The organism is Microcoleus sp. Z1_A1 (genome assembly GCF_036700305.1).
Lineage (GTDB): Bacteria > Cyanobacteriota > Cyanobacteriia > Cyanobacteriales > Microcoleaceae > Microcoleus.
Genome location: NZ_JAUBOR010000017.1, coordinates 1 through 115343, shown reverse-complemented (window position 1 = coordinate 115343; position 115343 = coordinate 1). Strand labels below are relative to the sequence as shown.

Here is a 115343-nt window from a genome sequence, read left to right as displayed (position 1 = left end):
TATTAAGATACTTCAGACAAATATTCCCGATAACTTCACTACAGTTTCACCCAATTTTTTAGGAGAAATTCAAGACAGCGGCTGCATCATTTTCTCAGGTGGAAAGGATGGTCAAGGTTATGGCAGATACTGGAAAAATGGGAAATTAAAATCAGTTACCCGTGCTGTTTTAGCCGAGAAATTAGGATATGAACTTCCGACTTCGATGGATGCTTGTCATACCTGCGACAATCCCAGTTGCATCAATCCAGAACACCTTTGGGCTGGTACTCGCACTCAAAATTTGTTAGATGCTTCTAAGAAAGGACGCACTCAAGGCAAAAGTCATCCTCTTTCCAATGCCAAATTAGATTGGGAAAAGGTGCGAGAAATTCGACAAAAGCTAGCAGCAGGAGAGAGGATGAAGGATGTAGCACAGGAATACAGTGTCGGCCGCAAAACCATACACGATATTAAATATCACGTCACTTGGAAGGAAGCAGGTCAACAGGTTCCACTTCCTCGCATGGGTGGACATCTCGATCGCAAATTTACTTTTGCTCAAGCTCTTGAAATCAGAGAACGAATTCAAGCCGGAGAATCCATTGCTAAAATTGCTCAGGAATTTGAGGTGTCCAGAAATGTCATTTCTGATATCAAAAGGAATGTCACATATAGAGGAGAATAAAATTGATTTAAGCCGCAAAACAAGCAAACAAAAAAGATAAATTACCACAAATAATCGACTGTAAATCATCAATTGGAGTCAAAATGGCTAAGATAGAACAACGCTTTGATTACGTCAAGATAGGGTTAGCTTCACCAGAAAGAATTCGACAGTGGGGAGAGAGAACTTTACCCAACGGTCAGATAACCGGCGAGGTGACAAAACCCGAAACAATTAATTATAGGACATTAAAACCTGAAATGGATGGCTTGTTTTGCGAGCGCATTTTTGGGCCTGCCAAAGATTGGGAATGTCATTGTGGGAAGTACAAACGAGTTCGCCATAGAGGCATTGTTTGCGAAAGATGCGGTGTAGAAGTAACTGAATCTCGCGTGCGCCGTCACCGGATGGGATTTATCAAATTAGCGGCTCCAGTAGCTCACGTTTGGTATCTCAAAGGCATCCCGAGTTACATGGCAATTCTGTTAGATATGCCGCTGCGAGATGTCGAACAAATCGTGTATTTCAATGCCTACGTTGTCCTCAATGCAGGTAATGCAGAGAAGCTGCAATACAAGCAATTGCTTACAGAAGATGCTTGGCTGGAAATAGAAGACGAACTTTACAGCGAAGATTCCACACTCACAGGTGTAGAAGTAGGGATTGGTGCTGAAGCTTTGCAAGTTTTGCTGCAAAATATTCCGCTAGAAAGTGAAGCGGAAAAGTTGCGGGAAGATATTGCTAATGCTAAAGGTCAAAAACGGGCGAAGTTAATTAAACGCTTGCGGGTTATTGACAACTTCATCGCTACGGGATCTCAACCCGATTGGATGGTGCTCAATGTGATTCCGGTGATTCCCCCGGACTTGCGGCCGATGGTGCAGTTAGACGGCGGGCGTTTTGCAACCAGCGACCTCAACGACCTTTATCGGAGAGTCATCAACCGCAATAACCGCTTGGCGAGACTGCAAGAAATTCTGGCGCCGGAGATTATCATCCGCAACGAAAAGCGGATGCTACAAGAAGCTGTGGATGCGCTGATTGACAACGGTCGCCGGGGCCGGACTGTGGTGGGCGCAAACAACCGCCCGCTGAAGTCGCTGTCGGACATCATTGAAGGGAAACAAGGGCGCTTCCGGCAAAACTTGCTCGGGAAACGAGTTGATTACTCCGGGCGTTCGGTGATTGTGGTGGGGCCGAAACTGAAGATTCATCAGTGCGGTTTGCCGAGGGAAATGGCGATCGAACTTTTCCAGCCTTTCGTCATCCACCGCTTGATCCGCCAAGGATTGGTCAACAACATCAAAGCTGCCAAAAAACTGATCCAGCGCAACGATCCCAGCGTTTGGGACGTGCTTCAGGAGGTGATTGAAGGACACCCGGTCATGCTAAACCGGGCGCCGACCCTCCACCGTTTGGGGATTCAAGCCTTTGAGCCGATTTTGGTGGACGGGAGGGCAATTCAGCTTCACCCGCTAGTCTGTCCGGCTTTTAACGCTGACTTTGACGGCGACCAAATGGCCGTGCACGTGCCTTTGTCTTTGGAATCTCAGGCGGAAGCGCGCTTGCTGATGCTGGCTTCTAACAACATCATGTCGCCGGCAACCGGAAGACCGATCGTTACTCCTTCTCAAGATATGGTGCTCGGTTGCTATTACTTAACAGCCGAAAATCCTGACGCTCAAAAAGGAGCCGGTCACTATTTCTCCAACCTTACCGACGCGGTTGTAGCTTACGAACAAGGAGTCGTTGACTTGCACTCCTATGTGTGGGTGAGGTTTCAAGGCGCTATCGAAAACATAGAACCTGAAGGAGAACCACTGAAGGTAGAACGCTCTACCGACGGTATCGTGACGAAAGAATACAAGTTCCGCCGAGTTCGGGAAGACGGAGACGGCAAGGTGCTCAATCAGTTCATTCGCACTACTCCGGGCCGGATTATTTATCACCAAACTATTGAGTCGGTGATAAATAATTAGGAGGTAATGGGTAAGGGGTGGTGGGTAATTACTAATAAGTAATCGCTAATAAATAATGGTGATTTAAGTTAGGAAATTTACCCATTACTGCTTACTAATTACTAATCAATACGGTTGGGTTAATGTTGGGTGGGTGAAATGTTGGGTGGGTGAAATGTTGGGTGGGTGAAATGTCGGGTTTCGTTCCTCAACCCAACCTACTTACTACTGCCCTCTGCCTCGCAGCAAGAGAGCCTCCTGCGTCAATATTCCAATTACCAATTACTACTACTACTACTACTACTCAGAAAAATGACAGAAAATAAGGAAATTGTTTTTCGCAATCGAGTTGTTGACAAAGGTCAGCTCAAAAAATTAATCTCTTGGTCTTTCATGCACTACGGAACGGCCCGTACAGCGCAAATGGCAGATAAACTCAAAGACTTGGGTTTCCGCTTTGCGACACGGGCCGGAGTTTCGATTAGCGTAGATGACTTGCAGGTGCCACCGTCGAAACGATCGCTCCTAGATGCAGCCGAAGAAGAAATCCGCATCACCGAACAAAAATACACCAGAGGCGAAATCACCGAAGTAGAACGGTTCCAAAAAGTAATCGACACCTGGAACAGCACCTCAGAAGACCTCAAAGACGAAGTAGTCAAAAACTTCCGAGCCACAGACCCCCTAAACTCCGTCTACATGATGGCCTTCTCCGGGGCGCGGGGAAACATTTCTCAAGTGCGGCAGCTAGTCGGAATGCGCGGATTGATGGCAGACCCGCAGGGGGAAATTATTGACTTGCCAATTAAAACCAACTTCCGCGAAGGACTCACCGTCACCGAATACATTATTTCTTCCTACGGCGCGCGCAAAGGCTTGGTAGATACAGCCTTGCGGACAGCAGACTCTGGCTATCTTACTCGCCGTTTGGTGGATGTGTCCCAGGATGTAATTGTGCGCGAAGTAGACTGCGGCACCCAGCGGGGAATTCGAGTCCGGCCGATGACGGACGGAGCAACAGTGCTGATTCCCCTCAAGGACAGGCTGCTAGGGCGCGTGTTGGCGAGGGATGCGGTGCACCCCAAAACGGGGGAAATCGTGACTTACGGCAGCGAAAAAGCCGTCCGAAATCAGCCAATTACCGATGAGTTGGCAACGGAAATTGGTAAAGCTGGGGTGGCAGAAGTGTATTTACGATCGCCCCTGACTTGTGAATCGACTCGATCGGTTTGTCAGCACTGCTACGGCTGGAGTCTGGCCCACTTGAAAATGGTGGACATGGGAGAAGCGATCGGGATTATTGCAGCTCAGTCGATCGGCGAACCGGGAACCCAGCTCACCATGCGTACCTTCCACACCGGCGGCGTATTCACCGGAGAAGTCGCCAAACAAGAACGCGCCCCCTTCCCCGGCGTAGTGAAATTCAAGAACCTGCGTACTCGCTCCTTCCGCACCAGACACGGCGAAGAAGCACTGGTAGCCGAAAACAACGGCAAACTCGTATTTGAAGGCGACGGATTTGAAGAAGGAAAATCCGGTGCCAAAAATCAAAAACTGAAAATCGAATTGGCGATCGTCCAGGGTTCTACTCTGATGGTCAAAGACGGACAGCGCGCCATTCCCGGTCAAGTTTTGGCAGAAGTGCCGATCGTCGGTCGCGCCGCCCGCAAAACTACGGAAAAAGTGACTACAGACGTAGCTTCCGACTTAGCCGGAGAAGCCAAATTTGCTGATTTGGTGCCAGAAGAAAAAACCGACCGCCAAGGGAACACAACCCGCACAGCCAGCAAAGGCGGGCTGATTTGGATTCTCTCAGGAGAAGTCTACAACTTACCCCCCGGCGCCGAACCAGCAGTGAAAAATGGCGATCGCATTCCAGCAGAAAGCGTGATTGCCGAAACTAAACTCGTCTCCGAACACGGTGGCGTAGTCCGCATCGCTGACCCCAGAGAAATCGAAATTATCACCGCCCAAGTCCTGCTCGACCAAGCAGTCGTGCGGGCCGAAAGTGCAGGCGGCCGCGACCACTACACGATCGAAACATCTTCCAAACAGCGGTTTTCCCTCAAGACAGCCCCAGGAAGCAAAGTCATCAACGGAGAAGTCGTCGCCGAACTGCTCGACGACAGCTACCGCACAGCTACAGGAGGCATCGTCAAGTACGGCGGAGTCGAAGTCCACAAGCGCGGCAAAGCTAAACTTGGCTACGAAGTCGTGAAGGGGGGGACTCTGCTCTGGATACCGGAAGAGTGCCACGAGGTCAATAAGGATATTTCTCTACTGCTGGTGGAAGATGGCCAGTACGTAGAGGCCGGTACAGAAGTCGTTAAGGATATTTTCTGCCAAACCAGCGGGGCAGTGGAAATCACTCAGAAAAATGACATCCTCCGGGAAATTGTGATCAAGCCGGGCACACTCCATGTAGTTGACCGCCCGCCGCTAACTTTCGGGGAAGGTCAAATCGTCAATGCCGGTCAAGAGATTTCCCCAGGCTTGATTGCCGAAGAGTTGGGCTATGCGGAGTATATCGAAACTCCCGAAGGCCCCGCTTTGCTGCTGCGGCCGGTGGTGGAGTTCCCGGTGCCGGATAAGCCACCAGTGCCTTCTCAGACGGCGCTGAATGAGTCGATCTCTTTGAAAGCAGTGCAGCGACTCCCTTATAAGGATGGGGAGCGCGTCAAATCTGTCGAGGGATTGGAACTGCTGCGGACTCAGCTTATTTTGGAAATTGGTTCGGGAGCTCCGCAACTGGCCGCGGATATCGAGCTGCTGCCGGATGAGGACGATGCTATGGCTTTTGGAGCCGACGGTTCGGGCCCGGCTTGGGGTTCGCCTGAAGACGTTAGTGCGTCGCAAGAGTTGGCGATGCCCCTGGCCGATGGGGGCGATCGAGTTTCCAAGACTTTCCGCTTGCAGCTAGTCATTTTGGAATCGCTAGTGATTCGGCGGGATGTGTCTGCTGATCCGACTCAGGGCAGCACTCACACGCGGCTGTTGGTGGAGGATGGGCAGTCGATCGCGCCCGGGGCAGTAGTCGCCCGCACAGAGATTCTCTGCAAAGAAGCGGGTATCGTGCGGGGCATCCGTGAGGGCCAGGGCGAACCAGTGCGCCGACTGTTGGTGATGCGAGATGCGGATTCTATTTCCATCTCTGTCGCCAGCACGCCGGATGTAAGTCCGGGTCAACTGCTGGTAGCTGGTACCGAAATAGCTCCAGGCGTCGTTCTCGAAGAATCCGGCCAAGTTGTGAAGGTTGTCCCTGCCTCAGAGACAGAACCGGCCAAACTCTTGCTCAGAATAGCTCGTCCTTACCGAGTTTCCGCCGGTGCCGTGCTGCACGTAGACGACGGCGACTTGGTGCAGCGGGGTGACAACTTGGTGATTCTGGTGTTTGAGCGGGCAAAGACTGGGGATATCATCCAAGGTTTGCCACGGATTGAGGAACTTCTGGAAGGACGGAAGCCCAAGGAAGCCTGTATTTTAGCCAAGCGGCCGGGGACGGCTCGCGTGGTTACGGATGACGACGTTGTGGAACTTGCGGTGATTGAGGATGATGGCCGGATTGAGGAGTATCCTTTGTTGCCCGGTCAAAACCCGATCGTTTCCGACGGACAGCGCGTAGGCGTCGCCGAAGCTTTGACCGATGGGCCTGCTAACCCCCACGAAATTCTGGAGGTGTTCTTCCACGTGCTTAAGGAGCGGCAGTCTACTTTTGAGGCGGCTTTGGAGAGTTTCCAACAGGTGCAGACGTTTTTGGTGAATGAGGTGCAGTCGGTTTATCAGTCTCAGGGCGTGGATATTTCCGACAAGCACATCGAGGTAATCGTCCGCCAGATGACCAACAAAGTCAGGATGGAGGATGGTGGCGATACTACCATGCTCCCCGGCGAGTTGGTGGAGTTGCGGCAGGTTGAGCAGGTGAATGAGGCGATGTCAATTACTGGTGGAGCACCGGCGGATTATACTCCGGTGTTGCTGGGGATTACTAAGGCTTCGCTGAATACTGATAGCTTTATTTCCGCTGCTTCGTTCCAGGAGACTACGCGGGTGTTGACTGAGGCTGCGATCGAGGGTAAATCCGACTGGCTGCGGGGCCTGAAGGAAAATGTGATTATCGGCCGCCTGATTCCTGCGGGTACTGGGTTCAATGCCTATGAGGATGCTGGGGTGCAGGATGCGGGTTTTGATGGTGCTGTTTTTGATGACGATATCCACGATTTGCAGGAGGATGTGGTGCTTGACGATCGCACTGCGCGTCGTGCTTATACGATCGAGAGCGGTTATGAGATTGGGCGTCCGTCCGATCTTGAGCCTGATGAGGATTTTGAGGAAGTTGAGGTTGATGAGGACGATTTTGTCGCTGAGACTGAGGATGATGCTTTGGGCTCGGATGTTGATGATGAGGATGATATTGGTTTTGATTTTGATGAGGATGAGGATTAATCGCAGTTTTGAGGCTGCATGAAGTGAGTGAATGGTGTTGCGATCGCTGAGGATAATTTGGTTCCACGGGCGCCGCACACTTCGATTTCATGACTTGAAAAATCTCAAATTATCCTCACTAATTAACAGTCCGAACTCATAGCATTGTGCGATGAGACATCCAAAGGAAGAAGGAAGAAGAAAGATTCAGAGTTTAAACAAACTTTGTAAATAAGAGAGTTTTAATTGTTTGTTGGTTTAAACAAACAATTCTTTCTTCCTTCTTCCTTTTTCCTTTTTCCTTCTTATTCCTTTTTCATGTATGGTTCACTCAATCAGGTAGCAAAGCCTTGATTTGATTCACAAACTCTTGATGGTCTACCACAGGCTTAGAGATGTAACCGTCGGCACCGCTTTGATCTAGAAATGTTTCTTTATCACCAGCCATCGCGTGAGCAGTCACCAAAATAATCGGCAGCGAGGCTGTTTGCGGGTCAGCTTTGAGCAGTTGAGTAATCTTAATGCCGTCAACAGATTTGCCCTGGTACACGCTGCGGGAAAGAGACACATCCATTAAAATCAAATCAGCTTCGCCGTTGGCAGCAATCTGCATCACCTCTTCAACATTTTCCGTGTGTTTCACGGCTAAGCCCCCCCGCTTAGTCAGAATTTTGGAAAAAACCCGAGCATTAACCAAATCGTCCTCTACAATCAGAACGGTTTTCATAAATAAATATGGGAAGTATAGAAACTTTGTGACTTTAGTCCAAAGAGGAACACGACACGGGGACTACATTCCCCGTCAAAAATGCAGAGTTTTTAGCGCCATCAGCCGGGAACCCTGCAAAACCCGTATGTATATCCTTGAGCCACTAGCTGTCAGAGGGTTTACAGATGCCTAGAAGCATCCAGTACCATCATTTAGACTACTATACACAGACAGTTTAGTTCTTTTTTATAACTAGACCTGCTACTGGTGACAGTCTCAAGATTCTCAGGTAGCAGGTTTCTAGTACAATCCTGGACGCATGGACGACGCCTCGCAACCAGGTTTTTGCTAGTTTTGGCGGGCTATAACGAACTATTGCTATGAAAAAACCCGGTTTGTGACTACCCGTGAGTCCTGCACTTATAGTACCCTCTCTTTCGGTCAAGCCTCCAGCTTCTACCATTTTAGATTTTAGATTTTAGATTTTAGATTTTAGATTTTAGATTTTAGATTTTAGATTTTAGATTTTAGATTTTAGATGGGAACTGATTGACTGGATATCAGTTTGGATCACGGATATACAGTTTCACTATTTTTTGAACTGGTATTAGATTCGGGAATGTGTGATAATTATTTTCCTTCTTCCTGATTAGAATCAAGCCATGTTTATTCACATACTCCCGTCGCCACCGCATTCAAAGTAGCGAATCTAGCGGGGATTGTTGGAGATTTTTAATTCTCAGTTTTAACCCCTCAAAACGGCTGAAAATATCGACGCTTCCGTTCATCTAGTGGATGTCAGACTAGGAGATAGCGCCAGGAGAGCTTTTGACTGATGAATTATATTAATATGGCATTTTTGACACTCTCAGCGAGTCACGACCACGCTCTATGGTTGAATAAGCCCAAAAATGGGAGTTCACTCATCAGAAAAAATGGGTAGAAACCCCGTGCTTCTAGCACGGCTTTATATTTTTGATTTACTACCGCCTTGGGATTGGTTAACGGGAGTGTACTTTTGTATTGCACTTTCAACGGGACAATTACCGCTTCCAATCTTCCAATCCTGTACGCATAGTATTTTGCACGGGTTGTACCTCCCATGAATGGGGTAATGTTAGCTTCGACAATGTTTCGAGAGCTTGTTAGACCTGCAACACTGTTCCTGTTACCTTAGAACTGTTTAATTGCTTCGGACAGAGCAGGGGACTAGCTACGCATCCACAGGGTGTCGTGACTCTCAAAACGTAGGCAATTAAGCCTTAGTCTGGTCAGTACGGCTTGCCAGATTTCTCTTGCAAGCCCCGTGTCTTTAGACCGGGGTTACTGACAGTCCAGTCGCCTCTACACGATCGGAACAAGTACCAGTCCCAGAGATATTCCAATTCTGCTTACTTTTCTTTTTTAATACTTTCGGAGTCCATCACGCTTCCAAAATACGGTAGGTAAGCTCGATCGTCTACCATTGCTGCTTGATCCACGCTACGGCTGTACCGAGACGAGCTCAATCTGGGGTTTCTCCTGAAGAGAATATTTCTTCGTGTAGATGGTTATTCCTAATTGCAATTAAATTCTATCATAGATTGACGGGGACTCAAGTCCCTCGTGACCGAAAGCATCGAGGATACCCGCCACGTGATTCATCCGTCCAGAAATAAAAAACCTGTATCCGATCAAGGAGCCCCCGAATTTATCTCGCGCAAGTCAATGCTTCAATTCTTTAATCTAAAATCTAAAATCGCGCAATCGATTGACGCTTTCCTAGGAAGAGCTAAAGCCTCACTAGGTTCTGAGTTTATGGCCTTCCGTGTACTCCTGTGAATCAACCTTCTCACGGCAGAAGGTAAATAGACAGGTAGGCGCAAATGAAGGCAACATAGAGGTTAGGGTAAGAGTGGAGAGTAAGAGGCAAGTGTTGCCCGTCTTCGGGACTCTGATTCTGCTTTCACAAGTTAAGTTTATTTTTATTCTTCAACTGGCCGCTTTGGTCGAACTTTCGGTTCGTCTGGGGCAAAGGCTTTTCAATCGAGACAGGAAACCTCGGCATTATTGACAGAGGCTGTTTTCACTCAGGAATTAACGGACACAAGGACTCATGGCTAAACAACTCAACCTACTTTCCGGGCAAGTAATTTCTACGCCTCTGCACGCCGAGATGCAGCAATCGTACCTCGAATATGCCATGAGTGTGATCGTCGGGCGAGCTTTGCCTGATGTCCGCGACGGTTTAAAACCAGTTCACCGTCGAATTTTATATGCGATGCACGAACTCGGTCTGACGCCAGACCGACCTTACCGTAAGTGTGCCCGGGTAGTTGGAGATGTTTTGGGAAAATATCACCCCCACGGCGACCAATCGGTTTACGACGCTCTGGTACGCATGGTTCAGGAGTTTTCGAGCCGCTATCCTTTACTGGCGGGTCACGGCAATTTCGGTTCGGTGGACAATGATCCGGCGGCTGCTATGCGGTATACGGAAACGAGGCTGGCACCGATCGCCCACGAAGCTATGCTAACCCAAGTCGGCGATGCAACTGTTGATTTTACTGGTAATTTTGACAATTCCCAGCAGGAACCGACGGCGCTGCCTGCTCAGTTGCCGTTTCTGTTACTCAACGGCTGTACGGGCATTGCTGTGGGGATGGCAACTAATATCCCGCCGCACAATTTGGGGGAGGTGGTAGACGGTTTAATTGCTTTGATTGAAAACCCGGAACTATCCGATGAGAAGTTGATAGAACTGATTCCAGGCCCGGATTTTCCAACCGGGGGGGAAATCGTCGCTACAGAGGGCATTGTTGACGCCTACACTAAGGGTCGAGGCAGCATTGCGGTCAGGGGTGTGGCCGGAGTGGAAGAGGTGCCTGGTAATCGCAAGGTGCGTACTAAAACGGCGATCGTGGTGACGGAGTTTCCGTTTCAGGTAAATAAGGCGGCTTGGATTGAAAAGGTGGCGGAGTTGGTTAATGCTGGCCGCCTCGACGGTATTTCTGATTTGCGTGACGAGAGCGATCGCGAAGGGATTCGAGTGGTGATTGAACTCAAGCGGGAATTTACTCCAGAAGCGGTTCTCGCTCGCCTTTACCAACAAACTGACCTGCAAACAAATTTTGGGGCGATTTTGCTGGCAATTGTCAACGGTCAACCGCGACAGTTGACGCTGAGACAATTGTTGCAGGAATTTCTGGATTTCCGGGAAGTGACTCTTACCCGCCGCTACAATTACGAGTTGCAGGCTGCGGAACGCCGGTGTCACATTGTCGAAGGCTTAATGTTGGCTTTGACAAATCTCGATACAGCGATCGACATTCTCAGAAATTCTCCTGACGGCTCTACTGCTAAGCAAACTTTCCAAGTTCGCCTAAATTTGAGCGAAAGTCAAGCTGATGCGATTTTGGCGATGCCGATGCGTAGGCTGACTGGTTTGGAAAGGCAAAATTTGCAGTCTGAGTTTGATGAGTTGATGGCTAATATTCAAGAATTGCAGCGGTTGTTGAGCGACAGGCGCGAGCTTTTGAAGGCTTTAAAGAAGGAATTTCGATCGCTCAAACGCAAGTACGCTGACCCCCGCCGCACTAAATTCGCCAATGGAACTGCACGCGCAGCAAACGCCGAATCACAATTTGCTGGTAAGAAAAATTCTGGGGTGAAGCAGTTGTCGCCGGCAACGATTCAGCCGAACTTATTGCCCGTTCTAGAGCCAGAGGAAACTATTGTTGAATTTTCGCACAAGCAGTACGTGCGACGCTTGCCTGCTGGGGAAAAGCCACGCTCGAAAAGTCGCGAAAAATCGGTTTCAGCTTTAGAAAAAAATGAAGATTTTATTGTGACGGCAAATCTGACGAAAACCGATCGCACTTTGGTCGTCTTAACTCCTAACGGCAAAGCTTACCCGCTGAAAGTGGCGGATATTCCTAGTAGTAGCGCCAAAGACCGGGGAAGGCCGATCGTTAGTTTGTTGTCGCCGAGTGCTACTAAAGACAGTGCCGATCGCGCTTTGTCGGAAATCACAGTTGCACACTTTATTTTGCCGGAAAATTCGGAGGCGGCGGATTTAGTAACTCTGACTCAGCAAGGAAAAATTAAGCGCTTGGCGATGCAGGAATTTGCTGATTTGACTAATCGTGGCGTTACTGTTGTTAAACTCAAGGAGGACGATCGGCTGCGCTGTGCGAGTCTGGCTAAAGTCGGCGAGCAAGTGGCGATCGCAACTTCAGGAGGCCGAGTCCTCCGGTTTGAGATTGATGATGAACAACTGCCGCCAATGGGCCGCGCGGCCCAGGGTTCTCAAGTAACCAGGTTGCGGAAGCAGGAACAGTTGGTGGGCTGCATCACTCTCGACCCGAACGACAGTCTGGTGCTATTTTCCGAGTTGGGTTGGGCAAAACGAATGCCGGCAGGTTCTGTCAGACTTACTAACCGGGGCGAAATTGGCACTCAAGCTTTTCGCTTCTCAGAGCCTAAAGATGCTTTAGTTGGCTTGCTGCAGGCTGTTCCGGGTACGGATGTCAAACTTTTTACTAATTCTGGCCGCCTGCTGCGATCGACTATTGATGCTATAGCTTTTTGGGGGAAAGATGCTGCGGGCGATCGAGTTTTTGACCTGAATCCAGGTGAAAAAATTATCAAAGTTATCAGCAGTCAGTAGTCATTAGTCATGGGTCATTGGTAATGGGGAATTATTCTTCTTGCAGGACTTCTTAAGCCTTGTTCCCAGGCTATGCCTGGGAATACATACTCGGAGGCTCTGCCTCCAATTCCCCAATCTAAAATCTAAAATCTAAAATCTAAAATTGTTTAATGGCGCAAGTTGTATTAGAAAATATCTACAAAAGCTTTCCTCTCCGCCAAGGAGAACAGGAAAAAGAAGCAAACACCGTCGCAGAAAGTGTCTCGCATCTAGCCGAGCGCCCTGCGTCTAACAGCGTTTTGCGGCGCATTAACCTGACGGTCGAAGACGGGGAGTTCATGGTGCTGGTGGGCCCTTCTGGCTGCGGAAAAAGCACTTTGCTGCGATCGATCGCCGGTTTGGAAGTTTTGACGGCCGGCAATATTTGGGTTGGCGATCGACTCCTTAACGATTTGCCTCCTAAAGACCGAGATATCGCTATGGTATTTCAAAATTATGCTCTCTATCCTCACTTAACAGTTTACGATAATCTCGCCTTTGGATTGCGCCGCTCGGAAAGGGAGAAGGAAGAAGGAAGTTCGGCAACGGATTCTGTAACGGATGTAACGGATGTAACTGATAGAAGGAACAAGGAACAAGGAACAAGGGAAAAGGGAGCAGCTAGAAGGAAGCAGCTAGAAGGGAGCAGAGAGAAGGGAGAAGAGACAGAAAAAGAAAAAGGAAGCAGGGAGAAGGCAGAAAAAATCAGGAATCAGGTAAAAGAGCTTATTAATTATTTAGCTTCTAATACTTTAAACAACGAGCGAATATATGCTTTATGGGAGGATTTTTTGGTAGGAGCTACTCGCAAGTTGCCTCCAGGTTTGCGCTATTTGTCGGAACGGGAAAAGGCTGTAGGGAAACGAGTGCGGGAGGTAGCTGAATTATTGCAAATAGAATCTCTTTTAAATCGCTTGCCGAAACAACTTTCGGGAGGGCAAAAGCAGCGGGTAGCTTTGGGTAGGGCGATGGCTAGGAATCCTGAAGTTTTTTTGATGGACGAACCGCTATCGAATCTGGATGCAAAATTGAGGGCCCAAACGAGATCGCAAATTGTGCAGTTGCAGCGACAGTTGGGAACTACAACTATTTATGTAACTCACGACCAAACTGAGGCGATGACTATGGGCGATCGCATTGCTATTATGAAGGTCGGCCAGATTCAGCAAGTAGCTCAACCTCTAGAGCTTTACAACAAGCCGGCTAATCTGTTTGTGGCTGAGTTTATCGGTTCTCCGCCGATGAATTTTTTGTCTGTGGAATTTAGTGCTCCGCTGTTGATTTCTCACCCGCAATTTCGCTTTACTTTACCCGATATTTGGGCAAAAAGTCTACAACAATATGACGGGCGAAGGCTGATTTTGGGCATTCGGCCGGAACATCTGAGCATTAACCCTCCGGCTACCAAAAATCTTTCGGTACAAGTGGAAATTGTAGAGGCTTTGGGACACGAAACTTATTTGGGGGTTTGTTTGACGGATGCTCCGGCGGTGAGGATGCAAGTGCGGGTTCCTCCTGAGCGATCGATCCGAGTTGGCGAAGAGCTTTGGTTGGCTATCGCCCATGACAAGATTCACTTGTTCGACCCTGATACCGAGTTGGCTATTTTTCCTAGTTAGGCAAAATCCTCAAGGTCGATCGACCGTTGTGACCGATATCACCAATCACAAGCTTGCATTTTTATCAAGGAATGTTATATTTATTTACATAAGCCTTACAAAAGTTAACGAAGGGAGTTCGCACTATGCAAGAACAAAAACGCAATGCTTGGAACTGGGGCTTCACCGAAGGCGCCGAAAATTGGAACGGTCGTTTGGCGATGATTGGTTTCTCTGTCGCTGTCATCATCGAATTGGTTTCCGGTCAAGGTCTGCTTCACTTTTGGGGCGTGATGTAATTTTCTAGTTAAGACTTTTTTGACAATGCAAAGCTTGGGAGTTCCGTTACGGACTCCCAAAATTTTGACAGCGCGATTTGGGCCACAAATAGGCAATTGCTCCCGGCAGTTAGCAGCACAAAATTTAACAGCTATAGCTCAAACCGGGTCGGGGGGTTCCCCCCCCCAAAAGAGTGATAATCACTCTTTCGGGTGATGCTAGCAAATTACTCTAGCGGATATATTCTTTCAAGATGCTGTTCCGGTTGGGATGGCGCAACTTCCGCAAAGCTTTAGCCTCGATTTGGCGAATCCGCTCGCGGGTGACGTTAAAGATTTGACCAATTTCCTCCAAGGTCTTCATCCGTCCGTCATCTAAGCCGTAACGCAGCCGCAGTACATCCCGTTCGCGGGGGCTGAGAGTATCCAAAACGCTTTCCAAGTCTTCCCTGAGCAGGTTTTTGGAGACTTGATCTTCTGGTGTTTCCCCGTCAGATTCAATAAAGTCTCCCAGACGTGAGTCTTCCTCTTTGCCGATCGGAGTTTCTAGAGAGATTGGCAATTGTGCGGACTTAGCAATGAACCGCAACTTCTCGATCGTCATTTCCATGCGGGTAGCAATTTCTTCTTCCGTAGGCTTGCGACCCATTTCCTGAGACAGGAGTTTAGTAGTTTTCTTGATCCGCGAAATGGTTTCGTAAAGGTGAACAGGTAGGCGGATAGTGCGCGATTGGTCGGCAATTGCTCGGGTGATAGCCTGACGTATCCACCAAGTTGCGTAGGTAGAAAACTTGTAGCCTTTTTCGTGATCGAATTTTTCAGCGGCCCGGATCAGACCCAAAGAGCCTTCCTGAATCAAATCTTGGAAAGACAAACCGCGATTCATGTATTTTTTGGCGATCGACACCACCAAACGCAGGTTTGATTGCACCATTTTTTCCTTGGCCCGACGGCCGACGTGAAGTCGGTGACGGAATGCAGGAAGTGCCATATCTACAGCATTCGCCCATTCGCTGTCTTTGGGTTCGCGGTTATACTCTTCGAGCAGTTGTTCTCGAACTCGCTCTAATTCCAGCAAATCTGCAATCTTGCGCGCTAGTTCAATCTCTTCGTCAGCTCGCAGCAGTCGAATCCGACCGATTTCTTGCAGGTAAAGACGAATAGAGTCTTCAGTATAATGCTTTTTCTTTGCCTGTGCCCGACGGCGGGCTTTGGCGCCTTTGCCAGCTTTAGTGTCGTCCTCAGATTGAGAGTCTAAGAATTCTTCTCGATCGTCTTCTTCGTCGATAAAGAGTTCCAACTCGCTCTCAGGTAGAACGCTTTCGGCGCCCCGAAGCAACTCGAGTGTTTCCATTTCCGGTGTAATTGTGGTTGCGAGTACGGTGTTAGCCTGGATCATGCCGTCTTCCTCATGCTCCTGAATTAAAGAATAAATAACAGTGGAATAGTGTCTGTTTGTAGTTTAGACAAGTTAGCCAGTATTGACATTCCCGCAGGAAAAAATAGTGGGATTTTCGGTTTGCTAGCTGAATCTGTTACCGAAACTGCACCTGTTTTATGAGTCACGGTTCGAGTTCTGGTTTGAAGCAGGCAGCGCATTCAATCGATCGCAAATTTTAACATCGCGACCTTGAATTGAGCTAGCGGCTTTTTCTTTCGGAACGAGTTACCACATCACCTGCGATACCTTGCCCACAGAAGCAAACCATGAAGTGCGATCGATCGCACTTCCAAAAATACTGGCTTTTTTACTCGGTACTTCGAGCTTTTACCCGTACAAGTTTTCCCGCACGGAACCCTCTAACTTTTGTATTTGAGGTATCGAACTTTTGATTCGCCTTGCTTTCACTCTGGTTGTCAGACATGACAGTTGCACGGCAAATTTTCGCCACCTTGGATGTCGGTCTGCTGCCTCAAATGCAACAGCAGAGGGTTGAAGCACCAAAAGGGGAGAATCGGATCTTGCCAAGACCTTCCCGATTGTAGCCTTTCTCACAAAAAATGGAAGTTGTTTTCCATTGTTTGTCAAGAACTAGGAAAACTCTGTCAGCTTAGCTTGACAATACTAACTCATGTCCAGCTCTGCTAAATCCTGAGAACGGCCCGCAAAAACTTTGGCACGATCGAACGGCGCTGTTTTCTGCGTATATCTGGGTGAACGGCTGCGGCGTAGTTGGCCAGACAGTTAGCAGACAATTTTTGAGTTGCCCAAATTGGAACCAATACCATCCGTGTAGATACACCCATCATTACCCTGTTTCCCTGAATTGAATCATACGCAATCTGCGATTGAATAAAGCTCGTAGCTTTAGTTTTAAGCCGGCCACTCTGGATTAGAGACCGACTCTGACCCCCTATGAAGCGTTGCGGGTTGAGTAGTGCAACAGGGGCTTTCATTGTTAAGTTAGCTCAAATCTCAGAAATTGGCTTTAATTTTGACGTTAAATCACATTAAGTTCTTAACGTCACATTCTTATTTAAGCAGTTCGACACGAGTTTGTCGCGTCCGTGGCAAAAACCACCCGGATAAATTCTACTGAGAGTTAACCCGCCGCGCAACTCTCGGCTGTGGACTTCTCTAAAATTTTTGGCTTTCGGTTCGCACTTACGCGATCGCACTGTCTCACAAACAATACAATTCGACATCTCCCGGAAGTATAACTTCACGATTCCTTTAAATACATTGTGACAGTGTGAAGATTCAATAAACTCCTTCCATCAATTTTAGGTAGGATTCCCGAATTGTCTTGATAATTTCAAGCAGACGGAAAAAAATCCCCAGCGGACGTTGATGCAACTACCTGCAGATGATAACTCCGCCAGGGAAGGAAAATTTACCCAGTTAGCGATGTGCTTGCTATTGTTGGAGAAGGCATAAGCTGCAGGATGCGCTTAAAGAAATGGAACGGTAGGACGTTGGTGCGATGCTCAAAATTTTGTTATTATTTACAGCGTGTCATCAGAAAGCACAGAGCCTTGCTTTATCCTCTAGTGTGGTTTAAATTATGTGGCTTGACCTTTAGGGGAGGAAGCTATCAATAAAAATTTCAGCTCCGTGCCTGTATTGACAACAGAACGAAGGTTTACGAAAAAGAATTCACCTGATTGAGATAAAGATTTAGTAATTAATCGGGCCGAGATTACCATCTCTTTATAGCGCCTGTTTGTAGTCAGGACTTCAGTTTTTTTATATTTGTGAATAAGCACTAAAGTCCTGACTGCCAACTTAATTTAACCGCAAGACAGATTACTGCTGATTCCGCAGGCGAGGGTTAACAAACTCGTTTAATCCTTCCCCCACCAAAGATAGTCCCACTACCATTAAAGTCATCGCCAAACCGGGAAACAAAGCTGTCCACCAAATACCAGTAGGTAGCGCATCTAAAGCTAAACGCAAGTCGTGTCCCCATTCGGGAGTTGCTTCGGGAAGTCCTAATCCGAGAAATCCCAAACCTCCTAATGTTAAAATTGCATCGGCCGCGTTGAGCGCAAACAGCACCGGTACGCTCTGAATCACATTCAGAAACAGGTAGCGCGAAAGCACTGTCCAAGTGTCAGCACCCATTGCTCGCGCGGCTTCGACAAATAATTCGGTTTTGACGCTGACGGTGTGATTCCTCACGACGCGGTAGTATTGAGGGATGTAGGAAATGCTCAGGGCGATCGCAGCATTCAAAACTCCTTTTCCCACTACAAATGCTAGCGTCAGAGAAAGTAGCAGCCCCGGCAAAGTATAAATTGTATCCATTAAAAATAACAACACTCGATCGAGCTTGCCACCCAAATAACCGCTAACCAAACCCAGCGGCACACCGATAAACAAACTCAAAGCAGTGGCTAAAATTACCACTTGCCAAGCCGCGCGAGAAGCAAACAGCGTGCGGGAAAACACATCGTAGCCGCTGCGGCTAGTACCAAACCAATAATTCGCCGACGGCGGTTCGTGGATGGGGTTACTCAAAGCCTCGGTAGGATTTTGCAGCCATCCCCAAGCTTGCATAGCTGGAGACAAGGTTGCTACCAATATAAACACGGCAGTTATTGTCAAACCTGCCCACATCATTTTCATTGACAGGCTTGACGGTGAGGCACTGTTGAGAAATCGCGGCAGTCGGAGGCGGCTTTGAGCCATAATGACGATCGACCTATATAAGACTTTTCGATTTTAGTAGCACTCAGGCGAAAAAACCCGGAACAGTCAATCGATTTTAGATTTTAGATTTTAGATTTTCGATTGACCCCACGGATAAATGCTCTTTCTTGAGGATTTTCGATTTTCGATTTGGGATTGATTCCACGGATAAATCACGTGGCGGGTACCACCTTTGAAATTCCTGGTCAAAAATCCTCTTTCTCATTCGCCAAACACTCGCGACAAACCGGGTTTTTTCGCGCGATGGGGCTAAAAAAACCCGGTTTCTCCCCTGCACGAGACTGGCGCGCAGGGGAGAAACCGGGTTTTTGGCAGGTGGGACACAAGTTGAGTTTAGGAAAAATCTCTCTTGGCACACCTCCAATCTAAAATCGATCGAATTCCTACAAATTACTGGCAATTAACTCGCGGTACTGGCTTTTCGGCTTAACTCCTTTGAGCTCAGCCACCAAATCTTTGTCTTTGAAATACTGAATCGTCGGCGTACCCATCACGCCAGCATTTTCAGCAATTTCAGGATCTTCTTCGATGTCAATTTCCACGTAGTGGATTTTGCCATCGAACTCATCTACTACTTTGCTCAAAATCGGCTTGAGGCTGTGGCAAGGCCCACAACTCGGAGAGGCATATTTGACCACAATCAGTCGATCGCTATCGTGGAACAACTTCCGCAAAGCATAACCTCCTTCGTGGCGCGTCTCTTGGATATCAAAGTTCTCGCTGGTTTTGCGTACTTTTGGAGTTTCTGGCGCTGCTAGGGGTTGCTCGGATTCCTCAGTTTGATGGAATTCCTGCGTTAAACCGTTAACTGACAGCCAACGTTCTGCCAGCATCGCACCCATACAGCCGCTGCCGGCTGCGGTGATTGCTTGGCGAAACTCGTGGTCTTGCACGTCGCCGACGGCGTAAACTCCCTCGACGCTGGTTTCTACCGAACCGTGTTTGGTGGCGATATAGCCTACTTCGTCGAGTTCTAGCTGACCTTGGAACAGTTGAGTGTTGGGAGTGTGACCGATCGCGTAAAACAATCCTTTCACCAGCAAATCGCTCTCGGCGCCGGTCTCGATATTTCTAATTCTCACCCCGTCCATTTTGCCCCCTGGCTCTCCCAAGATATCCACTGCTTCGGTGTTCCAGTGCACGGTAATTTTGGGATTGCTCAGCACTCGGTCTTGCATGGCTTTGCTGGCGCGCATTCGATCGCGCCGCACCAGCATATGTACATGAGAGCCGTATTTTGTCAAATAAATAGATTCTTCCGCTGCGGTGTCGCCCGCGCCGATGACAGCTAAGTCTACTCCTTTAAAAATTGGGGTAGCGCCGTCGCAAATCGCACAGGCCGAAATGCCGTGACTCCAAAATACGTGTTCGCTAGGTAGCCCCAGCCGTTTCGCCGTCGCGCCTGTAGCGATTACTATCGTGTGGGTTTTGATTTCTCTGTCTTCCGATCGCACTGTAAACGGACGCTTGGTCAAATCCACCGAAATTACATCTTCTGTGTATAATTCGGCACCCCAGCGCACTGCTTGAGCTTTCATCCGATCCATCAGTTGCGGCCCGGTGATGCCTTCGGGAAAGCCGGGAAAGTTTTCGACTTCTGTGGTGGTCATCAGTTGACCGCCGGGGATGCCTCCCATTTGGTAGCCTTCAAAGACTACGGGTTTCAGGTTTGCCCTCCCCGCGTAGATGGCTGCTGTGTAGCCTGCTGGGCCTGAGCCGATAATTACTAGGTTTTCTACGGTTTCGTCGGTCATAGCTATTTAATTAAACTCATAACGACTTCGTTTTACTAATTCTAGCAGAGTTCGATCGAGTTTGGTGGGATGCCATTGTGCGATCGAGGATCTGTATCTATATCTTGAGGGTCGATCGGTCTTCGGGGCAACTCCAGCTACTTTGATAAGCAAAAACAATCTAAAAGTCGATTTAGTTTTAAATGTTCGATCTATTTTAAGGGCTGAAATCTTAAGAAAATCTAAAGACGACCAAAATTATTGACTTCATTCTCAATTATTTTACCTATTTACTTGTTTTGAGGCTTGTGGTACGATTTTCATAATCCAGGGGCATTATGACTAATTTTACTTTTTGACGCTGCAAGCTTTTAAAATCGTAAAATTAACGAATTCGCAAATGTAATAAGTACAATTATTTATGCAAAATCCGCATTTGATGGTTTAAGAATTGTAACGCAGATTTTGCCATTTTTGACAAAATACAGTATTTGTGGTATGCAAGGTGCGATCGGGGGAAATTAGAAGGAAATTTTTAACCGCTTCGGAAGCACAGGCGGGACGCCCGTGCCACGATAAACATAGAATTTTATAATTGTGTCTGAATGGATAAAATCAAGATATTGTTTGTGTGCAGTCAGAATAAGTGGAGAAGTTTGACTGCCGAGAAGATATACCAGAAGGTTAGTGGCTACAGCGTGCGATCGGCGGGAACGGAAAAAGGTGCAAGAATTAGAGTAACTGAGGGTTTGCTGGGCTGGGCGGATTGGATATTTGTGATGGAGAAGAAGCATGGCGATCGACTTCGCAGCAAATTTCCGCAAAGTCTCGAAGGCAAGAAAGTTATTTGCCTGCAAATCCCGGACAATTACGAATATATGGAACCGGAGTTAGTCGAGCTTTTGCAGGCGAAACTGAATCCCTATATGGAAATGCCAGAGAACGAGATAAATTTTATGCAGCGAGTTTTGGAACCGGAAGTGATGGATTCCTTGGAAGAGGCGATCGAATACGATTCGATGGACTTTACTGAGGTTAATGCTGCTTTTGCTCAGAGTGCTGCGGCGTTGGGGCCGGTTTTTGGAAACGTTTTGGATGCGGGGACGGGTACGGCGAGAATTCCGATCGCCCTTTCTCAACTCCGGCCTGAGTGGAAATTGACTTGCATCGATTTGTCGCCAAATATGCTGAAAGTTGGGGCCCAAAATGTGGAAAAGGCGGGGGTGCGATCGCAAATTAGTCTCGAATTAATCGATGCTAAGGCCATGCCGTATCCAGACAGTTATTTTGACATGGTGATTTCCAACAGCATTATCCACCATTTGCCCGATCCGCTGCCGTTTTTGCAGGAAGTCAAGCGGGTGTTGAAGCCGCAGGGAGCAATTTTTTTGCGGGATTTGCTGCGGCCGGAAAAAGCGGAAATTAGGGATAATTTAGTCAATCTGTATGCGGGAGATTGCAACGCGCATCAGAAACAGTTATTCAGCGATTCGTTGCAAGCAGCATTTACGCTGGATGAAGTTGAGGAGATGATCCAAAATGCCGGGTTGGATGGGTTGAGGATTTATGAATCTTCAGACAGACACTGGACGGCAGAACGTGCTTGGTGCGAGTCTTTGTAGGCACGGGGCGATCGGTTGCAAATATCTACTTTTGGGCAGGAAGAATTAGTATGATTGAACCGCGAAGACGCGAAGGACACGAAGGAAGAATAGGGAAGAAAAAGCCAGAATCAGCGTTAGGGTAATGGAATTATGCGGCGCATGAGGTTTCCGCTAATGTCTTCATCCAACCACTCAAGTGCATCGGGTTCCCAGTAGGCAGTTGCTAGTGGCAACCAACCAAAAAAAGAGCCAAGTCCACCGCAAATGGAGCATCCGCCGTCTCCGCCTCGGACTGTATGTTTGTCGCTAATTACCTCGCCATCGTAAGGATTTTGAGCGATGTGGAGTCCGAAAAGGTTGGGCTGCAAGTGGAGTTTCCAGTCGGCTGCCTTGTCAGTTGGGTAGCAATCGCTAGGATTTAAGTCTCCCCAGCGAAATAGAGTGGTACTTCCGGCACCGCAAGCATACTCCCATTCGTCGAAAGTTAGCAAGCGCAGTCCTTCAGTCGCCAATTCAGTCGCGAGTTCTTCATGCGTTTTGCTCGTAATTTGCCAAGCCTCAATCGAGCCATCCTCAGCACGATCGAATCCGTATCTATCGTTACATATCATCCTCTGCCTGTCTGGAAACTCTTTTAATAAATTCTGGATTTTAAGTGACTCCGAACTAATTGCCTCAAGACCGATTTTTGTTGGTTTAATTTCTACAAGCATCGGCGAAAATGTCACCTTTCGAGGAGGTGTAGTGACGCTTTGGACGTAAGAGTATATATCTCGATCGATCTCATACACCTGGGCAGTATCTTGAAATGATTCGATTTGCTCGTCTGTCGGGCGAAAGTTGTAGGCTTCGTATCCGATTTGGACTTCACCTCCTGGCATCAGAGAAAATAAAGCTCCTCCATACTCGAAAATGGCAATAGAGAGTTCGGGGCCGCCATCAGGGTAAAATCGCAAACCTTTAAAAATTACTGACTGTGGCAGATGTGCTGCTAATTCCTGTGAGTAGCGATTTTTTTGTTCTTCGCTCAATTTTTGCCATTCCTGCAATTCCATAAGCCAAAAGTTCCTCAACTCAAGTAGAGTTAACGTAGGGTGCGTCGCCCTTGAAAATTCTCGCCCTTGTGTATTTATCCCATAGCGACGCACCATACCGCGATATATCTCCTATCCGTAAAATTCTTAGACTCGTGACTGCCAAGTTTTCGGCTCTCGCTTGCTGTGAAATATCCCGATAACTACAATTTGCTCCGGTTCAACACGGTAGAAAATTAAGTAGGGAAACTGTCGCACAACTATGCGCCTCATTTCTTGGAAAATAGTTGGGTAGGCTTCTGGGGTCACGCTAATTCGATCGAGTGCTTCTTCTATACGATTGAGAAACTCTACTCCAAGTCCTGCACTTTGTTGCTCGTACCAATCAACAGCCTCATCAAACTCTTCTTGTGCAGCCGGACGAAGGACAATAGAAAGGCTCACTGTTGCAACCTCGCCATTGTTCTAGCTTTCACTTGTTGCCAAGAAATAACCGCACTGGGGTTTGTTTCGTGGTCTAGGAGGCGGCGAGATAGCTCTATCCTTTGAGATTCTGTTAATTCAAGATGTTCGGGATCTTCACTTATACTGTCCCATATCGCTTGTACTAAGCGAATTCTATCATTAACGCTCAAACTAATAATTTCTGCAAGAGTACCAGCGAGATCCATAGCTTAAAAATGCGTCACAGCTCAATACTTTTCCACATTTTATCACAAAGATTGCTGGAAAGGAGCGATCGCACCTTTCCAGCTATGGGTCGTATCCTTGGGCGATCGGTTTGTTGTTTAATTAAGATGCTTAAGCATCTTAATTAAACAATGTGCGATCGAGGTTATGCCGAAAAAGCCCGTTCCGCGACCTGAAAATGAAGAGTCGCATTTGAAGAAGCTCAGGGAAGAACTGGAGATGAGTCAGGAAGATTTGGCGCGAGAGCTTGGCGTTTCGTCGCAAACCATCAGCCGTTGGGAGTTGGGGAAGAATGTGCCGACGTTCACCGTCAAGCAGATGAAAGCTTTGGAGAAATTGCTGGCTAGCATCGGGAGGTCGATCGGAGATTTGCCAGACAATCTGTGATGGAAACCATTAAACCAGCCCACGGATAAATCCCTGGATCGCTTTTTCCAATCTAAAATCTAAAATCTAAAATCTAAAATCACTCGATCGCGCCCTAGGTCTTTAGCATGATAAAGCGCGCGGTCTGCCGCTGCAATCAAGTTTTCGTGGGAAGTTTCGGACACAGGAAACGTGCTCGCTACCCCCAAACTCAGCGTCACGAAAGAACACACCGCTGAATTAAGGTGTTCGATTTCTAGTTCTTTGACGCAAACTCGAATTCGCTCTGCAATCCAAACAGCTATTTCAGACGAAGTGCGGGGTAAAATTACCGCAAATTCTTCACCTCCGTAACGAGCCACCAGAGTCTCCCCCGAAACTGCGCCTGCTGAGTAATGTACAGCCTCAACAATAGTTTTGGCTACCTGTTGCAAACAAGCATCTCCCGCCTGATGCCCGTAAGTATCGTTGTATTTCTTAAAAAAGTCAACATCGCATAAAATCAAAGATATTTCTGCCGCAGCTTCTCCCAATTCTTGCCATTCTTTTTGTAAGTATTCGTTAAAACAGTGGCGGTTGGCAATCTGAGTTAAGCCATCTAAGTTAGCAAGGCGATACAATTCTGAATTAGCTGCTTTTAATTGAGAATTAGCTGCTTCTAGCTCGGATTGCGTGACTGATAAATTGTAATAAAGTTCGCTCATAGACCAAGTAGCTTCTTGGTGAATTTGGGATAAAGCTACCCAGAGTTGATGCACGTCTAAAAGTCGGTAAACTTGAGGTTCTAACTGCACAACAATCGGCTCGTAAAGCAGTTCCGGCGGTCGCTGCACGGATCGCTGAGCTGCCATGACAATTAAGGCTACTCCTGGTAAAATCAAACTATCGGTTTGAGCTATTTGATACAAGGCTATAATCGGTCTGCAAGCAAATATATCTACTCCGTAAGGGCGGCTCATGCGTTCCATAAATCGCCGACGCGATATCATCCCTAAAAATTCTCCATTTACGGTTAAGATAACTCCCGGAAGCAGCGGGTGAGATTGAAAAAACCGGGCTACTTCTTTGGCTAGATATGAGGAGTCAACCTGAAAATTGAATAGAGCCAGATCCTTAAGAGTAGACTCTAAAGATAAATTTTTGGGTGAGTTTTCTGGCGAGTTGGACGGCTCAATAAATTCAACAGACACAGCACAGATCCGAATAAATAAATAATAAAGAAGCTACAAAGCTAGTGTCAGATATTAACTTATACTAACATTTATTTATGAACAGTCACTGTATTCTTGACTACACTGTTTATTTCAAGGGATAAGCTGCTGCGTTAGCTTCTGCCTTGCCTGCATTGCATTACATTGATTCATCCTCACTCAATTAGAAAGCTATTGAGTTATTATTCATTTTTTTAATGTTGGCTTTTTGCGTCGTAATAAAAATATTTCAGCGCCATTCCTTAACTCATTCAATGCGATCGCACACTCAAGAAACCTGGTTTTTATTTAAACCTGGGTCAAAGCTGTAACAATGTTTAAATAAAAAGACGTGGTTTCTGTCGCTGTTCTCAACTCAAAACTGAAAACTGAAAACTGAAAACTCAAAACTCCCTCACCACCCCCAAGTTCCTGGCCCTCCCTTAAACGGGCCGACAATATCTTTGGTAATCCAGCCGCCGTAAAAATCCCCTGGTTGAGATTGCACTAATTCCCCATCCACATAACAGGCATCCATCTTGCTCGGATAAAAAGCCACATAATCTTTAATAGCTGCAAAAACCTGATTAGGATTGGGATAAAACCAAGCAGCATTTACTACTTCTTTCGACTCTACCGTCACAGTGTAATAACCGGCTTGTCCCTTCCACTCGCACCAAGAACCTCGTAAAGTTTTGTGCAAATATTCCATTTTGATGTCATCGGGGCAGATATAGTAGGCAGGAGGGTGGCTTGTCTCCAATACCCGCTGAGGACGGCGCGTGTCGGCGATCGTCACTCCATTAAAAATTATCTGTACGTGTTTGGTCGATTCCTCAAGCCGAGGGGGACGCGGGTAATCCCAAACAGACTCTTGACCAGGGCCGGGCTCTATTCGATCGAAGTTCATTCGCACCATCTCCCCTGTAAAAAAACAATTAGCGACTTAGCATTACAATTTTAATGTACCCTTAATCGAGTCGCTGCTTCAGAGCAAACCAGCTTTTCTCAACTCTTCGTCATATGAGTATTCGCGGTATAGATGTTTCCGACTACCAGCCCAATGTCAATTGGCCAGCAGTTGCCCGGGATGGTATCACCTTCAGTTTTGTCAAATCGACCGAAGGTGCAACGTTCGTTGCCCAAACTTTCGCTCGCAATTGGGCGGCGATGAAAGCGGCGGGGATTCAACGCGGTGCTTACCACTTTTTTCAACCTGCAAGCAGCATTCAAGGACAAATAGATTTGTTCTTGAAAACTGTAAAACTCGAACCGGGGGATTTGCCACCAGTCTTGGATATCGAAACTACAGGCGGTTTGACTGCGACTCAATTGTGCGATCGAGCCGCAATTTGGCTAGAAGCAGTCGAAAAAGCCACCTTGATGCGGCCGATTATCTACACGTACCCCGGTTTCTGGGACAACTTGGGGACAAAACGGTTTGCCGATTACCCACTGTGGATTGCTCACTATACCACTGCTGAAGAACCTTGGGTTCCCGGCGGCTGGAAAACTTGGACTTTTTGGCAATACAGCGACAGCGGCAGCGTGTCGGGCGTATCGGGCAATGTAGACACCAATATTTATGAAAGCGTCCGAGAAGGCACCGTAAGTTATAAAGTTGCAGACATCCAAAGGGAATTAAGAATTAAAGGTTTCTATCAAGGCGCGATGGACGGTAAATTTGGAGCTACCACCACAGCGGCGCTCATCTCATTTCAGAAATCTCAAGGTCTCAATCCAGACGGTATTGCCAGCCTCAAAACCTGGGCCGCTTTGATGCGAAAATCTCCCAAAGTAATTGTCCCTCCTCCAGCCCCAACACCCACTCCGCCGCCGACACCCACTCCGACTCCCACTCCCATCTCAGACGTGCGGCTGACTCAGGTATTCTCGTCTTATCAAGCTAAGGCTAGCCAAGATACTGCCTTAATTTGGCTGCAAAGTCAAGTTTCTACCTCTGTTTTAGGGGAATTTGCTCAAAAATGGCGGGCGACTACCTTACCTCAAGATAGTAATTTGCGATTGATAGATGTGGGAAAATTTTATCGCGGTTTAGCACAACAAGACCAAGCTTTAGATTGGCTGCAAAAACAACTTTCTCCGGCTATTATTAACGAGTTTGCACAAAAATGGCGAGCTCAATCAACTGTCACTAATTCTCCGATTCGGCTGATAGATGCGTGCAAATTTTATCGGGCCGCACCCCAGCAAAACCAGGCTTTAGATTGGCTGGAAGGGCGAATTTCGCCGGCCATTCTATCGGAGTTTTTTCGCAGGTGGCAGAATGCGAGTCGATTATAGATTTTAGATTGAGTCTAAAGATGAATCTTGTGATGTAAAATTTTAGATGGGAACTCTACTCTAAAGATGAGTGTGGGAACGATAGATTAGATTATAGATTTTAGATTTACTCTACAGATGAATCTTGGGATTTTAGAGTTTTTTAGATGGAAACTCTACTCTAAAGATGAGTCTGGGGGCGATCGATTTGAGATGTGAGCTTTTTAATTGGAGATTGACCGAAAGCATCCAGGATACAAGCCCCCGGATTTATTCCGAAAGCAGACTCAGGACCGGTGAAATAAAAAACCTGTAAGCTGTCGCGCATTTAAATTGTAGATTGAGGGCGGGCGGGACGCTAGGGCCCCTACTCCCCACAAGACTTTAAAAATTTTTGACATACCATTTAAATGCCGCAACAGCTTATCCGATGAAACTTGCCCCCCGAATTTATCCGTGGGGTCAATACTTCAATTCTAAAATCTAAAATCTAAAATCTAAAATCGATTGACTCCCCATCAAAATTCGTCAAATCCTCTCCCTCTGTGCCCGCATCCCCTCGGACTCTCGAACATAACAGACAATCTCTGGCTTAAGCTGTCGCGCATTTAAATTGTATATTCAGGGCGGGCGGGACGCCCACCCCTACTCCCCACAAGACTTTAATTTTTTTTGACATACCCTTTAAATGCCGCAACAGCTTAGCTACAGCTTACTCGCATCTTTGACGCCAAGAGAATTATCTGATAAAGTTATAGCGACTATCAAGGTTTTTTAATCTTATTGGGAAAAATCCAGGGCCGTGCCGAGTTTGTAAGCTGCGCCGAAAATAGCGCCTGCACTCAAATTACCCGCGATCGAACATTTAAAACTGAGCGGGCAGCCTGTAACAATTATATCTATGGAAATCCCCTTTAACATCACCCAGTTGATGGTCATGACCGTCATCTGTGGCATCAGCGCTCAAGTTATCGCCGCTTATCTGAAAGTTCCGGCGATCGTCTTTTTGCTGTTGTTTGGCATTTTAGCCGGCCCAGACTGCTTGGGAGTGCTGCACCCGAATCTGCTGGGAAGCGGTTTGGAAGTTATGGTATCCCTTTGCGTAGCTTTAATTCTGTTTGAAGGCGGCTTGAATTTGGAATTGCGAGATTTAGGCAAACTTTCCGGCAGCATCCGCAATTTAGTTACCGTAGGCACTTTAATTACGCTCATAGGCGGCGGAATGGCCGCACACTGGTTGGGAGAATTTCCCTGGCCGATCGCATTTTTGTATGCTTCTCTAGTAGTCGTCACAGGCCCGACAGTAATCGGCCCTTTGCTCAAACAAGTATCCGTTGACAAAAAAGTTGCCGCCTTGCTAGAAGCAGAAGGCGTTTTAATCGATCCTGTCGGGGCAATTCTGGCAGTATTGGTGCTGAATATTATTTTGAACGGCAATGCTGATTTGCTGGTTTTGTTCCGAGATTTAATCGTGCGACTCTTCGTTGGCGCACTCGTCGGAGTTGCGGGAGGTTGGCTGCTGGGATTCATTCTCAAGCGATCGCAATTTCTCTCAGAAGACCTCAAAAACTTAGTAGTATTAGCTGGTTTGTGGGGATTTTTCGGCTTAGCAGAAGAAATCCGCAGCGAATCGGGACTGATGGCAACAGTGGTATCCGGCATCGTCCTCAGAGCCGCTGCTGTGCCGGAAGAAAGGCTGCTGAGGAGGTTTAAAGGTCAACTCACAGTCCTTGCTATTTCCATGCTGTTCGTGCTGCTGGCGGCCGATTTATCCCTCGCTAGTGTGGTCGCCCTCGGTTGGGGAAGTTTGTTTACAGTTTTAGCTTTAATGTGGGTAGTGCGCCCGATCAACGTTTGGCTGTGTACTTGGAACAGCGGACTGAATTGGCGGCAGAAATTATTTGTTTGTTGGGTAGCGCCGAGGGGAATTGTCTCAGCGTCGATCGCATCTTTATTTGCAATTTTGCTCACCCAGCGGGGAATCAACGGCGGCGACTCGATTAAAGCCTTAGTTTTCCTAACAATTATTATGACAGTTTTCGTCCAGGGACTAACAGCCGGACGGATGGCTCAACTTTTGGGAATTACCTCAAAATCCGCAACCGGTGCAGCAATTGTCGGGTCAAATCCTTTGAGCAGATTAATTGCTCGCTTGTTTCAAGAACGCGGAGAATCGGTGGCAATTATCGACACCAACCCGGAAGCTTGTGCACAAGCAGAACGAGAGGGTTTGCGGGTGTTTTTGAGCAGTGCTCTGGATCACAGCGTGTTAGAAGAAGCCGGACTGGAATCGATGGGAACTTTTTTGGCAATGACTAACAACGGCGAGGTAAACTTAGTGTTAGCTCAGCGAGCTGCTGAAGAGTTTGCACCCCCAAGGGTTTTGGCAATATTCCCCAAAGATCCGCAAGCAAATACGCCTGCTAATCAGAGTAAAATCAATCAAGCTTTTGTCTCCGATTTGTCGCTGAAGGATTGGAACGAATATTTGAGCGACGGCGAAGTGAAATTGGGGGAAACTGAGTTAAAAACAGAGGGATTGCAGTTTCAGATTGCTCACTTACAAGCTTTAGTTAAAGCCGGGGAGTTAGCGCCGCTGCTGCTGGAAAGGCAGGGATACTTGCAAGTAGTGTCGGCAACTCAGATTTGGCAAGCGGGCGATCGAATTATTTATTTGCTGTACGATCCGACACCGAAATTGTTGAAAAGATTGTCTGGTGCGTCGCAGTCTCGCTTGACTTTGGAAAAGCATCAGGTAGTTGAGGAAGTGCCGATTCCTTCTCCGGTTTTAGAGGAGGTTTTGGAGTCAGCAAAAATAGTTCCAGAGGATGAAATTTTGCAGCCGCCTGTTTCGCGATAAGGGTTTGTATCCCCGATCGTACTCTGTAATCTGCTTGTCGCGATCGTCCTTACTCTGCCTCCCCAATCAAAGTAAATGCCGCCCAATTTCGCGGCTGGGGATGAGTTTTCATCGTAGTTAACATTGCTTGCCGAAGTGCCTGTGCTTTGTCGGGATTATTTTGCAAGTTTTGGTAAAACGACTGCATCAATTCCGATGTCGGCGCATCAGGAACCGCCCATAAAGAAACAATCACACTCGGCACTCCGGCCGAAATCAAAGCGCGCGACAAGCCAATCACCCCATCCCCGGTAATTCTGCCTTCTCCAGTGTTGCAGGCACTCAAAACGACTAAGCTTGCTTGCAGTTTCATGTCGAAAATCTCTTCTGCGGTCAATAAGCCGTCATCGCTACCAGAAGGAGCCATAGCGATCGCACTTCCCAATCCGCGCACATCATCCAGCAATCCATGCGTTGCTAAGTGAATAATCGATGCTTGGGGCATTTTTTGGACGATCGCAGCTTTTGTCCCTTGTGCGCCCGTAATGGCTTGGGTTTTGAGCAGAGGGGCGATCGCTCTAGCTTCGGCTTCGGCCCCAGGTAGAGGAGACAATTGCTGTTTGGGTTCTCCGGGAGACAAAGATACCTGTGGCATCGTGGGATTACCGAGCACCAGAGCATTTCCGCGACCGTTGGCTGGCTGATTGCCTAACTTCTGTCGTTGTTGTCGAGTCAAATCCAATACTTGAATCGAGGGGGCGGTGAGAATGGTGTGTTTTTCGATTAAGTAAGTACCGTTGGCATCTTGCAGGGCGGGAAAAGGCACCTGGAACAGGGAACCTTGGGGAATGAAGATGACGTGGGCATTGGGATCTTTTGGGAGGAGGCTGGCAATGGGCTCGATTAGCAGTTGATGCAGCGTCGGTAAGTTGGGTTGGGGTTGGGCAGAACCAAAACTGCTGCGACTGCGGACAGCGAGAAATTCTTGATTGCCAATGATTAAGTTGGCTAGGGAGGCGTTGTGCTGCAGCCAGAGGGGTTTGAGGTCTACCTCACGGAACGTGATTTCGCCTGTGGGTTGAATCACCCAGATGTAGAGCGCAGATTCACGCGGTTCGCTTTTTCCCTGAATCTGGAAGTTGTTATAGACGATCGAATATTGCACCGAAGTATAGACGATCGAATATTGCACCAAAGTGGCGTTCTGTGATTTCGCGATTTGGCGAATTTGCTCCTGGTTGGGAGCGGCGATGACCGAATTGGCATCACCTGACGATAAGCCCTGTGTCAGGAGATCGACAAAGGCACGAGCACGTCCCCGTTCGGCAATTTCTAACGCGGCGATCGGGTTATTCTGAGCCACCCGAACTTGTTGTAAAGTCCTATAGGTGTGAGCTTGTCCTTCAAAGATGGAGACTTTATTCGCGTCGTTGGAGCCGAGCATTTGTCGCATCGATTCCCAAACTTGAATGGCATTGAGGAGCATTTTCTCAGCTTCTGTGGCGTTGCCAGCTTTCAAGAAGGCCGCTCCGAGGTTGTTGAGTGCCAGACCCTCCCCCTGGCGGTCTTGAATTTCGCGGGCGATCGCTAACTGTTGCTGTGAATACTCAAGGGCTTTGGTATAGTTGCCCAGATTGATGTAAGCGATTCCCAAATTGCCCAGTGCTGAACCTTCTCCTCCGCGGTGTTTGATTTCGCGGGCGATGGCTAAACTCTGCTCTGCATACTCGATGGCTTTGGCATAGTTGCCCAAATTGATGTAAGCTGCTCCCAAATTGCCCAGTGCTGTGCCTTCCTTTTCGCGGTGTTTGATTTCGCGGGCGATGGCTAAACTCTGCTGTGTATACTCAATGCCTTTGGCATAGTTGCCCAAATCGATGTAAGCACCTCCCAAAATGTTCAGTGCCAGACATTCCCCTTCGCGGTGTTTGATTTCGCGGGCGATGGCTAAACTCTGCTGCCCATAATCAATTGCTTTAGCATAGTTTCCCAGATATTTGTAAGCACCTCCCAAAATGCCCAGTGCTCTCCCTTCCCCTTCGAGGTTTTTGATTTCGCGGGCGATGGCTAAACTCTGCTGCCCATAATCAATGCTTTTGGCATAGTTCCCCAAATCGATGTAAGCACCTCCCAAATTACCCAGTGCTACAACCTCACTGTGGCGGTTTTTGATTTCGCGGGCGATGGCTAAACTCTGCTGTGTATACTCAATGCTTTTGGCATAGTTCCCCAGATAGTTATAAGCGAGTCCCAAATGGACCAGTACCAGACATTCCCCTTCGCGGTGTTTGATTTCGCGGGCGATCACTAAACTCTGCTGTCCATAATCAATGGCTTTGGCATAGTTGCCCATATAGAGGTTAGCGATTCCCAAATTGAGCACTGCTGCGCCTTCTCCTTCGCGGTTTTTGATTTCGCGGGCGATGGCTAAACTCTGCTGTCCATAATCAATGGCTTTGGCATAATTGCCCAAATTGATGTAAGCACCTCCCAAATTGCTTAGTACCCAACCCTCCCCTGCACGATTTTTGAGGGCGCGATAAATTTGCAGGGCCTGTTGCCAGGAATTCAACGCTGCTGGGAATTGGCTAGTCTGAAACTGTTGAAGCCCCTGCTGCAAAAGCCGATCGGCCTCTGCTTCACGAGCATCGGTAGTTTGAGCGATCGCTGGGAAGAGAGAGTCAGGAGTAGTTAATAGGGGGATAGTGGCAAGCACGAACAGGGAAATGGAAGCTAGAAAAACATTAGTGAGCCTAGAGTGGGTTGATTTGACTCGCTTAAATGGGGAATACAGCATAGGATTCTAGAGTTGGAATTTAGAGAATTAGCCCGATCGCTCTTTCTGCTGTCGTGGTGCGATCGCCTCAATCTGCCACAGGCGATCGACCTTCCTAGAAGTTTACTCTGCCTCCCCAATCTCGCCGCCGGGATGAGGACTCAAATCTGAATTAGACGACAATTTTAGCGATCGGGCGATCGGTTTGAATCAAACCATTATCCACTGGCATAGTCAAATCCAACCTCAAAACCTGGCGTGTTTGGAGCGTTCATATCCAGAGCCGTCTGCTAAATATGCTCTATTAATGTCCGCTGGACTTAAGTGAGGATTTGCAATGCTATCCTGTTAACCCATTTCTATTAGCTGTTGTCGTCAAAATGTGCTCAACTTGAGCCGGAGTTAAAGTCGGATTGGCACTCAAAACTAAAGCCGCTACACCCGCTACCTGTGGCGTTGCAAAAGACGTACCAGTTCTGAGTTCATAATCCTCATCAGGAGTAGTAGAAACTATCTCTACTCCCGGAGCAACTAAGTAATCTAAAGGTCTGGAACCCGCCCGGTTAGAGCTATCAGCCATGCGGCCTCTTACATCAATGCTGCCCACTGCAATTCCCAAGCTATCGGCATTACGAGCTGGATAAGCTGGTTGGATGTCACCCGTATTTCCGGCTGCTATCACCACAACAGAGCCTTTGTTATTTGCATACTGAATTGCGTTATTTACTACGTTGGAAGGGACAAACTCATTTCCCAAGCTGAGGTTAATTACATTGGCTCCATTATCAGCAGCATAGCGGATTCCAGCAGCAATATTATTCACCGAGCCCCTACCAAAGGCGGGCAACACTCTGACAGGCATAATCTTAGCATTGGGCGCAACTCCTGTGATGCCAAAATCATTTCGTTCCGCCGCGATCGCACCTGCTATGTGAGTCCCGTGACCGTTGAAACTCATATCCATTGGGTTGTTGTCGCTTCCCACAAAATCCCAACCCCGAATATCATCAATATATCCGTTGCCATCGTCATCAATGCCGTTTCCAGCAATTTCACCAGGGTTCCGCCAAATATTGTCATCCAAGTCAGGATGGGTGTAGTCAACACCACTATCCACAACAGCTACAACAATCCCATTTCCTGTAATGTTCTGATTCCAAACTTCCGGTGCATTTATGACATCTAGCGCCCAATTATTCCCGCCCAAATTGGGGAGAGCAGGGAAAGGATTTGAACTGTTCAAGGTGCTGGAAACTGCTGCATTTGCATTCACCAAACCGTAGCCGTAATTACTATTAAAAGGGCCGCTAGGTGTGGGAATATTTAGTTCAGGAATAGAGGTTGCAGAAAGATTCAGGTTGTAATTAGTAGAGCTGCCTAAGAAGCTATAAACTTGGACATAGTATGTTCCTGGAGCCAGATTGGATACATTAATGACATCGGGGACGGTGCCACTCTCAAGAGAGTAGTCAATAGTTTCCCCAAAATCAAAAACACCGTTGCGGTTTCTATCTTGAATTAACCGTACATCAGCATCCGCTCTCAAACCGTCTAGACGCAGGTTAAAATTGCTTTTAGTGTTGATATCGAATCGATAGAAATCGTCCCGATCGCCTAGACCCACAAAATCAGTTAAACTGATGCTACCATTCTGAACGCCAAAAATATTACGAGCTGTCGAAAGAGTGTTACCTGGATCGGCGAAATTCAACTGGGAAGCAGAAATCATTCCTGTTAGCGGATCTGCGTTTGCGATCGCCGATTCTGACTGCGGTTTGAGTTGATCATCGGCGACATCGCCAGTAACTCGATCGCTCGCAGGGAAACTGAAGCCTTCGCCTGCATTAGCTACAATAAAATCTGCTATCTGTGTCTGTTGGTCGAAGCTGGATGCTGTGGGATTAGTCAAGCTAGATTCAGCACTATAACCAGGAATATTCAATGGATCGATCGCTGGCTTGAGCAAGTCGCTGTTAGCCGGAAATGTTGATGGGGCGAGATCCTTTGGCTGTTGATTGAAATAAAGGCGATCGTTAGGATTGGTTGTGATGTCTAACATAATTTAAAAACCCCGATATTTTGATTCATTCTTTAGTTAAATCTTAGGCGGCCCAAATGGAAAAATCATTCGTTCTACCCACAGACTTGATTAAGTATTAGGTGCAAACTAGATTGCGGGAAAGTGCAAGTTATGTGAATATGTAGCGTAGATGGTTCACTGCCATCAGTTTTGAGATTGAAGCGCGATCGCGAATAAAGATTCATTCCACAGTCCTTAGCGGGAATTAATTCCCTGTCTCATAGTGCAAGTCCTCTCAAAGAGGACTGAAGAAGATAACTCATTAGTCCTATTTCAGATATAAATGAATTCAACTATCAAATAGAAAGATCGATCTTCCTGAAAGCGAGCTAACAGTTCCGGTATGCGATCGGGCATATCTTCATCTTCCGCAAGATACAGCATATTCCAGGTTTGTGAAGTACACCTCAGAAACCGGGTTTCTTTACAGTTCTAGCCTTTAAACTGATTCTGTTCAAGAAACCCGGTTTCTCTGTACTACACATATATGGAATATGCTGTAAGTATCGCTAAACTCGGTACTTACCAAATGTTCGGTAATTCGGTAACACATTCGCAGTTTGCTGTCCAGCATCGGATCTGGCGGTACGGGGGGTTGACTTTTTTGTACAGATTCCGACTGCACGCTTTGCTGTGCCACTCTAATCGCGGACTCCCACAAATTTTTGTTGCGGACTCTTTCGTCCGGGTCGATAATTCCTGCATCTTTCAATACCTCTGTCAGCAATTTCCACAAATGATAAGCAACGTATCGCGCTAAGTAGCATATTTCATAGTTCCGCGCGATCGCATAATTATTCTTGATTTCTTGGTATGTCAAACCATCTAACACTCCTTGAATAATTGCTCGCTGTAAGCCGTTCAATGGTTCGCCTCTCTTTTTCTGTACCAGGTTATCTAGAATGTTTGTAGCTGATTCTGCATTCATAAAGTTACGCAGTAAGTTGACAGTTGACAGTTGACTTAAATTTTAAGCAACCCAGATGGGAAAATCATTCGTTCTACCCACAGACTTGATTAAGTATGAGGTGCAAAATAGATTGCGGGAAAGTGCAAAGTATGTGAATATGCAGAGTAGATGGTTCACTGCCATCGGTTTTGAGATTGAAGCGCGATCGCGAATAAAGATTCATTCCACAGTCCGCCAGGGAATGAATTCCCTGTCTCATAGTGCAAGTCCTCTCAAAGAGGACTGAAGAATATAACTCATCAGTCATCTTTCAGACAGGATTTACGCACTCAGACCAAAGAAACCGGGTTTTTTACCGAATCTGCGGGTCACAACGCGTCTTCTCGAAAAAACCCGGTTTCTGGGCCCCATGCGTAAGTCCTAGAGATATAAATGTCGCTTTTAGGCGAAGTCTAGACCCCCCTAAATACCCCTGGTTGTTGGGGAGTAGGGGTTGACTTTGAATGTTCTTGTTCCCCCTTCTTAGGTCGGGGAACTTTGACAACTTCTTGTCCCCCCCTTCTTAAGGGGGGCTAGGGGGGATCGGGATTTAATAGTTAAACAGCAGTCCCCGATCGCGATAAAAATATCGATATCCAATCCACTATTAATAAAAACTTACTCTGCCTCCCCAATTAAAGTAAATGCCGCCCAATTTCGCGGCTGGGGATGAGTTTTCATTGTGGCTAACATTGCTTGCCGCAAGGCCTGTGCTTTGTCGGGATTATTTTGCAAATTTTGATAAAACGACTGCATCAATTCCGATGTCGGCGCATCAGGAACCGCCCATAAAGAAACAATCACACTCGGCACTCCTGCCGAAATCAAAGCGCGCGACAAACCAATTACTCCATCCCCGGTAATTCTGCCGAATCCAGTGTTGCAAGCACTCAAAACGACTAAGCTTGCTTGCAGTTTCATGTCGAAAATCTCTTCTGCGGTCAATAAGCCGTCATCGCTACCAGAAGGAGCCATAGCGATCGCACTTCCCAATCCATTTACATCATCGAGCAATCCATGCGTTGCTAAGTGAATAATCGATGCTTGGGGCATTTTTTGGACGATCGCAGCTTTTGTCCCTTGTGCGCCTGTGATGGCTTGAGTATTGAGCAGAGGCGCGATCGCGATCGCTTCAGCTTCGGCTCCAGGTAGAGGAGACAATTGCTGTTTGGGCTCTCCGGGAGACAAAGATACCTGTGGCATCGTGGGATTACCGAGCACCAGAGCATTTCCGCGACCGTTGGCTGGCTGATTGCCTAACTTCTGTCGTTGTTGTCGGGTTAAATCCAATACTTGAATCGAGGGGGCGGTGAGAATGGTGTGTTTTTCGATTAAGTAAGTACCGTTGGCATCTTGCAGGGCGGGAAAAGGCACCTGGAACAGGGAACCTTGGGGAATGAAGATGACGTGGGCATTGGGATCTTTTGGGAGGAGGCTGGCAATGGGCTCGATTAGCAGTTGATGCAGCGTCGGTAAGTTGGGTTGGGGTTGGGCAGAACCAAAACTGCTGCGACTGCGGACAGCGAGAAATTCTTGATTGCCAATAATTAAGCTGGCTAGAGAGGCGTTGTGTTTTTGCCACAGGGGTTGGAGGTCAACTTCGCGGAACGTGATTTCGCCCGTCGGTTGAATCACCCAAATGTAAATCGCGGATTCACGCCCTAGTTGTTTGCCCTCAATCTGGAAGGTGTCGTAGATGATGGAATACTGCACCAAAGTGGCGTTCTGTGCTTTCGCGATTTGGCGGATTTGATCCTGGTTGGGAGCAGTGGCGATGACCGAATTGGCATCACCAGTTGATAAGCGTTGTGTCAGTAGATCGACAAAGGCACGGGCACGTCCCCGTTCGGCAATTTCTAAAGCGGCGATCGGGTTATTCTGAGCCACCCGAACTTTTTCTAACATCCTATAAGTGCTAGCTTGTCCTTCAAAGATGGAGACTTTATTCGCATCGTTGGAGCCTAGCATTTGACGCATCGATTCCCAAACTTGAATGGCATTGACGAGCATTTTTTCAGCTTCTGTTGGGTTGCCAGCTTTTAAGAACGTCGCTCCAAGGTTGTCGAGCGCCGTACCTTCTCCAAGGCGGTCTTTAAGGTCGCGGGCGATGGCTAAGCGCTGCCGTGTATACTCAATGGCTTGGGGATAGTTGCCTAGAGAGCGGTAAGCAAATCCTAAATTGCCCAGTGCCCTACCCTCTCCAAGGCGGTCTTTAGTTTCGCGGGCGATGGCTAAGCACTGCTGTGCATACTTGAGGGCTTGGGCATAGTTGCCCAGAGAGCGGTAAGCGATTCCCAAATTGCCCATTGCTGCACCTTCCCCTCGGCGGTCTTTAATGGAGCGGGCGATGGCTAAACTCTGCTCCATATACTCGATGGCTGTGACATAGTTGCCCAGAGAGAGGTAAGCGGCTCCCAAATTGCCCAGTGCAGCACCTTCCCCTTGGCGGTCTTTAATGGAGCGGGCGATAGCTAAATGTTGCTGTGTATACTCAATGGCTTGGGGATAGTTGCCCAGAGAGCTGTAAGCGATTCCCAAATTCCTCAGTGCAGCACCTTCTCCAAGGCGGTCTTTAAGGTCGCGGGCGATGGCTAACCACTGCTGTGAATACTCAATTGCTTTAGCATAGTTGCCCAGAAAGCGGTAAGCAACTCCCAAATTGCCCAGTGCTGAACCTTCCCCGTAGCGGTCTTTAAGGTCGCGGGCGATAGCTAAAGTCTGCTGTGAATACTCAATGGCTTTGGCATAGTTGCCCAGAGAGAGGTAAGCTGCTCCCAAATTGCCCAGTGCCCTACCTTCCCCGTAGCGGTGTTTAATTTCACGGGCGATGGCTAACCACTGCTGCAAATACTCAATGGCTTTGGCATAGTCGCCCAGATAGTGGTAAGAGGTTCCCAAAATACGCAGTGCATTACCCTCCCTTTGGCGGTCTTTAAGGTCGCGGGCGATGGCTAACCACTGCTGTGAATACTCAATGGCTTTGGCCGAGTTGTTCAGAGAGTGGTAAGCGAGTCCCAAATTGCCCAGTGCATTCGCTTCCCCAAGACGGTCTTTAAGTTCGCGGGAGATCGCTAAATTCTGCTCCATATACTCGATGGCTTTGGCATTGTTGCCCAGAAAGCGGTAAGCGACTCCCAAATTGCCCAGTGCTGCACTTTCCCCGTAGCGGTTTTTGATGGCGCGATAAATTTGCAGTGCCTGCTGGAACGAATTCAACGCTGCTGGGAATTGGCTAGTCTCAAGCTGTTGAATTCCTTGCTCCACAAGCCGATCGCCCTCTGCTTCACTAACCTCGATCGCCCCAGCAACAACCGGGAGTTGAGATTGCTGAGGAATGTAAAAGGCAACCAACAAAAAGCAAAAGGCGAGGGGAAAAAGGAAGCCCGATCGCACTTTAAGATCGCTGGATTTAAGCAGTTTTAGCGAGAAAGATTTCATAGGATTTAGTCTGTGGATTGCGAGGGTTAGCGCCGTCATTGTCGCTGTTGTTCGATCGCCCTAATTTGTCGCAATCGATCGCTCCAGTCTTTCAAAGGTTCGGCTTCCGAACTAGCAAGAGAATCTAGCAATTCCAGCACAGCAGCTTGGTTTTGAGAAGTCTCAGAGGCTTTGCGCGCTTCGGCGATCGCGTCATACCACAGCCCAGACTCCGCATACAGGTCGATCCGCTGTTGGGGAGTTTGCGCCGCTGCAAGTTGAGTCTGCAACGATGCAGCAGGCGCAACGACTTGGATTTCTGCCGCCGCCACGACATTCCTCGAAGGAACATTCGGATCGCACACCAACACCACTTGCCACTGATAGGATTGCCCGATCGACAGTTGGGGCCCATTTGAAGGCAAAGCAACGGACATTATTCCCGGCTGACTCTGGATCTCGGTTCTGTAAAGCAGTTGTCCCGATCGAGCAAACAGCCTCAATTGCAACGGACGAGAAGTGCGATCGGGTACAAACCAGGTAAAAGTCGGATGCCCAGAAATCGTCTGTCCCACATGGCTAAACGGCACTAAGGCAGTCAATCTCGCCGATGAATTAGCTTCGCAACTGCCCCCGCGAGTGGTATTCGTCCCCGTTTCTTTCGGTTTAGAAGGGTTTTCAGGAGGAGTGTATTGTGCCAGCGCTACAGGAGCGATCCAGAACGAAACACTCAGCATTAAACTCGCAAGGCCCGCAGAGTAAACGGTTCGACGCTTCAACTCGTGAGTCATCATCGCAATCCCCTCTGTAACTATTTCTACAGTAATCAACAATACACAAACACAATAGAGGACTACCCGCAAGCGTCCTTTGCGGGAAGGTGCAAAGATATTGGTGTCAGCAAGCCGTAGGGGCGGGTTCGCCAAGGGCCTTAAAGCTTGCAGACCGGTTAAATAAACCCGCCCTGCCCCATGAAAAATCCCCTTGCTGACATTGGTACAAGATGTCAGTTAGATATGACATCTTGCAGCACGATCGATTTGGGGGTTATTCGGAGTCGGGCGGGTTTATTTAACCTAGGATCGCGAATTAAATAACTTACAATTTTAATTGTTATTGTGGGATGGGCTCTTATAGCCCGTCCACTCATGACGGGCTATAAGAGCCCATCCCACTTTCAAGAGTGGAAGTTATTTAATTCTCATTCCCTATTTGCTACGTTTTTGACTGTTGGCGAACCCGTTCCTTGTATCTTAAAAGAGGTAGATTGCGATTTACTGTTGGGTGGGGGCGGGTTTATTTAGATTGTGGGTACTTGTTAGATATTGTTGGTGAACCCGCCCCTACGGCTAATTGAGAATGCTGCAATATCTCATCTCAATTAGCTCGGATTTGACAAGGGTGAACCCAACCAATTACCAGAACCACCGCCGTTTTGCTGACCAGGTTAACTCGCACACTGTCCCCTTCGGTTGATTCGGGTAGCGCCGAAATGCTCCGCCTAACTGTTTGGCTAAGTTCTTTGCAAGCTGGGTTCCTAATCCTGAAGGTTGAAGTTTAGGGTTTGGATCTTCGGTTATCTCCCTGTCTCGATCCATTTGGGCCAAGCTAAGCGTTTCTGACTGAGACGGTTTTCCCCTACCATTATCCGCCACCCGAATCACCTGCCGATCGCCCTCCTGAGTGCAAATTACGGTCAAGCGAGTGGCTTCGATCGCGTGTTTCCCCACATTGCAGAGCGCTTCTTCCAGAAAGCGGCAGAGTGCTCGCTTGTGTTCCAACCGCAGATGCGAGGTGTTCAAAGGATCGAACTGCACAATTTTGAATTTGAGCGTTTTGAGGTAAGGCAGTTCTTGTTCTAACGTGTTGCAATAGACTTTGTAGAGCAATTCATGCAGTGGAGCCTGCAGGGCTAATTCGATCGCACTTCCCATTCGCAAATGCGGTTCATCTGCGATCGCATCTCGTTGCACCGATCCGTAAACTGCCCGCAATTCTTGATTCAATCGTTGCAACTCCGGTAGAAATAACGGCGGTGTGGCTTGTTCTTGAGCAGTCCTCAAAATCCCAACCAATGTTTGTAAAGGCCCGCTATGAATCGCATTAAAAGTTTGTTCGATCGCAAATTGACGTTCCTCCAAGCGCAGTCGGAGTTCCTGTTCGTGGCGATAAAATAACGCTGCCGTCAACCCAACCCCATTCAACACGAGTACGAGCAATACAGGTACGATTGGCACCCACCATCCCAAAAGAATGAACCAGTAACAGAGCGCGATCGGGGTAATACTAGCGATTAAGAGCCCGATCACAATTTTCCAGGGCGATCGCAGAAATTGTCCCAAACTCATCCCCAAGAGTCCCCAGACCGCAATCCAGAGCGTTTCCCAGCCCTCCCCCCAAACCTGAAGCAACGGTCGCCGATCGAGCACCGCGCTAATCATCTGGCTGGTTTCGTGGGCCTGCATTTCGACTCCGTAAATCCGTCCGGGATTGATACCTGCGATCGCACCTGAACTTGCCAAATCCTTCGCGCTAAAAGACATCATCCCAATCAGCACAATTTTGCCTCGAATCCAATCCGGGTTGACCTGTCCCGATTTGATTTGCGAGAGAGAAAGCAGGCGAAACGGCATTGTCCCGCTGCGAACATTCAGCAAAATTTGGTTCCCGCCTGCATCCGCCCCCACATATCCGCCAGAGTTTGACTGCACTCTGGTCAATTCAATGCTGCCAAAGCGCTTCGCCTCCCGATCGCGAATTCCATTACCTAACTTAATTCCTCGGGTTGCTAAATAGAGTTGTGCCAGCCGGATTGCGAAGGAAAAACGGTATTCCTGTCGATCGTTGTTAGTGCCCAATAAACTGCGACGCTGGTAGCCATCCGCATCGAGTACGAAATCTGCAAAGCCAACCTGTTCGGGTGGTAGCGCGGGCGGAGGTGCGACGGTAAAGCCACTGCGATCGGGCAGTGCAATCTCCACTCCGATCGTATTCTTGCTGCTGCGAAACACCGATGTCAGTTCAGCATTACCCGGTTCAACCGGAATATCGCGGACAATATCCAGCCCGATCGCGATCGGTTGATAGACCTGCAAGCGTTTGAGTAAATCGGCAATGTCGCGATCGGGAATCGGATAAGTTCTAGCGCGTTGAATATCCTCCTCAGTGATGCCGACAATTACAATCCGTTCATCCATTGGCTCAGGAGGACGCAGCCGCAGAAATCGATCGAACGCAACCAACTCCCAAAACTGAAGCGCACCGCTCAATCTAGCCATCATCACAGCGACAATCACCATCAACCCTGGAAGCGAGCCGCGCCGCCAAGTCGAGATATCTGCTTTCACTGCTTGTTCTCGATCGGGCTTCAATAATAGACATCTCCAATAATTCTTGTGGAACAGGCATCTTGCCTGTTCTGGACTTGGTATTCGGTCGAGGCCTAATCAATCAATCCTTGTTCCCTAGCTCGCACTTCCGTTTGAATCCGCAGATTTTTGTCATTTTCGGTATGCACATCTAGCACATCTCGAATCTTACTCCAGTAACACTGCACAGTGCGTTCAGAAACATTCATCCGTTTGGCGATCGCAGTATCCTGCAAGCTCTCGTGAAAAGCAAATTGCAACACCTGCATCCAGGCGGGTTTGAGTTGGAGCCCATTGCGGATCTCTCTGGGTGTAGAAATCCGCTCGTGCAGCGCCCAATCAACCATTGCTAGCAAGTCTTTGATCGGGTGGCTCTTATCGACAACTGTGAAGCCGCCCATGTGATTGTCGATCGACGGTTTCAGCCAAACTAAAGTCCGAACATGGGCACTCTGCACCACAATATTCAGACTCGGATACTTATCCATCAACGTTTTGAGAAGTTGAAGCCCTGAATTCGCTTGCGCCGTTTCGCCGATCGTCTCTGGCATCACCAGATCCACAATCACCAAATCCGGGGTTCTCTGCGCTATTTGCTCAAGGGCAGCCTGAGCCGTCGAAGCCGTCAGAATCTCTGCCTCTGGATATTCTTGCTTCAGAATGTTAAGCGTGCCACCTAACACCATCGCATGGTCATCCACAACTAAAAAGGTTCGTTTTTCAGATTGAGCTAGAGTTTTGGGCATAGTGCATAAAATAAAAATAGTAAGGGATGCGGGAAAATCAGCATCTTGAGTTTAGGTAATCCGTCATCTTCTTACAATAGAGGAATTACCGGGTTTCCGTCCTGCATCTGTCCGCCAAATGTAGTTGTGGATGTCGGCAACGAGAATTGCGCTAAAGCGCAGTTCTGATGATTGTGTTGCAAAATCCGCACTTCATCGGAATTATTGATCTCTCTCTTCTCGAACTCTGCGTTCTGGAGCGTCCTCTGTGGTTAAATCATTCCCATGCCACCGGAAACGATCTTACGCACAGATAGCTCGATCGGAGATTTGATTATATTTCTATTATAATCCTGGTATCCTAGTAAGAATAAGGATAATTTCATGCCAGCAGAAGGTTCGTATCAAGCAAACACGTACAATCTGGAAATTGACGCAGAAATTCAACGGTTAAAAGCTCAAGTTCTCCTCAGTTGGGAAAAGGAAGCGCGCAATTTAAAGTGGTTCGGTTTAGCCGACGGGATGAATGTTTTAGAAGCCGGTAGCGGGCCTGGATTTTTCACCGAAAAACTGTTAGAATTGCTGCCAAACAGTTCGGTAACAGCGGTAGAAATTGACCCGGTACTGCACGAAAAAGCAGTAGCATATTTGCAGGATAAAGGGGGCGATCGAGTAAATCGCATCCAAGCATCGGTTGCGGATACTGGTTTGGCGGCTAACACTTTCGATTTTGCGATCGCCCGTTTGCTGTTCGTTCACCTCCCAGAGCCCGTCGCAGCAGCTAAAGAAATATTCCGCATCTTGAAGCCTGGGGGAAAACTGGTGATTATTGATAGCGACGCGGATCTGTTTTGGCTGACAAATCCACCGTTGTCAGTCGAGATTGTCAGGGAGAAATTCAAGCAGGTAATCGCATCGCGGGGCGGCAATTTATGCGTCGGGCGAAATCTGTGCCGCATTCTCAAAGAAGCTGGGTTTGTTAGCGTTGATTTAGAAGCCGTTGTCAGCCACAGCGATATAATAGGAATTGAAGCGTTCCAACCTTTACTTGACTCCGGGCCCATTTTGCAAATGGTCAAACAAGGGTTGATTTCAGAGTCGGAAATAGAAAGCTATCTGGTTTCGCGGGATGAGTTTGTAGCTGCGGGCGATCGATCTATGATGAGTTTTTGGTTGATGGCTTGCGGGGAAAAAACTCAATAAAATTAAGACACATATTTCACACAATATTAATGTCCCGTCGCAGCACAATCTCTAGCACTCTCGCTACATTCCCAGCTAACAAATCAAATCCGCGCTTCAGCGTCGGGCGTAAAATCGAGTCAATAGTCAACAATCACAGACGGTGCCACTATAATTTATCTAATTCATCTGCGTTAAGCTGTTCTCCATTTAAATTGTGTGTCAAAAATCACTCAAATTATTGTGGGATGGGCACGCGAACCCGTCCCGAATATGCAATTTAAACGCGCAAAAGTTTAATCTGTGTTTATCTGCCCTCATCTGCGGTGAAAAAAAGAGAAATTTTTAACCGCAGATGACAATGGATTGACGCAGATTCACGCAGATTAAGAGAAGAGAGATAGGAATAATTCCGATTCTAAAAGATTTAATATCAAAGTTATAAATTTTCATATTTCTGAGCTTAGTAACTTTACACATACCAGTCTAACAAATCCTTGGAGCCGATCGCGCAAAGGTTTTTTGTGAGAGCCAATGGTTGACTGTCACATTTTAGCTTAACCAATCAAGTCGTTAGGGAAGCTCTCGTAGACGATCGCACTTTTTACCAACTCCTCAGCATTCAACCCACTTGCCGAATTCCATTAAGAAACTCTGTCCTAGCCTCAATCCTTGAAGGCATTAAAACGCAGCGTACCAGCAATTCTAAATCCAATTCCGGCAGCAACTCACTTCTTGAAACTTGCTCATAATTATCATCCCGCAACCCATACACAGCCAACTGATTATTTTCCCAAAACCAGACTTCCGGAATGCGAAGTCGCAGATACTTAGCGAGTTTATTTGTGCTACCGCTAGTAATCGTTACTTCCACGGCTAAATCGGGATGCTCTTTTCTTGAACCTATATAATAAGACTCGTCTGGTTCAAAGGATACATCTCTTGCCCGGTCTCTGCGAGTTGCGCTTCCTACAGGAATATATTCAATTCCCCTTTCACAAAAGTAGAGTTGTAGCAAAAAATTAAGAAGACAACTGATTGTCTCATGTGCTTCACCCAGTGTCATAAACTCGATCCACCCATCAAGATAAGTTATCCGCAAACCAGAAGAATCTGCCATTAAAGATTCGAGCGCCTCAAATTGCTCCCAAGTATAATAACCAGGGAGAACCAATCGCTGTTCCGCAAGCGTAACTATTTCTTCTAAAACTTTTGCTGTCATGATTGTATAGTTGGAAGTTAGGAAAAAGTAGAAATTCTCCCGGCTAAAAACTGGGAGATTCTCGCATTATAACTTAACCAATCAGGTCGATCGCACTTTTTACCAACTCCTCAGCATTCAACCCACTTGCCGAATTCCATTAATAAACTCTGTCCTTGCCTCAATTATTGAAGGCATTAAAACGCAGCGTACCAACAATGCTAAATCCAACTCCGGCAAAAACTCACTTCTTGAAACTTGCTCGTAATCATCCTCGCGCAGCCGATAGACAGCAAGCCGATTATTTTCCCAAAACCAAACTTCAGCAATGCGAAGTCGCAGATATTTAGCGAGTTTATTTGTGCTACCGCTAGTAATCGTTACTTCCACGGCTAAATCGGGATGCTCTTTTCTTGAACCTATATAATAAGACTCGTCTGGTTCAAATGATACATCTCTTGCCCGGTCTCTGCGAGTTGCACTCCCTACAGGAAAGAATTCAATTCCGAGTTCAAAAAAGTATGCTTCCAGTAATATAGCGATCGCTTTTTTAAAGCTTTCATGTGCTTCGCCCACTGTCATAAACTCGATCCACCCATCAAGATAAGTTATCCGCAAACCCGGAGAGTCGGCCATCAAAGATTCGAGCTCCTCAAATTGCTCCCAACTATAGTAACCAGGGAGAATCAATCGCTGTTCTGCAAGCGTACCTATTTCTTCTAAAATTTTTGCTGTCATAGGTATCACCATCCTATTTTAAATATTACTAGCCCCTACCCAGTACAAACCAGGCAGGGGCATTCACTCACATTCTAACTTAATGAACTAGCTCGATCGCCCTTTTAGTCAACGCCTCAGCAGTCAACCCATTAAACGCCATCAACTGACCAGCACTAGCAGTAGTTTCCCCCCGCTTCCAAGCGAAAGTATCCCGCTGGCAATTGCTGCGGAGCATCACAGGTTCCAACATCCCAGAAGCACCGCCTGTCACGCCAATCAAGGCATCTCCGCCAAACAATTCGGCAAATTTCTCATCGCTCAAAAAGCCGCCGTCAGATTCCGAACAAGTATCCCAAGCAACATCGCTAGCACGATACAAACGCCGGGGATTCACAACAGAAACAATTCGCACTCCAATCCCTTCTGTTTCCAAAAATGCCGCAGCTTCAAACACTGGCATTAACGTCATGTCGCCGACAACTGCAAACACAACTGTCTTATCTCCTGCTATTTCGTGCAGCACTATTCCACCGTCTTGCAAACCTTGGCGAGTCTGTTCAAGAGTAGTGCGAATTGGCAGCGGCGACTTGCTTGCAGTAATCACAACTCCCTTATTTTTAGCAGTCAAAGCCCACTCATAACAAGCTTGAATGCTGTTAGCATCCGGTGGAAACAAAGGAAACACATTGCCGTTCCGCATCATCGCCGCAAAATAAGCCTCAATTTCCGGCCGCTGGTGCGTCCAACCATTGCGGCCTTGTTCCAATGCACCCGCTGTAAATAAAGTGACAGTTGCCGGAGTTGGACGGCGCAATTCTGCCATTGCTTGGGTTACAGTTTGCCAAATTGGTAAACCGTTGATGGCAAAAGATTCGTAGGAACACCACAAACTCCGCGCTCCAAATAGCGATAAACCTACCGCTAAACCAGCGCAAGCATCTTCGCTCAAAGGTTCGTAAACTTGACCGTTGGGCGATTGATTGTACAGGTCATCTGTCGTTGGGTGAATAATCTTTAGAGCTTGGTTGATATTGGCAATTGCCGATGCTTCGTTGCCGTCAGCATTAGTCACAAGAAAAGTCCGATCGCACTCGCCGACTTTCCCTACCAAACGTCCCATTGCTGTTGTCGAAATCTTCGGTTCTCCCCCAACGGCAAATTCTTCTAAAGGCAATTCGCCTAAATCTGCCAGCGGCAATGTAAACTCAGTCACAACTGTTTTCGCCGCCGGCCCGCCGCCCGCACGCTCGCAATTTGTCCGCACCAATTGCCAAGCAGCAGCAGTTAAAGCGCGCTCTTTTAAAGCACTGACAATGTGCGGAGCATCCAGCGTATCTTTCGGATAAAGGTTGTGAGATTTTGCTCCGCGCGCGTGGACGCCGGCACCTTTCAACTGTTTGATAATAAACGCAGTTAATTTGCCGCCTAGAGCAGATTTTGCCGCTTTGTCTACTCCTTGTAAAACAGCTTTGGTAAATGCCATGCGCTGTTCGAGCGAAAAAGCAGTGCTGTCCACATAATCTTCCGGTTGATTTTTATCGTCAAATTCCTTAGCATCAACTAAGATAACTTCTTCAAAACCGTTGCCTTGCCAATAAGCAATCATTTCAGCATTAGTTTTAGTCGAAACCATGCTGTGATGTTCCTGAGAATATCCGTTCCAAACCAACACAGGCAAAAAGTTAGTAACACTCGGATAAGCAGTGTGGAAATGCGCCATACTGCTCATCGGATAGGGTTCGCCCATGCCGCCGTCGCCCATTGTGAAAGCAAACAGTTTGTCGGGGTGCAAAAGCGCTCCCGCCATTGCGAAATGCTGCCCTTGTCCGAGGGGGCCGGCCGGTGCTAAAAGGCCGGGAATGAAACCGGAAAGATGTCCTAACAAACCGTCTTTTTCTCGGAATTTATCGCGTACTTGCTGCACGTTGAAAATTCCCATATCCTCCAAAGATCGATCGAGAAACATGGCGCTGTAAAAGCCGGGGGCGTGATGGCCGACTTCGGTGACAATGTTTTTGTGTCCGAGCATCACCAAAGCGGCATAGGCCTCAGCTTGGCTAGCAAAACCCCCCGGATGTCCCGATGCCTTGCTAGCGGTGACTTGTAGCGTCAGGTAGCGCAGGGCGTCTGCTCCCAGCATCGTTTGAAAGACGGCGACGGGATCGGCAGAATCGGCGATCGACTTGCTCCCCTCGGCGATCGCAGGTGTTTTCCCATAAGTATCAAAACCAGGGACTGTTTCAGAAAAATATTGAATGCCTTCGCAAAAAGCGGGCGTTGTTGACGTTGCCTGCGGGGTAGTTGCTGTCATGCTTGATACCGGAAAAATTTGAATTGGATTAATATAATAGTAATTTTATAGCTTCCGTGTTCCAAAAAATCATGAGTTCTATTAAGCTGTTGCGGCCTTTAAATTGTCTGTCAAAAAACAATCAAAGTCTTGTGGGGAGTAGGGCCCTAGCGTCCCGCCCGCCTCGAATATGCAATTTAAATGCGCGACAGCTTATGTCAGTGATAAATAAGTAAAATCTCTCAAATTTTCAGCTAATAAGTAGTTGTTTGAGAACCCGGAGTTTTTTAATAAATCCGGGTTCTGTGTTTACCCATTACTAATCCCTCTCAAATCTCAAATCGCCAATCTAAAATTGTTCCAGCCGTTCCCGCACATCGATATACAGCACAGTACCACTTTCAGAAAGAGAAGGCACAGCTTTTTGATTCCGCAGCCAAACAAAAAAACTGCTAAGTGCAGGAGTCGGATCTTGATCGCGGCGCAGCGTGTAGATCAAACCTTCGCAAGGCCCATTAACGCGGCTACTCGTGCAAATCGCTTTCTGGTTATTTACTATACCCACCGTCACATAATTTAGCTGTTTATTTCGGTTATAATTCTCAAGGCGCTGAGTCACTTGTTGGCAGCGAGTTAAAGGATCGTAGCCAGAACTAGAAAAGAAATTAGAATTCCAGCGAATCCAAGGCTCCCTGAACCCTTGCGGATTTTGATACACAGTCACCGGCTCGCCCGTGGAGGTATCGCATACAAATCCTCCATAACTCCGATTCGGCTGGTTTTGATCCGAGGCGCTGCTGAGAGAAAGATTGCTGAGAATGTCCCAGCCGTTACGCTTGTTTTGTGAAAGCAATGCCATAAAAGCATCGATCGGGATTGCCGCATTTAACCCCGTTTTTATCTCCTCAATCTGACCGTTCCACTGACTTCTAATTGTGCCAACAGTATCCCCCTGACCGTGAATTCCTATTACCCTGCCATCAGCATTAAATACAGGCCCGCCGCTCATCCCGCGCCTGGTTACAGCTTGGTAGCGCAGACGATACCCTGATGAGGCGCTGCCCAAGCGAGAAGAGATGATACCAGTAGTAAACTCAAGTTTTCGTTCAACTCCCGAAATTGGCAGCGGATAGCCAGAAACGTAAATAGCAGAACCAACAACAGCACGTTCTGACTCGCCCATTGGTGCTACTGGATACTGTTCTCGGCTCTGAAACTGGATCAAAGCCAAGTCTATATCCGTGTCATTTTTCGGTAGGCGCTGTATTCTAATCGCAGCATAATCCTTCTCTAAATGAGTGCGAATGCTGTATTTTTGAGCGAGGCTTGCCACTACATGATTAGCTGTCAAAACAGTGTAAATATTACCCTGTTTGGCAATAATTACTCCCGAACCACTAGCAAAAAAACCCAGCGTATTGTTGACTTCCACAGTTGTCAAGGTCGCTAGCTGGGCAATTTCTTCTGCTGTTTTGGCACAGGCAGCATATTGTTGACTGACAAGGGCCGTCACTGTTAATGCACCTGTCAAGATGATTGTCAGCGCGTCAAACCGCAAACTCCACACATTCATCGATAACTCCCTAGATGAAACGAGGCGAACTGCCAATATATACTAATTGGAATTCCCCAACTGGATTTAACCATTTTTTCCGATAATTCCGCTGTTGGTTCACTTCCCTCTTCAAAAGCATAAACGCAAAAATTTGGATCTCGATACTTGCCCCTACAGTTAATCCCAATCAAGAAACCTTTGGCATTAAAAATCGGGTCGCCACTCATACCGATTTTACCTCATTTGTATAGCCCAACCTATAACCTTGAGGCAAAGATTTGGCTAGCGGCACCGAAACGAAGCCCGCGTCAATCGATTTTAGATTTTAGATTTGAGATTTTAGAGGCGACCCCACGGATAAATGCTCTTTCTTGAGGATTTTCGATTTTCGATTTGGGATTGACTTGCGCGAGATAAATCACGTGGCGGGTACTACCTTTGAAATTCGTGGTCAGCGAAACTCCTAACCTCAGCACCCCCAGGAAAGCCGACTGCCAACACTGGCTCAGACACCGCTCCGGGTTCAAGGCTGAATAGTGCTATTTTATACTCGATCGCGCTGCGAAACAGAACGATCGCCCGATCGGTATTGCCCAGCCGCCTCAGAACTCCTAGCAGTGGGTGGAGGAGGCCGTCGTCGGTGACAAGTCCGATCGCCACAACCTGCTAGTTAGTGAGCACCCTATAGGTTTGGCCCTGCAGCCGGACGCTCGTCTCGGAACCAGAAGATTTCCCCGTCGGGATGCGTACCGCTGTTTGACGAAGAATTTCAAAGGTGGTATCCGCCACGTGCTTGATCCGTGGAATCAATCGAAAGCATCTAAGGAATGAGAATTAAATAACTTAGAATGCGTGATGCTTCTTGTGGGATGGGCCTGAAAGCCCGTCCAGAAAGGGCGGGCTTTCAGGCCCAACCCACTTTCAAGAGTGTAAATTATTTAATTCGCGATCCTAAAATCTAAAATCCTCAAGCCCCCGAATTTATCCGTGGGGTCGCCTCCAACATCCAAAATCTCAAATCTAAAATCTAAAATCGAATGACGCGCCAAACTTTCCACCTCAATCCTTGGAATTGGTGACGGGATGGAAAATTTGCCCATCTTTAAGGCTGTCCCGACGGCGGAGAAAAAGAAGGCTGTTGCACCTCATCATCCGTGTTTTCCCCTAGCTTTTCCCTGACATCAATGTAAGGAATTTTACTGGTCTCATCAAAAGACGGCATCCCGACATATCCTTGGCGCCAAGCCAACAAATTATACAAAGAGCCGATCGGGTCTTGGCCGGGTCTGAGGGTATAAATCAAATTTTGACACCGCCCATTGACTTGATTCGCCGTGCAGATGACGTTCTGGCCGTTCATTTGGCCTGCTGTAATGTACTTAAGCATTCGTTGGCGGCGATAGGTTTCGAGGCGTTGACTCACTAATTGACACCGAGTTGCCGGATCGTAGCCAGAACCGGAGAAATAATCGGAAGTCCACTCAATCCAAGGCTCTACAGCACCTTGAGCGTTTTGGTACACCGTCACCGGCGCACCAGTCGAGGTATTGCACCAAAATCCACTTTCCCCCGACGCTCGCCGACCGTAACTCGGTTCAGAAGCAACCGTCAGGCCGCTGAGGGCGATGGCTGTTGCCGCCAAAACTTTTGTCCATAATTGCTGTTTCATGATGTTCTCACTCTTTTTGATGGGATGCGACACAAAAATCACCGAATGCTGCGATAACACCCTTGACACGCCTGTTCGTTACAGATCCGCTGACTGAGGAATTATGTGATTCGCGACTTGACCAGAAACCAGTTTTTTTTACGAAAACACTTCGTTGCAGCCCTTATGCCTGGTTAAACAACCCGGTTTCTTTGCTTTTGATCCGTAAGTTTTGATATTGTTCGCGACTTGGACATTCCCTCTAACCGCGATTATCGGCGCTGTTAAAAAGGCGCTCCGAAACCGAGCTTAAAATGCGCGCGCCAGTCTGAATTCTGTCCTCATTACTACTAATCCAGCTCGGGCTGTCGCAAACCGGAAAGAGGCTCTTTACCTCAGATATTGGAATTGCTCGAATTGCAACGGTACATCACACCTACTGACACGGTATTTGATATCACTTTGCGATCGAAGTCCCTAGCTCGATCTGCTGCGATACCGAGACGGCAGGGTTGCACAAATGAGGACTAATACTTCCTGTGCCCGATCGATCGAACGTGAAAATGAAGGTATTGACCAGAACTCTTAACTTGTTTTCATCTCCGTATTACGGATACCTAGAAATACTTCTAAGTGAGTGTAATCAGGGACTAAATGCTTTCTACTACCAAAGTTCACCCTCCGTACACTGAAGTTTAGTTGAGTATTAAAAACTATGAACCGTATCTGCAAACAGTTAGGATATTTAGGCGTTTGGTTAATTTTGATAGGCGGTAGCGGTTGTTCTACCTCAGATGCAGCTACCTCAACCGAAAACCAGAGCCAACTCTCCCGAAGCGCCCCTCAGTTCCAACACCTACAGCTAACGGGAAATCAAATTGAGGCTCGATCGAGTCAATTAACGCAGCCTTATAAATCTGTTGCCTCAGTTTTAGGCAGTGCTACCCTCTCAGAAAATACTGCCACCGTTACGGTTTATAAGGTAGATAATTTATGTCAAAATCTGAAGCCGGAAACAGTTACAGGCCCAGAGAACCAGTTAATGTCATCGGCGGTTAATGAAGTGTTAAAGCAGCAGATTTTCGATAGTCTTGGTTTGGCTGGCTATCGCCTCAAGATCGATCGCGACCTCGGAATAGCTACCGTGGATCTGCGAGCCTCCGGAAATTCGCGGCAGAAATTGCAAAATTTGTCCAGTTGTCAAATGTTAGGTTTGTTCGGGGGCGTGCGCCAAACTTTAACCAGTTATGCTCCTTGGCAAATCAAAACTGTTCGTTTTACAGAGCTTGGAGAGGATATTTTGAGCACAGTTCGAGAATAAGCGATTAAAATTATTGGAGATGGGAATTACACAATTCTCCCCTTAAAAACAAGGGTTGGGAGGGATTGAATAAACCTTCAAACCCTTTGAAGTTTTTTGATACTGCTAAGTCCTGTGACCCAAACCCCGGTAATTCCTATGACACTACCTGACGGCCCCAAAAGCCCCCGCTTCGTGCAGCTAATTCAATGGATTGGCGATCCGCTGACATACCTGGATCTATCTGCCAAAAAGTACGGGGAGATTTTCACGACTCGATGGGGCAAGCTCAAACCATTCGTGATGATCCACAACCCGCAAGCCATCCAGGAAATGTTCAACAGCAAAGCTTTTGACGCTCCAGGCGAGATCAACGGTATTCTTAAACCCTTGCTGGGAGAACAATCCATGATTGTGCTCTCTGGAGAAAAGCACAAACGCGATCGCCAATTATTAATGCCACCTTTTCATGGGGAACGGATGCGGAATTACGGCCAACTAATTTGCGATATCGCTCGAGATGTTGCCTGCAAATGGTCTGTCGATCGACCTTTTGTTGCCCGCAGCGCCATGCAGGAAGTCACCATGCGGGTAATCTTGCAGGCTGTCTTCGGTCTGGATGACGGGCCACGGTTGCAGCAACTGTCCCCGCTGCTGGCTGCGATTATCGATACGATCGGCTCTCCTTTGCGATCGAGTATGCTGTTTCTAGGCTGGATGCAGCAAGATTGGGGGCCCTGGAGTCCTTGGGGACGGATGAAACAGCAGCAGCGGAAAATTAACGAACTGATGGACGGCGAAATTGCAGAACGCAGACTGCAACCTGATGCCAACCGCACCGACATTCTCAGCTTAATGATGGCCGCGCGCGACGAAAACGGGCAACCAATGACCGATGAAGAATTGCGCGACGAGTTGATGACGCTGCTGTTTGCAGGCCACGAAACCACAGCAACTGCCCTAGCTTGGGCATTTTACTGGATTCACAGTTTGCCCTCGGTGCGCCAGAAGTTGCTGCAAGAATTGGACAGTTTGGGGGAAAATCCCGATCCGATGGAGATTTCCCGCTTGCCTTATCTGAGTGCAGTTTGTCAGGAAACGCTGCGAATTTACCCGGTGGGAATGCTGACGTTTCCGCGAGTGGTACGATCGCCCGTGGAACTGATGGGACATCAACTCGAACCGGGCACGGTTGTTTTCGCCTCAATTTATTTGACCCACAGACGGGAGGATTTATATCCAGAACCGCTGCAATTTAAACCGGAACGGTTTTTGGAGAGGCAATTCTCGCCTTACGAGTATTTGCCCTTTGGAGGCGGCAGCCGCCGCTGTATCGGCTTGGCGCTGGCGCAGTTGGAGATGAAACTGGTGCTGGCAACCATTTTGCGGGATTTCGACCTAGTATTGGCCGAGAAAAAGCCCGTACAGGCCAAACGCCGAGGGGTGACTTTAGGGCCAGCCGGTGGCGTGCGGATGGCCCTGCTGGGGCGGCGGATGTCGCAGCAGAAGCGTGAACCTGTTGTTAGTGGAGTTTGAAGTCGCAGCAGTTGCAGGGGACGATCGAACTTTGGGCTTTGAGTGCAAACAATTTAGCGAGAAAGTGCGATCGTCCGCCAATGCCACAATTTTTTGTAGCACCCGCTACAGATAAATAGCTAGAATCCTTAACCTGTAAGCCTCCCCTCTCTCAATTTTCAAATTCTCAGTCTAAAATAATAGGAGCCTCGCAAACACAGCCTGAAAGCAAAAGTGGGTGATTGCAATAGTCCTCTTGATATCTCAAAAGCCTCCCTGCCATACTTTAAAAACATATGCATACCCTGTTATTCAGCAAGGTCGGAAGCGTGTTGGCAATGCCACCAATCTTCCGGCCTCTTTATTTTTTGGGCTACTTCAGGCATTGGAGACAAGATGCAGAAGGCAAGGCAAAACTATAAATTCTCCCCCTGTCCCCCTCTGCCCCTCTCCCCAATGTAGAGATTCTGCCTCTAATTCCAATAGAATCCGACAGCAAGTTTAAGGAATCACTAAGGAATAATTAATAACTTGTTAAATTATCTCCTTTGGCCCTTCTCTCAATCTTCTGTTTTCAGAAATTCTGACACCGAGACAGACTTCGGGAGACTCTCCATATCTTGAATTTCGCTTTCGTGGGCAAAAAACTCGACTTCTTTGTCGTCAATCTGGATTTGATAGCTAGCGGTAGCTGTCACAACCCGTCGCTTTTTTTTATCTTCTATTAAAACCCAACACACTACAGGTCTTACCCATCTCTCAACGTGCTGGCTTTGCTTGGTACTGCCAAAGGCATACCAGCCTTTAGCTTCAATAATCTGAAGCACTTTAAAATCGTTATTTGCCATATATTTCTATCGCGTTAACTTCAGTATTCTTCTTAGATAGAACGGGTAGCTTGCTAAGCATGGCAAAGGTTTGGCAATTCCAATCCACACTTTATAACCTGATTTTTTGTCAGGAAAAGCGGGTTGACAGGGCCTTGTCTGCGTTGTTGCCTGCTAAATGTAGTGCGAGCTTTTTGTACTCTCCCACAATTACCGTAAAGTATCTATACCGCATCCTCAAAAAATATTCTCGCATTAGCCTCAACAGCAGCCAACTAGACCTTAGCTAGCTGCATCTAAGTGGATGCAAACTGCTTCTAACACCTGGTTGGTGAGAGCGATCGGCATACAATCCTGTTAAGACTTTTTGCTGCAATCAACTATCATCTTTACCCGGTGGGGTAAAACTTAACTAGAGGTTGCCGCTTTCAATTCTAAGCCTCGGCGCGCCTAATTACTAATTAATTGTATGGTGTAGTTGATAATTGCCAAACCGTCGATCGCACTCAACAGCCGTGTCTAACTCTTCGATTACCATCACCGTTAAACTGTTCGCCGCCTTCGGTGAAGCCTACGGCGTTTCGGAACTTACATTAGAACTTCCTCCCGAAACCCCAGTGTCTCAAGTGCTCGAAAGCTCGATCGCCCAATATCCTCAATTAGAACAATGGCGCGATCGCACCCGCTTCGGCCTCAACCTGGAATTCGTCTCCCCCGATACCATCCTCCAAGACGGTGACGAAGTTGTCCTCATCCCTCCCGTCAGCGGCGGGTAGGCTAAGTTGGTTAATCTGAAATGTTGCACCATTCTCAATAAGCTTTTTATGAACAGGCTTTTCGGCCTGTTCCACAAAGAGTGAATTTTCTTGTGGAACAGGCCGAAAAGCCTGTTAAGCGAGAATCGTGCAACATCTCAGTTAATCAAAAATTCGAGGTTTTGTAGTTGTGTTCGATCGCACGACTGCCCAATTCTTAGCCAAAAAAAGATTTATTAAGTTTTGTAACAATTTCGTCGGCAAATCATCCTTGAGATCGATCGGGCTGGCGTGCGGGCCTGAAAATCTGGGTTAAGAACCCGATCCTGAAAACAACTCAAATCCTTGTGGTATGGGCGTCCCGCCCGCCCAAATATCAAAGTTAAATACACCACTGTTTAATTGAAAAATCAATCCCGACTAAAAAAATCGGGTATGGTTGACGCACTAATTTGAGCGTGGTATTCTGCGAAAAGAATTAACAAACATCGCAAAACTAGAGAGTTGAGCTATGACCCAGGCCACCAGAACACAATCCACAGCAGCAACCTTCACAGCCCTCAAATGTAAAGAATGCGGCGAAGAGTACGAACTCCAAGCCAAGCACGTCTGCGATTGCTGTTTTGGCCCGCTTGAAGTCAAGTACGACTACGACGCCATCCGCCGCAGCGTCACTCGCCAAACCATCGCAGCCGGCCCCAACTCGATCTGGCGCTACCGCGCATTTTTACCAGTCGCTACAGATAACGTCATCGATGTCGGCACGGGGATGACTCCTCTATTAAAATCCCACCGCTTGGCGCGCCGCCTCGGTCTAAAAAATCTTTATATTAAAAACGATGCCGTCAATATGCCCACTCTCAGCTTTAAAGACAGAGTGGTGTCAGTTGCCCTTAGCAGAGCGAGAGAATTGGGTTTCACAACGGTATCCTGTGCCAGCACCGGCAATTTAGCTAACTCTACGGCTGCGATCGCCGCCCACGCCGGACTCGACTGCGTAGTCTTCATCCCCTCCGACTTAGAAGCAGGCAAAGTCCTCGGCACTCTGATTTACAATCCAACTGTCATGGCAGTTCACGGCAACTACGATCAAGTTAACCGTCTCTGTTGCGAAGTCGCCAATACACATGGCTGGGGATTTGTCAATATCAACTTGCGTCCCTACTATTCCGAAGGCTCAAAAACCCTCGGTTACGAAGTTGCCGAACAGCTAGGCTGGCAATTGCCCGATCACATCGTCGCTCCCCTCGCCTCCGGCTCTTTGTTCACAAAGATTTACAAAGGCTTTAATGAATTCATCGAAGTCGGTTTAGTGGACGAAAAGAAAGTCAGATTCAGCGGTGCCCAAGCTGACGGCTGTTCCCCCATCGCCCAAGCCTTCCGCGAAGGCCGTGATTTCGTCAAACCGGTGAAACCGAATACAATTGCTAAGTCGATCGCGATCGGCAATCCAGCCGACGGTATGTACGCCTTGGAAATCGCCCGCAAAACAGGCGGCAACATTGAATCCGTCAGCGACACCGAAATCATCGAAGGCATGAAACTGCTAGCAGAAACTGAAGGCATATTCACTGAAACCGCAGGCGGCACCACAATCGCAGTCTTGAAGAAACTCGTAGAAGCAGGTAAAATCAATCCCGATGAAACCACAGTCGTTTACATCACCGGCAACGGTTTGAAAACGCAAGAAGCAGTTCAAGGCTACATCGGCGAACCAATCACCCTCGAACCGAAACTAGAAGCATTCGAGCGCGCCCTAGAACGCGCCCGCACGCTCGAACGCCTAGAATGGCAACAAGTTTCGGTTTAATAAATAGTCATTAGTCATCAGTCATTAGTCATTAGTTATTAGTTATTAAGCTGTTGACTACTGACTGAGGACTACTGATTAATAGTCATCAGTCATTAGTCATTAGTTATTAGTTATTAAGCTACTGACTACTGACTACTGACTACTGACTACTGACTACTGACTACTGACTACTGACTACTGACTAAGGACTAAAAAAATGACCGTCAAAGTTTTAATTCCAACCCCCCTGCAAAAATTTACCAACAATCAAGCCACCATCGAATGCGCCGGCGATAACATTTCCGAATTAATTGAATCGCTGGAAACCAATTGTCCCGGCATCAAAAAAAGCCTGTGCGACGAAAAGGGAGAACCCCGCCGATTTCTCAACTTCTACGTCAACAGCGAAGACATCCGCTTTTTGGATGGCTCAAACACAGCCCTCCAAGATGGCGATGAAGTCAGCATTGTTCCTGCTGTTGCTGGTGGCTGATTAATTTTCAAATAAACGCAAGTGAACGCAGATAGTTATTTAAATCTATCTGCGTTCATTTGTGTTTATTTACGGTTTAAAAACTACTCCTTCGCTAAGCTGTTCGGCATTTAAAGGGCTTGCGTAAGGTGCGTCAGCATCTAAGGTTTTCCGTTTCAGCGTAAGGGTTATAAGCTGACGCACCCTACTAGCCTCGTTACTGGTTTAAATGCTCCACAGCTTAACCGAGAAAATCCTACAAATCCCGGATTAGGTAAGGAATGAGAATTAAATAACTTACAATTTTAATTGTTATTGTGGGATGGGCGTCCCGCCCGTCCAAAAAGGACGGGCGGGACGCCATCCCACAATCTTGTGGAAGTTATTTAATTCTCATTTCTTATATCTAGGCTGGTAGTTGCGCTTGGGTACCCAAGCGCAACTACCAAACCTAAAACTCCTTTCTTTGTTCGCAGTGCGTCCGAGAATTATCCTACTAGGAAGCTGCCCTTGCAGCAGTCCGGGGACGGCGCCGGCCCGTCACCTGATTGGCAGGAGATGGCAAGGATGGGGATGATGGCGATGACGGCGATGATGGCGATGATTGCGAGGATAATAGCTTAGGTGCTTCCAGGGCACCTGGAGATACTGCTGCTTTTTCCGATCGCACTGCTTCTTCAGGAATTTGCATCAGGAATACCAACAGCGGATTGCTTTGCAGTTCCCGGCGCATCACTCGCTGAATTGCTTTTTCTATTTGCGTTTGCACTCCTACCCAGTCAACATCAACTTGTGAGTCAGCAGTGGCAGGTTTTACAAATTCTGACCAACGATCGCTCAAAACTGTTTCAATGGTTTGAGTGATTAATTTGATAACCTCCGCGCGATCGGCTGATGTCACTACACCTTTCAAGTGGACTTCTGGTTTAGCAACTAATTTGCCTTCCCAATTCAAAGCCGCCGCTACAGTTACAACGCCATCTCCCGCCAACTGCTGACGTTCCTTGAGGACGCTAGCTTTGACAACGCCCGATCTAGAAGCATCTACCAATTCAATTCCTGAAGGCACTTGACCAGCAACTCGTATCGAATTTTCGGTCAATTCTACGACATCGCCGTTATCAATAACCACCATATTGCTAGCGGGAATGCCCATGCTTTGAGCCGTCTTGGAGTGCTGGATCAGCATCCGGTGTTCCCCGTGAACCGGCAAGAAGAACTTGGGACGAGTCATGTTAATCATTAACTTTTGGTCTTCTTGACAACCGTGGCCGGAAACGTGAATGCCTTTGTCGCGGCCGTAAACCACGTGTGCTCCTAGCATCATCAGTTTATCGATCGTGTTTACCACTGCGATCGTATTTCCCGGAATCGGATTAGCTGAGAAAATGACAGTATCGCCCTTTCTGATTTTCAGTTCGTGATGTTCGCCGTTAGCAATGCGAGTCATCGCCGCCATCGGTTCGCCTTGGGAACCTGTAGTTAAAATCAGCACCTTGTCTTCTGCCAAATTGCGGATTTCTTTCAGCGGTTTGAAAATACTATCTTCGCATTTGATGTAGCCAAGATTGCGGCAGTGAGCGATGACGTTAAGCATCGACCGGCCAACCACTCCGACATACCGATTGTTTTTCTTAGCCAAGTCCAAAACAATTTGCAATCGGTGTACCGACGAAGCAAAAGTCGTCAGCATTATCCGTCCCGGTGCTTGAGCGATAATTCTGTCTAAATTCGGCGCCACAGAACTTTCCGAAGCGGTAAAACCGGGAACTTCCGAGTTAGTAGAATCGCTGATCAAGCACAGCACGCCTCTCTCGCCGTACTCCGCCAGCTTTTGCAAATCAAAATGCTCGCCGTCTACAGGAGTGTGGTCAATTTTAAAGTCTCCGGTGTGGATCACAATTCCGACGGGAGTGTGAATTGCCACCGTAAAACTGTCGGCCATCGAGTGAGTGTTGCGGATGTATTCGACTAAGAAATTCTTGCCAATTCTGACAGTATCCCTGGGTCTAACCGTTCTCAATTCAGTGCGGTGAGACACTCCGGCTTCTTCGAGTTTTCCGGCTAGCAAAGCCATCGCCAAACGCGGGCCGTAGATGACTGGAATTTCAAATTGTTTGAGGTGATAAGGGATACCACCTATGTGGTCTTCGTGACCGTGAGTCACGATCATACCTTTAATTTTGTGGCTGTTTTCCCGCAGGTAAGTCATGTCGGGAAGGACAATATTTACCCCGTGCATTCCATCTGTCGGGAACGCTAAACCGGCATCTAAAAGAATGATTTCGTCGCCGTACTCGAACACACAAGTGTTTTTACCGATTTCGTGCAGCCCGCCGAGGGGAATAACTTTTAGAGCAGATGCAGTTGTATTTTTGATCATGCGTATCCTTTGTTAGTTATTTTTGTTATTGGTCTGTGGTCTATGGTCTGTCGTCTTTCGTCTTTCGTCTACGGTTCGTTGGTAGGGCGATATTTTTCCAAATATTTATGGAAAAATCCCTGGCGGGTTTTACTCTCCCGTACAGTCAGTTGTCTTTGGCCTTCATTCTTCTATCTTCAGTCTTTAATGCTTGACTGTTAGCTACTTACTAACACTTAATTACTAATGACTGATAACTCAGAACTAATGACTGATAACAACCAATATTCAGTTGTCTGAAAACTCGTTCTCGCTCGTCTAGCTAGCTGATACTGCTGCTAGCTGACTCAGTACGTCCTTTAACTTTTGAGTTACCTCAACGGGCGGATCGCACAGGGGCGGACGGGTGGAGCCGACATCCCAGCCTTGAAGCTTGAGAGCTGTCTTGACTGGAATGGGATTTGTGGTGAGAAAAAGAGCTTTAAACAGGTCAAAAAGTTGCAAGTGAATCTGGGTAGCGACTTGAACTTGACCGGCCTCGAAAGCTTTGATCATCTGTTGCAGTTGTTCTCCTACCAGATGGCTGGCTACGCTAACTACACCAGATCCTCCTACCGCCAACATTGGCAAAGTTAGGGAATCATCTCCAGAATAGATGGCAAATTCAGGGGATGTCAAGCACCGAATTTGACTTGCTTGATCCAAGTTGCCACTTGCTTCTTTTACGGCCACAATGTTGGGAATTTGGGCCAATCGAGCCACCGTCTCCGGCAACATATTCTGACCAGTGCGACCGGGGATGTTATATAACATTATAGGCAATTCTGGAGCAGATTGCGCGATCGCCCGAAAATGATTATATAAACCTTCTTGCGGGGGTTTGTTGTAATAAGGAACCACCTGCAAACAACCGTCTAACCCTAGTTTAGCTGCTTTTTTCGTAGCTGCGACTGCTTCTGAAGTAGAATTCGAGCCTGCTCCGGCGATTACCAACGCCTTACCGGCCACCGCCTTTTGTACCACCTGAAATAATTCGTACTCTTCATCCCACGTCATAGTGGGAGACTCGCCAGTAGTGCCGCACACTACCAAGCTATCTGTACCGCGATCGGCTAAATGAACTGCCAATTGTTCTGCTACCGCATAGTTAACGCTGCCGTCTTCCTTAAACGGCGTAATCATTGCAGTCAGAACCCGTCCAAACTTTACCACACTTTCTCCGATTTTAGACTGTTGATGTTTGATTTTAAATTTTTGATTTCAGATGAAAGGTTTATCTAAAATCCCCAATTTCAATTTTCAAGTTGCGAGGCTTCCCCTAATTAGAAGCCGCCGCCACTTGGCTTCGCAACAAATTTTTTTCTACCAGCAACTCAGCTATCTGCACCGCATTTAAAGCCGCCCCTTTGCGAATTTGATCGCCCGACAGCCACATTTCCAACCCGCAGGGGTGAGAAATATCTTGGCGAATCCTGCCGACTAACACGTCATCCTTACCGCTGGCTTCTGCGGGCATCGGGAAATAATTAGCTTGCCAGTCTTCTACCAGCTTAACCCCGCTTGCCTGCTTTAAGATTTCCCTGGCCTCGATCGCGCTAAAAGGCTCTGCAAACTCTAGATTAATCGCTTCCGAATGAGCCCGCAGTACGGGAACCCGCACACAAGTTGCCGTAATTTTAATCTCGTCCGTACCAAATATCTTCCGAGTTTCGTTTACCATTTTCATTTCTTCTTCACAATACCCCAAATCGTTAATCGGGGTGTTGTGCGGAAACAAATTAAATGCTAACGGGTAGGGAAATATATCTGTTTTGGGAGTTTCTCCCTGCAAAATTGCTCTTGCTTGAGCTTTCATTTCCTCCATTGCCCTGGCCCCCGCCCCGCTGGCAGACTGGTAAGTTGCTACAACGATGCGCTGTATCGGCCTAACTTTGTGAAGTGGCCAAACGGCAACCGCCATCAAAATAGTCGTGCAGTTGGGATTTGCAATTATACCTCGGTGAGCTGCTGCCGCTTGGGGATTGACTTCGGGAACCACTAGCGGTACCGTCGCATCCATGCGGAAAGCGCTAGAATTGTCAATTACCACTGCCCCGGCTGCCACAGCTTGCGGAGCCCATAATTTAGAAGTAGAGCCGCCGGCAGAGGCGAGCACCAAATCTACATTATCAAAAGATCGCGCCGAAACTGCTTCCACCTGCAGCATCTCGCCCCCAAAAGGCAAGGTAGTGCCTGCTGAACGTTCCGAAGCCAGCAGCTTCAAGTGAGAAATCGGAAAAGTCCGGCTGTGCAAGAGTTCTAGCAACTCGGCCCCGACTGCGCCGGTAGCTCCTAAAATGGCAACTCGATAGGATTGAGACAAATTAGTTTCCTCCACAAATTAGAGTCTAAAGGATCGAAATCAAAAATTTAAATAACTGCAATTCTCAATATCAAACTTAATTAATGTTATGCGATATCAGGAGCATGAGAGGATAGCAATGGTGCAGTTAACCTAAAAGGGCGATCGAACTTCCCGATCGATCCGTGCGATCGTACCCAATGCCAGTTTAGCATCTTTTGTCGCTCGCCCACGCCCAATCCGCATCCGGTTAAGTTTTGCGATATATCTGCATTTTCGCAGGCGCATCCATTGACTTTGACTGGCCGCAGAGACCGGCAAGATTGACATCACAGGGCGATATGTGCTATGGTGCATCGGCAATTAGTGGACTTAACCTCCACATTCCTAGCAAAAGCTAGTATCCTCAAACCCAAACTATTTGGCAAGAGCCAAAAAAGTAGCCGGCAATGACTTACAGTCTCATCCGGTAAAGGTGTTGTAGTTGTGCCGTTACGAGTCAAAGCGTACAAAATTAAAATGCAGGCAAAGTCAGATTTGTATGTATTTTATCAAGGAAATTGGGTCTAAAACCCTGTCCTTCTAGGACGGCTTTAATTTCTTAAATCCCTTCCTAAAAGTCAGGAAATTTCTAGTATTCTAGAGTAGTCAAGGTTAAACTCCTGCGCCCTAGTGCATAAAAACAGTTAACGACACACTTTGGCGCGTAAACCGGGGGACAAAGAGCGGCGAAAACTCTATAAACAGCTAGGGGCTTAACACAGTTCCTTTAACCAGAGAAACAAACTATTTAGTCTTGTTAAGTAGGGTAGGGCATACCCGAACTCTAGGTAAATATCCTAGTACGCTTTTGGAGATAGACCAAGAGGGATGACTGCGAATCAGGCTCGTTAATTGGTAGGATTTCTACGGTTAAAAAGTTTGAGGATTGCCGAAAGGACGCAACATTTTAAGGTCAGTCGCTGAATTAAGAATCCCTGACCTAAAGGACAGGGAGTGTCAATACACTATTGTTAAATATCAAAAAAGCCGATGAAAGTAACCCAGGAAAAACTTCCAGCTAGCCAAATTGGTCTGGAAATCGAAGTACCGTCAGAAAAGTCAAAACAAGCTTACGAGCAAGTAATTAAACAATTTGCTCGCGAGGTTAGTATTCCTGGGTTCCGCAAAGGCAAAGTTCCCCGTCAAGTTTTGCTACAGCGCCTAGGCCAGAGTCGTTTGAAGGCGACGGCTTTGGAAAATTTGATTAATGATTCCCTGCAAAAAGCCCTCGAACAAGAAAAAATTGCGGCAATTGGCAGTTTTGAACTTCGCACCGAGTTTGAAGAATTACTAGAGAAGTTCGATCCAGAACAGCCTCTGATTTTTTCGGCGAAGGTTGATGTACAACCCGAAGTAAAAATGGGTCAGTACACAGGTTTGCAGCTTCAAGCAGAAGAAGCTAAGTATGATGAGGGTCAGGTAGATGAGGTATTGGCAAAATATCGATCGGACAAAGCTACTTTAATCCCCGTAGAAGGCCGGCCAGCTCAGTTGGGAGACACGGCTTTGGTTGATTTCTCCGGTAGATTTGCGGAAGCACCAGAAGGCGAAACTCCCGCAGAAATTCCCGGTGGCGAAGCAGAAGACTTCCAAGTAGAATTGTCGGAAAATCAGTTTGTACCGGGCTTTATCCAAGGCATGATCGGGATGAATCCAGGAGAAACGAGAGAAGTTTCTGTACAGTTCCCCGAAGAGTATAGCAGTGAAGAATTAGCCGGAAAACCAGCAGTCTTTACGATTACCCTCAAAGAACTTAAGGAAAAAGAATTGCCGGAGTTGGACGACGACTTCGCCCAAGAAGTCAGCGAGTTTGAAACCTTAGCAGAACTGCGCGAATCGCTGGAAACTCGGTTTAAAGCCGACCAAGAAAACCAGACATCAGCTAATAAGGAAAAAGCTATATCAGCAGCACTTGTGCAGCTAATAGAAGTGGAAATTCCCGAAACAATGGTCGATCGCGAAATCGATTATTTGTTGAATCAACAAGCCCTCCAATTGAAAAATTACGGCATAGATATCAACCAACTGTTTACCGAAGAAAATATGGGCCCGATGCGGGAACGCTCGCGCCCGGAAGCAATCGAGCGCCTCAAGCAGAATTTAGCTCTGGCAGAAGTAGCCAAGCTGGAATCCTTATCTGTTGAACCAGCAGAAGTAAAAGCAGAAGTAGCAAAAATCAGAAAGCAGTTTCCCAAAGGAGATTTTGACCCCCAAAGGTTGCAGGAATTTGTAGCAGAAGACTTGCTCAAACAAAAAACCCTGAAATGGTTGGAAGAAAAAGGAACAATCGAACTCGTACCTGAAGGCTCACTGACTCCTGCAGCAGCAGAAGAATCAGAAGAATCGGACGCTGAAGATTCAGCAGAAGCAGCCACGAGCGTTGAAGTGGAAGTCGTAGGCGAAGAATAGGGCGCAGAATCAAAGTAGTAGGGACACCGCACGCCAGCCCTTCTTCGTGTCAACAAACACGTTAAACCCGCAGTCGGGCAGGGGTTTAAACCCCTGCCTCAAAGCGCAAGTCCTCGCTATGAGGACTGAATAATTCATTAGTCCTCATAGTGAGGACTTTAGCTATAAGCCCCGTGGAATTGATTCCCTGGCGGACTAGCGGGCCCACTGGTGGACTTGGCAGGCTGAAAGCTTAAGTGGACACTAATTGGCTCTTGGAGTGTGCCTAGGGCGGGGATCGGGGGTATCTGAAGTGCGATCGAATTTTACGTTTAATGTCGAGCTACTGTTGAATTTGGGTTAAATAGTCACAAGATTTTTGCTCGACTATGCCCTGTTTGGCCAATGCCCAATTCCCCATTCCCCCGATATCTGTTCAGAAGAGGCATAATAGTTAAAAGCTGGCGGCTTAATTTAAAGCTTTCATCAGCAGCAGCAAATTGTCTAGAATCCTTGACTGGTGTCTTATGGTTGTATCTCAATCTTCCAATTACCTAATTACAAGCTATAACGATTTTGATGTCAGTTCCAGCCCCAGCAATGTAGTGCCGATGGTGCTAGAACAGTCGGGGATGGGCGAGCGGGCTTTTGACATTTACTCGCGCTTGCTGCGGGAGCGAATTGTGTTTTTAGGAACTCCCGTAACCGACGAAGTTGCTGACTCAATAGTGGCTCAGCTATTGTATCTAGATGCCGAAGACCCAGAAAAAGATGTCCAAATGTACATTAATTCCCCCGGTGGCTCGGTGACGGCCGGCATGGCAATTTATGACACAATGCAGCAAATCCGCCCGGATGTGGTGACGATTTGTTACGGTTTGGCAGCGAGTATGGGCGCATTTCTGCTGACAGCAGGAGCTCACGGTAAGCGGATGTCTCTTCCGAGTTCCCGGATTATGATTCACCAGCCGCTTGGAGGTGCTCAAGGTCAAGCAGTTGATATTGAGATTCAAGCCAAAGAAATCCTTTATCATAAGCGTAAGCTGAATCAACTGCTAGCGCACCACACGGGTCAACCGATCGACAAATTAGAGGCGGATACAGAGCGCGACTTTTTTATGTCAGCCGAGGAAGCCAAAAATTACGGTTTGGTCGATCGAGTTATCGCTAAGGAAAACCTTCCGACGGCGGGAGAGAATGTCACTGCACTGAATTAAGAGGCTGTTATGTCTAAGTACGACTCCCATCTAAAATGTTCGTTTTGTGGCAAGTCTCAAGAGCAAGTACGCAAGTTGATCGCAGGGCCCGGGGTGTATATCTGCGACGAATGCGTTGACTTGTGCAATGAAATTTTAGATGAGGAGTTGTTTGATTCGAGTGCAGTGCCCGCAGCGGCGGTGGCTCCGAAGCAGGAAACGACGCAAAAGCGCCGCGGTACTTCGGGCAAAAGTATGTCGCTGAGCCAAATTCCCAAGCCGAGGGAAATTAAAAATTATCTCGACGAAAATGCGATCGGGCAAGATGAGGCGAAAAAGGTGCTCTCGGTGGCAGTTTACAACCACTACAAGCGCCTGAGCTTTATCCATGCCAAAAATAGTGGCAAGCACCCGCCGGAAGAAGTAGAACTGCAAAAATCGAATATTTTGTTAATCGGGCCGACTGGTTGCGGCAAAACTCTGCTGGCTCAGACTTTGGCGGATATGCTAGACGTGCCGTTTGCGGTGGCTGACGCGACGACGCTGACGGAAGCGGGCTATGTCGGGGAAGATGTGGAAAATATTTTGCTGCGGCTGCTGCAAGTGGCAGATATGGACGTGGAAGAGGCGCAGCGCGGAATTATTTATATTGATGAAATTGACAAAATAGCCCGCAAGAGCGAAAATCCTTCGATTACGCGGGATGTTTCTGGGGAAGGCGTGCAGCAGGCGCTGCTGAAAATGCTGGAGGGGACGATCGCCAATGTACCTCCCCAAGGCGGGCGCAAGCATCCCTACCAAGACTGCATCCAAATTGATACCAGCAATATCATGTTTATCTGCGGTGGTGCTTTTGTCGGTCTGGAGAAAGTGATAGAGCAGAGAACGGGCAAAAAGTCAATGGGCTTTATTCAGCCCGGAGAAGCTCAGCCGAAGGAAAAGCGGGCTGCTGATGTACTCAAGCAACTGGAACCGGATGATTTGGTGAAGTTTGGGATGATTCCTGAGTTTATCGGGCGGGTGCCGGTGGCGGCGGTGTTAGAACCGCTGGATGAGGAAACGCTGATGGCGATTTTGACGGAACCCCGAAATGCTTTGGTTAAGCAGTATCAAAAGCTGCTGAAGATGGATAATGTGCAGTTGGACTTTAAGCCAGAGGCGATTCGGGCGATCGCCCAGGAAGCATACCGCCGCAAAACTGGAGCACGGGCGCTGCGGGGAATTGTCGAAGAATTGATGTTGGATGTGATGTACGAGTTGCCGTCGCGCAAGGATGTTGCCCGGTGTACGATTACTAAGGAAATGGTCGAGAAGCGATCGACTGCTGAGTTATTGGTACTTCCGTCTTCGCTACCAAAACCGGAATCGGCTTAAAAGTTTTCACATTGTCAATAAGTCTTTTAGGGCGGGATCTCCTGCCCAACCCATACTCCCCACAAGAAAATTCACTCTTTGTGGAACAGGCCGGAAAGCCTGTTCTTGAGCATGGTACAACATATCATATCGTTTCCGGTTGCATCGAAATTATTAGTAGCCGAAATTAGGAGACGGCAGTGCCGTCTCCCTACCCAAAATAACATTGTAGGGAGATGGCACTGCCGTCTCCTCTATCATTTCCAAGAGTGCAACCGAAATTGATATCATATCAAGCCAATGCCCAATGCCCAATTCTCATTTACCAATCAATAAAATCATCCTCACCTAACTCAGAAGATAACTCGGAAAAATCAGGTTCAGATTCCAATCTAAAAGTTTCCGACTCCCAAATCTCCAAGTCATCAGACAAATCGACTACTTGCCCGTCAAACATATCAGCCCATTGCCTAGCCCTATTCGCGACATCTCGCGCGTCATCACGCACCGCTATAGCCTGAGCGTTAAAGTCAGTTTGAGAGTCTGTAGAACCGTTTGTGGGCGATCGCGATTCGGAAATTGCCGGCACATTAACAGCGGTATTTTCAGTCGCAGGCGGGTGTTTTTGTTCTTCTCTACCCTTCCCCAAAAAATCATCTGTAATCTCAGAAGCCGCCGACTTCTGCACCTGTTGGCCCGCATCATCCGCAGGATGAGAATTGCTGGCATTTTCGCCACCACGTCCGTTAGAAGTTGGCAAATTCTTGGTGCGGGAACTATTAGTTTCAGCGGGATTTGTCAAGCCCACCTTTACTGTTACTCGACGGTTAAAAATTTGCAAAAAAGCTTCTGCAATATTAGCTACTTTGTCTTTAACCATATTGAGCAACGGCTGCGAACTAATCTTAACATAAGCAGTATCATTGCTAAAAATTACTAGCTGTCCATGTTGACGAAGCAGCGATTGAGTTCCATGGGGCCGCACGCGGTCAAGTACCTGTTCCCACACTCGATTTAAATCGATTTCATCGCCTGAATTAGCCGGGGAATAATTTGTTTGATTCGTTTCCGCAGTTGGTGCAGGTGCAGGAATCGCTGCAGGAGGTGTGTTTTCTATTCGATTAGCCACAGGCGGCGACTGCGGCGGAGGATTTTGCGAATTGGGAACAGAAGATTGTTCAATATTAGATGTTTGACTTCCTCCCGATTGTAGGGGCGGTGCCCCCGTGCCCGCCCTTGGTTGGGGGGGGTAATTTTGTGGTGGTTGAGCAACATTTTTCGCTGGTTCGGCTGTTGGTTGCTGCTGAGTTCTAATTGCTGATGGCAATAATCCCAACAGCGTTACTTCCAGCCACAAACGCGGCTGAGTGGTGTTTTTAATTTGCACTTCGTGGGTTTGCAAATGTTTCTGACCGGCCAAAATCAACTCGGCATCCCAATTGCGGGCAAAATCCCCCAGTTTTTCCCAAGTGGCCGATGTTAAAGCTACTAAATCTGACCGTTTCGGGGCAGCTTTGGCTATTAGCAAATCTCGGTAAAAGCTCGCGAGACTTTGCAGCACGATTAGCGGTTCCCGACCGCGATCCATTAGGTGACGAGTCATGTCTATTAATGCTGTAGCGTTATCTGTATCAATAGCTTGCAGCAAATCCATTAAATCATTTTCGGGAACCGCACCGACTAAATCCCAAACTTTTTCGACTGTTACTTGACCGGGAAATAAGCTCAGTTGGTCGAGCAAACTTTCGGCATCTCGCAGACCTCCTTGGGCGATTTGAGCAACCATTTGTACTGCATCACTGGCAATATTGATGTTTTCTAATTGGGCAATTTTGTGCAAGTGAGCAATCATTGCTTCGAGTGGTATGCGGCGGAAGTCGAACTTTTGGCAACGAGAAATAATAGTTGGTAATACTCTTTGTGGGTCGGTTGTGGCGAGGACGAATACAACGCGATCTGGCGGTTCTTCTAATGTTTTCAATAAGGCATTAAATGCCTGGGTACTGAGCATATGAACTTCGTCGATTACATATACTTTATAGCGGCACTGTACGGGCGAAAATTGAGCTCGTTCAATCAAATCCCGAATGTTATCTACTCCGGTGTTGCTGGCGGCGTCAATTTCGATGACATCTAGTGTCGAACCTCGGGCAATTTCTTGGCAAACGTTGCATTTGCCACAGGGTGTGGGGGTGGGGGCTACCGTAGAAATACAGTTGAGGGATTTGGCGAAAATTCGGGCACTGGAGGTTTTACCGGTGCCTCTGGGGCCGGTGAATAGATATGCTGGTGCTATGCGCTCTTGTAGGATGGCGCTGGTGAGGGTTTGGGCGATCGCCTCTTGACCGACTAATTCGGCAAATGTCTGAGGGCGATATTTGTGGTGCAGGGGTTCGTAGGTCACGATCGAATATTGGTGGTATTAGCTGTAATCTTAGCTAAGGAGACGTTGTTCGATCGCAAAGAGAGCTCGACTCTCACAGCAAGCCGCCCGGTGGGCTTGCACGGGGGGAGTGAGCCAACAGTAGGAATTAGCACTCTTCAATGTCCGCCCCTCGATCGTCCGGGCGATCGACTGTTCTGCTTGATGTTTTCCGCAGCTCGCTTCCAGAGTTAGTATTAATTTATGTGTATTTCTTTTTATTTTTCTAGAAAAGGAGACCCCCGAACCAACATTTTTTTTAGCTGTATTGGTATAATATCTTACAGACAATTCACCATTTCTATTGGCCAGTACCAGCGCACGATTTTCCGATATTTCGGAAACCTGCTTGCAGTTAAAGATAAAGTATTAATTAGAGGGTGCGTGTTCCAGTTGCAGAAATCCAGTTGTACCAAGATGATGGTGGAATGATGTCAATGTTGGTTGATCCAGTTGCACTACCAGCTCTACTCTGGAGTCCTGTATAAATATAGCGTCAAATTTTACCCTTTAAAAGCCCATGTCAACCCAAATAATCCTTGTAGAACCAAGGTTGGCAGTAGCCTCTCCCAAACCTAAACAGGCTAAACCCGGAGATCCGTCCTCAGACCAACTCTTCATGGGAGCGTCGGGATTACTGTTGTTATTGCTTATCGGTTTAGCTGTGTTTACCAAGCTAAAACTCGACGATTTGAGCAAAAAGCTCAAGTTTGAGGAGTTTAGAAATCGAGAACTCCAGAAAAAATACAAAATGGCTCTGGAAACCATGTCAAAGATGGAAAAGAATCCCGACCTTATCCACTCGCGAGACTTTAATTTAGACTACCTGAGAATGCGAATGGCGGAAGAAGTCTTTCACTTTGCCATTGTGAATCAGATTAAGGTAAAAGTCAAAGAGAAAATTAGTATTGCCCTGCGTCCGACTCAGGCTGCAGTGGGAGATAAAAACGGGAATGCCGGCAGTGGCAGGCAAGTGGATTCGATGTTTGATATCGAATACGAAACTGGCGATCCGGCGGTAAAAATAGAAAAACGAGTGCTGTTTCGGATTCAAATTAAGCTGATGAAACTGCCGACTCAGGCTACATCAGCGACAATTAATCAAATTATTGACTGTTTGGAAACTTATCTGAGTCCTTCAGACGACCACGACAGTTGGCAGCCGACAATTCAAGGTCGCATCGTTCATATTGAGTGGGATCAAAAAGCCAAGCCGACGCCGATGTTGGTGCTGGAACAGTCGAATGAAGGGGTGAATGTTACCTTTAGGACTACGAGAACGCCTGCGGGCCGACCTGCAAATGACCTTGAGAGCCAGTTGACAGGAGCGAAAGGCCAAAAAAACGGCAAAAGTAGTTCTAAAACTCCAGCCAAAGGTGCAACAAAAAGTCCTGCCAAGGTAGGAGGAAAGCGTCCCGGTTCTCGGAAATAAGTTGAGGTGGATTAATATTATTTTCCCGAAAGAACGCCTGTGGCAGCCGCTGTTGATGTATCTTGTGCGAGGTAGCCGTCTTCCATGTGAATAATGCGATCGGCTATGTCTAAAATGCGGTTGTCATGGGTGACAAGCAAAATAGTGCTGTGCTGTTCTTTGGCTAAACCTCGCATGATTTCTACCACATCTCGACCTGATTTACTGTCTAGTGCTGCTGTGGGTTCGTCTGCTAATACTAATTTCGGCTGGCTGACTAATGCGCGGGCGATCGCAACTCTTTGTTTTTGGCCGCCCGAAAGACTGCTTGGGTAATAATCTATTCTGTCTCCCAACCCCACAGCTTCCAGAATCCCTTCTATTTTATCATTAGTTTCTTTGTTAGAAAGATGGTTGTGTAGGTCGAGGGACATTTGCACATTTTGCCTAGCACTCAAGCATTTCAGCAAATTATGAGCTTGGAAAATATAACCGATGTCGCGACGGACTTGTACTAATTTATTTTTCGGCGTTCCCCGCAATTCTTGGTCGAGAATTTTCAGACTACCTTCTTGGATAGATCGCAAAGCTCCAATCAAGGTTAACAATGTTGTTTTACCAGACCCCGAAGGCCCCGTCATTAGCACGATTTCGCCCGGATAAATTTCTAGGTTGATGTCAAATAATGTCTGTTTGCGAAGTTGACCTTCGCCGAAAGAATGGTTTAGATTTTTAATTGAGACAACTGGTAGAGTGTTCATGGTTATTAGTTATTAGTTATTAGTTATTAGTTATTAGTTATGAGTTATGAGTGTTTTTTTATTTCATAATTCCTCATTCTTTAATCCGTGTATCCGTGTCAGAATCCGTGTCGTGCCTTCCTTCCTTAAAAAATATCCGCCGGATCTGCCGCCTGCAACTTCCTAACCGCGATCGCCCCCGATACAAAACACATGACTGTTGTCATGACAAACACAGTTACAACTTTCCCCAAAGTCATGTACATCGGCAAACTCGTAGCAGTTCTCGCTAAATTGTACAGCACCACAGAAATCCCAAGTCCGGGCAAATAGCCCAGGATTGCCAAAATTAAAGCCTCTTGAAAAACCACACTCAAAAAGTAACTGTCTTTATATCCCATCGCCTTCAAAGTAGCGTATTCTGGCAAATGGTCAGTAACATCAGTATAGAGAATTTGATAGACAATCACGATGCCGACAATAAATCCCATAGCCGCGCCGAGAGTGAAAATAAATCCGATCGCCGTGCTTTCCTCCCAATATTTTCTCTCAAAAGCTACAAACTCTTCTTTAGAAGCAATAGTCACGTCTTGTGGTAAAGTTGCCCTCATTTTTTCAATAACCGCCTTGACATCAGTTCCCGGCTGCAAGTGAACAATTCCGACATCAATTAAGCCTCTAGTTCTTCTACTGTTAAAAATCCGCAGAAAGTTCAAATCGCTGGTAATAATATTGCCATCAGCACCGAAAGATGCTCCTAGAGTAAATAACCCCTCTACAGTAACGCGGCGGTTGTCTATTTCAGTTTCCACAGGCTTTCCCTGGTTGAAATAGTCTGCTACTGGCCCAAACTCCGGGCGGGAAGCTCGATCGAATAAAACGACATCTGAAATTTTGATTTTGTCCAAATTATCCTTAACTTCCGGCAGATCAAAGATGGGACGATTGGGGTCAAAACCGATTATCATCAGTTGGCGGGTATTGTTTTTGTCTGGTGCGGGATTTTTCCACAAACCAAAGCCTAGATATACCGGGCTGATTCCGGTAACGCCGTTAAAACTCAAAGCTTGATACAAACGCCGTTGGGGAAAACTTTTCATGGCTATTAAAGCCGTTGACTGGGTGCTGGTGATAAAAATATCTCCTTTTAATTGCGAGTGAAAGCTGATGGAACTTTCAAACAGCGCATCTCTAAATCCAAACTGGATAAACATCAGCAAGTCGGCAAATCCAATGCCGGCTAGCGCGATTACTAAGCGCATTTTTTCGCGAGTTAACTGTGCCCAAGCTAGCGGTATTTTTGCCATAAGAGTCAATCAATTTTAGATTTTAGATTTTAGATTGGGGATTTTGGATTGAATAATTTTAGGATTTAAGCACGGGTGTTGAGAAACCGGGTTTTTTACCCTTATATTTGATTCACACCCTTAATCTCGGTAAAAAACGCGGTTTCTTGAGTGCCCATGCGTAAGTTTGGTCAACGTAAAATTTAGATATCTATTTTAACTTCAACCTGCAAGTTTGTTAAGGTTGCAACTTTTTTGCTCGACTCGGGATCGAGGCGAATTCTTACTTCGATAACTCTAGCATCAGTGTCGGCGGCGGGGTCGGTATTCAGGACATCTTTTTTGCCGATTTGTTTGCCGATGCGAGCGACTGTTCCTGCCAAAGTGCCTGCCAAAACGGGGCTGGTGACTGCTGCGCGCTGGCCGTTTCGCACTTTGGCGATGTCGGTTTCATAAACTTCTGCTACGGCGTACATTTGATCGGTGCCGCCTAGTTCTACGATGCCGTCTTGAGTGTTGACACGTTCTCCTTGTCGGCTGTGAACTTTGAGAATGTAGCCGGATACGGGTGCTTTGATGTAACTTAAGTTTAAGTCTACTTGAGCTTTTTGTTTGGCGGCGATCGCACTTTCTACGGCGGCTTGGGCTGCTTGCACATCTTCGGGACGTACTTCGGCAATTTGGTCTAGATTTGCTTTGGCTTGATTGATTTCTTCTTGGCCAGTTTCTGCTTTTTGTTTGAGTATTGCTTCGGCTTGATTAATTTGTTCTCTACCTGTTTCTATCTTTTGATTTAAGGTGGCTCTGGCTTGGTTAATTTCCTGCCTACCAGTTTCTAATTTGCGTTTGAGATTGGCTCGCGATTGATTGATTTCCTGCTGGCCTGTTTCTACTGTTTGTTTGATTGTTGCTTTCGTTTCGACTATTTGCTCTTGCAGTGTTTGCACGGTTTTTTCTAATATAGCTTGCGCTTCTTTGACTCTCTGGCGAGCCGTCTCTACTGCTAAGCGTTTGGTGTCGTAGGCGGAAGCAGAAATTGCGCCTGTTTCGGAGAGTTCTTTATTGCGTTTTTCCTCGGCTTCGGCGTTGGTTAATTCGGCTTTTAGCCGATCGACTGTAGCGTTTTGAGAGGCAATTTCGCCCCGCAATTGAGCTTCTAACCTAGCCAATTTGGCTTGCTGCACCTCTGTTTCTCTTTGGAGTTGTGCCTCAAATTTAGCAAGATTAGCTTGTTCCGCTTCGGTTTCTCTTTGCAGCGCGGCCTCGAATTTGGCGACGTTAGCTTGTTCGGCTTCGGTTTCTCTTCGCAGTTGAGCTTCTAAGCGGGCGACATTGGCGGCTTCGGCTTCGGTTTCTCTTTGCACTTGTGCTTCAAACTTGGCAACTTCTGCTTTCCCGGCGCCGACAACGCCTGTTTTTGCGCCTGCTTGAATTTTCGCTAATTCTGCTTGTTTGACTTTGACTTCTTTGTCGGCTTGTTGGAGGATTGCTTGGAGCCGATCGCGCGTATCGAGAACTGCTATGATTTGTCCTTGACTGACTCGATCGCCCTCTTCCACCTGCAACTGTTCAATTCTTGCTCCCTCCGACGCCGAAGGGGCCGACAATTTGATAACTTCCCCCTGGGGAGTCAACCTACCCAAAGCGGTAACGCTGTTGCGGGTGGCGACGGAAGTTGCAGCCGCCGTTGCAGCCGCCGCCTTTAACTCTTCGGCTTTTCTAATTTGAGATACTTGCCAAAAACCGACTCCTGTGGTAATTACAGTGGCGGCGATCGCTAAACCGATGACTCCTCGCCCTGGGGGTTTTAAAAATGATTTATCCTTAACCCGTGATTCCTTTACCATTACTTATAAAGTAGGTGATTTCCTGATTAAGTTTTTTCCACCCACTATGAAGTATTGTAAACCAATTTCAGCTATTTAGGGATATCAAAAAGCACCTCGGTCATGTAATGTTCTGCCCAATCTTGACCGAAAGCTTTTTCGAGTACGCGGCGGGTTTTGTCGTTTTGCTGCTGCTGGGTGCAGTAGTAAATTTGAGCGTCTAGAATTTTCGATCCTTCTGCGGCAGAGACTGGTTCGCAAGCGACTGCCTGTTGGCAGTGAATTTCAACGTAGGATTGAACAATATCCAGAAACCGAGTTTCTTCTTCGAGAGACTCTGGCCGCACAAACAGACAAAATTCTGAGAAAATATCCCCCCATTCGGGAATTTGGCGGGGACAAGAAAATTGGTCTATCTGCAAACTTTCCAGTTGGGTTCGGTAGGTTTCCGACAAAGTTCGATCGGGATTGAGGGGAGAAAGGTCTGCGATCGCGGCGCTAACTTGGCCTTTGCCTGCTACTATATCCGTACCGAACATCGGCAAAGCATAATTCGGTCTGGGAAACATCACGCAGTGCAGTATGTCAAGTACCGGCCCGACTTTAGCGAGTTCGAGGTGTATTTTGCGGAACTGGGGCGTTTGATAGCAGCGGTTTTCAATGATCAGTTTTTCTCCTTCCAAGCGCCCTTCTACGTATCCCAACTCAGCGGGCAGGTGGTAGGGTTCGAGGTCGAGATAGCGGTGCCATACTGCTTCCATCCGGTCTGCTAAATCGCGGATGAGATGGTGCTGTTGTTCGCGCAGAGAAGGCTGGGATATTTCTAACATTCCTATTTATCGGGGGATAGCTTAATAAAACTTGATTCTACTCTTGCAGGATGCAGGAAAAAACGTAGATACTTTAACAATATCAGTAGATTGACTTACGATCGAGCAAGTTTTACAGGAGATGAGTGTATGTTTGGTCTGGGATTGCCCGAAATGGGCATTATTGCGGTAGTCGCTATTCTAATTTTCGGCCCCAAGAAGATTCCTGAGTTAGGAAATGCTTTGGGTAAAACGCTGCGGAGTTTTAAGGAAGGGGTTGGTCAATCTGAGGATGAAGCTGTTGAGAAGGATAAAGAGGAAGAGGGTCAGCCGAAAGTGTAAATTAGGTTTGTAGTGAGGATTTTAGTCCTCATTTTTAAGGGTTCAAGCGCTCACTACGAACCTATTCGGGAAATTTGCCTTCTCTAACTTCAAGGGAATAATCTTTCACAGCTTGGGTAATTGTTTCTCGCAAATTCGCGTAAGCTTTCGCAAAAGGCGGCTGTTTTTCAGAAAGTCCCAGCAAATCGGAAGTAACTAAAACTTGACCGTCGCAGTGCGGCCCTGCGCCGATACCAATGGTGGGAATAGTTAATTTTTGGGTAATTTGAGCGGCTAAGTCTGCGGGAATGTGTTCTAAGACGATCGCAAAGGCACCGGCTTCTTGAAGCGCGATCGACTCTGCTATGATGCGATCGGCAGCTTCAACAGTTTTTCCTTGTTTTTTGTAGCCGAGTTGGTGTACCGACTGCGGAGTTAAACCGACGTGTCCCATCACTGGAATTCCGGCGGATGTTAGCTGCGAAACTGTGGCGGCCATTGCTGGATATCCACCTTCTAATTTTACAGCTTGAGCGCCGGTTTCTTTCAAAACTCTCCCCGCCGATTGCATGGCTTGCTGGGGACTTTCTTGATAGGTTAAAAACGGCAAATCGACAACAATTAATGCTTGTTTAACACCGCGACGCACTGCTTTAGCGTGGTGCAGCATTTCATCGAGAGTGAGGGGCAGTGTTGTCTCGTAGCCCAATATGGGCATTGCCAGAGAATCGCCGACTAGGATGATATCTACGCCTGCTCGATCGATGAGTTGGGCGATCGCATAATCATAAGCTGTCAGGGCAACAATTGACCGCCCTTGTTGTTTCCACTGAATTAATTGATGAGTAGTGACTGACATTTTAGTGCAAAAATATAATATTATCTGTCTTCTACAAAAACATCCTCAAAGTCTCTATAACCACTCAACACCCTTTCAATTTGGATACCATTTTTAATAACGCGGTAAAAAATTACATATTTATCTACAGGGAAACTGCGTAGAGACGGTGCTAATTCCTCACGACTGCGCCCCATTTCTGGAAAATCTGCTAATAAACGAAATTTTTCCTGAAAAACATTAAGAAAATGGTTGGCTGCATTGGCGCTAAACTGCAACAGATAGTTCGTGAGTTCCCTTAAATCTTGCTTGGCGGGGGCACTCAAAGTGTATCGACTCATTTTTCACCCTCATCGGCTTGCTGAATCTCCTCACGCAGTTCTCTTAACACTTCTTCACCATCAAAAACCTCTCCGCGATCGGAAGCTTCAATTCCAATCATTATTTCCTTGCGGAGTTCCTCTAAACGCACCAAGCGTTCCATTTCTCGTTGTTCTAGCAATCGTAACGCAGCCCATACCACTTCAGAAGCTGATGAGTATCTACCGTTGTTGACTGTTGACTGAACAAACTGCTCTAGTTCGGGAGTTAAGGATATGTTCATTACGTTGAGTCACCTATTTGAGTCAACTACTATTTCCCATAATAACAAAAAACTATCAAATTTTGCGATCGGGATTTTAAACAATGAATCAGAGACAAGTAAGCTCTCATGTAGGTATAGCCAGCATTTAACGTTAATAATTTAGATTTTACACCCGAATATAGCTTTGCATTCCCTCCGCCGGCAAAACAATCAACCGCTGATTTTTAAAGTCCGGTTCTAAACCCAAATCTTCGAGGGGAATTAAGCCGAGTAAAGGTTCTTCTCCTGCGGGAATTTCTACACAATCATACCTGCCTTCCCGTTCAGCTACGGCAAGACTGACATCTTTGAACAGACGAAATGGTCGAGTTCCTATTGCTGTATTTCCTTGGATTTCACCAACTAAAGTTAAACCTAACTGACTGATAATATCTGCTGGTAAACAGAGTCGAGTTGCTTTTTTATCTACTAGGACGTTATCGATGGTGACCGATCGTATTTGCTCTGTGGCGATAAATCCTCTTTCTGCTAGCATCTTGTCTACTTCGTTGGTGACGGTTATTGTTGCGGTAAGTCGGCCCATTTTTTATCCTTTTGTTTTGCTATAGAATGTTGCCGTTGCCTTTCGACTAAACGATCTACAATCGAGGTTGCCTATTTTACATTTTAACAATATTTGTAACTAAAAGCGCTGTTGTTCTTTATTCTTTAAATTGGGTTGAGAAATATGGCAACTTAATAGCAAAAATGTTCTCTAATTATTGAATTACGAAGCTTCTGCCATTCTTGTTTAGAAACATCTGCACGAGTTTTGTCACCCGATGGATCGCGGATATCCCAAATTGTATCTGCAATCCGATCTAGCGATCGCCCATGATAACGATAATCGAAGTCCCAGAAAGCATCACCGACGCAATCTCCTTGTGTAGTAATCATTTCTCGATCGACTGTACTACGAATAGCATTCCATTCGCGGATGTAGGCCGAAGAATCGTCAGAACGCAATTTGCGACCTCCTAATTGAGGATTCACTCTATAAAAAAACCAATCCGTAAACCTATCCACAGCTTGAGTGCGTGATTCATAATCGCGCGCTGTAGCAATGTCTAGATTGGAACCAGCGAGTACAAGGGCTATAGCTAACGCACACAACCCTAAAAACTTCGATTTTGACTTAAGTGAAAGTGATTTAGTTAGCACGATTAAACCCAATAAAAATTATCAATATCCCAGATATAGCTGCCAATAAATCTTTTATTTCCATCCATCTTTAGAACAAGAAATCCCTCCTGTTTTAGGTGCTAGAGTAGATAAACACCAATAACTTTTTCCATCAAACACAACGCCTTTTTTGATATATTGTAACTCAGATAGAGGTTTCCACGGTCGGTCGATATTAGACTCGTCATAATATCGATATTGTTTTCCCTTTACCTCTAAACCCTGAGCCGAACCTCCCAACCAATAACGACCTTCTTGAATTATGTTTGATGACGATTTTTGTTGATTGCTATCTGTCTTTTTCTCAATCCACCAATTCCTCACAAAACGTTTTGTATTTTCAGCACCTCTTGTCGTAGCGACTATAACTAGCAGTTCTCCTTGTTGATTGATAAACTCAAAACGACAAGGCCCCTCTCCTGTACCAGAACAATCCTTAATCTCTTTATATCCTAAATCAAATAGCTCTTTAACCGAACGATCTCTGAGGTTAGGTTGACCCTGTAAGCTTGGCTGCCACCCTTGTTTAATCAGGATTTGACGCGCCTCTTTGTATGGCATACCTTGTTGAATAGGTATTTTTTTTTGGGCATTTACAGAAGTTTCAAGGCTGACTAGAACTTTTTTATTTAAAGCCTCGATAGTTGAATTTTCTTCTGGATGATTCAGGTGATTTTTTTTAGTTGTTGTATCGATGTTTGCACTATTTATGCTGGGAAGTTGTTGCTGCGGGGCAGCATCGGCCAAACTTGTAGATCCAATGGCGATTAGTCCCATCAAGGCTGCAATAATTCTGGTTGTAACAAGAGTGCGATCGCATATCCAATTTTTCATACTCATCGGTTTAAAACCTTTCTTTTTACAATCAATGCTGCTTGCGGCGTAAGGCGATCGAGTCTCACAATCCACAATTGGAAATATACATTTCGCGTCGAATTGCTGACCATTCACTAATGCCGATCCGATCGCTTTTGGGAATGGGCTGTCCGGTTCGTTGAGGATGGCGGCTGTAAAAAATTGTATCTGCAAGTAAATCGTAGGTTTGCTCGTAGGTTTCGCCGTTAATTGTCGTGAATTCCCATCCTGTCTCTTCTGGGGCTGGCATAAAACAGACTTCTTGTACCGACTTAACTCGCGGATCGATCGCTTCGCGCAATCTCCGCCATTGATTGCTATATTCGCGATCGCCCCCATGGAGTTTGCGATTGTTTAACTGAGGATTAACCCTGTAGAATAAGAAATCAGTCAATCGATCGACGGCTTGTTCTCGCGATTCGGCTTTGGCTAGATTGGGGCTGCTGAGGACAAGGGCGATCGCGATCGCACAAATTATTGATAATCTGGAGACGGGTTTAATTGACAGCGACTTGATTAGCATAAGAGTCTATAAACCGGGTTTTCATGAAAATACTTGGTTACCGTCCGTAGACTCCGCACAAACCCGGTTTCTTTGGTATTTATGAACATATTACAACAATAACCTGTTGATTTCATGTAACACTTCAGCTAACGTGGGTGCGGAAGAGGCCACAATATTTTCTTCACTCTCTTCATGCTTATGGTGAGGTAAATTAGGTAAATTCAACTTAGGTTTATGGTCAGCATTATCATAACGAAAAATTAGATTTTCCGACGAATTAACATAGTGATATGAATACATATCCCGCTCAACTTCTGTAATTACATAGACAAACTCGCGCAGATGAAGTAATGAGCCATCTGGAAAGTAAACCCTCCCCCGCAAAAACCCGGTATAACTATCACGTTTGGCTTCTGTCAGTTGAAAAGACTCAACTGCTGTACAAGCAGCAATAGCCTCCCGAATTTGCTCAAAATACTCCTCAATGAACAAACTATGCCTCCCTCATTTCACTCACTAATTGAGCTGTGGCTAAATCGGCGGTGATTGTGGCTATAGTGCCATACCGCCGGGACTGCGGCGTTACAAAAAATTCAATACTGTTTAATTCCTTAGCATTATCTTGCAATCTCTTCAGCATCCTAGATTCACCAATCCACTCATCAAAGTCGGGACTATGATGTAATTCATCATTGCTAAACTTGCTTAAAAACTCTTGAGTGGAAAATTGATATTGAGTTTCAAACTCTCTCAATCTCTCCTCAGTGACTCTAATTCCATCGGCGAGTAATTGTAACTCTTTAGTAATCGCATCTGTGACGAAACGCAGGATTGAGTCTGGGCGTTCACAGATGATTTTGATTTCAGCCATTCTTGTGACTCCTTTTGAAGCTTAGATTATTATACCAAATCCGGTGGCATTGGAATTGATATTACGCAAAACAATCATAACCATTACTTCCATCCCAACCACCTGAGCACCGGCACAACTAAATAATGACTAACTCCCAAACAAAGCCCGATCGCACTTCCCAACAAACCAAAAAACACAATTGATCCCCAAACTTGCAGCCAGCCGAAGGTAACGTTAGACAGTGACAAAATCCCAAAGAAACTCCCCGGAAAAATGTTCCACGCATTCAGAAACAGAAACATTCCCGTAGAGAAAACAGCCACTACCAAAGCGTGAACTAATTGATGACTCCGCAAACCCATTCCCACAGTCATAGAGGCGATCGCAAAAGCTCCCAAAATAACCCCCTGCACACCACTAGAAGCTGTTGCTTCCATCCAGCACAAACCCGCCAACAAATAACCCTGAGCTCCCATCAATCCAGACAGCCAATACTGTTTTTGCTGGCGAAAACTCCCCGCATCAGTCAAACCGATCGCAGTTCCCAATCCCGCAAATCCAAACAGCAGCACTTCCGGCCCGACAGCGAAAGTCATATTAGGAATTAATTGCTGCAAACCTTCATTCAGAAAACTGGCAATTTCCGGGCCAATAGGCGAAGCATAACCCAAAACCAAACCGCCGATCGCCCCCGCACTTCCACCAACGGCACCCAGCACCATTTCCCAGCCCGTATCCAGAGAAGCTACCACGATTTGGGCGATCGCGCCGAACAGCGCAACCGTCAAACTTCCCGTTTTTTGCGCCCCCGCCACCACTATTTGCCGACAGAATTCTACAATAGCTTGACCCATGGGGGCGATGGCAATTTTGCCCTTACTCCTAGCATAAATCTCCTGCAAACGCGCCCGAACATCCCCAGCCGTCGCCGGACGTTCCCGCACGTTCGATCGCACCATATCGTCCAACAAATTCGCAAAAGGCGGACTCACAGATACAATGTGGCGCCACCGCAACTCACCCGTCATCGGATCTTCAATTTGGGCCGGATACTTCCCCGTCAGCAAATGAATGCAAGTCCGCCCCAGCGCATAAAAATCCGTCGCCGGCACCACACCGCCGCCCACAATTTGTTCCGGCGGACTGTACCCAGGCGAAATCAACCGCGTCGAACTCGGAGAATCTTTCCCCACCGGTTCGACACCGCCCATCTGTTTAACTCCCCCAAAGTCGATCGTCACCAATTGCAGTCCGCCCAAACCCTTGCTTAGCAAAACTTGGGGCGATTCCGGGTCTCGCAGCATCAAATTTGAGGGTTTAATATCGCGGTGAATAATCTGACACCTGTGCAACTCCTCTAAAATTTCCACAGCTTGACTCAGCCAACTAAACACCCATTCCTGCGGACATCCTTGAGGGTGCTCGTCGAGAACTTCTTCTAAAGTTTTGCCGTGAATCTTTTCCATTACCAAACAAGGCAGCCGCTTCGCCGCAGGATTTCCCTCCCCGCCTGCAAAATTTTGTGTTTGGACGTGAAAATAACCGTCAGGATCGACTCTAGGGACGCCAGGGTGCCGCAAAAGTGCCAAAACCCAAGCTTCTTGCTCGAACAGTTTCAGGGCTTTCGGGGCCGTTTCGAGCAACACTTTCAGGACGCGCTCGGTTTCAGTTTCTGTGTCCCAAACTGTGAAAATCGCTGCAAAACCCCCGGAACCGAGGCTTTCTAGAGGCACGTAGCGATTTTTTAGTCGCAGGGGAGCTCCGCAACTATGACAAAAATTGTTGCCCCAAGTCTGAGGGTAGGGCCTTGGGCAATCTGGATTGATGCAGTGGACGGCTTTTGAAGGGGGGTGAGGCACAACCAGAGTAAAAATGGGGCTAAATATCCATAGTAGACTTACGCGCCGCTAACGCAGAAACCCGGTTTTCAGCGTGGTCAAATGGCTGTAACGACGGATTTGGTTTGAGAGCACAAGTCCTGTCCATATTATGTGCTATGCTGTCGATTTTTGAGTTGGCGGTCTCCGATTCACGGGATTTTAGATTTTCGATTTTAGATTGTGGATTTTGCCAGAGTTGGCGCGATCGCAGCAGCAACCTCAGAAACCGGGTTTCTTGGTATATTTCTCGTTTAGCACCAATTTTTCGTAGAAACCCGGTTTCTCGCCCACCCACGGGATTTTGGATTTTGGATTTTCGATTTTGGATTGTGCCAGAGTTGGCGCGATCGGGCTTTACAACCTCAGAAACCCGGTTTCTTGCTATATTTCTCGTTAATATACCCAAATTTTTCCCATCAACCCGGTTTCTTGGCCCCCCACGGGATTTTCAATTAAATAATTGCATACTCGATTGCAGTTGAGCTCGATCTCCTACCCTAAAATTAAGTATTTATAACTAACTTTTCCTCCCCCCAACCTAAAATTTACAATCTCAAATTTAATCGATCTCCACCATAAAATTAAGTATTTATGACTAATCTTTCCTGTTTCCTCAATCTAAAATCCAAAATCTAAAATCCAAAATCTCTTCGATCCCCAGCCTTTCCTCCTGCATCCTTCGTCGCTGGTATTTCATAAGATATGTTACAAATATTTGCCTAATGTAAAGCAAAATAAATAATACTTATGATGATTAAAAGAATATTAAAATTTGAGAGTGACACTTTGTTGATATATTTTTAACAGCCTGCGATCGGGCAAAAAAATTAAGCGAATACTAGGAAGCGAGATATGGCTTACGCGCAAACCCAAACTCAATCAAAGGCTGGGTATAAAGCCGGAGTTCAAGACTATAAACTAACGTATTACACGCCGGACTACACGCCGAAAGATACAGATATTTTGGCAGCCTTCCGCGTCACACCGCAGCCGGGAGTTCCCCCAGAAGAAGCAGGCGCTGCTGTGGCTGCTGAATCTTCTACAGGTACATGGACGACTGTTTGGACAGACCTCCTGACCGACCTCGACCGCTACAAAGGTCGCTGCTACGACATCGAACCAGTTCCCGGTGAAGACAACCAATATATCTGCTTCATTGCTTATCCTTTGGATTTGTTTGAAGAAGGTTCCGTCACCAACTTGCTGACCTCTTTGGTCGGTAACGTGTTCGGTTTCAAAGCTCTGCGCGCTCTGCGTTTGGAAGATTTGCGGATTCCCATCGCTTACCTGAAAACCTTCCAAGGCCCTCCTCACGGTATTACCGTTGAGCGGGACAAATTGAACAAGTACGGCCGTCCTTTGCTGGGTTGTACAATTAAGCCCAAATTGGGTCTGTCTGCTAAGAACTACGGCCGTGCCGTTTACGAAGTTCTGCGCGGCGGTTTGGACTTCACCAAAGACGACGAAAACATCAACTCGCAACCGTTCATGCGTTGGCGCGATCGTTTCTTGTTCGTTCAAGAAGCTATTGAAAAAGCCCAAGCAGAAACCGGCGAAGTCAAGGGTCACTACCTCAACGTAACTGCCCCTACCTGCGAAGAAATGATGGAGCGGGCTGAGTTCGCTAAGGAAATCAAAACCCCCATCATCATGCACGACTACCTGACCGGTGGTTTCACTGCAAACACCACCTTGGCTAAATGGTGCCGCCGCAACGGTATTTTGCTGCACATTCACCGCGCCATGCACGCAGTTATCGACCGTCAGAAAAACCACGGTATCCACTTCCGCGTGCTTGCCAAGTGCTTGCGGATGTCCGGTGGAGACCACCTGCACTCCGGTACAGTTGTGGGTAAACTCGAAGGCGAAAAAGGCATCACGATGGGCTTCGTAGACTTGATGCGCGAAGACCACATCGAAGAAGACCGCAGCCGCGGTATTTACTTCACCCAAGATTGGGCCTCCATGCCTGGTGTCATGCCAGTTGCATCCGGTGGTATCCACATCTGGCACATGCCAGCCTTGGTGGAAATCTTCGGCGACGACTCCTGCTTACAGTTCGGCGGCGGCACCTTGGGCCACCCTTGGGGTAACGCACCTGGTGCAACTGCTAACCGCGTTGCTTTGGAAGCTTGCGTCCAAGCTCGTAACGAAGGCCGCAACTTGATGCGCGAAGGCGGCGACGTAATTCGCGAAGCTTGCAAATGGTCTCCTGAACTGGCTGTTGCTTGCGAACTCTGGAAAGAAATCAAGTTTGAGTTTGAGGCAATGGATACCCTTTAAGGATTTTTGGTTTGAGATTTTAGGTTTTAGGTCGCAAACTTGCTGGGAAGTCTTTATCTTTGAAGAAGATTTACAAGTAAGTTTGCATCCAAAATCTAAAATCCAAAATCTAAAATTTGAGGGAGCTGGGGTCAAAATGGATCTCAAACAAGTTGCGAAAGACACCGCTAAGGTGCTGGCAAGTTACCTAACCTATCAATCCGTGCGGATGGTGGTCGCTCAGTTGAGCGAAACCAATCCTCCTCTGGCAATCTGGTTGAATGACTTTTCCACTAAGGGCAAAATCCAAGATGGAGAAGCTTATATTCAAGAGTTGCTTTTGGAAAATCAAGATTTAGGCTTTCGGATCATGACTGTGCGAGAGTATCTGGCTCACGATGTGACGGAATTTTTGCCAGAAATGGTTTGTACTGGCATTCAACAGGCGAATATGGAACACAGACGCCAGCATTTAGAGCGAACTACGCAACTTAATTGGTCTGTTTCTAGCAGTAATCCTGAAACATCAATAGATTCTGAACCGAATCTGGATAATTTGTCGAGTTAATCGATCGACAAGTGCGATCGAACACACACCTTAGAGATACAAAAAATGAAGACTTTACCTAAAGAGCGTCGTTACGAAACTCTGTCCTATTTGCCCCCGCTGACAGACGCCCAAATTGCCAAGCAACTCCAATACATCTTGGATCAAGGCTACATTCCCGGCGTAGAATTCAACGAAACCTCTGCCGCTGAAATGCGCTACTGGACTATGTGGAAGTTGCCTTTGTTTGGTGCTCGCAGCGTCCAAGAAATCATGACAGAAGTTCAAGCTTGCCGTCAAGAAAATCCTAGCTGCTACATCCGCGTCATGGGTTTTGACAACGTGAAGCAATGCCAAGTGCTCAGCTTCATCGTCCACAAGCCTAACACCAGAGGCTACTAAAAAGTATTGGCTGGCTAATCTAACTTTTAGGTTAACAGTCATTGCAGATTGGAGGCGGGGAATTTTCTCTGCCTCTTTTTTTATAGCTTACAAATAGCTTTTAAAACTTGCAGCAACAAAATTGAAGAGTCGGACTCCATCAGGTTTAGCAAAGGCATTAGCTGATAGGTTGGGTTGTGGCCCCCCTGAATATGGACGAACTGATAGTGCATTCCGTTTGTTGTCAAGCCCCAGATTGTGTCTTGATATTTTAAATTTTGATAAGCATAGGTTAGCAATTGGGATAAACCCATCAATGCGTTGATTCCAGAATTTTTACTTTCAATCACCAAAACCCAAAAATATGTATCGCTTCTGATAGGTTTTATCCTGTTGACAGCCAAGATATCAAACCGTCCTTTAATGATAGTATCTTCATCTTCAATGCTAATTTCGGCGATGTCTTGTTCTAAACTAATTTTAATCGGGCGACGGTAGAAGCCAGCCAATCGCATTAAGGGAAAGGTAGTCAGAGCTTTTACCAGTCCTTCAGAAACTCTATCAGTTAAAATGTAGTCATCGAAATCATCCCTAATTTGTATAATTTCCTGCTGTTCGTGTTCTGTTATATCTTCAACGGATAACAGAGAAGTAAATGAGTTCGTGTACTGCTTTTGAAAGCCGAACAGACGGTGTACTTCTGCTAATGTTAGGTTTTTGGCATTAATAGTTGTCATTGTATAATAGTTATTTAAGTTTTAGTGATAATTATAACATAGACATTGCGGTAGTCAATTTGCACCATTCTTAGGAACAGGCAAGATGCCTGTTCCACAACATATCAAGTTTCTTGTGGGGTATGCCGGAGAGCCGGCTCATATTCTTAGGAACAGGCAAGATGCCTGTTCCACGACATATTAATTTTTTTGTGGGGCGGGCATCTTGCCCGCCCAAGAAAGTGACAAATGGGATAACTGCGAACCTAATCTATCCTTTCCATCACAATTCCATCAACTATTTCATAACCCCAATTAGAGTTGCGGTTGGCAAGCTGTTTTGCCATATCATATTCGCCTAAATTGCAGAGTTCAACTAACTTTTGATATCCTTCATCTATTTCTCGCTGCAACCTCTCCCCCCGCAGTTTTTCTCTCTCTTCCTCAGAAGGATTTGGTCGCTCTTCTCCCAGTGGATTGATATCGCTAATTCGTTTCATATCCGTCTCATTAAAAAGGAATTGATTCGACTATTTCACCGTCAACTATTTCGTAGCCCCATTCTGGGTTGGCAGCGATTTGTTTTTCTACTAGACTTCGACCTAGAGGAGTTTTGTAAGCTTTTTGCAAAGAGGAAATACTGGGGATTTCGGTGGCGGTTGATGGCTCTTTTTGTTCGAGTTTTGGTGGTTCAGCAATTGTTTCAGATGTGGATTGATTGAGGGCAAATTGCGGGGCGATCGCCCCTAACTTCCGCATAACGCTATCCTTGGTGATTTGCGGTTTTTCGTTGAAGGAAGACGGCAGATATGGTGTGTCAACGCCCTGCTGTTTTGCTTTGAGTGCATCATCAGCAATACGATCGCACTTTCGCAAAAAACCCTCCCACAAATCTTTGCCCAAAACCGGGTTTCTCAAATCAGCACGGGCTTTAGAGACTGCTGCTTCCAGCGGTTCGCCTTTGTGCACGTAATACTGAATTCGCTCCTCTTCAAAGGCGGGATAAGGCACTTCCGGCTCGATTTCCCAATCCCGCTTGACTTTCTGACTTTCTCCTAAAGGGATTCCGGCGATAAATTCATCCCAAAAAGTCGAGGTTAAGCCTTTTGTCATGCTGTCAATAATTTTAAATGCCCATCCAGAAGGATTGCCAAATCCTAAATTATGCTCTTGAGCATATGCTTCTAAAGCTCGCTGAAAGTTGTGGAGTTCTTCTTGGGAATTCCAAGGGCCGCTAAATCGGTAATTCGGGGTGACAGCAACGGCTATTTGCTGGCGGGGTTGCCCGAAATATTTGTCGGTTTTAACTACATGATTTGGGGGTGATGTTTCGGGGATTATTTCTACAGGGTGATTGTTGTTTTCCCGGGTTGTCTGTGGTATAATTCCGGCAGGATTGGATGTCCAAAAGTGATTGAGTTTTTCCTCCAAAGCGTCAATGTCCGCCCAGAGTTCTAGGGTGTCGGTGTTGGGATTTGGTAGTTTTTCTTTCAGGAGCGATCGCACTTTGAGCTGCTTTCTCGCTAATTCCTGTTCTTCCTGATTTAAACCCGTTGCTTTTTCTATTTCTGTGCTCTTAGTTTTCACCCATTCGCCGGAGTTGGACTTTTGTGATTGCCATTGCAATAATTGGCAAAGAAAAATACTCGCCGCGACTCCGCCAGTAATTGTGGCGAGTTTGGGATAGTAGATGGCGGGGTTTCCGAGATTTCCTAAAAATATTCCTATTTTCATTTTTTATATTCCTAATTCCCTTGAATAGTAGGGTGATTTTCGGCGCACCATACCTCGACTAAACTAGCATTGAAAAACTTAAGATTTTCTTTAAACTCCTGTCTATTCCTGACTGAATGGAGTTCCTAGAGTAAAAACGGGGATCGCTTATTCGATCGCCTGATTGACAGGACTGAGTTAAACGTAATAATAAATTATTTACTGTAAAGCTCCTGCCAAAATGAATCCAGAACGTCAAGAGGCTTATTTGAACTTAATCGAGCGAGTGCTTACCTGTCCCAACGGCCAAGAACCAGAAGTTTTGAGTTCCCGTTCGGATTTAATTGATGCGGGATTTGTGCAAATGCTAATCCAGATATCGGCTTCAATGGCCCGCGAAGGTGACGAAGATACTGCTAATTTTTTAGTGCAACTTGCTCGTTTGCTGGGGAAATCTTTGGGTTTGTCGCCGGATTTGATGCTGGCTGGGTACAGTAGTGGACAGGGGTAGAGAAAAAGTGCGTTAGCGAAGCCCTCGAAGAGGATCGTCTCGTTGTATCATGTTTTGAGAAATGAGGGCGATTCCCTACCCTTTGGGATAGCTTTGTGTCACCTAATTTTTAAATGCAGCTATGGCTTTACAGTTTATATTCGAGAGGTTCACAAAAATCATTTACCCCAGTTTTAAATACATAAATAATCACCGAAGTCACCAAAATATCAGGGCAAATTGTTGCGGCAACTAAATCTCTAAATGCTGCATTCAATTGTCCGTTTGTTAACTCTTCTTTAACCTCTGATTTGCAGATAGCAACGCGGCATCTTTTAGCCAATCCGTCTAACCAATTTTCCGAGATATTCGGTTCTTGTCCGGCTTGAATTGCTAGAGATATCGCTGCATCTTCGATGTTACCTTCGCAATCTTCGATGGCGTCTAGGGCTTTTAGGGCTTCGGGATATTCTGCTAATTGCGATCGAAATTGGGCAATTTGTTGTGAGGTAATAATCACCATATTATTTTCCTGTGTTTTTTGCTGGTGGGATAAGTTTAGCAATTAAAGTGGCTATTATAGCATTTTTTGATTGAGATGGGAATTGGGCGATCGAACTTAATTACATTTTCAACTAATATTTTGCACTTCGCAATGGTCGGGCTGGGGCTTAAGCCCTGGTATTAAAGCTTAAGTCCAGGCTATGAGGAGTGATGTTGAAATTGACAAAATGTGGGGCTAAAATAGGTTTGCAGGACTCATATTTCTAGGGAGTTAGGAAAAATGACAACCATTATTTTAAACTTAGATACTGTCGAACTAACAGATGAACAGTTTTACCGTTTATGCCAGATGAATCGAGATTGGCAATTTGAACGGACACCTAAAGGAGAAATCATTATTATGTCACCCGTAGGCGGAGTCAGTGGCAATCGAAAAGCCTATTTAATTACAGATTTGGGCTTGTGGAACCGTAAAACGCAGCTAGGGAGAGTGTTTAGTTCTTCTACAATTTTTCGCTTGCCTAATAATGGCTATCGAGCTCCAGACGTGGCTTGGGTTAGCCTAGAAAGATGGTCTGCTTTAACAGCAGAAGAACAAGAGAAATTTCCGCCAATTTGTCCTGATTTTGCCATTGAATTGCGATCGCGCCCAGACCCGCTGCGGCCGCTGCAGGAGAAAATGCAGGAGTATCTAAACAGCGGTTTACGCTTGGGTTGGTTAATTAATCCTCTAGACGAACAAGTTGAGATTTATCGCCCTTCTCGCCAAGTAGAGATTGTACAATTTCCTGTAAATTTATCGGGAGAAGATGTCTTGCCCGGATTTGTACTTAATTTGCCCATGATTTGATATTGCATCAAATTTTTCCTGTTTCCAACTGTATTTTCTTCGGACAAATATCATCATCGTACCAACCAGTCAAAGCCACCGCCAAAGCATCCGCCGCATCGTCGGGTTTCGGAATGTAACCCAACTCCAACTCCCGCGCCACGGCATCTTGCACTTCAGATTTATCCGCATTACCGCGGCCCGTCAAAGCTTGCTTAATTTGAGCCGGCGTAAACTCGAACAGCGGCACTCCACACTGCGCCAATACTAGGGTCAAAACGCCCCGCGCTTGCGCTACCAGTATGGTATTTCCCATCTTGTAAAAAAACAGTTTTTCGGCAATTGCTATATCAGGTTTAATCTGTTCAATTACCTCGTGCAAATCGTCGTAAATTGTTTTCAAGCGCTGTCCCATTTCCTGTTTTGGCGTTGTTTGTATGACGCCGCAATCAATCATGGAAACGCTGTTTTTATCTTGTTTGCCGGGGACAATTTGACAGGAAATTGCCCCGTAGCCAAGATTTGCTAAGCCCGGATCTAATCCTAAAATTCGTTTTTCCATTGCCAGAATTAGTAATTGGGAATGGGGAATTAGGTATGAAAATTTGGGAAGGTTTCATCACCACCAATTACCCATTACCAATTACCAATTACCCATTACCCCTCAGTTGATTCTAGACCGAATACCCGATCGAACACTTTAGTCACTTTATACCCCGAATCTATTGATTCTAGCGGGTCTTTCCGCAACCGGTGCCGCAAACACAGAGTCATCACCCGGCGAATATCGTCCACAGTCACCTCCGTGCGGCATTCCAAAGCCGTGAAAGCTTTCGCAGCCCGATTCGTCACCAAATCGCCCCGCAGCCCGTCTACGTCCAATTCCGCGCAAACTTGGGAGATTTTTACCCGCAACTCTCGATCGATAGTTACCGATTTCAATCTTTCCTGAGCTTCCACCAACTTCTGCTGCATATCATCTTGTTCGTGCTGATATTTCGCGAGAAACTCCGGCGGATTTTGGTCAAAACTCGATCGCTGTTCGACAATTTCCACTCTTAAATTCGGGTCTTTTACAGTCCGAATTTCTGCGTGCATCCCGAATCTGTCGAGCAACTGCGGCCGCAATTCTCCTTCTTCTGGATTCCCGGAACCGATGAGAATAAACTTAGCCGGGTGGCGGATCGAAATGCCTTCTCTTTCCACAGTATTCCAACCGCTGGCGGCGGAGTCGAGCAAAACATCGACTAAATGATCGTCGAGCAAATTGACTTCATCAACGTACAGAATGCCGCGGTTAGCTTTAGCTAAAAGACCTGGTTCAAAAGCTTTAACACCTTCCGACAAAGCTTTCTCGATGTCGATCGTACCGCAAACTCGGTCTTCGGTAGCGCCCAAAGGTAAATCTACCATTTGGACTTTTTTGCGGGCGATTTTAATGTCAGTTTGAGATAAAGTGCGATCGCGCACCTCATCACTCATCAAATCTGGATCGCTGGGATGACTGTTAAAAGGATCGTCAGCCACCACCTCAATTTCCGGCAGCAAATCAGTGAGGGCGCGGATTGTGGTAGATTTACCAGTACCTCGATCGCCCATAATCATCACTCCGCCAATTTTGGGATCGATGACATTCAACAGCAGCGCCAGTTTCATCTCCTCCTGGCCAACAATTGCAGTGAAGGGAAAAACAGCGCGACGGGCTGCGGTAGCGGTAACGGTTGGTAGGACGCCCGCATTTAGGGTATTGCTGACTTCGGCAGTAGGACTCACAGGATAACTCAAAATATAATAATTGCTTGTTTATTGTAGGGGATAAGGGATTGTCTGGGGCGATCGCACTTGTAGGGTATGGTTCCCACAGAGCACTGAGCCCCTTTAAAACCTAAGCGCCACTAAGATTTGCTGCATTTACATTGTAGATTTGCGCGGACTCTCCTGCCCACCTCACAAGAGTTTGAAGCAACATCACCAAGTACATTAAATGCGGGTAGATTGCAAATTTTGGGCGATCGGCAACCCTAATGTAAACTTATGTAACGATTCACCGCGCTTCGCATAAAAACCTCAACTTCCCCCAGATAGATAATTAAGAGCGTTTTCAACCAACTATTTTTCAGGGGTAGTATGACTGAACTTAACATCGGGGCATTGGCTGACGGCAAAACCTACACAGGTAGTGTTGACACTACAAATATTTTTGACCTTTACAAATTTAACCTCAACAGTCCGGGAAGTTTCAAATTCACGATCGACGGTTTGAGCGGGAATGCCGACGTATTTTTGTTAAACTCTAGTGGCGCACCACTTTACAGTTCCACAAACGCGGGAACCAGTGCAGAAACAATTAGTGTTGACAGCTTACTAGCCGGAGACTATTCAGTCAAAGTTTTGCAAATCAGTGGCGACATCAAATACACGCTGAATTTAGCACCAACTAGCACTCAAAAATCATCCGACGCAGACACCCTCACCGGTGCACAATCAGATTCTCTACTTCCCTCAAACAGCGCCGAAACTTCGGAAAAACCCACTGCAAACATAGATGTAATTACAGGAACTCCTGTTGAAGACAAGACTGTCACCGCAGAAACAACATCAACAACTACCGACAAACCAGTCACTACCGACTCCGAAACAACTCTCACATCTGAACCAGAAAAACCTGTAGCAACGACTGAATCTGCCACAGAAACATCAACAACTACCGACAAACCAGCTACTACAGATTCCGAAGCAACTCTCACGTCTGAACCAGAAGAACCTATTTCCACGACTGACTCGGCAATTGAAACAACATCAACAATTACCGAAAAATCAGTCCCAGACACCTCCGAAACAACTCTCACATCTGAACCGGAAAAACCTGTAGCCACGACTGAATTTGCTAGCGAAGAACTGCCAACAAGTGAAGAGACTACATCAGCGGGGGAAATCGCACAAGACAAGCCAACCGATTCGGCAATTTCAACACCCGAAGAACCCAGCGAAACTGTTGCCACAAACAATCTAAATAGCACAGCCGCCGCCAAAACAGATGCAGTTGCAGGCGAAACAGTTGCCACTCAAGAACCAAAAACAGGCGAGACTGTAGTTACTATTTCCCCAGATGCCAGCAAGCCAGAAGACGAAACAAATACTGACACTAGCAACGGGGAAGAAACAGAGAAAGAGAATTCAACTACTACCATAGCAACAACTGAAACCCAAAAAGAACCCGAACCGACTACGGATAAAAAGTTAATTTCTCCCTTTACATCGGGGGTATTTACTACCGATGAAACTGGTCGCATCAGTATAGACTACACATTTGATGGTGGGAGGTTCCAAGGTGAGTTAGCTATTTTCAGCTTAGACGATTTAGACAAATTTGAACCTGGTTCGGAAGCATTCATTAAAGAAGTAGCTGCGCGTTCTTTAAGTAACTCGGTGAAAGGTCATGTAGTGATTAATGATGCTACAGAAGGTGCACGGTTTTCCGGTTTCTTAGGAGAGAATAATGCCAACGAAGGAGTCTACCTAGGAGTCAAAAGTTTTGCCGTAACTGCTGGGGGTAAATATGGGGTGATGTTGGTACCCAACGGTAGTGTCAAGTCTGTGTTTGATAATCCGACTGCTGGCGGCGCTCAACGTCCTTTATTTTCAATGGCAATGGCGAATCCTGTGGAGGGATTTCACTTTGGTCAAATTGCCGATGTCACGGGGGAAGGCAATACCTTTGTCATGGAGGATATGCGGTTAGATTCGGGGACTGACAGGGATTACAACGATATCATTTTCCAAGTGCGGGGTGCGACGGCAACAACTGCTTTGGTGGATAGTGTGATTAACCCCGATAAAGAGTGGCGGAAAACTGATTTGGGCAAGGCACTTATTGCTTATGCGAAACCTTACATTACCCCGGAAACAAAACCAAATGTAGATGCTGAACTATCCGATTTACTTGATGATTTAGAAACGGAAATTCTGAATCCATCAACTTCAGATATAGAGACTCCAAAAACTCCAGCGCCTGTCGCAAATACCGACACCAATACTACTGATGCAACCAAGGTTGTACCAACGGATAAGGTAGATGCAAATCCTACTACTCCAGCGGTGACGACTGAGGAAGAAGTCAAAGATATTGCGAATAATTCGGGTGATTCGACTCAGGTTGAAACTACCGACAAGGTAGATGCAAAGCCTACTACTCCAGCGGTGACGACTGAGGAAGAAGTCAAAGATATTGCGAATAATTCGGGTGATTCGACTCAAGTTGAAACTACCGAAAAGGTAGATGGAAAGCCTACTACTCCAGCGGTGACGACTGAGGAAGAAGTCAAAGATATTGCGAATAATTCGGGTGATTCGACTCAGGTTGAAACTACCGAAAAGGTAGATACAAAGCCGACAACAGGTGCGACAACTACACCAACTGCTGGCAAAGATACTGTGGCGGATTCGACTGAAAATTTACCAGTTGAAAAAACGCCTATTCCCGCAGCGACAACTGAGGTAAAAGACCAAGTTACCGAAGCACCAGCGATGCCAACTTTGCCAGCTAAATCTACTACTGAGACGGAAGTTGCTGCAACGATACCAACTGAGAAAGTAGAAACAAAGCCGTCAGTTTTGCCAGCGGAAACTCTGACAAAGGTAGAGACAAAGCCGTCAGTTTTGCCAGCGGAAACTCTGACAAAGGTAGAAACAAAACCCGAAGTCTTGCCAGCGGAAACTCTGACAAAAGTAGAAACAAAATCCGAAGTTTTGCCAGCGGAAACTCTGACAAAGGTAGAGACAAAACCCGAAGTTTTGCCAGCGAAAACTCTGACACAAGTAGAAACTCAGCCGTCAGTTTTGCCAGCGGAAACTCTGACAAAGGTAGAAACAAAACCCGAAGTTTTGCCAGCGGAAACTCAGGCGAAAGTAGAAACAAAGCCGGCTTTAGTAACTGAGGTAGAGAAAACTGAAACTCCTCAAGTTGTTGTAGCCGCAAATCCTGTAGAGTCGGTGAAGGAAAGTCAGCCAACAGTGGCTATTGAGCCGAAAGAAACTCCAGCGATTGTGCCGCCGACAGCAGCGAAAACTATGCCAGTTGTAGGTACGAATACTGCTGTAGACTTGCGGAACAAGGAGATAGTTACTCAGACTGAGACTGCTGGTGTTAATGATGCTGCACCAAAAGAGTTATTGCCAATTTCTCCAACTGTTGCAAAACCAATTGAGAATAATTCGACTGCGGCGGTGACTGAACCGGTTAAGCAGGAAGTAGCACAAAACAATAATAATGTCAATGCTGATTGGATTGCGCGGTTGGATAGCATTAAACAGCGTTTGAGTAATTTGGGTAGTGCGGATATTGTTGAGGAGAGTATTATAGATCGCACTTCGATCGCTCGTTTAGAAGCCATGACTGAGAAGTTGAGGGAGCAAACTGAATCGACTCCTATTTCTGACAATACAGCGGCGTTGATTTCGCGGCTGGAAGATATGGTTGTGAAAGTCGCACCTAAACCAGTTGAAACTGTTCAACCAGTACAATTGGAGTTTCCTGTAGCAAATCAGCCGTTAGTTGGTGTAATTGATACGGGTTTCAGCGGCAATAATCCTGATATTGACTATTCACGGATTATTTTAGGGCGCGATCGCGTTTCTAATGATGCTAACCCTTTACTGGCGACAGGTGAAGGCAACGAACACGGTACGCACATTTTAGGGATTATTGGCGCAACTCAAAACAATGGTGTGGGCATTGATGGGGTGAACGATCAAGCGCCTTTGTGGGTGGGGCGTGCGATCGGTTCTGGACAGTGGGCGGAATCTTTGGTTGAATTTGTCAATGCTGCGATCGAGTCGAATCAACCGAATGCTGTTGTCAACCTGAGTTTAGATTTAACTCAAATCAATCCAGATGGTAACGTTACTACTCGCTATGAATTTACGCCGGAGGAAAGAAGTGCGATCGAATATGCGCGTCAGCATAACGTATTGCTGGTAGTTGCGGCTGGTAACGATGGCGGTGTGATGTCAGTTTTGGGTCAAGCTTCCCAGGAATTTGACAACATTATTACTGTCGGTGCGGCGGAACGAATTAATGATGAAATTGCACTTTCTAAAGCTTACGATCGCGCGGACTATTCCAGTTACGGTCGCGGATTGGATATCATGGCCGACGGGGGAACAGTGGAAAATCCAGTGTTGTCCACTACTGGTGATGGAGTTGGTACGATGGCGGGGACTTCGGTGGCGACTGCAAAAGTCACGGGTGCGGTTTCGCAAGTTTGGGCGGCGAATCCAAGTTTGAGTTATCGCCAAGTAATTCAAATCATCAAGGATACAGCTACTGATTTAAAGACTCCCAATTGGGATGGCGAGACGGGTGCTGGAGTGGTAAATTTAGAAGCTGCTGTCGCTTTGGCTCTAGCTACGATACCGCAAGAGTATGACGTATCAGCAATGTTAGTTCCTGAAACATGGAGTGGTGAAGGGAAGGTAACACCTAGCGAACGAGCGGCTGCTAGTCCCTTGTGGCCCACTGTCGAATCAGCCAACTTTTCTGCTTGGGTAATGCCGACTAATGGTGCAAATGTGCGATCGGGCCCCGGAACTAATTTTGCGATCGTGAGTGTCTCTCCTTATCAAGCAACTATCCAATTTGACGGCTGGACTTATGGGGAGCGCATTCCTGACGAGCAACTAGGAACACCCGATGAGCGGTGGTATCGGATCGCAGGTACAAATAACTGGATGGCAAGTGCAGTTGTTTTCGGGAATGCACCCGGATCTACCCCGCTACCACCTGTTCAAGCGCAGCCACAACCTCTCCCCCCTGCCCTTTTACCCGGACAAGGAAAAGTGCCAGCTAATGCAGGCTCGTTTATAAAGACAGTAGTCAGCAATCAAGTAACCACTCACTACTACCAGAACGGATATTTGATGGTGCAGCCAAATGGGCAGCAAAGTTGGTACGCTTTGGGTTCGAGTGCGTTGCCATTGCTGCCAGTTCCGGTTCCAAAGCCCGTTACAGTATTGCCGTCGCCTCACGGCAGCACAGGGGGGTGGCAAGTGCAATTTTGGAATAACAAAAATCTCTCAGGTAATCCAACTTTTACTCGCGCCGAACCGCCGGGACAATTGCGATTTTCTGCTGGGGGAGTTCCATCTGGAACTGTTGGAATTCCTGCTGATGGCTTTTCAGCCCGCTGGGAAACCACTAGCAATTTTGAAGGCGGTTTTTATAACTTCATCAGTCAGGCAGATGATGGCGTGAGAGTTTACATTGATGGTGTCAAAGTTGTTGACAAGTGGAAAGACCAAGCTGCTGCTCGCAATGATGCTTTTGTCGCCGTACCGAAGGGTCAACATAAGGTAGTTGTCGAATACTTTGAAAATGCTGGAAATGCAGTTAATAACCTGCGGTGGGAAGCGTCAAATCTTCTAAAAAACTGGACAGGTGAATTGCGCCCGGTCGGTTACGATGGCGGAGCAGTTCACGACACTTATCTCAACAGCTATCAGCGCAATGGCGGCATTTCCAAAATTGGCTATCCGATTAATAAAGTCCATCCTTGGGCCCAAGGCTACACTCAAGATTTTGAGGGAGGATCTGACGGCAAAGGCGCGATTATGAAATCAAACGCCAACGATAATTCTTACTGGGTTGGCAACGATTTCTGGACAACCCTTTTAGCAACTGGCGGTGCTGACGGTATTTTAAAATATCCGACTTCCGATCGTTACTTCACTAAGTCTGGCCAACGACAAAATTTCCAAGGCGGTGTCATTCTCAAGTCTAAGAATGGAACGTTTCCTATCTTTGGCGGGATGGCTGGGAAGTATTTCGACTTAGGAGGGGAAAACAGCTTTCTGGGATTCCCCACTAGCGGTGAAATAGGTCTGGCTGACGGTTGGATTATTCAGAATTTTGAGGGAGGTTACATTCTTTATAAAGAAGGAATGCCAACCATTGCTTACAATACTAAGGCAATAGAAATCTTGCCACCAGATAGCGGTCATGGTAGCGCTTCGGACTGGCATGGTCAGTATTGGAATAATAATAATTTAGTTGGTTTTCCGCAGTGGTCGCAATACGAACAAAAAGGTGAATTGCGGTTCGCGGCTGGTGAAGGGGGGCCGCCCAATACCAGAGGAATTAAAGAAGATAATTTCGGGGCGCGTTGGATTACCACTAGCTATTTTGACGGTGGCATCTACAACTTTATCAATCAAGCTGATGATGGAGTACGGGTTTATGTGGACGGCAAACTGACTATTGACAAATGGAAAGACTCGGCGTTTGAAAAGAAAACAGCTTTCGCAGCTATTGAGCCTGGATACCATCAGGTCATGGTGGAGTATTTTGAGAATGGTGGTGCCGCCGCTAATACGCTGAAGTGGGAACAAGCAAATCCTCCTAAAGAATGGGCTGGTGAGTTCTATCGAGGGAAGGATCTAAATGATAACAACTTCGCTGGAAATCGCGGTGGCGGAACGAGTTTCTTAGATAAAGATTGGGGAAATAGCCATGAAGCGGGCGTGCCCATTGGTGACGACGATTTTTCAGATCGTTGGGCAACAACTCGCTATTTCGATTCGCCGGGAATTTACAAGTTTACCAGTCAAGCCGATGATGGTGTCCGGGTATGGGTGGATGATAAGCTGGTCATTGATAAGTGGGGCAACCAACCATTTGTTAGCAATGAGGTGCTAGTTTCACTCGATAAAGGTCATCACAGAATTCGAGTCGAGCATTTTGAAAATGCTGGGATTGCAGCGAATAAACTGAGTTGGCAGAAGTTACAATTTTCGCCAGTAGCCGTTCCAGGTGTTATCGGTTTAGTTCAACAGGAACCTTGGGTTGCTGAGTATTTCAATAATCGAGATTTGAGCGGGACACCTCTTGTAACTCGCACGGACGGTTCTACTACCGCAGGATTGAATTTAAACTGGGGTGAGGGCAGCCCTGACAGCCGAATTAACCAGGATAATTTTTCATCGCGGCTGACAACTCACCGACAATTGCCTGCTGGCACTTATAAGTTTAAGTTGCAAGCTGATGACGGGGCGCGATTGTATATTAATGGTGAAAAGGTTATTGACCGCTGGAACAATCCGCCTTTTAACGGTCACGAAGTAGAAATTACTCTCCCGGCTGGACTGCATACGCTGCAAGTCGAACACTCGGAAGATGTCGCACCAGCTTATCTGAATTTAGATTGGGATTACTCTCCTAATAGCCTTAATTACCCGATCGATCCTGCTTTGCAGTCTGCCTACAATAGTTTGGCAACTCAGTTAGGTACAAGCGCGATTGGAGTTGCGATTACTCAGTTACCGCCGAATCCTTTGAGTAATAAAATTCAGGAATTCCGAGGTACTTTGGGGCGGGGAGCATTGTTGAAAAAAGCGGGAAGTTCCACTGTTAGCTATGTGTTCGGCAAGTTGTGGGAGGCTTATCAAAAAGCTGGTGGTTCTAATGCTTTGGGTTATCCTTTGTCTTCTCAAAAGGATTTGGGCAATGGCGCTTATGAGCTGGATTTGCCAAATGGGAAGCTGTTCTGGGCACCGGGAATGACGAATCCCACTTACTACGAATATTTCAACAACCGTTTGACTATTCCTGCTGATAGTTGGCGGGGTGAATATTTCAATAATCGGGATTGGGCAGGAAGTCCTGCTATGGTTCGCGGTGATAGTCCTTCAGCTAGTAATTTGCATAAAGAATGGGTGCTTGGTAGCCCTGGGCCTGGGGTGCAAGCTGATAATTTCTCCGTGCGCTGGACGACGAATCGACCGTTTGACCGAGGAACCTATCGCTTTGTCGGCAACCACGATGACGGTTTTAAGGTAGAAGTAAATGGTCAGGTTCCCATTGACAAGATGATAGAAGTTGCAACACAGACAACTGGCTATGGAACTTTTACTCAGCCCGGTCAATATCCAGTGGAATTAAAATATCGGGAGTATGGTGGCGGTGCAACGGCTCAACTTCGCATGGAGAAAGCTTCTGATTTTGTTGTCGGTCTTGAAGCTAACAATAACCAGAGCATAGAATTGCCTGATGTTTTTAATAAACATGGTGGCTATGACCGAGTTGGTGTACCGACTAATAACGTTCATTTGTGGGGTAATGGTTATGTCCAAGATTTTGATGGCGGGGTGAATGGTTGGGGCATTTTGATGCGCCGTCACAATACGACAGTCTTCTATTATGTTTCTGGCAAAATTTGGGAAGCTTACCGTAACACAGACAACGGTGCCCCCGGTTGGTTAGGTTATCCCACTAGCGATCCTTTTCAGGAAGGAGGAGTTACTCGTCAAAACTTTGAAGGGGGTTACATTACTTTCAATGGTCAAACAGCAACAGTCCACCGTCCTACTCCGCCTGTACAGTCACAACCCGATCCAGGTGTAGGTGGAGGTGGAAAATATTATCCCGATCTCGCTTCTTTGACGAAGGCTAACTGGAACTATCAAAGTAAGGATAACTTATTTTTTGATGGTCAAACTGGAAATGGAGAAAGCTTACCATCAGTCAAACGAGTTTACTCGGATCTTTCTAATGGTATCTTTGGATCTTATAAAGCCATGACAGCAGGATACTTTGATAGCACGAATTACAGTGGCACACACTATGGCATTGATATGGCTGGTCTCGCTGGTAACCCCGTGAAAACTGTAGTTGGAGGTACAACTACTCTAGTGCAAAATAGTGCTGGTAATTACTTTATAGGCGTCAGAGGTGATGATGGAAATCTTTGGATTTATGGACATCTAGAAAAATATTCAGTGGGGATTGGTTCGCGGATAGAGGCTGGTACTACGATTGGTACAGTTTTCGATGGTGCGTACTTGGGTACTTATTGGATGTCTCAACACCTACATTTGGAAGTTCACCAAGGTCATACATACAACCAGGCTAAGTCAATAAGCCCTCTGGAAGCCTACTGGAAATTAAGGAATCTATAAAAACAGTATATGCCCCGTAAGGTGATAGTATTAGTAGAATTGTAGAGTGAGCCAACAAGCCGACATTACAATTATCTAATACCCGGATTTTCACCCGCTTTCTTAGGGAGAACGATCGTACTTCCTCCCCCATCTGAAAGTGCGATCGCCCTTAATTCCTCTTTCTCAAATAAGGTCGCCCTTTTGGAATTCGTCAACAAGGGCGATCGCCCTTTACTCCTTTTTCTCGATCGATGGCAATCTCTACCAATTAATTACCGTCAAACTTGTTACCTTTGCAAACTCTCGATCGGCCGTCACCAAACTTGCTGAATTTTGGATTGCCATTGCTGCAATAACCGCATCTGGTAGTTTCAAGCGATGTTGCTGGCGAATTTCAATGATTTTCTCAATCAAAACAGCATCCATCGCTACTAAACCAAGAACCTCCACTCGTTGCAGAAACTGCTCAAAAATCTGACGATCGTCTTGAGTCAGCCCAGGAAATACCAGAAACTCAATTTTGCTAATAACTGAAACTCCGATCCAATCCGCATCTTTAAGTAATTCAATGAGTTGAATATTCCCTTGAAGCAAAGCAACGATCGCATTCGTATCCAACACATAGCGATTACCACTCATCGCGTAGATTCCTCTGCATTGTTACTGCATCTCCCTGCCAAGTTAATCGCCCCACTAAATCCGAGAAATCATAGCTGGATTTCTGCTTCTCCTCTGATGAAACCGGATTCAAAACAACTAAAACTTCTCGTTCTTTTAGCAATTGTAACCCAGCCAGAATCACTTCAGAAGCAGATGAGTACCTACCGTTTTTGACTGTTGATTGAACAAACTGCTCTAGTTCAGGAGTTAAGGATATATTCATGATGTTGAGTCACCTATTTGAGTCAACTACTACCCCATAATAACAAAAATTATCAAATTTTGTTATTTAATATTTTTTGCGATGGGAAGATTTTGCGAGATCCTTGCTTGTAAGTGCAGATTAGCGATCGCCCTTAGTTCCTCTTTCTCAAAAAAGAGCGATCGCCCTTTTGGAATTAGTCACAAAGTGCGATCGCCCTTTCTTGCTTTTTCTCAACCAAAGGCGATCGCCCTTTTGGAATTTGTCAACAAGTGCGATCGCCCCTTTGGAATAAGTCAAAAAGGGCGATCGTTCTTTTCAAATAAACTCTATATGGTTCTGCATATCCGACGGTTCAAGTACCTCCCAAATCAGAATCAAACCGCGCACAATTTCACCCAGTGAACGGCTGTTTTGGTGACAGTAAACAATACCGCAATGCTCTAAACCGCGTTGATGAATTGCTAAAAAATCATCATCTTGGGTAAAGATTGCTCGTTCTTGAGCAATCGCAAAAGCTAACTGTTCTTCATCCGCAGCACCTAAAAGTCGTGCTTCCGGTGTAGTCGTGACATCAATACCGCGCCTTCTTAAAGCTTCTGCGATCGCCCGTTCGACTTGTTCATCACAATGAAATCGGATCTTTTCCAAGATTCTGCCCTCTCAATTTCTGCTGTACCTTGGAAGGAGTTTTTGCTTGCAATTCCCGCACAAAAGCATCGCTATCTCGAATTTGTTGTCGAATTTCCTCAAGATGGTCGTGGTAATAAGTCAAGGCTGCGTATACATCTGCTAAAGTAATTGTAGGATACCGCGACACAATTTCATCAGGAGACATTCCCATCTTTTCGTGCCAAATTACAACATCTTGAACCCTAATCCGATGTCCGGCAATGCGCGGTTTACCGCCACAAACACCCGGAGTAATTTCAATATGTTCCGCAATCACTGCTGTCATAGAATTTCCTCAAAATTCAAATTAGCATTTATATGAGTTTATCCCAAACCGTGCCTACTTGACAACTAAGCCGATCGCCCTTTTAGAATAAGTCAAAAAGTGCGATCGCCCTTTTGGAATTAGTCACAAAGTGCGATCGCCCTTTACCCCTTTTTCTCAGCAAAGAGCGATCGCCCTTTTGGAATTTGTCAACAAGTGCGATCGCTCTTTTTGATATGGAAAAGTCGATATCTCTTTTGTTCTGAGTCAAAAAGGGCGATCGACTTTTATTTAAGCTGCCACGATTGCCGGACTCGGAGGCACTAAATCTTCTTCTTGGCAATACTCAAGGTAGCTGGAGCTCGCTTCTTTAGCATTGGCGATCGCTTCTTCATAAGTTTTCCCATAAGTACAGGGCTGCATTGCAATTGTTGCAAACTCTGGCAGTGTTACCAAATACAGTCCATCCTTTTGTGACCATTGAATTAATAAACTATAGCGGTAATTCATTCCTCTGATTCCTCTGCTGAAGAATTGTTTCTAACTCTTGAATTGCTTTTTTTAACAATTTCTCCAAATACAATGGTGTATCCTCAACACAAGAAGAGATTTTAGGATCTGCCGTGGCGCTAGTGTGGGTGGCGGTGTGGCATTTCTGGGGGTGGCCGCGCGAAGTAGAAATTGCTAGAGGTAAGCCGGAGGCTAAGAAAAAGCGATCGCCCAATTCTAACTCACCCCCTCCGAATCCGGTAGAACAAGAGCTAAATCAGCTCAAAGCCACAACTGGAATGAATCGGATGAAGCCAATCGATTTTAGATTTTAGATTTTAGATTTTAGATTTTAGATTGACTTGCGCGAGATAAATGCTCTTTCTTGAGGATTTTCGATTTTAGATTTTGGATTGATTCCACGGATAAATCACGTGACGGATGCCACCTTTGAAATTCGCTTGTCAGTAAGGAATGAGAATTAAATAACTTACAATGCGTGATGGTTCTTGTGGGATGGGCGTCCCGCCCGTCCAGAAAGGGCGGGCGGGACGCCCAACCCACTTTCAAGAGTGTAAATTATTTAATTCGCGATCCTAAGACGATCGACCCAGCCAACTCCTGAAGTTCCTCAATGGTACGTGTTTCGCAGCGGTGAAGCCAAAGGGCCCTATACCAAATTGCAATTATGGGAGATTGAGGAAATCACAGCCAGAACCAAAGTGCGGCGCGGGGAAGCCGAGTGGCAGCGCGGCGGTGAAATTCCAGAATTAGCGTCGTACCTCACTCAAAAATAAGACAGTACACGTCACCGCACGTCGATCGGCGCCCAAGACGATCGCGCGGCCCAGAAAGTAGCGCTATTGTTAGAAAAGGGATTTGTGTCAGCGAGACTCCCGGAGATTTTTATGAATATTACTTTGAGTCCTGAGCAGGTGAAATTGATCGAAGCGCAATTAGCACGCGCGGCAGTTTAGCTCGCCGGAAGAGGTGATTACAAAAGCCCTCCAGACTTTGACTCAAACACGCCAGCATTATTGGGAGTGGGTGGAGGAGGTGCGCTCTTCGGTGGAGGAAGCGGAGGCGGAACTATCGCGGGGTGAGGGAATTCCCTTAGAGAGTGCGATCGAGCAATTGCAGGAAAAGTTTCGCAAGGCGCGAGAGGTTCAGGGATGAGCCGATGCTTTGTCTCTCGAACTGCAAGCCGAGACTTGAATGCCATTGGTGATTATTTTGTGGGTTCAAGTTTATAAAAAAAAGCCCTCAACTTTGTGAGGGCTTTGCGATGCCAGGAACGAGACTTGAACTCGTGACACGTGGATTTTCAGTCCACTGCTCTACCAACTGAGCTATCCCGGCTTGTTTTTTCGCGCTTTACTATCTTAGCAGACACATACAGAATTTAGCAAGCACTTTTTCAAATTAATTTTCGATCGCCCGGAACCGCCCGCCTGTAAGCTAAAAGCTGCAACCTAAAATCCAAGAACCGCAATGGCACAGCAACATCGGGACAGCGAGGGCAAGAGTCTGCTTGTCTTAGGCATAATTTGGCTGCTGGGGGCAATTAGCGATCGCCTCTGGTTTGCCTTCGATCGATCTGTCCCGGCGTGGGATCAAGCAGACTACCTGACTAGCACCCTGAAATACTTGCAGGCGTTGCAGCATCCTCAGTGGCTTTCCGGGGAGTGGTGGACAAACTTCTGGCTGCTTTCGACCAAAATTCCGCCCTTGGCATACATCTTAACCGTTCCGTTTCTTCAGGTTTTCGGTACTGGGGGCGATCGGGCAACCCTCGTTCATCTCTTATTTAGTGCAATTCTCCTCGCCTCAGTCTACAATCTGGGCGTCCAATTATTTAACCGGCAAGTCGGTTTGTGGGCCGCTGCAATTTGCGTTTTGTTACCCGGACTTTATGGGCTGCGCTTGCAATTTTTACTCGACTATCCCCTCACTGCGGCGATTACTTTGGCTTTCTATTGTCTGACAATGTGGAAGGCTTCTGAAGGAAAGAAGGAAGAAGGAAGTTCGGCAACGGATTTTATAACGGATGTAACGGATGTAACGGATAGAACTCAGTTGGAAGAACCAACAAAGAAAAAGTATAAATTCTCCCCCTCCCCCAATCTCCCCCTCTCCCCGTCATCTTTCTTTTGGGCTATCGCCTTTGGAATTTCTCTCGGTTTATCAATATTAGTTAAACACACTACAGTATTATTTCTGTTTACGCCGATTGTGTGGCTGGCTGTTGGTGCTGTGCGCCAAAAAGCTTGGGGAAGATTAGCTCAATTAGCAGGTAGTTTGTTGCTGTCTGCGGCGGTGTTTGGGCCCTGGGCGAAAACCAATTGGCTGTTAATTTTGACCGGGGGAAAACGGGCAACGGTGGATTCGGCGATCGCCGAAGGAGATCCGGCCCTCAATACGATCGACGCTTGGATTTACTACGGTCAACGCTTACCCGAACAGATTTCTTGGCCTCTGTTACTTATTCCCTTAGTAGGATTGATACTTTATTGGCGTCGTCGGCAAGATAGTTCGTCTATCTTTTATCTCAACTCCTGTCGGTGGCTGGCTGTTTTCTGGGTAGGAGCTTATTTAATTAATTCTCTAAATATCAACAAAGACGACCGATATGGTATACCTTATTTGCCAGTTTTATCTATTTTCTTAGCCTACTGTTTAACGCTGTGGCCTTCGCGGTGGGGACGACAAATTCGCTGGGGTACAATTGGCTTGGCAATTCTGGCGATGCTGTTGCATATGTGGCCTCTGGGAGGTGCTTTTGGACATAGCTTAGTTCAAATTATCAGTCCCGGCAATTCTAACTATCCTTACTTGGGGAAAGAGTGGCCGCACCGAGAGGTAATTGCCGAAATTATTGATCGGGAACCTTATTTGCAATCTACTTTAGGCGTGTTGCCTTCGACGCCGGAAATTAACCAGCACAATTTTAATTATTACGGTGCTTTGGCGAATTTTCAGGTTTACGGGCGGCAGGTGGGAACGAATTTAAAAGACGTGCCGCAAGATGTGCGATCGCTCTCTTGGTTTGTAACTAAAACTGGCCCGCAAGGTTCGATTCGCGAACGGATTAAAAAAGCTCAAAATGCCGCCGTAAATGCAATTGAAAAAGGTGATAAATTTGAGTTAGATAAAACTTGGATTTTGCCAGATTATACTAATTTAAATCTTTATCGCAAGCGAGTGCAGCCTGTCGAAATACAGCCGTTGAATGAAGGGCGATCTCAAGTACAATTAGATCGAGTTACTGTCGGGGGAAAAGCAGTTCCGGGAGTCGCGCTATCGGTAACATATACTTGGTCTGGGCCTTGGCAGCAGTTGCAGTCTGGTTTAGTGTTGGTAACGTGGGAAAATCAGCAGTCTGGCGATATTCCACCGGGACAGACTTTCAGGATTTTACACGATCGCGCGATCGGCCAGGCGACTTTGCATCCGGGGATGCTGGAAGCGGATAAATTTGCTGTGGGGTTTCGAGTTGTCGATCGCACGGCGATGCTTCCTCCTGCTAATATTGCACCGGGCACTTACAATCTGCAAGCTACTTATCTAAATCGGAAAACCGGCGAAACTTATCCGATTAATGTGCCGGCAGTTAGTGTTAAAATCGAGGCAGAGCCTCTGGATATGCGTTCTCAGGCAGAGCCTGGGAACGAGAATAATGAGGATAATACAGATAAGCCTGAGTTAGATTTGGTGACTCAATTGCGGGCGATGGCGGTTAATTTACCCAAAGGATTGCCTGGTTTAGAACCCGTGTTCGAGCAGATTGGGCGCATCAATCAATACGATCCAATTCAAGATTATACCGTGCAAGCGGAACAAGCGTTAGAATATCGGTTGAAACAGGAACCCAATAATCTAGAATTGGCTTATGCTTTGGCATTTTCGCGAGTATTGCAGCAGAATGTCCAAAGTGCGATCGCCGCCTTAGAAAAAGTCACTCAACTCGACTCAAAAAACCCTTACGCTTACGCCTATCTCGCTTTCGTACACCTGTACGGCTGGCATCCCAAAGCCGCTCAAACAGCCTTAAAACCTGCTCTCGCTCTCAACTCCAACCTACCGGAAATTAGAGTTTTAAACGGTGTAGCGCAACTAATGCAAGGTAATCTCATTCAAGCATGGCAAGATTTGCAATACTTAAAAAAACTAAAAATTTAACAATCCCATTTAACAATCCCTTTTATTGTGGCACGGGCGTCCCGCCTGTGCTTCGCCTGTGCTTCCGAATCGGTAAAAAACAGAAAACCAATGAACCAACCAAGAATTGTCTCTCTAATTCCCAGTGCCACCGAAATTGTAGCACTTTTAGGATTAACCGATGCAATTGTGGGCCGTTCCCACGAATGCGACTATCCCCCAGAAATCCAGAATTTACCTGTGTGCACTCAGCCTAAATTCAATCCCGAAGGAACTAGCAGCGAAATTCACAACCGCGTGACAGAATTGTTGCAAAATGCGCTGAGTGTGTATAAAGTAGAAATAGATACTGTGGAAAAATTGCAGCCGACTCACATTATTACTCAAGCTCAATGTGAAGTCTGTGCTTGTTCTCTAGCGGATGTTGAACAAGCGGTAAGCACTCTGGTAAATAGCAAGCCGGAAATTATTTCTTTGCAGCCGAATCTGCTAGCGGAAATCTGGACGGATATTCAGCGAGTTGCTGATGCTTTGGGCGTAAATGGCAAAAGTGCGATCGACCTTTTGCAATCCCGCATCGATGCTATTATCTTAAAAACCAAAACATTAACCGTTAAACCCAAAGTAGCTTGCATCGAGTGGATTGAACCTTTGATGGCTGCGGGTAACTGGATGCCCGAATTAGTCGCAATGGCGGGAGGCAATTCGCTGTTTGGAATTGTCGGGAAACATTCCCCTTGGTTAAAATGGGAATCTTTAGTAGAAGCTAATCCCGATGTAATTATTTTCATGCCTTGCGGCTTTGATTTAAGTCGCACTCGCAGCGAAGCAAGGCAGATAACTAAATACGCAGAATGGCCTGATTTGCAAGCAGTAAAAACGGGGAAAGTTTACCTAACTGACGGCAATTCTTACTTTAATCGGCCGGGGCCGAGATTGGTTGATTCGTTAGAAATTTTAGCAGAAATTCTCCATCCCGAAATCTTCGATTTTGGCTACCGGGGTAAGGGTTGGCAGCCATTTTTGTAGATACCCGCAGCTAGCTAAAGCTTTATCTATAGCAATCCTAAATCATTTGTAAATTTCTTACTCCCTCCCCTTGATAAGGGGAGGGTTGGGGTGGGGTAAAAAATTTACGACTCCTGCAACGATTGCTATATATTAATTCGGAATTGCCTGCCATACAAATAAGGACACAACAATGTTGTGTCCTTACTTCGCTTTCATTTAACCGAATCTAACATCAATTGATACAAAAACGGCTAGTCTTACTTCGCATCAGGCGGCATCAGCACCTTGTCAATTACGTGAATAACGCCGTTGCTAGCTTTGATATCAGCTTTCACAACATTAGCGCCGCTGACAGTAACTTTGCCTGTGCTAACTGCCACCTTCAGCGAACTTCCTTCGACACTTTTTACATCGCCGGATTTTAGGCTAGTAGATAAAACTGAACCAGGAACAACGTGGTAAGTTAAAATCTTAGTAAGTAGGGCTTTGTTTTCCGGTTTGAGCAAATTCTCCACAGTTCCTTCTGGCAAAGCAGCAAATGCCGCGTCTGTCGGTGCAAAAACAGTGAAAGGGCCTTTTCCTTGTAAAGTTGTCACCAAACCTGCAGAGCCCAAAGCCTTTGTCAGCGTCTTGAATTGAGCGTCGCCAGATGCAATAGCGACAATATCCTTAGCCTGAGCCATTGGTGCCGGTGAAGCAGTGGTTTTCCCATTTCCTGCAACTTGTTGAGTTTGAGTTGCATTAGCAACATTGGTGTTGGAGGTGATGTGAGCCCAAGCCGGGAAACCGATTAACGCGCTAGCGCCGATTATTCCTGCGAAACCTGTGAGTTGTTTCATCCAACTAGGTAAATTTTGATTTTTCATTTCGCTTGCATTTCCTTATGAGATAAAACCGTGAACATGAATTGTTATGTTAGCCAAATCTCGACAAAAGGCAAGGTTGCCAGAGGCTAAGGTAGAGAGAAAATTCTCTTGCATCCCCGATCGAACAAAACTTCCTTAATATAACGCAACCTAAAAAATCTGGCATCAACCGCTAAATCTGTAACTCAAAACCTCAATCACCGAACCAGTTTGGGGTAAGTCAGCAGATTTGAGCGAAATCGTGTCATTATTCAATCGGCGCACCGGCGTACCATCCATCAGCGCCAAGAATTCATCTAGCGGCACCAAATCGCACGCAGCAGCATCGGCGGCTTGGGTTTTGAAATGTGTCGGAATCACCATCTTTGGTTTGAGAAGTTGCAAAGTTTGCTTCGCTTCCGCCGGAGTGTAAGCTTTCGGGCCGCCGCCCACGGGAATCAGCACTACATCGGGCCGCCCGATCAAGATTTGTTCTTCAATGCCGATCGGGCCAGCAACTCCGCCCAAGTGTAAAATCTTAACGCCCGCTTGCTGCCACAGCCAAGCCACATTGACCCCAAATCGCCTTCCTCCCTCACGGTCTTTTTGGGTCCGAATCCCTTGAATCCGCAGTCCGTTAGACCTGTAAGCCCCCGGTTCGTACAAAAGGCCGGGATTGCCCGCAAATCCCTCGATCGCCCCTTCATCGAGCAACCGGCTGCTAATCAGAATCAAATCTGTTGGCACTTTAGGAGAACGATAGCCTGCGGTACAGCCCAGGGGGCGAAAAGGATTCACCAGCACCCTCGCACCGCCTCCGGCGAACAAGAAGCAAGTGTGGCCCAACCACTGAATCGACAAAGAATCAGCAGTTTGAGCTTGATAGCTTTCCCATCCAGATGGTAAACCAGTGAAGAAAGCTGCTAGCAAACCCGTCTGTGCGTAACGTATTAATTGTCGCCGTTTCATCTTGTGATTGCGGTTGTCGGGTGTTGGTCGTCTGTTGTTATACCACAAAACACCGCCAGTCGATTTTAGATTTTAGATTTTAGATTTTAGATTTACTTGCAGCATTGAATCTGGAATCTCGAACATGAGTCTAAAATTTGGGGTTCACCACGACAGGAGTGAGGGGCTTGTATCCTTTTTGAGGCGGTTCAGGTGCGAAAATGTGTACCCTACTCTCACCGTAAGGTTCTATAAAAGCGAACCCTACAAATTCAGAGAAATTTAACTAAGGAATGAGAATTAAATAACTTCCACTCTTGAAAGTGGGATGGGCGTCCCGCCCATCCCACAATAACAATTAAAATTGTAAGTTATTTAATTCGCGATCCTAAAGCCGTTCCAAGAAATTTCGCAATAATTGCTTTCCCGAAGTCGTCAAAATACTTTCCGGGTGAAACTGTACACCTTCAATATGCGGATATTCCCGGTGCCGCACGCCCATAATAGTTCCGTCTTCAACCCAAGCGGTAATTTCCAAAACTTCTGGACAACTCTGCTTTTCAATTACTAAACTGTGATAGCGAGTGGCAATCATCGGCGATTCCACGCCCTGAAAAACTCCGACTCCTGCGTGTTCTACCTGAGAAGTTTTGCCGTGCATCAACACGGGTGCAGAAACAATTTTGCCGCCAAATACTTGACCGATACTTTGATGTCCGAGGCACACGCCTAAAATTGGTAGAGTCGGCCCCAATTCTTTGATTAATTCCAGAGAAATTCCCGCATCTTCCGGCCGTCCCGGGCCGGGAGAAATCACCACTGCTGCCGGCTGCAATTGCCTAATTTCTGCTAAGGAAATTTGGTCGTTGCGGTAGACTTGCACTTCGCTGGCTACGGGCAACTGGGCACCGAGTTCTCCTAGATACTGTACCAAATTGTATGTAAAACTGTCGTAGTTATCGATTACTATAATCACGGGTTAAGTTGGATTTTAGGTTTTAGATTTTAGATTTTAGGTTAACTCGCTCCCTGAAAGCAAGGGTTTTAAGATTTTAGATAGATGCCCAAGATAAAAATAGCTGCAATATAGACGAATAAAACTAAAAACCTCCCATTGGTCATCTAAAACCTAAAATTTGCTGAGGCCAATAATTTACTAACTGCCGATCGCAATTTGAACGACTGCCCACAAAGGAGGCAGCAGAAGTGCAGTACCGACGATGATCGCAGCCATTGCCGATACCAGAACTGCTCCGGCACCGCAGTCTTTGGCAATTTTGGCTAGTTCGTGGTAAGATTGCCCGACTGTCAAGTCTACCACCGATTCGATCGCCGTATTCAACAGTTCCATGGCTAAAACTATGCCAATGGTGACGCCGATCACAGATATTTCTACAGGTTTCAGTTGCAAAAATAGGCCGAGTCCGATCGCCAAAGTGCCAATAACAGTGTGAATCCGAAAATTGCGCTGAGTTTCAAAAGCATAACTCAGACCCCCCCAAGCGTATCTAAAACTCGTAGCTAAGCTAGATGCGATTTTCCAGGACAGCTCTCGGTTGTATTTCAAGGCTTTTTTAGGCTCCTGGACTGTCTGGCTAGAAGAGTCTTGAGGCATGGGCAGAAACTGTGCGATTTGTGATGAAATTGAGGGTCTATCTAGTGTCATAAAGAACCAACTTTAATTTACAGAGATGAATGAAAGCTAAACTTTTGAAATTAACTTCATCAAGTCTAGGTAACTTTTCTAAGTTTTTACTAAAGTTTTGGTTTAATTTCAGAAATTTATATTGGGCTTGACATACTTTGTTAAGTAACCATCAACTTCAGTTATGCTGTTTGGATCGCAAGACCGATCGCCCGCAGCAATATTTCTTGTCGATCGAGCATTTGAGTCAGACTTTCTTCATCCGGGTGATCCCAGCCCAAAAGATGCAGAAAACCGTGGGCTGCCAGCCAAGCTAGTTCGGTCTTCAGGGGATGTCCTTGCTGCTGGGCTTGTCGGTTAGCTGTATCGATCGAGATGACGATATCACCCAAGTATAGGGGTTCAGATGACTGCATTTCCTCTAGCTGAGGACAGTCTACCTCTAAAGCTGCGAAAGCTAGTACATCCGTCGGTCGATCGAGCTGGCGGTACTGGAGGTTGAGGGCTTGCATCTCCCTATCGGCGGTTAAACGCAGACTGACTTCGTAGCCTGGGGCCACTGGCACATCCGCCCCCTGGTTTTCCAGCCAAACGCTAAACCAATTTTCCCAGGTTTCGGCTGCAATCTCCCCGCTGGCTGCACTCTCAGGGAGGTTGGAAGCGTCGGCTGACTGCTGGGCGAGCCCGTAACAGTCCTCGACGTTCACCTCTATTAACATTTTTTTGCTCTCCTGTCAAGGGATATATTCAATTTTTTACAAATTCCAATGGCGCGATCGAACGGCAGGGGATTTTGCTGTTGCTGGCAAGATACAGTAATCTGTTAGAGATTGCAACAGTCAGGCAGAACAATCAGCTTAACTCCAGATTAAGAAATATCAAAAACATCAGCAGAAATTAGAGGCTGATTGTTGGAATCCTCGATTAAGAATTGAAATAGCGATCGAGAAAAGCCAAACCCACGAGTACGCCTAAAAGTCCGGCGGCTGTCAAGGCAAAATGAAACAAAGAAGTCGCCCGCTTGCGAACCATGTTCCGCATCGCCAGCTTGACATAACTCGGTGGAGGTGAAGTGCTTGTCGGCGCTGTCGGGGTTTCGGCGGACTCTTCGGAGGCGGGAATTGCTGAGGGATGTTGACTCATAACGGTTAGTTTAGAAGGTTAAGAGAGGGACTGTTGAGGACAGGCTCGTCCCGATGTTAACAAATATGTAACGTTTTGTGTAGGATTTTTTAGGTTTCAGATTGTCGGAGGCTGGTTTCGGACAACAAAGCATCCGCCCAAACAGCATCTGATTCTGAAAGCGCAGGTACGGGTGCGACGGTGTAATCTATTCTAAAGTCATAGGCGGCGCGATCGTAAACCCCATTTAATAACGCTTGTAAATCTACAATTGGTTCCGCATCACCCGCGCGCAAAGGCAAGGGAAACTGAGGAATCATATCGGGTAAATTGAAAAGGTACAAATCCGCCAAAGGCCTTTGATTTCCGCGACTCACTAAAATTCGATAACTTGCCTCAATATCGTTACCAAAAACTAACATGGGTTGGTAACTTCGCAGCAAGTCAATCTCAACCAGATGAGTGCGAATACCAAACACCTTTTCTCGTTTTTCTTCATACATTTCTCGCCCTTTTCCGGGGCGCTTGTTTGTTGGTGAAAGCACTTCAATCACCGTCACTACCTTTTTATTTTCGGTTTCGACGATCTGCAAATAACTTTCTTTTACTTCCATCGGTAAAGGTATTCTCACCTTCAAAGATTGGGCTGGCGGAGCAGCAAGGGCGACATTAGAAGTAGTCTCGGTTGCTGGAGTTGGTGAGCGCTGTATCGTAACATCGGGAATTCCAATTAGTAAAGCATCTTCGCCGCTGATTTGATAAATTCTTTGTTCGATATCTACTAAATATTTAGGTAGCAGTTGCGGAGTCAGCAAATCTGCGATCGCCACTATTAACCTATTATGAACCGAACGCCACAATTCAGGACTTTCTAAATAAGGATTCATCCCTGGAAACCAGGGTAAACGCATCTTAATTTCAACCTCAAACATGATAAGATGAAGTGTTTAGCTAAATCAAGTGCGTAATTGAT

The 115343-nt window shown here is 46.7% G+C and carries 101 protein-coding genes and 1 tRNA gene (1 of these 102 running past the window's edge); 37 read left to right on the top strand and 65 right to left on the bottom strand.

The window, feature by feature from the left end; all coding sequences use genetic code 11:
* The 3 genes from QT973_RS13845 to QT973_RS13835 form a co-directional block, all read left to right on the top strand.
* On the top strand, window positions 1-667 hold the 3' portion of the coding sequence (locus tag QT973_RS13845; RefSeq protein WP_333054816.1) for an HNH endonuclease. Its footprint begins 422 nt before the window's first position; the window shows 667 of its 1089 coding nt (coding positions 423-1089); the start codon falls outside the window, past its left edge; it ends in the stop codon at window positions 665-667.
* 83 nt (window positions 668-750) lie between these two features.
* Window positions 751-2625, top strand: coding sequence for a DNA-directed RNA polymerase subunit gamma (locus tag QT973_RS13840; RefSeq protein ID WP_333054814.1), 1875 nt, complete (start codon window positions 751-753; stop codon window positions 2623-2625).
* A 291-nt stretch (window positions 2626-2916) separates the two neighbouring features.
* Window positions 2917-7047 carry a DNA-directed RNA polymerase subunit beta'' gene (locus QT973_RS13835; protein ID WP_333391538.1) on the top strand — a complete coding sequence of 1377 codons (4131 nt, stop codon included), beginning with the start codon at window positions 2917-2919 and terminating at the stop codon, window positions 7045-7047.
* Window positions 7048-7357: 310 nt separating this feature from the next.
* On the opposite strand, the gene QT973_RS13830 is transcribed toward QT973_RS13835, so the two are convergent.
* Window positions 7358-7753 carry a response regulator gene (locus QT973_RS13830; RefSeq protein ID WP_006632892.1) on the bottom strand — a complete coding sequence of 132 codons (396 nt, stop codon included), beginning with the start codon at window positions 7751-7753 and terminating at the stop codon, window positions 7358-7360.
* A 2077-nt stretch (window positions 7754-9830) separates the two neighbouring features.
* Between QT973_RS13830 and QT973_RS13825 the strand changes: the two genes are divergently transcribed.
* The 3 genes from QT973_RS13825 to QT973_RS13815 all read left to right on the top strand — a co-directional run bounded on the left by QT973_RS13825 (window position 9831) and on the right by QT973_RS13815 (window position 14301).
* Window positions 9831-12383 carry a DNA topoisomerase (ATP-hydrolyzing) gene (locus tag QT973_RS13825; RefSeq protein WP_333054812.1) on the top strand — a complete coding sequence of 851 codons (2553 nt, stop codon included), beginning with the start codon at window positions 9831-9833 and terminating at the stop codon, window positions 12381-12383.
* Window positions 12384-12535: 152 nt separating this feature from the next.
* Window positions 12536-14023 (top strand): ATP-binding cassette domain-containing protein, encoded by a 1488-nt coding sequence (locus tag QT973_RS13820; RefSeq protein ID WP_333054811.1) that lies wholly within the window; start codon window positions 12536-12538, stop codon window positions 14021-14023.
* A 125-nt stretch (window positions 14024-14148) separates the two neighbouring features.
* Entirely contained in the window at window positions 14149-14301 is a 153-nt protein-coding gene (locus tag QT973_RS13815; RefSeq protein ID WP_333054810.1) for a chlorophyll A-B binding protein, read from the top strand.
* Between the two features lie 211 nt (window positions 14302-14512).
* Here QT973_RS13815 and rpoD read toward each other — a convergent pair whose 3' ends face one another.
* The 4 genes from rpoD to trxB form a co-directional block, all read right to left on the bottom strand.
* Entirely contained in the window at window positions 14513-15679 is a 1167-nt protein-coding gene (gene rpoD, locus QT973_RS13810) for an RNA polymerase sigma factor RpoD (protein ID WP_333054809.1), read from the bottom strand.
* 686 nt (window positions 15680-16365) lie between these two features.
* On the bottom strand, window positions 16366-16530 hold the full coding sequence (locus QT973_RS13805; RefSeq protein ID WP_333054806.1) for a hypothetical protein: 165 nt from the start codon (window positions 16528-16530) through the stop codon (window positions 16366-16368).
* 997 nt (window positions 16531-17527) lie between these two features.
* Window positions 17528-18412, bottom strand: coding sequence for an ABC transporter permease (locus QT973_RS13800; RefSeq protein ID WP_333054802.1), 885 nt, complete (start codon window positions 18410-18412; stop codon window positions 17528-17530).
* Between the two features lie 404 nt (window positions 18413-18816).
* Window positions 18817-20187, bottom strand: a complete 1371-nt coding sequence (trxB, locus tag QT973_RS13795) for a thioredoxin-disulfide reductase (protein ID WP_333054800.1) — start codon at window positions 20185-20187, stop codon at window positions 18817-18819.
* A gap of 584 nt (window positions 20188-20771) precedes the next feature.
* Between trxB and QT973_RS13790 the strand changes: the two genes are divergently transcribed.
* Entirely contained in the window at window positions 20772-21788 is a 1017-nt protein-coding gene (locus QT973_RS13790; RefSeq protein ID WP_333391536.1) for a methyltransferase domain-containing protein, read from the top strand.
* Window positions 21789-21904: 116 nt separating this feature from the next.
* Here QT973_RS13790 and QT973_RS13785 read toward each other — a convergent pair whose 3' ends face one another.
* Genes QT973_RS13785 through QT973_RS13775 form a run of 3 tightly spaced genes read right to left on the bottom strand, consistent with a single transcriptional unit; the run spans window position 21905 to window position 23475 of the window.
* Window positions 21905-22921, bottom strand: a complete 1017-nt coding sequence (locus QT973_RS13785; protein WP_333391534.1) for a hypothetical protein — start codon at window positions 22919-22921, stop codon at window positions 21905-21907.
* Between the two features lie 30 nt (window positions 22922-22951).
* Window positions 22952-23248: a type II toxin-antitoxin system RelE/ParE family toxin gene (locus QT973_RS13780; RefSeq protein ID WP_333208263.1), complete on the bottom strand. Its 297-nt coding sequence runs from the start codon at window positions 23246-23248 to the stop codon at window positions 22952-22954.
* Complete coding sequence (locus QT973_RS13775) at window positions 23245-23475, bottom strand: addiction module protein (protein WP_333391533.1); 231 nt, start codon at window positions 23473-23475, stop codon at window positions 23245-23247. Before QT973_RS13775 ends, QT973_RS13780 begins: the two co-directional genes overlap by 4 nt.
* A gap of 166 nt (window positions 23476-23641) precedes the next feature.
* On the opposite strand from QT973_RS13775, the gene QT973_RS13770 reads away from it, so the two are divergent.
* Window positions 23642-23881 (top strand): helix-turn-helix domain-containing protein, encoded by a 240-nt coding sequence (locus QT973_RS13770; RefSeq protein ID WP_190735342.1) that lies wholly within the window; start codon window positions 23642-23644, stop codon window positions 23879-23881.
* A gap of 59 nt (window positions 23882-23940) precedes the next feature.
* On the opposite strand, the gene QT973_RS13765 is transcribed toward QT973_RS13770, so the two are convergent.
* Together QT973_RS13765 and QT973_RS13760 are read right to left on the bottom strand one after the other, a co-directional pair.
* Window positions 23941-25050: a diguanylate cyclase domain-containing protein gene (locus QT973_RS13765; RefSeq protein ID WP_333340408.1), complete on the bottom strand. Its 1110-nt coding sequence runs from the start codon at window positions 25048-25050 to the stop codon at window positions 23941-23943.
* Window positions 25051-25465: 415 nt separating this feature from the next.
* Window positions 25466-25960, bottom strand: a complete 495-nt coding sequence (locus QT973_RS13760; RefSeq protein WP_333203908.1) for a DUF427 domain-containing protein — start codon at window positions 25958-25960, stop codon at window positions 25466-25468.
* Between the two features lie 113 nt (window positions 25961-26073).
* Between QT973_RS13760 and QT973_RS13755 the strand changes: the two genes are divergently transcribed.
* Window positions 26074-27354 (top strand): GH25 family lysozyme, encoded by a 1281-nt coding sequence (locus tag QT973_RS13755; protein ID WP_333234127.1) that lies wholly within the window; start codon window positions 26074-26076, stop codon window positions 27352-27354.
* Window positions 27355-28113: 759 nt separating this feature from the next.
* Here QT973_RS13755 and QT973_RS13750 read toward each other — a convergent pair.
* Entirely contained in the window at window positions 28114-28272 is a 159-nt protein-coding gene (locus QT973_RS13750; RefSeq protein ID WP_333054830.1) for a hypothetical protein, read from the bottom strand.
* Between QT973_RS13750 and QT973_RS13745 the strand changes: the two genes are divergently transcribed.
* Window positions 28235-30193: a cation:proton antiporter domain-containing protein gene (locus tag QT973_RS13745; RefSeq protein WP_333314573.1), complete on the top strand. Its 1959-nt coding sequence runs from the start codon at window positions 28235-28237 to the stop codon at window positions 30191-30193. The genes QT973_RS13750 and QT973_RS13745 overlap by 38 nt on opposite strands.
* A 49-nt stretch (window positions 30194-30242) precedes the next feature.
* Here QT973_RS13745 and QT973_RS13740 read toward each other — a convergent pair whose 3' ends face one another.
* A complete protein-coding gene (locus QT973_RS13740; RefSeq protein ID WP_333391530.1) occupies window positions 30243-32888 on the bottom strand; it encodes a CHAT domain-containing protein in 2646 nt (881 codons plus the stop codon).
* A 93-nt stretch (window positions 32889-32981) separates the two neighbouring features.
* On the opposite strand from QT973_RS13740, the gene QT973_RS13735 reads away from it, so the two are divergent.
* The gene (locus tag QT973_RS13735; protein WP_333391528.1) at window positions 32982-33119 is read left to right on the top strand and encodes a hypothetical protein; all 138 of its coding nucleotides are present in this window, start codon (window positions 32982-32984) and stop codon (window positions 33117-33119) included.
* A 169-nt stretch (window positions 33120-33288) separates the two neighbouring features.
* Here QT973_RS13735 and QT973_RS13730 read toward each other — a convergent pair whose 3' ends face one another.
* Entirely contained in the window at window positions 33289-35007 is a 1719-nt protein-coding gene (locus QT973_RS13730) for a S8 family serine peptidase (protein ID WP_333391526.1), read from the bottom strand.
* 475 nt (window positions 35008-35482) lie between these two features.
* Window positions 35483-35956: a hypothetical protein gene (locus QT973_RS13725; protein WP_333208256.1), complete on the bottom strand. Its 474-nt coding sequence runs from the start codon at window positions 35954-35956 to the stop codon at window positions 35483-35485.
* A 55-nt stretch (window positions 35957-36011) separates the two neighbouring features.
* Here QT973_RS13725 and QT973_RS13720 point away from each other — a divergent pair, with 55 nt between their 5' ends.
* The gene (locus tag QT973_RS13720; protein WP_333208255.1) at window positions 36012-36224 is read left to right on the top strand and encodes a hypothetical protein; all 213 of its coding nucleotides are present in this window, start codon (window positions 36012-36014) and stop codon (window positions 36222-36224) included.
* A 371-nt stretch (window positions 36225-36595) separates the two neighbouring features.
* On the opposite strand, the gene QT973_RS13715 is transcribed toward QT973_RS13720, so the two are convergent.
* The 4 genes from QT973_RS13715 to QT973_RS13700 form a co-directional block, all read right to left on the bottom strand.
* Window positions 36596-39415, bottom strand: a complete 2820-nt coding sequence (locus QT973_RS13715) for a CHAT domain-containing tetratricopeptide repeat protein (RefSeq protein ID WP_333391524.1) — start codon at window positions 39413-39415, stop codon at window positions 36596-36598.
* Between the two features lie 35 nt (window positions 39416-39450).
* Complete coding sequence (locus QT973_RS13710; protein ID WP_333054781.1) at window positions 39451-40320, bottom strand: DUF928 domain-containing protein; 870 nt, start codon at window positions 40318-40320, stop codon at window positions 39451-39453.
* 489 nt (window positions 40321-40809) lie between these two features.
* Window positions 40810-42765 (bottom strand): CHASE2 domain-containing protein, encoded by a 1956-nt coding sequence (locus tag QT973_RS13705; protein WP_333391522.1) that lies wholly within the window; start codon window positions 42763-42765, stop codon window positions 40810-40812.
* A gap of 71 nt (window positions 42766-42836) precedes the next feature.
* Complete coding sequence (locus tag QT973_RS13700; protein ID WP_333054779.1) at window positions 42837-43508, bottom strand: response regulator transcription factor; 672 nt, start codon at window positions 43506-43508, stop codon at window positions 42837-42839.
* A gap of 363 nt (window positions 43509-43871) precedes the next feature.
* Here QT973_RS13700 and QT973_RS13695 point away from each other — a divergent pair, with 363 nt between their 5' ends.
* A complete protein-coding gene (locus tag QT973_RS13695; RefSeq protein ID WP_333314240.1) occupies window positions 43872-44690 on the top strand; it encodes a class I SAM-dependent methyltransferase in 819 nt (272 codons plus the stop codon).
* A gap of 601 nt (window positions 44691-45291) precedes the next feature.
* On the opposite strand, the gene QT973_RS13690 is transcribed toward QT973_RS13695, so the two are convergent.
* From QT973_RS13690 to QT973_RS13665, 6 genes are all read right to left on the bottom strand, one after another.
* A complete protein-coding gene (locus QT973_RS13690) occupies window positions 45292-45891 on the bottom strand; it encodes a Uma2 family endonuclease (RefSeq protein WP_333208252.1) in 600 nt (199 codons plus the stop codon).
* A 117-nt stretch (window positions 45892-46008) separates the two neighbouring features.
* Window positions 46009-46608: a Uma2 family endonuclease gene (locus QT973_RS13685; protein ID WP_333054776.1), complete on the bottom strand. Its 600-nt coding sequence runs from the start codon at window positions 46606-46608 to the stop codon at window positions 46009-46011.
* A 79-nt stretch (window positions 46609-46687) separates the two neighbouring features.
* On the bottom strand, window positions 46688-48901 hold the full coding sequence (locus QT973_RS13680; protein ID WP_333391520.1) for a phosphoketolase: 2214 nt from the start codon (window positions 48899-48901) through the stop codon (window positions 46688-46690).
* Window positions 48902-49229: 328 nt separating this feature from the next.
* Window positions 49230-50453, bottom strand: a complete 1224-nt coding sequence (locus tag QT973_RS13675; RefSeq protein WP_333208249.1) for a COP23 domain-containing protein — start codon at window positions 50451-50453, stop codon at window positions 49230-49232.
* A gap of 414 nt (window positions 50454-50867) precedes the next feature.
* Window positions 50868-51095, bottom strand: coding sequence for a hypothetical protein (locus QT973_RS13670; RefSeq protein ID WP_333054772.1), 228 nt, complete (start codon window positions 51093-51095; stop codon window positions 50868-50870).
* 442 nt (window positions 51096-51537) lie between these two features.
* A complete protein-coding gene (locus QT973_RS13665; protein WP_333233495.1) occupies window positions 51538-52104 on the bottom strand; it encodes a COP23 domain-containing protein in 567 nt (188 codons plus the stop codon).
* A gap of 694 nt (window positions 52105-52798) precedes the next feature.
* Here QT973_RS13665 and QT973_RS13660 point away from each other — a divergent pair.
* The 3 genes from QT973_RS13660 (at window position 52799) to QT973_RS13650 (ending at window position 55034) form a co-directional block, all read left to right on the top strand.
* Window positions 52799-53404 (top strand): hypothetical protein, encoded by a 606-nt coding sequence (locus QT973_RS13660; protein ID WP_333054770.1) that lies wholly within the window; start codon window positions 52799-52801, stop codon window positions 53402-53404.
* Between the two features lie 138 nt (window positions 53405-53542).
* On the top strand, window positions 53543-54919 hold the full coding sequence (locus tag QT973_RS13655) for a cytochrome P450 (protein WP_333054769.1): 1377 nt from the start codon (window positions 53543-53545) through the stop codon (window positions 54917-54919).
* On the top strand, window positions 54894-55034 hold the full coding sequence (locus QT973_RS13650; protein WP_333054768.1) for a hypothetical protein: 141 nt from the start codon (window positions 54894-54896) through the stop codon (window positions 55032-55034). Before QT973_RS13655 ends, QT973_RS13650 begins: the two co-directional genes overlap by 26 nt.
* A gap of 424 nt (window positions 55035-55458) precedes the next feature.
* On the opposite strand, the gene QT973_RS13645 is transcribed toward QT973_RS13650, so the two are convergent.
* A complete protein-coding gene (locus tag QT973_RS13645) occupies window positions 55459-55746 on the bottom strand; it encodes a hypothetical protein (RefSeq protein ID WP_333054766.1) in 288 nt (95 codons plus the stop codon).
* 59 nt (window positions 55747-55805) lie between these two features.
* On the opposite strand from QT973_RS13645, the gene QT973_RS13640 reads away from it, so the two are divergent.
* The 4 genes from QT973_RS13640 (at window position 55806) to QT973_RS13625 (ending at window position 58765) form a co-directional block, all read left to right on the top strand.
* Window positions 55806-56015, top strand: coding sequence for a hypothetical protein (locus tag QT973_RS13640; RefSeq protein ID WP_333208247.1), 210 nt, complete (start codon window positions 55806-55808; stop codon window positions 56013-56015).
* 225 nt (window positions 56016-56240) lie between these two features.
* The gene (locus QT973_RS13635) at window positions 56241-56501 is read left to right on the top strand and encodes a MoaD/ThiS family protein (protein ID WP_015179186.1); all 261 of its coding nucleotides are present in this window, start codon (window positions 56241-56243) and stop codon (window positions 56499-56501) included.
* Between the two features lie 490 nt (window positions 56502-56991).
* Window positions 56992-58290 (top strand): threonine synthase, encoded by a 1299-nt coding sequence (gene thrC, locus QT973_RS13630; RefSeq protein WP_333238003.1) that lies wholly within the window; start codon window positions 56992-56994, stop codon window positions 58288-58290.
* Window positions 58291-58489: 199 nt separating this feature from the next.
* Window positions 58490-58765 (top strand): MoaD/ThiS family protein, encoded by a 276-nt coding sequence (locus QT973_RS13625; RefSeq protein WP_333054763.1) that lies wholly within the window; start codon window positions 58490-58492, stop codon window positions 58763-58765.
* Between the two features lie 475 nt (window positions 58766-59240).
* Here QT973_RS13625 and QT973_RS13620 read toward each other — a convergent pair whose 3' ends face one another.
* The 3 genes from QT973_RS13620 to QT973_RS13610 all read right to left on the bottom strand — a co-directional run bounded on the left by QT973_RS13620 (window position 59241) and on the right by QT973_RS13610 (window position 63468).
* A complete protein-coding gene (locus QT973_RS13620; protein WP_333054762.1) occupies window positions 59241-61127 on the bottom strand; it encodes a ribonuclease J in 1887 nt (628 codons plus the stop codon).
* Window positions 61128-61424: 297 nt separating this feature from the next.
* Entirely contained in the window at window positions 61425-62318 is an 894-nt protein-coding gene (gene dapA / locus QT973_RS13615; RefSeq protein WP_333233493.1) for a 4-hydroxy-tetrahydrodipicolinate synthase, read from the bottom strand.
* Between the two features lie 106 nt (window positions 62319-62424).
* A complete protein-coding gene (locus QT973_RS13610; RefSeq protein ID WP_333054760.1) occupies window positions 62425-63468 on the bottom strand; it encodes an aspartate-semialdehyde dehydrogenase in 1044 nt (347 codons plus the stop codon).
* Window positions 63469-64479: 1011 nt separating this feature from the next.
* Between QT973_RS13610 and tig the strand changes: the two genes are divergently transcribed.
* The 3 genes from tig to clpX all read left to right on the top strand — a co-directional run bounded on the left by tig (window position 64480) and on the right by clpX (window position 68447).
* Window positions 64480-65898 (top strand): trigger factor, encoded by a 1419-nt coding sequence (gene tig / locus QT973_RS13605; protein ID WP_333054759.1) that lies wholly within the window; start codon window positions 64480-64482, stop codon window positions 65896-65898.
* 506 nt (window positions 65899-66404) lie between these two features.
* Window positions 66405-67094, top strand: a complete 690-nt coding sequence (gene clpP / locus QT973_RS13600; RefSeq protein ID WP_333041644.1) for an ATP-dependent Clp endopeptidase proteolytic subunit ClpP — start codon at window positions 66405-66407, stop codon at window positions 67092-67094.
* A gap of 9 nt (window positions 67095-67103) precedes the next feature.
* Entirely contained in the window at window positions 67104-68447 is a 1344-nt protein-coding gene (gene clpX, locus QT973_RS13595) for an ATP-dependent protease ATP-binding subunit ClpX (protein ID WP_333054758.1), read from the top strand.
* 301 nt (window positions 68448-68748) lie between these two features.
* Here the strand turns inward: clpX and QT973_RS13590 are convergent, their stop codons facing one another.
* Window positions 68749-70830, bottom strand: coding sequence for a DNA polymerase III subunit gamma/tau (locus tag QT973_RS13590; RefSeq protein ID WP_333054757.1), 2082 nt, complete (start codon window positions 70828-70830; stop codon window positions 68749-68751).
* Here QT973_RS13590 and QT973_RS13585 point away from each other — a divergent pair.
* Window positions 70807-71043 carry a hypothetical protein gene (locus tag QT973_RS13585; protein WP_333208245.1) on the top strand — a complete coding sequence of 79 codons (237 nt, stop codon included), beginning with the start codon at window positions 70807-70809 and terminating at the stop codon, window positions 71041-71043. The two genes, QT973_RS13590 and QT973_RS13585, sit on opposite strands and share 24 nt — an antisense overlap.
* Before the next feature lie 325 nt (window positions 71044-71368).
* Entirely contained in the window at window positions 71369-72280 is a 912-nt protein-coding gene (locus QT973_RS13580; protein ID WP_333054755.1) for a hypothetical protein, read from the top strand.
* A gap of 17 nt (window positions 72281-72297) precedes the next feature.
* Here QT973_RS13580 and QT973_RS13575 read toward each other — a convergent pair whose 3' ends face one another.
* From QT973_RS13575 to QT973_RS13560, 4 genes are all read right to left on the bottom strand, one after another.
* On the bottom strand, window positions 72298-73020 hold the full coding sequence (locus tag QT973_RS13575) for a DevA family ABC transporter ATP-binding protein (RefSeq protein WP_333054754.1): 723 nt from the start codon (window positions 73018-73020) through the stop codon (window positions 72298-72300).
* Window positions 73021-73145: 125 nt separating this feature from the next.
* Window positions 73146-74306: an ABC transporter permease DevC gene (gene devC, locus QT973_RS13570; RefSeq protein WP_333054753.1), complete on the bottom strand. Its 1161-nt coding sequence runs from the start codon at window positions 74304-74306 to the stop codon at window positions 73146-73148.
* A gap of 182 nt (window positions 74307-74488) precedes the next feature.
* Window positions 74489-76132 carry an HlyD family efflux transporter periplasmic adaptor subunit gene (locus QT973_RS13565; protein ID WP_333233488.1) on the bottom strand — a complete coding sequence of 548 codons (1644 nt, stop codon included), beginning with the start codon at window positions 76130-76132 and terminating at the stop codon, window positions 74489-74491.
* A gap of 71 nt (window positions 76133-76203) precedes the next feature.
* Window positions 76204-76941 carry a phycocyanobilin:ferredoxin oxidoreductase gene (locus tag QT973_RS13560; protein ID WP_333208240.1) on the bottom strand — a complete coding sequence of 246 codons (738 nt, stop codon included), beginning with the start codon at window positions 76939-76941 and terminating at the stop codon, window positions 76204-76206.
* Window positions 76942-77070: 129 nt separating this feature from the next.
* Here QT973_RS13560 and tatA point away from each other — a divergent pair, with 129 nt between their 5' ends.
* A complete protein-coding gene (gene tatA / locus QT973_RS13555; protein WP_006632937.1) occupies window positions 77071-77262 on the top strand; it encodes a twin-arginine translocase TatA/TatE family subunit in 192 nt (63 codons plus the stop codon).
* Window positions 77263-77323: 61 nt separating this feature from the next.
* On the opposite strand, the gene panB is transcribed toward tatA, so the two are convergent.
* The 10 genes from panB to QT973_RS13505 form a co-directional block, all read right to left on the bottom strand.
* Window positions 77324-78100, bottom strand: a complete 777-nt coding sequence (gene panB / locus QT973_RS13550; protein WP_333271008.1) for a 3-methyl-2-oxobutanoate hydroxymethyltransferase — start codon at window positions 78098-78100, stop codon at window positions 77324-77326.
* Between the two features lie 20 nt (window positions 78101-78120).
* A complete protein-coding gene (locus tag QT973_RS13545) occupies window positions 78121-78420 on the bottom strand; it encodes a type II toxin-antitoxin system RelE/ParE family toxin (protein WP_333054748.1) in 300 nt (99 codons plus the stop codon).
* Window positions 78417-78683, bottom strand: a complete 267-nt coding sequence (locus QT973_RS13540) for a type II toxin-antitoxin system ParD family antitoxin (protein ID WP_333054747.1) — start codon at window positions 78681-78683, stop codon at window positions 78417-78419. Before QT973_RS13540 ends, QT973_RS13545 begins: the two co-directional genes overlap by 4 nt.
* Before the next feature lie 148 nt (window positions 78684-78831).
* Complete coding sequence (locus tag QT973_RS13535) at window positions 78832-79248, bottom strand: aspartyl protease (RefSeq protein ID WP_333054746.1); 417 nt, start codon at window positions 79246-79248, stop codon at window positions 78832-78834.
* Between the two features lie 152 nt (window positions 79249-79400).
* Entirely contained in the window at window positions 79401-79817 is a 417-nt protein-coding gene (locus QT973_RS13530; protein ID WP_333391517.1) for a hypothetical protein, read from the bottom strand.
* Between the two features lie 102 nt (window positions 79818-79919).
* Window positions 79920-80720: a hypothetical protein gene (locus tag QT973_RS13525; RefSeq protein ID WP_333054744.1), complete on the bottom strand. Its 801-nt coding sequence runs from the start codon at window positions 80718-80720 to the stop codon at window positions 79920-79922.
* Between the two features lie 64 nt (window positions 80721-80784).
* Entirely contained in the window at window positions 80785-81264 is a 480-nt protein-coding gene (locus QT973_RS13520; protein ID WP_333054743.1) for a hypothetical protein, read from the bottom strand.
* A gap of 90 nt (window positions 81265-81354) precedes the next feature.
* Complete coding sequence (locus tag QT973_RS13515) at window positions 81355-81738, bottom strand: toxin-antitoxin system TumE family protein (protein WP_333054741.1); 384 nt, start codon at window positions 81736-81738, stop codon at window positions 81355-81357.
* A gap of 1 nt (window position 81739) precedes the next feature.
* Window positions 81740-82117, bottom strand: a complete 378-nt coding sequence (locus QT973_RS13510; protein WP_333054740.1) for a hypothetical protein — start codon at window positions 82115-82117, stop codon at window positions 81740-81742.
* An 83-nt stretch (window positions 82118-82200) separates the two neighbouring features.
* Window positions 82201-83958, bottom strand: a complete 1758-nt coding sequence (locus QT973_RS13505) for a serine/threonine-protein kinase (protein ID WP_333054739.1) — start codon at window positions 83956-83958, stop codon at window positions 82201-82203.
* 873 nt (window positions 83959-84831) lie between these two features.
* On the opposite strand from QT973_RS13505, the gene QT973_RS13500 reads away from it, so the two are divergent.
* The 3 genes from QT973_RS13500 to QT973_RS13490 all read left to right on the top strand — a co-directional run bounded on the left by QT973_RS13500 (window position 84832) and on the right by QT973_RS13490 (window position 87190).
* Window positions 84832-86262 carry a form I ribulose bisphosphate carboxylase large subunit gene (locus tag QT973_RS13500; RefSeq protein WP_333045238.1) on the top strand — a complete coding sequence of 477 codons (1431 nt, stop codon included), beginning with the start codon at window positions 84832-84834 and terminating at the stop codon, window positions 86260-86262.
* Between the two features lie 136 nt (window positions 86263-86398).
* Complete coding sequence (rcbX, locus tag QT973_RS13495; RefSeq protein WP_333054738.1) at window positions 86399-86809, top strand: RuBisCO chaperone RbcX; 411 nt, start codon at window positions 86399-86401, stop codon at window positions 86807-86809.
* Between the two features lie 45 nt (window positions 86810-86854).
* Entirely contained in the window at window positions 86855-87190 is a 336-nt protein-coding gene (locus QT973_RS13490; protein WP_333054737.1) for a ribulose bisphosphate carboxylase small subunit, read from the top strand.
* Window positions 87191-87270: 80 nt separating this feature from the next.
* On the opposite strand, the gene QT973_RS13485 is transcribed toward QT973_RS13490, so the two are convergent.
* The 3 genes from QT973_RS13485 to QT973_RS13475 form a co-directional block, all read right to left on the bottom strand.
* Window positions 87271-87906 (bottom strand): restriction endonuclease subunit R, encoded by a 636-nt coding sequence (locus tag QT973_RS13485; protein ID WP_333314253.1) that lies wholly within the window; start codon window positions 87904-87906, stop codon window positions 87271-87273.
* A gap of 245 nt (window positions 87907-88151) precedes the next feature.
* Window positions 88152-88385 (bottom strand): hypothetical protein, encoded by a 234-nt coding sequence (locus QT973_RS13480; protein ID WP_333208234.1) that lies wholly within the window; start codon window positions 88383-88385, stop codon window positions 88152-88154.
* A gap of 10 nt (window positions 88386-88395) precedes the next feature.
* Complete coding sequence (locus QT973_RS13475) at window positions 88396-89619, bottom strand: hypothetical protein (protein ID WP_333208233.1); 1224 nt, start codon at window positions 89617-89619, stop codon at window positions 88396-88398.
* A gap of 220 nt (window positions 89620-89839) precedes the next feature.
* Here QT973_RS13475 and QT973_RS13470 point away from each other — a divergent pair, with 220 nt between their 5' ends.
* Window positions 89840-90109 (top strand): hypothetical protein, encoded by a 270-nt coding sequence (locus tag QT973_RS13470; RefSeq protein WP_333054733.1) that lies wholly within the window; start codon window positions 89840-89842, stop codon window positions 90107-90109.
* A 127-nt stretch (window positions 90110-90236) separates the two neighbouring features.
* Here QT973_RS13470 and QT973_RS13465 read toward each other — a convergent pair whose 3' ends face one another.
* Window positions 90237-90611: a hypothetical protein gene (locus QT973_RS13465; RefSeq protein ID WP_333391515.1), complete on the bottom strand. Its 375-nt coding sequence runs from the start codon at window positions 90609-90611 to the stop codon at window positions 90237-90239.
* Between the two features lie 261 nt (window positions 90612-90872).
* Here QT973_RS13465 and QT973_RS13460 point away from each other — a divergent pair, with 261 nt between their 5' ends.
* The gene (locus QT973_RS13460) at window positions 90873-91442 is read left to right on the top strand and encodes a Uma2 family endonuclease (RefSeq protein WP_333054732.1); all 570 of its coding nucleotides are present in this window, start codon (window positions 90873-90875) and stop codon (window positions 91440-91442) included.
* Between the two features lie 7 nt (window positions 91443-91449).
* Here the strand turns inward: QT973_RS13460 and ruvC are convergent, their stop codons facing one another.
* Entirely contained in the window at window positions 91450-91983 is a 534-nt protein-coding gene (gene ruvC / locus QT973_RS13455; RefSeq protein WP_333054731.1) for a crossover junction endodeoxyribonuclease RuvC, read from the bottom strand.
* A gap of 95 nt (window positions 91984-92078) precedes the next feature.
* Entirely contained in the window at window positions 92079-93194 is a 1116-nt protein-coding gene (gene bchI / locus QT973_RS13450) for a magnesium chelatase ATPase subunit I (RefSeq protein WP_333391513.1), read from the bottom strand.
* Window positions 93195-93548: 354 nt separating this feature from the next.
* Here bchI and QT973_RS13445 point away from each other — a divergent pair, with 354 nt between their 5' ends.
* Window positions 93549-102371, top strand: a complete 8823-nt coding sequence (locus QT973_RS13445) for a PA14 domain-containing protein (protein WP_333391511.1) — start codon at window positions 93549-93551, stop codon at window positions 102369-102371.
* Between the two features lie 71 nt (window positions 102372-102442).
* Here QT973_RS13445 and QT973_RS13440 read toward each other — a convergent pair whose 3' ends face one another.
* The 8 genes from QT973_RS13440 to QT973_RS13405 form a co-directional block, all read right to left on the bottom strand.
* Complete coding sequence (locus QT973_RS13440) at window positions 102443-102568, bottom strand: hypothetical protein (protein WP_333391509.1); 126 nt, start codon at window positions 102566-102568, stop codon at window positions 102443-102445.
* Between the two features lie 46 nt (window positions 102569-102614).
* Window positions 102615-102992, bottom strand: coding sequence for a type II toxin-antitoxin system VapC family toxin (locus QT973_RS13435; protein WP_333054727.1), 378 nt, complete (start codon window positions 102990-102992; stop codon window positions 102615-102617).
* Complete coding sequence (locus QT973_RS13430; RefSeq protein ID WP_333202990.1) at window positions 102982-103236, bottom strand: type II toxin-antitoxin system ParD family antitoxin; 255 nt, start codon at window positions 103234-103236, stop codon at window positions 102982-102984. Before QT973_RS13430 ends, QT973_RS13435 begins: the two co-directional genes overlap by 11 nt.
* Before the next feature lie 147 nt (window positions 103237-103383).
* Window positions 103384-103515 carry a hypothetical protein gene (locus QT973_RS13425; protein WP_333391507.1) on the bottom strand — a complete coding sequence of 44 codons (132 nt, stop codon included), beginning with the start codon at window positions 103513-103515 and terminating at the stop codon, window positions 103384-103386.
* An 18-nt stretch (window positions 103516-103533) separates the two neighbouring features.
* Window positions 103534-103866, bottom strand: a complete 333-nt coding sequence (locus tag QT973_RS13420; RefSeq protein ID WP_333103358.1) for a DUF5615 family PIN-like protein — start codon at window positions 103864-103866, stop codon at window positions 103534-103536.
* Window positions 103841-104173 (bottom strand): DUF433 domain-containing protein, encoded by a 333-nt coding sequence (locus tag QT973_RS13415; protein ID WP_333054723.1) that lies wholly within the window; start codon window positions 104171-104173, stop codon window positions 103841-103843. The genes QT973_RS13420 and QT973_RS13415 overlap by 26 nt, the downstream gene beginning before the upstream one ends.
* A gap of 82 nt (window positions 104174-104255) precedes the next feature.
* Complete coding sequence (locus QT973_RS13410; RefSeq protein WP_333391505.1) at window positions 104256-104423, bottom strand: hypothetical protein; 168 nt, start codon at window positions 104421-104423, stop codon at window positions 104256-104258.
* A 20-nt stretch (window positions 104424-104443) separates the two neighbouring features.
* Window positions 104444-104662, bottom strand: coding sequence for a type II toxin-antitoxin system HicB family antitoxin (locus QT973_RS13405; protein ID WP_333391503.1), 219 nt, complete (start codon window positions 104660-104662; stop codon window positions 104444-104446).
* Between the two features lie 113 nt (window positions 104663-104775).
* Between QT973_RS13405 and QT973_RS13400 the strand changes: the two genes are divergently transcribed.
* From QT973_RS13400 to QT973_RS13390, 3 genes are all read left to right on the top strand, one after another.
* Window positions 104776-104976, top strand: coding sequence for a hypothetical protein (locus tag QT973_RS13400; protein WP_333270963.1), 201 nt, complete (start codon window positions 104776-104778; stop codon window positions 104974-104976).
* 306 nt (window positions 104977-105282) lie between these two features.
* Entirely contained in the window at window positions 105283-105438 is a 156-nt protein-coding gene (locus QT973_RS13395; RefSeq protein ID WP_333374279.1) for a GYF domain-containing protein, read from the top strand.
* Between the two features lie 193 nt (window positions 105439-105631).
* Entirely contained in the window at window positions 105632-105817 is a 186-nt protein-coding gene (locus tag QT973_RS13390) for a hypothetical protein (RefSeq protein WP_333391501.1), read from the top strand.
* Between the two features lie 110 nt (window positions 105818-105927).
* Here QT973_RS13390 and QT973_RS13385 read toward each other — a convergent pair.
* Window positions 105928-106000 (bottom strand) — tRNA-Phe (locus QT973_RS13385).
* A gap of 132 nt (window positions 106001-106132) precedes the next feature.
* Between QT973_RS13385 and QT973_RS13380 the strand changes: the two genes are divergently transcribed.
* Both QT973_RS13380 and QT973_RS13375 read left to right on the top strand, forming a co-directional pair.
* Window positions 106133-108820 carry a phospholipid carrier-dependent glycosyltransferase gene (locus QT973_RS13380; RefSeq protein ID WP_333391499.1) on the top strand — a complete coding sequence of 896 codons (2688 nt, stop codon included), beginning with the start codon at window positions 106133-106135 and terminating at the stop codon, window positions 108818-108820.
* 90 nt (window positions 108821-108910) lie between these two features.
* Entirely contained in the window at window positions 108911-109828 is a 918-nt protein-coding gene (locus QT973_RS13375; RefSeq protein WP_333054715.1) for a cobalamin-binding protein, read from the top strand.
* Window positions 109829-110067: 239 nt separating this feature from the next.
* Here the strand turns inward: QT973_RS13375 and QT973_RS13370 are convergent, their stop codons facing one another.
* The 7 genes from QT973_RS13370 to QT973_RS13340 form a co-directional block, all read right to left on the bottom strand.
* Complete coding sequence (locus QT973_RS13370) at window positions 110068-110676, bottom strand: fasciclin domain-containing protein (RefSeq protein ID WP_333054714.1); 609 nt, start codon at window positions 110674-110676, stop codon at window positions 110068-110070.
* Window positions 110677-110841: 165 nt separating this feature from the next.
* Window positions 110842-111624 (bottom strand): MBL fold metallo-hydrolase, encoded by a 783-nt coding sequence (locus QT973_RS13365; protein ID WP_333054713.1) that lies wholly within the window; start codon window positions 111622-111624, stop codon window positions 110842-110844.
* A gap of 367 nt (window positions 111625-111991) precedes the next feature.
* On the bottom strand, window positions 111992-112579 hold the full coding sequence (locus tag QT973_RS13360; protein ID WP_333054712.1) for an aminodeoxychorismate/anthranilate synthase component II: 588 nt from the start codon (window positions 112577-112579) through the stop codon (window positions 111992-111994).
* Between the two features lie 180 nt (window positions 112580-112759).
* Entirely contained in the window at window positions 112760-113269 is a 510-nt protein-coding gene (locus QT973_RS13355) for a diacylglycerol kinase family protein (RefSeq protein ID WP_333054711.1), read from the bottom strand.
* A gap of 161 nt (window positions 113270-113430) precedes the next feature.
* Complete coding sequence (ybeY, locus tag QT973_RS13350) at window positions 113431-113967, bottom strand: rRNA maturation RNase YbeY (RefSeq protein WP_333054709.1); 537 nt, start codon at window positions 113965-113967, stop codon at window positions 113431-113433.
* 205 nt (window positions 113968-114172) lie between these two features.
* A complete protein-coding gene (locus QT973_RS13345) occupies window positions 114173-114391 on the bottom strand; it encodes a DUF3285 domain-containing protein (RefSeq protein ID WP_333054708.1) in 219 nt (72 codons plus the stop codon).
* 89 nt (window positions 114392-114480) lie between these two features.
* A complete protein-coding gene (locus tag QT973_RS13340; RefSeq protein ID WP_333233467.1) occupies window positions 114481-115281 on the bottom strand; it encodes a DUF4058 family protein in 801 nt (266 codons plus the stop codon).
* Window positions 115282-115343 lie beyond the last annotated feature (62 nt).

What these genes read in the sequence shown, in the direction of transcription:
- QT973_RS13840 (WP_333054814.1), top strand. Translation starts at nt 751, where the DNA reads ATGGCTAAGATAGAACAACGCTTTGATTACGTCAAGATAGGGTTAGCT.
- QT973_RS13835 (WP_333391538.1), top strand. Translation starts at nt 2,917, where the DNA reads ATGACAGAAAATAAGGAAATTGTTTTTCGCAATCGAGTTGTTGACAAA.
- QT973_RS13830 (WP_006632892.1), bottom strand. Translation starts at nt 7,753, where the DNA reads ATGAAAACCGTTCTGATTGTAGAGGACGATTTGGTTAATGCTCGGGTT.
- QT973_RS13825 (WP_333054812.1), top strand. Translation starts at nt 9,831, where the DNA reads ATGGCTAAACAACTCAACCTACTTTCCGGGCAAGTAATTTCTACGCCT.
- QT973_RS13820 (WP_333054811.1), top strand. Translation starts at nt 12,536, where the DNA reads ATGGCGCAAGTTGTATTAGAAAATATCTACAAAAGCTTTCCTCTCCGC.
- QT973_RS13815 (WP_333054810.1), top strand. Translation starts at nt 14,149, where the DNA reads ATGCAAGAACAAAAACGCAATGCTTGGAACTGGGGCTTCACCGAAGGC.
- rpoD (WP_333054809.1), bottom strand. Translation starts at nt 15,679, where the DNA reads ATGATCCAGGCTAACACCGTACTCGCAACCACAATTACACCGGAAATG.
- QT973_RS13805 (WP_333054806.1), bottom strand. Translation starts at nt 16,530, where the DNA reads ATGATGGGTGTATCTACACGGATGGTATTGGTTCCAATTTGGGCAACT.
- QT973_RS13800 (WP_333054802.1), bottom strand. Translation starts at nt 18,412, where the DNA reads ATGGCTCAAAGCCGCCTCCGACTGCCGCGATTTCTCAACAGTGCCTCA.
- trxB (WP_333054800.1), bottom strand. Translation starts at nt 20,187, where the DNA reads ATGACCGACGAAACCGTAGAAAACCTAGTAATTATCGGCTCAGGCCCA.
- QT973_RS13790 (WP_333391536.1), top strand. Translation starts at nt 20,772, where the DNA reads ATGGATAAAATCAAGATATTGTTTGTGTGCAGTCAGAATAAGTGGAGA.
- QT973_RS13785 (WP_333391534.1), bottom strand. Translation starts at nt 22,921, where the DNA reads ATGGTGCGTCGCTATGGGATAAATACACAAGGGCGAGAATTTTCAAGG.
- QT973_RS13775 (WP_333391533.1), bottom strand. Translation starts at nt 23,475, where the DNA reads ATGGATCTCGCTGGTACTCTTGCAGAAATTATTAGTTTGAGCGTTAAT.
- QT973_RS13770 (WP_190735342.1), top strand. Translation starts at nt 23,642, where the DNA reads ATGCCGAAAAAGCCCGTTCCGCGACCTGAAAATGAAGAGTCGCATTTG.
- QT973_RS13760 (WP_333203908.1), bottom strand. Translation starts at nt 25,960, where the DNA reads ATGAACTTCGATCGAATAGAGCCCGGCCCTGGTCAAGAGTCTGTTTGG.
- QT973_RS13755 (WP_333234127.1), top strand. Translation starts at nt 26,074, where the DNA reads ATGAGTATTCGCGGTATAGATGTTTCCGACTACCAGCCCAATGTCAAT.
- QT973_RS13745 (WP_333314573.1), top strand. Translation starts at nt 28,235, where the DNA reads ATGGAAATCCCCTTTAACATCACCCAGTTGATGGTCATGACCGTCATC.
- QT973_RS13750 (WP_333054830.1), bottom strand. Translation starts at nt 28,272, where the DNA reads ATGACCATCAACTGGGTGATGTTAAAGGGGATTTCCATAGATATAATT.
- QT973_RS13730 (WP_333391526.1), bottom strand. Translation starts at nt 35,007, where the DNA reads ATGTTAGACATCACAACCAATCCTAACGATCGCCTTTATTTCAATCAA.
- QT973_RS13725 (WP_333208256.1), bottom strand. Translation starts at nt 35,956, where the DNA reads ATGAATGCAGAATCAGCTACAAACATTCTAGATAACCTGGTACAGAAA.
- QT973_RS13720 (WP_333208255.1), top strand. Translation starts at nt 36,012, where the DNA reads ATGGGAAAATCATTCGTTCTACCCACAGACTTGATTAAGTATGAGGTG.
- QT973_RS13715 (WP_333391524.1), bottom strand. Translation starts at nt 39,415, where the DNA reads ATGAAATCTTTCTCGCTAAAACTGCTTAAATCCAGCGATCTTAAAGTG.
- QT973_RS13700 (WP_333054779.1), bottom strand. Translation starts at nt 43,508, where the DNA reads ATGCCCAAAACTCTAGCTCAATCTGAAAAACGAACCTTTTTAGTTGTG.
- QT973_RS13695 (WP_333314240.1), top strand. Translation starts at nt 43,872, where the DNA reads ATGCCAGCAGAAGGTTCGTATCAAGCAAACACGTACAATCTGGAAATT.
- QT973_RS13690 (WP_333208252.1), bottom strand. Translation starts at nt 45,891, where the DNA reads ATGACAGCAAAAGTTTTAGAAGAAATAGTTACGCTTGCGGAACAGCGA.
- QT973_RS13685 (WP_333054776.1), bottom strand. Translation starts at nt 46,608, where the DNA reads ATGACAGCAAAAATTTTAGAAGAAATAGGTACGCTTGCAGAACAGCGA.
- QT973_RS13680 (WP_333391520.1), bottom strand. Translation starts at nt 48,901, where the DNA reads ATGACAGCAACTACCCCGCAGGCAACGTCAACAACGCCCGCTTTTTGC.
- QT973_RS13675 (WP_333208249.1), bottom strand. Translation starts at nt 50,453, where the DNA reads ATGAATGTGTGGAGTTTGCGGTTTGACGCGCTGACAATCATCTTGACA.
- QT973_RS13665 (WP_333233495.1), bottom strand. Translation starts at nt 52,104, where the DNA reads ATGAAACAGCAATTATGGACAAAAGTTTTGGCGGCAACAGCCATCGCC.
- QT973_RS13660 (WP_333054770.1), top strand. Translation starts at nt 52,799, where the DNA reads ATGAACCGTATCTGCAAACAGTTAGGATATTTAGGCGTTTGGTTAATT.
- QT973_RS13655 (WP_333054769.1), top strand. Translation starts at nt 53,543, where the DNA reads ATGACACTACCTGACGGCCCCAAAAGCCCCCGCTTCGTGCAGCTAATT.
- QT973_RS13645 (WP_333054766.1), bottom strand. Translation starts at nt 55,746, where the DNA reads ATGGCAAATAACGATTTTAAAGTGCTTCAGATTATTGAAGCTAAAGGC.
- QT973_RS13640 (WP_333208247.1), top strand. Translation starts at nt 55,806, where the DNA reads ATGGCAAAGGTTTGGCAATTCCAATCCACACTTTATAACCTGATTTTT.
- thrC (WP_333238003.1), top strand. Translation starts at nt 56,992, where the DNA reads ATGACCCAGGCCACCAGAACACAATCCACAGCAGCAACCTTCACAGCC.
- QT973_RS13625 (WP_333054763.1), top strand. Translation starts at nt 58,490, where the DNA reads ATGACCGTCAAAGTTTTAATTCCAACCCCCCTGCAAAAATTTACCAAC.
- QT973_RS13620 (WP_333054762.1), bottom strand. Translation starts at nt 61,127, where the DNA reads ATGATCAAAAATACAACTGCATCTGCTCTAAAAGTTATTCCCCTCGGC.
- tig (WP_333054759.1), top strand. Translation starts at nt 64,480, where the DNA reads ATGAAAGTAACCCAGGAAAAACTTCCAGCTAGCCAAATTGGTCTGGAA.
- clpP (WP_333041644.1), top strand. Translation starts at nt 66,405, where the DNA reads ATGGTTGTATCTCAATCTTCCAATTACCTAATTACAAGCTATAACGAT.
- clpX (WP_333054758.1), top strand. Translation starts at nt 67,104, where the DNA reads ATGTCTAAGTACGACTCCCATCTAAAATGTTCGTTTTGTGGCAAGTCT.
- QT973_RS13580 (WP_333054755.1), top strand. Translation starts at nt 71,369, where the DNA reads ATGTCAACCCAAATAATCCTTGTAGAACCAAGGTTGGCAGTAGCCTCT.
- QT973_RS13575 (WP_333054754.1), bottom strand. Translation starts at nt 73,020, where the DNA reads ATGAACACTCTACCAGTTGTCTCAATTAAAAATCTAAACCATTCTTTC.
- devC (WP_333054753.1), bottom strand. Translation starts at nt 74,306, where the DNA reads ATGGCAAAAATACCGCTAGCTTGGGCACAGTTAACTCGCGAAAAAATG.
- QT973_RS13565 (WP_333233488.1), bottom strand. Translation starts at nt 76,132, where the DNA reads ATGGTAAAGGAATCACGGGTTAAGGATAAATCATTTTTAAAACCCCCA.
- QT973_RS13560 (WP_333208240.1), bottom strand. Translation starts at nt 76,941, where the DNA reads ATGTTAGAAATATCCCAGCCTTCTCTGCGCGAACAACAGCACCATCTC.
- tatA (WP_006632937.1), top strand. Translation starts at nt 77,071, where the DNA reads ATGTTTGGTCTGGGATTGCCCGAAATGGGCATTATTGCGGTAGTCGCT.
- panB (WP_333271008.1), bottom strand. Translation starts at nt 78,100, where the DNA reads ATGTCAGTCACTACTCATCAATTAATTCAGTGGAAACAACAAGGGCGG.
- QT973_RS13545 (WP_333054748.1), bottom strand. Translation starts at nt 78,420, where the DNA reads ATGAGTCGATACACTTTGAGTGCCCCCGCCAAGCAAGATTTAAGGGAA.
- QT973_RS13540 (WP_333054747.1), bottom strand. Translation starts at nt 78,683, where the DNA reads ATGAACATATCCTTAACTCCCGAACTAGAGCAGTTTGTTCAGTCAACA.
- QT973_RS13535 (WP_333054746.1), bottom strand. Translation starts at nt 79,248, where the DNA reads ATGGGCCGACTTACCGCAACAATAACCGTCACCAACGAAGTAGACAAG.
- QT973_RS13525 (WP_333054744.1), bottom strand. Translation starts at nt 80,720, where the DNA reads ATGAAAAATTGGATATGCGATCGCACTCTTGTTACAACCAGAATTATT.
- QT973_RS13520 (WP_333054743.1), bottom strand. Translation starts at nt 81,264, where the DNA reads ATGCTAATCAAGTCGCTGTCAATTAAACCCGTCTCCAGATTATCAATA.
- QT973_RS13510 (WP_333054740.1), bottom strand. Translation starts at nt 82,117, where the DNA reads ATGGCTGAAATCAAAATCATCTGTGAACGCCCAGACTCAATCCTGCGT.
- QT973_RS13500 (WP_333045238.1), top strand. Translation starts at nt 84,832, where the DNA reads ATGGCTTACGCGCAAACCCAAACTCAATCAAAGGCTGGGTATAAAGCC.
- rcbX (WP_333054738.1), top strand. Translation starts at nt 86,399, where the DNA reads ATGGATCTCAAACAAGTTGCGAAAGACACCGCTAAGGTGCTGGCAAGT.
- QT973_RS13490 (WP_333054737.1), top strand. Translation starts at nt 86,855, where the DNA reads ATGAAGACTTTACCTAAAGAGCGTCGTTACGAAACTCTGTCCTATTTG.
- QT973_RS13485 (WP_333314253.1), bottom strand. Translation starts at nt 87,906, where the DNA reads ATGACAACTATTAATGCCAAAAACCTAACATTAGCAGAAGTACACCGT.
- QT973_RS13480 (WP_333208234.1), bottom strand. Translation starts at nt 88,385, where the DNA reads ATGAAACGAATTAGCGATATCAATCCACTGGGAGAAGAGCGACCAAAT.
- QT973_RS13475 (WP_333208233.1), bottom strand. Translation starts at nt 89,619, where the DNA reads ATGAAAATAGGAATATTTTTAGGAAATCTCGGAAACCCCGCCATCTAC.
- QT973_RS13470 (WP_333054733.1), top strand. Translation starts at nt 89,840, where the DNA reads ATGAATCCAGAACGTCAAGAGGCTTATTTGAACTTAATCGAGCGAGTG.
- QT973_RS13465 (WP_333391515.1), bottom strand. Translation starts at nt 90,611, where the DNA reads ATGGTGATTATTACCTCACAACAAATTGCCCAATTTCGATCGCAATTA.
- QT973_RS13460 (WP_333054732.1), top strand. Translation starts at nt 90,873, where the DNA reads ATGACAACCATTATTTTAAACTTAGATACTGTCGAACTAACAGATGAA.
- ruvC (WP_333054731.1), bottom strand. Translation starts at nt 91,983, where the DNA reads ATGGAAAAACGAATTTTAGGATTAGATCCGGGCTTAGCAAATCTTGGC.
- QT973_RS13445 (WP_333391511.1), top strand. Translation starts at nt 93,549, where the DNA reads ATGACTGAACTTAACATCGGGGCATTGGCTGACGGCAAAACCTACACA.
- QT973_RS13435 (WP_333054727.1), bottom strand. Translation starts at nt 102,992, where the DNA reads ATGAGTGGTAATCGCTATGTGTTGGATACGAATGCGATCGTTGCTTTG.
- QT973_RS13430 (WP_333202990.1), bottom strand. Translation starts at nt 103,236, where the DNA reads ATGAATATATCCTTAACTCCTGAACTAGAGCAGTTTGTTCAATCAACA.
- QT973_RS13415 (WP_333054723.1), bottom strand. Translation starts at nt 104,173, where the DNA reads ATGACAGCAGTGATTGCGGAACATATTGAAATTACTCCGGGTGTTTGT.
- QT973_RS13405 (WP_333391503.1), bottom strand. Translation starts at nt 104,662, where the DNA reads ATGAATTACCGCTATAGTTTATTAATTCAATGGTCACAAAAGGATGGA.
- QT973_RS13380 (WP_333391499.1), top strand. Translation starts at nt 106,133, where the DNA reads ATGGCACAGCAACATCGGGACAGCGAGGGCAAGAGTCTGCTTGTCTTA.
- QT973_RS13375 (WP_333054715.1), top strand. Translation starts at nt 108,911, where the DNA reads ATGAACCAACCAAGAATTGTCTCTCTAATTCCCAGTGCCACCGAAATT.
- QT973_RS13370 (WP_333054714.1), bottom strand. Translation starts at nt 110,676, where the DNA reads ATGAAAAATCAAAATTTACCTAGTTGGATGAAACAACTCACAGGTTTC.
- QT973_RS13365 (WP_333054713.1), bottom strand. Translation starts at nt 111,624, where the DNA reads ATGAAACGGCGACAATTAATACGTTACGCACAGACGGGTTTGCTAGCA.
- QT973_RS13355 (WP_333054711.1), bottom strand. Translation starts at nt 113,269, where the DNA reads ATGACACTAGATAGACCCTCAATTTCATCACAAATCGCACAGTTTCTG.
- ybeY (WP_333054709.1), bottom strand. Translation starts at nt 113,967, where the DNA reads ATGTTAATAGAGGTGAACGTCGAGGACTGTTACGGGCTCGCCCAGCAG.
- QT973_RS13345 (WP_333054708.1), bottom strand. Translation starts at nt 114,391, where the DNA reads ATGAGTCAACATCCCTCAGCAATTCCCGCCTCCGAAGAGTCCGCCGAA.
- QT973_RS13340 (WP_333233467.1), bottom strand. Translation starts at nt 115,281, where the DNA reads ATGCGTTTACCCTGGTTTCCAGGGATGAATCCTTATTTAGAAAGTCCT.